Annotated in this window: 90 protein-coding genes, 1 pseudogene and 1 riboswitch (2 of these 92 only partly in view); of the genes and pseudogenes, 57 read left to right on the top strand and 34 right to left on the bottom strand. The window is 47.5% G+C overall.

Features of this window, described 5'->3' with window-relative positions; all coding sequences use genetic code 11:
* The 6 genes in view from B5Z18_RS28520 to B5Z18_RS28545 are tightly spaced (at most 45 nt apart) and all read right to left on the bottom strand, a layout consistent with a single transcriptional unit that may run on beyond the window.
* Positions 1 to 599, bottom strand: partial view of a hypothetical protein gene (locus B5Z18_RS28520; protein WP_079472954.1) — the 5' portion only. It extends 364 nt beyond the left edge of the window; only the first 599 of its 963 coding nucleotides appear in the window; the start codon lies at positions 597 to 599; the stop codon falls past the left edge of the window.
* 13 nt (positions 600 to 612) lie between these two features.
* Positions 613 to 1,713 carry a toxic anion resistance protein gene (locus tag B5Z18_RS28525; RefSeq protein WP_079472955.1) on the bottom strand — a complete coding sequence of 367 codons (1,101 nt, stop codon included), beginning with the start codon at positions 1,711 to 1,713 and terminating at the stop codon, positions 613 to 615.
* A gap of 45 nt (positions 1,714 to 1,758) precedes the next feature.
* On the bottom strand, positions 1,759 to 2,373 hold the full coding sequence (locus B5Z18_RS28530; RefSeq protein WP_079472956.1) for a TerD family protein: 615 nt from the start codon (positions 2,371 to 2,373) through the stop codon (positions 1,759 to 1,761).
* 36 nt (positions 2,374 to 2,409) lie between these two features.
* Entirely contained in the window at positions 2,410 to 2,964 is a 555-nt protein-coding gene (locus tag B5Z18_RS28535) for a TerD family protein (RefSeq protein WP_079472957.1), read from the bottom strand.
* On the bottom strand, positions 2,954 to 3,796 hold the full coding sequence (locus B5Z18_RS28540; RefSeq protein WP_079472958.1) for a phosphoribosyltransferase family protein: 843 nt from the start codon (positions 3,794 to 3,796) through the stop codon (positions 2,954 to 2,956). Before B5Z18_RS28540 ends, B5Z18_RS28535 begins: the two co-directional genes overlap by 11 nt.
* Positions 3,796 to 4,494, bottom strand: coding sequence for an HAD family hydrolase (locus tag B5Z18_RS28545; RefSeq protein ID WP_079472959.1), 699 nt, complete (start codon positions 4,492 to 4,494; stop codon positions 3,796 to 3,798). Before B5Z18_RS28545 ends, B5Z18_RS28540 begins: the two co-directional genes overlap by 1 nt.
* A gap of 630 nt (positions 4,495 to 5,124) precedes the next feature.
* On the opposite strand from B5Z18_RS28545, the gene B5Z18_RS28550 reads away from it, so the two are divergent.
* Positions 5,125 to 6,525 (top strand): hypothetical protein, encoded by a 1,401-nt coding sequence (locus B5Z18_RS28550; protein WP_200817379.1) that lies wholly within the window; start codon positions 5,125 to 5,127, stop codon positions 6,523 to 6,525.
* 60 nt (positions 6,526 to 6,585) lie between these two features.
* Here B5Z18_RS28550 and B5Z18_RS28555 read toward each other — a convergent pair whose 3' ends face one another.
* Positions 6,586 to 7,239, bottom strand: a complete 654-nt coding sequence (locus B5Z18_RS28555; protein WP_079472960.1) for a Crp/Fnr family transcriptional regulator — start codon at positions 7,237 to 7,239, stop codon at positions 6,586 to 6,588.
* An 80-nt stretch (positions 7,240 to 7,319) separates the two neighbouring features.
* Between B5Z18_RS28555 and B5Z18_RS28560 the strand changes: the two genes are divergently transcribed.
* The 3 genes from B5Z18_RS28560 (at position 7,320) to B5Z18_RS32400 (ending at position 9,179) form a co-directional block, all read left to right on the top strand.
* Entirely contained in the window at positions 7,320 to 8,015 is a 696-nt protein-coding gene (locus B5Z18_RS28560; RefSeq protein ID WP_079472961.1) for an HAD family hydrolase, read from the top strand.
* Complete coding sequence (locus B5Z18_RS28565) at positions 8,012 to 8,635, top strand: chloramphenicol acetyltransferase (protein WP_079472962.1); 624 nt, start codon at positions 8,012 to 8,014, stop codon at positions 8,633 to 8,635. Before B5Z18_RS28560 ends, B5Z18_RS28565 begins: the two co-directional genes overlap by 4 nt.
* Positions 8,636 to 8,978: 343 nt before the next feature.
* Positions 8,979 to 9,179 carry a hypothetical protein gene (locus B5Z18_RS32400; RefSeq protein ID WP_143313732.1) on the top strand — a complete coding sequence of 67 codons (201 nt, stop codon included), beginning with the start codon at positions 8,979 to 8,981 and terminating at the stop codon, positions 9,177 to 9,179.
* 42 nt (positions 9,180 to 9,221) lie between these two features.
* Here the strand turns inward: B5Z18_RS32400 and B5Z18_RS28570 are convergent, their stop codons facing one another.
* Together B5Z18_RS28570 and B5Z18_RS28575 are read right to left on the bottom strand one after the other, a co-directional pair.
* Positions 9,222 to 9,815: a dihydrofolate reductase family protein gene (locus B5Z18_RS28570; RefSeq protein ID WP_079472963.1), complete on the bottom strand. Its 594-nt coding sequence runs from the start codon at positions 9,813 to 9,815 to the stop codon at positions 9,222 to 9,224.
* 85 nt (positions 9,816 to 9,900) lie between these two features.
* Positions 9,901 to 10,773, bottom strand: coding sequence for an alpha/beta fold hydrolase (locus B5Z18_RS28575; protein ID WP_079472964.1), 873 nt, complete (start codon positions 10,771 to 10,773; stop codon positions 9,901 to 9,903).
* Positions 10,774 to 11,083: 310 nt separating this feature from the next.
* On the opposite strand from B5Z18_RS28575, the gene B5Z18_RS28580 reads away from it, so the two are divergent.
* A complete protein-coding gene (locus B5Z18_RS28580) occupies positions 11,084 to 11,641 on the top strand; it encodes a lipocalin family protein (protein ID WP_079472965.1) in 558 nt (185 codons plus the stop codon).
* Positions 11,642 to 11,816: 175 nt separating this feature from the next.
* Positions 11,817 to 12,308: a hypothetical protein gene (locus tag B5Z18_RS28585; RefSeq protein ID WP_079472966.1), complete on the top strand. Its 492-nt coding sequence runs from the start codon at positions 11,817 to 11,819 to the stop codon at positions 12,306 to 12,308.
* A 45-nt stretch (positions 12,309 to 12,353) separates the two neighbouring features.
* Here the strand turns inward: B5Z18_RS28585 and B5Z18_RS32630 are convergent, their stop codons facing one another.
* Both B5Z18_RS32630 and B5Z18_RS28590 read right to left on the bottom strand, forming a co-directional pair.
* Positions 12,354 to 12,494 carry a hypothetical protein gene (locus tag B5Z18_RS32630; RefSeq protein WP_159454460.1) on the bottom strand — a complete coding sequence of 47 codons (141 nt, stop codon included), beginning with the start codon at positions 12,492 to 12,494 and terminating at the stop codon, positions 12,354 to 12,356.
* A gap of 12 nt (positions 12,495 to 12,506) precedes the next feature.
* Positions 12,507 to 15,620, bottom strand: coding sequence for a lantibiotic dehydratase (locus tag B5Z18_RS28590; RefSeq protein ID WP_079472967.1), 3,114 nt, complete (start codon positions 15,618 to 15,620; stop codon positions 12,507 to 12,509).
* A gap of 257 nt (positions 15,621 to 15,877) precedes the next feature.
* Here B5Z18_RS28590 and B5Z18_RS32635 point away from each other — a divergent pair, with 257 nt between their 5' ends.
* The 5 genes from B5Z18_RS32635 to B5Z18_RS28610 all read left to right on the top strand — a co-directional run bounded on the left by B5Z18_RS32635 (position 15,878) and on the right by B5Z18_RS28610 (position 18,505).
* Positions 15,878 to 16,039: a hypothetical protein gene (locus B5Z18_RS32635; protein ID WP_159454461.1), complete on the top strand. Its 162-nt coding sequence runs from the start codon at positions 15,878 to 15,880 to the stop codon at positions 16,037 to 16,039.
* 15 nt (positions 16,040 to 16,054) lie between these two features.
* Positions 16,055 to 16,237: a hypothetical protein gene (locus tag B5Z18_RS28595; protein WP_079472968.1), complete on the top strand. Its 183-nt coding sequence runs from the start codon at positions 16,055 to 16,057 to the stop codon at positions 16,235 to 16,237.
* 32 nt (positions 16,238 to 16,269) lie between these two features.
* The gene (locus B5Z18_RS28600; RefSeq protein WP_079472969.1) at positions 16,270 to 16,455 is read left to right on the top strand and encodes a hypothetical protein; all 186 of its coding nucleotides are present in this window, start codon (positions 16,270 to 16,272) and stop codon (positions 16,453 to 16,455) included.
* Positions 16,456 to 16,564: 109 nt separating this feature from the next.
* Entirely contained in the window at positions 16,565 to 17,782 is a 1,218-nt protein-coding gene (locus tag B5Z18_RS28605; protein WP_159454462.1) for a lanthionine synthetase C family protein, read from the top strand.
* 111 nt (positions 17,783 to 17,893) lie between these two features.
* The gene (locus B5Z18_RS28610) at positions 17,894 to 18,505 is read left to right on the top strand and encodes a response regulator (RefSeq protein ID WP_079472971.1); all 612 of its coding nucleotides are present in this window, start codon (positions 17,894 to 17,896) and stop codon (positions 18,503 to 18,505) included.
* 139 nt (positions 18,506 to 18,644) lie between these two features.
* A riboswitch (TPP riboswitch) is annotated at positions 18,645 to 18,741 on the top strand.
* 25 nt (positions 18,742 to 18,766) lie between these two features.
* Here B5Z18_RS28610 and B5Z18_RS28615 read toward each other — a convergent pair.
* Positions 18,767 to 19,609, bottom strand: a complete 843-nt coding sequence (locus B5Z18_RS28615) for a universal stress protein (RefSeq protein WP_159454463.1) — start codon at positions 19,607 to 19,609, stop codon at positions 18,767 to 18,769.
* Between the two features lie 313 nt (positions 19,610 to 19,922).
* Between B5Z18_RS28615 and B5Z18_RS28620 the strand changes: the two genes are divergently transcribed.
* Entirely contained in the window at positions 19,923 to 22,283 is a 2,361-nt protein-coding gene (locus tag B5Z18_RS28620) for an ABC transporter permease (RefSeq protein WP_235016071.1), read from the top strand.
* Between the two features lie 217 nt (positions 22,284 to 22,500).
* Here B5Z18_RS28620 and B5Z18_RS28625 read toward each other — a convergent pair whose 3' ends face one another.
* Both B5Z18_RS28625 and B5Z18_RS28630 read right to left on the bottom strand, forming a co-directional pair.
* Positions 22,501 to 22,911: a hypothetical protein gene (locus B5Z18_RS28625; RefSeq protein ID WP_079472974.1), complete on the bottom strand. Its 411-nt coding sequence runs from the start codon at positions 22,909 to 22,911 to the stop codon at positions 22,501 to 22,503.
* A gap of 8 nt (positions 22,912 to 22,919) precedes the next feature.
* Positions 22,920 to 24,266 (bottom strand): hypothetical protein, encoded by a 1,347-nt coding sequence (locus tag B5Z18_RS28630; RefSeq protein WP_079472975.1) that lies wholly within the window; start codon positions 24,264 to 24,266, stop codon positions 22,920 to 22,922.
* A gap of 139 nt (positions 24,267 to 24,405) precedes the next feature.
* Here B5Z18_RS28630 and B5Z18_RS28635 point away from each other — a divergent pair, with 139 nt between their 5' ends.
* The 4 genes from B5Z18_RS28635 to B5Z18_RS28650 all read left to right on the top strand — a co-directional run bounded on the left by B5Z18_RS28635 (position 24,406) and on the right by B5Z18_RS28650 (position 28,571).
* Positions 24,406 to 24,969, top strand: coding sequence for a Crp/Fnr family transcriptional regulator (locus B5Z18_RS28635; protein WP_079472976.1), 564 nt, complete (start codon positions 24,406 to 24,408; stop codon positions 24,967 to 24,969).
* Positions 24,970 to 25,478: 509 nt separating this feature from the next.
* Positions 25,479 to 26,369, top strand: a complete 891-nt coding sequence (locus B5Z18_RS28640) for an oxidoreductase (RefSeq protein WP_079472977.1) — start codon at positions 25,479 to 25,481, stop codon at positions 26,367 to 26,369.
* Positions 26,366 to 27,781, top strand: coding sequence for an aldehyde dehydrogenase family protein (locus B5Z18_RS28645; protein ID WP_079472978.1), 1,416 nt, complete (start codon positions 26,366 to 26,368; stop codon positions 27,779 to 27,781). Before B5Z18_RS28640 ends, B5Z18_RS28645 begins: the two co-directional genes overlap by 4 nt.
* A 4-nt stretch (positions 27,782 to 27,785) precedes the next feature.
* Entirely contained in the window at positions 27,786 to 28,571 is a 786-nt protein-coding gene (locus tag B5Z18_RS28650; protein WP_079472979.1) for a helix-turn-helix domain-containing protein, read from the top strand.
* A 34-nt stretch (positions 28,572 to 28,605) separates the two neighbouring features.
* Here B5Z18_RS28650 and B5Z18_RS28655 read toward each other — a convergent pair whose 3' ends face one another.
* Both B5Z18_RS28655 and B5Z18_RS28660 read right to left on the bottom strand, forming a co-directional pair.
* The gene (locus B5Z18_RS28655; protein ID WP_079472980.1) at positions 28,606 to 29,391 is read right to left on the bottom strand and encodes an SDR family NAD(P)-dependent oxidoreductase; all 786 of its coding nucleotides are present in this window, start codon (positions 29,389 to 29,391) and stop codon (positions 28,606 to 28,608) included.
* 69 nt (positions 29,392 to 29,460) lie between these two features.
* Positions 29,461 to 30,363 carry an AraC family transcriptional regulator gene (locus B5Z18_RS28660; protein WP_079472981.1) on the bottom strand — a complete coding sequence of 301 codons (903 nt, stop codon included), beginning with the start codon at positions 30,361 to 30,363 and terminating at the stop codon, positions 29,461 to 29,463.
* Between the two features lie 154 nt (positions 30,364 to 30,517).
* On the opposite strand from B5Z18_RS28660, the gene B5Z18_RS28665 reads away from it, so the two are divergent.
* The 10 genes from B5Z18_RS28665 to B5Z18_RS28710 all read left to right on the top strand — a co-directional run bounded on the left by B5Z18_RS28665 (position 30,518) and on the right by B5Z18_RS28710 (position 53,505).
* Positions 30,518 to 31,123, top strand: coding sequence for a sterol desaturase family protein (locus tag B5Z18_RS28665; protein WP_079472982.1), 606 nt, complete (start codon positions 30,518 to 30,520; stop codon positions 31,121 to 31,123).
* Between the two features lie 106 nt (positions 31,124 to 31,229).
* Positions 31,230 to 35,312, top strand: coding sequence for a hybrid sensor histidine kinase/response regulator transcription factor (locus B5Z18_RS28670; RefSeq protein WP_079472983.1), 4,083 nt, complete (start codon positions 31,230 to 31,232; stop codon positions 35,310 to 35,312).
* A 202-nt stretch (positions 35,313 to 35,514) separates the two neighbouring features.
* A complete protein-coding gene (locus B5Z18_RS28675; protein WP_079472984.1) occupies positions 35,515 to 38,640 on the top strand; it encodes a SusC/RagA family TonB-linked outer membrane protein in 3,126 nt (1,041 codons plus the stop codon).
* A gap of 12 nt (positions 38,641 to 38,652) precedes the next feature.
* Positions 38,653 to 40,380 (top strand): RagB/SusD family nutrient uptake outer membrane protein, encoded by a 1,728-nt coding sequence (locus tag B5Z18_RS28680; protein ID WP_079472985.1) that lies wholly within the window; start codon positions 38,653 to 38,655, stop codon positions 40,378 to 40,380.
* Positions 40,381 to 40,409: 29 nt separating this feature from the next.
* On the top strand, positions 40,410 to 43,205 hold the full coding sequence (locus B5Z18_RS28685; RefSeq protein ID WP_079472986.1) for a SusC/RagA family TonB-linked outer membrane protein: 2,796 nt from the start codon (positions 40,410 to 40,412) through the stop codon (positions 43,203 to 43,205).
* 29 nt (positions 43,206 to 43,234) lie between these two features.
* Complete coding sequence (locus B5Z18_RS28690) at positions 43,235 to 44,905, top strand: RagB/SusD family nutrient uptake outer membrane protein (RefSeq protein ID WP_079472987.1); 1,671 nt, start codon at positions 43,235 to 43,237, stop codon at positions 44,903 to 44,905.
* 22 nt (positions 44,906 to 44,927) lie between these two features.
* A complete protein-coding gene (locus B5Z18_RS28695) occupies positions 44,928 to 46,478 on the top strand; it encodes a right-handed parallel beta-helix repeat-containing protein (RefSeq protein WP_079472988.1) in 1,551 nt (516 codons plus the stop codon).
* A gap of 37 nt (positions 46,479 to 46,515) precedes the next feature.
* The gene (locus tag B5Z18_RS28700) at positions 46,516 to 47,358 is read left to right on the top strand and encodes a LamG domain-containing protein (protein WP_079472989.1); all 843 of its coding nucleotides are present in this window, start codon (positions 46,516 to 46,518) and stop codon (positions 47,356 to 47,358) included.
* A 261-nt stretch (positions 47,359 to 47,619) separates the two neighbouring features.
* Positions 47,620 to 50,850 carry a S41 family peptidase gene (locus B5Z18_RS28705; RefSeq protein ID WP_079472990.1) on the top strand — a complete coding sequence of 1,077 codons (3,231 nt, stop codon included), beginning with the start codon at positions 47,620 to 47,622 and terminating at the stop codon, positions 50,848 to 50,850.
* 267 nt (positions 50,851 to 51,117) lie between these two features.
* Positions 51,118 to 53,505, top strand: a complete 2,388-nt coding sequence (locus B5Z18_RS28710) for an ABC transporter permease (protein ID WP_079472991.1) — start codon at positions 51,118 to 51,120, stop codon at positions 53,503 to 53,505.
* Between the two features lie 89 nt (positions 53,506 to 53,594).
* On the opposite strand, the gene B5Z18_RS28715 is transcribed toward B5Z18_RS28710, so the two are convergent.
* The 3 genes from B5Z18_RS28715 to B5Z18_RS28725 all read right to left on the bottom strand — a co-directional run bounded on the left by B5Z18_RS28715 (position 53,595) and on the right by B5Z18_RS28725 (position 56,793).
* Positions 53,595 to 54,230 carry an RloB family protein gene (locus B5Z18_RS28715; RefSeq protein ID WP_079472992.1) on the bottom strand — a complete coding sequence of 212 codons (636 nt, stop codon included), beginning with the start codon at positions 54,228 to 54,230 and terminating at the stop codon, positions 53,595 to 53,597.
* Complete coding sequence (locus tag B5Z18_RS28720) at positions 54,227 to 55,528, bottom strand: AAA family ATPase (protein WP_079472993.1); 1,302 nt, start codon at positions 55,526 to 55,528, stop codon at positions 54,227 to 54,229. Before B5Z18_RS28720 ends, B5Z18_RS28715 begins: the two co-directional genes overlap by 4 nt.
* 143 nt (positions 55,529 to 55,671) lie before the next feature.
* Positions 55,672 to 56,793, bottom strand: a complete 1,122-nt coding sequence (locus B5Z18_RS28725; RefSeq protein ID WP_200817380.1) for a serine hydrolase domain-containing protein — start codon at positions 56,791 to 56,793, stop codon at positions 55,672 to 55,674.
* A gap of 158 nt (positions 56,794 to 56,951) precedes the next feature.
* Here B5Z18_RS28725 and B5Z18_RS28730 point away from each other — a divergent pair, with 158 nt between their 5' ends.
* The 14 genes from B5Z18_RS28730 to B5Z18_RS28795 all read left to right on the top strand — a co-directional run bounded on the left by B5Z18_RS28730 (position 56,952) and on the right by B5Z18_RS28795 (position 80,435).
* Positions 56,952 to 57,506 (top strand): sigma-70 family RNA polymerase sigma factor, encoded by a 555-nt coding sequence (locus B5Z18_RS28730; RefSeq protein WP_079472994.1) that lies wholly within the window; start codon positions 56,952 to 56,954, stop codon positions 57,504 to 57,506.
* Between the two features lie 88 nt (positions 57,507 to 57,594).
* Positions 57,595 to 58,740: a FecR family protein gene (locus B5Z18_RS28735; protein ID WP_079472995.1), complete on the top strand. Its 1,146-nt coding sequence runs from the start codon at positions 57,595 to 57,597 to the stop codon at positions 58,738 to 58,740.
* A gap of 403 nt (positions 58,741 to 59,143) precedes the next feature.
* On the top strand, positions 59,144 to 62,563 hold the full coding sequence (locus B5Z18_RS28740; protein ID WP_079472996.1) for a TonB-dependent receptor: 3,420 nt from the start codon (positions 59,144 to 59,146) through the stop codon (positions 62,561 to 62,563).
* An 18-nt stretch (positions 62,564 to 62,581) separates the two neighbouring features.
* The gene (locus tag B5Z18_RS28745) at positions 62,582 to 64,003 is read left to right on the top strand and encodes a RagB/SusD family nutrient uptake outer membrane protein (RefSeq protein WP_079472997.1); all 1,422 of its coding nucleotides are present in this window, start codon (positions 62,582 to 62,584) and stop codon (positions 64,001 to 64,003) included.
* Positions 64,004 to 64,022: 19 nt separating this feature from the next.
* On the top strand, positions 64,023 to 65,108 hold the full coding sequence (locus tag B5Z18_RS28750; protein ID WP_079472998.1) for a TlpA disulfide reductase family protein: 1,086 nt from the start codon (positions 64,023 to 64,025) through the stop codon (positions 65,106 to 65,108).
* Between the two features lie 14 nt (positions 65,109 to 65,122).
* A complete protein-coding gene (locus B5Z18_RS28755) occupies positions 65,123 to 66,232 on the top strand; it encodes a TlpA disulfide reductase family protein (RefSeq protein WP_079472999.1) in 1,110 nt (369 codons plus the stop codon).
* Positions 66,233 to 66,253: 21 nt separating this feature from the next.
* Positions 66,254 to 67,462 carry a TlpA disulfide reductase family protein gene (locus B5Z18_RS28760; protein WP_079473000.1) on the top strand — a complete coding sequence of 403 codons (1,209 nt, stop codon included), beginning with the start codon at positions 66,254 to 66,256 and terminating at the stop codon, positions 67,460 to 67,462.
* Positions 67,463 to 67,894: 432 nt separating this feature from the next.
* Positions 67,895 to 68,578, top strand: coding sequence for a response regulator transcription factor (locus B5Z18_RS28765; protein WP_079473001.1), 684 nt, complete (start codon positions 67,895 to 67,897; stop codon positions 68,576 to 68,578).
* Positions 68,575 to 69,885 (top strand): sensor histidine kinase, encoded by a 1,311-nt coding sequence (locus B5Z18_RS28770; protein WP_079473002.1) that lies wholly within the window; start codon positions 68,575 to 68,577, stop codon positions 69,883 to 69,885. Before B5Z18_RS28765 ends, B5Z18_RS28770 begins: the two co-directional genes overlap by 4 nt.
* A 122-nt stretch (positions 69,886 to 70,007) precedes the next feature.
* Positions 70,008 to 71,390, top strand: a complete 1,383-nt coding sequence (locus B5Z18_RS28775; protein ID WP_079473003.1) for a TolC family protein — start codon at positions 70,008 to 70,010, stop codon at positions 71,388 to 71,390.
* Between the two features lie 53 nt (positions 71,391 to 71,443).
* Positions 71,444 to 74,716, top strand: a complete 3,273-nt coding sequence (locus tag B5Z18_RS28780) for an efflux RND transporter permease subunit (RefSeq protein ID WP_079473004.1) — start codon at positions 71,444 to 71,446, stop codon at positions 74,714 to 74,716.
* 30 nt (positions 74,717 to 74,746) lie between these two features.
* Positions 74,747 to 75,868 carry an efflux RND transporter periplasmic adaptor subunit gene (locus B5Z18_RS28785; RefSeq protein WP_079473005.1) on the top strand — a complete coding sequence of 374 codons (1,122 nt, stop codon included), beginning with the start codon at positions 74,747 to 74,749 and terminating at the stop codon, positions 75,866 to 75,868.
* A gap of 142 nt (positions 75,869 to 76,010) precedes the next feature.
* Entirely contained in the window at positions 76,011 to 77,900 is a 1,890-nt protein-coding gene (locus tag B5Z18_RS28790; RefSeq protein ID WP_079473006.1) for a sensor histidine kinase, read from the top strand.
* A gap of 102 nt (positions 77,901 to 78,002) precedes the next feature.
* Entirely contained in the window at positions 78,003 to 80,435 is a 2,433-nt protein-coding gene (locus B5Z18_RS28795; RefSeq protein ID WP_235016054.1) for a TonB-dependent receptor, read from the top strand.
* 70 nt (positions 80,436 to 80,505) lie between these two features.
* On the opposite strand, the gene B5Z18_RS28800 is transcribed toward B5Z18_RS28795, so the two are convergent.
* Positions 80,506 to 80,862 (bottom strand): hypothetical protein, encoded by a 357-nt coding sequence (locus B5Z18_RS28800; protein WP_079473007.1) that lies wholly within the window; start codon positions 80,860 to 80,862, stop codon positions 80,506 to 80,508.
* A gap of 122 nt (positions 80,863 to 80,984) precedes the next feature.
* Here B5Z18_RS28800 and B5Z18_RS28805 point away from each other — a divergent pair, with 122 nt between their 5' ends.
* Complete coding sequence (locus tag B5Z18_RS28805; RefSeq protein ID WP_079473008.1) at positions 80,985 to 83,327, top strand: TonB-dependent receptor; 2,343 nt, start codon at positions 80,985 to 80,987, stop codon at positions 83,325 to 83,327.
* A gap of 61 nt (positions 83,328 to 83,388) precedes the next feature.
* Here the strand turns inward: B5Z18_RS28805 and B5Z18_RS28810 are convergent, their stop codons facing one another.
* On the bottom strand, positions 83,389 to 84,228 hold the full coding sequence (locus B5Z18_RS28810; RefSeq protein ID WP_079473009.1) for a sugar phosphate isomerase/epimerase family protein: 840 nt from the start codon (positions 84,226 to 84,228) through the stop codon (positions 83,389 to 83,391).
* A gap of 176 nt (positions 84,229 to 84,404) precedes the next feature.
* Here B5Z18_RS28810 and B5Z18_RS28815 point away from each other — a divergent pair, with 176 nt between their 5' ends.
* The 3 genes from B5Z18_RS28815 (at position 84,405) to B5Z18_RS28825 (ending at position 87,564) form a co-directional block, all read left to right on the top strand.
* The gene (locus B5Z18_RS28815; protein WP_079473010.1) at positions 84,405 to 85,136 is read left to right on the top strand and encodes a DUF481 domain-containing protein; all 732 of its coding nucleotides are present in this window, start codon (positions 84,405 to 84,407) and stop codon (positions 85,134 to 85,136) included.
* Positions 85,137 to 85,194: 58 nt separating this feature from the next.
* On the top strand, positions 85,195 to 86,328 hold the full coding sequence (locus B5Z18_RS28820) for a helix-turn-helix domain-containing protein (protein ID WP_079473011.1): 1,134 nt from the start codon (positions 85,195 to 85,197) through the stop codon (positions 86,326 to 86,328).
* A 75-nt stretch (positions 86,329 to 86,403) separates the two neighbouring features.
* Positions 86,404 to 87,564 (top strand): serine hydrolase domain-containing protein, encoded by a 1,161-nt coding sequence (locus tag B5Z18_RS28825; RefSeq protein WP_159454464.1) that lies wholly within the window; start codon positions 86,404 to 86,406, stop codon positions 87,562 to 87,564.
* Between the two features lie 8 nt (positions 87,565 to 87,572).
* Here the strand turns inward: B5Z18_RS28825 and msrB are convergent, their stop codons facing one another.
* Positions 87,573 to 88,091 (bottom strand): peptide-methionine (R)-S-oxide reductase MsrB, encoded by a 519-nt coding sequence (gene msrB, locus B5Z18_RS28830; RefSeq protein WP_079473013.1) that lies wholly within the window; start codon positions 88,089 to 88,091, stop codon positions 87,573 to 87,575.
* Between the two features lie 199 nt (positions 88,092 to 88,290).
* On the opposite strand from msrB, the gene B5Z18_RS28835 reads away from it, so the two are divergent.
* Positions 88,291 to 89,427 carry a lactonase family protein gene (locus B5Z18_RS28835; protein WP_079473014.1) on the top strand — a complete coding sequence of 379 codons (1,137 nt, stop codon included), beginning with the start codon at positions 88,291 to 88,293 and terminating at the stop codon, positions 89,425 to 89,427.
* Here the strand turns inward: B5Z18_RS28835 and B5Z18_RS28840 are convergent.
* From B5Z18_RS28840 to B5Z18_RS28855, 4 genes are all read right to left on the bottom strand, one after another.
* Positions 89,408 to 90,529: a glycosyltransferase family 2 protein gene (locus B5Z18_RS28840; protein ID WP_079473015.1), complete on the bottom strand. Its 1,122-nt coding sequence runs from the start codon at positions 90,527 to 90,529 to the stop codon at positions 89,408 to 89,410. The genes B5Z18_RS28835 and B5Z18_RS28840 overlap by 20 nt on opposite strands.
* Positions 90,530 to 90,575: 46 nt before the next feature.
* Positions 90,576 to 91,331 carry a glycosyltransferase family 2 protein gene (locus B5Z18_RS28845; RefSeq protein ID WP_079473016.1) on the bottom strand — a complete coding sequence of 252 codons (756 nt, stop codon included), beginning with the start codon at positions 91,329 to 91,331 and terminating at the stop codon, positions 90,576 to 90,578.
* A 141-nt stretch (positions 91,332 to 91,472) separates the two neighbouring features.
* Entirely contained in the window at positions 91,473 to 93,134 is a 1,662-nt protein-coding gene (locus B5Z18_RS28850) for a lectin (RefSeq protein WP_079473017.1), read from the bottom strand.
* A 227-nt stretch (positions 93,135 to 93,361) separates the two neighbouring features.
* Positions 93,362 to 94,006, bottom strand: a complete 645-nt coding sequence (locus B5Z18_RS28855) for an HAD family hydrolase (RefSeq protein WP_079473018.1) — start codon at positions 94,004 to 94,006, stop codon at positions 93,362 to 93,364.
* Positions 94,007 to 94,087: 81 nt separating this feature from the next.
* Here B5Z18_RS28855 and B5Z18_RS28860 point away from each other — a divergent pair, with 81 nt between their 5' ends.
* The 3 genes from B5Z18_RS28860 (at position 94,088) to B5Z18_RS28870 (ending at position 98,825) form a co-directional block, all read left to right on the top strand.
* Complete coding sequence (locus B5Z18_RS28860) at positions 94,088 to 95,143, top strand: serine hydrolase domain-containing protein (RefSeq protein WP_079473019.1); 1,056 nt, start codon at positions 94,088 to 94,090, stop codon at positions 95,141 to 95,143.
* 194 nt (positions 95,144 to 95,337) lie between these two features.
* Positions 95,338 to 97,674, top strand: coding sequence for a glycoside hydrolase family 95 protein (locus B5Z18_RS28865; RefSeq protein ID WP_079473020.1), 2,337 nt, complete (start codon positions 95,338 to 95,340; stop codon positions 97,672 to 97,674).
* On the top strand, positions 97,671 to 98,825 hold the full coding sequence (locus tag B5Z18_RS28870) for an SGNH/GDSL hydrolase family protein (protein ID WP_079473021.1): 1,155 nt from the start codon (positions 97,671 to 97,673) through the stop codon (positions 98,823 to 98,825). Before B5Z18_RS28865 ends, B5Z18_RS28870 begins: the two co-directional genes overlap by 4 nt.
* On the opposite strand, the gene B5Z18_RS28875 is transcribed toward B5Z18_RS28870, so the two are convergent.
* Positions 98,822 to 99,700, bottom strand: coding sequence for an AraC family transcriptional regulator (locus B5Z18_RS28875; protein WP_079473022.1), 879 nt, complete (start codon positions 99,698 to 99,700; stop codon positions 98,822 to 98,824). The genes B5Z18_RS28870 and B5Z18_RS28875 overlap by 4 nt on opposite strands.
* 125 nt (positions 99,701 to 99,825) lie before the next feature.
* On the opposite strand from B5Z18_RS28875, the gene B5Z18_RS28880 reads away from it, so the two are divergent.
* Genes B5Z18_RS28880 through B5Z18_RS28895 form a run of 4 tightly spaced genes read left to right on the top strand, consistent with a single transcriptional unit; the run spans position 99,826 to position 104,802 of the window.
* Positions 99,826 to 100,593, top strand: a complete 768-nt coding sequence (locus B5Z18_RS28880) for an SDR family NAD(P)-dependent oxidoreductase (RefSeq protein ID WP_079473023.1) — start codon at positions 99,826 to 99,828, stop codon at positions 100,591 to 100,593.
* A gap of 13 nt (positions 100,594 to 100,606) precedes the next feature.
* On the top strand, positions 100,607 to 101,932 hold the full coding sequence (locus tag B5Z18_RS28885; RefSeq protein ID WP_079473024.1) for an alpha-L-fucosidase: 1,326 nt from the start codon (positions 100,607 to 100,609) through the stop codon (positions 101,930 to 101,932).
* Positions 101,933 to 101,941: 9 nt separating this feature from the next.
* The gene (locus tag B5Z18_RS28890; RefSeq protein WP_079473025.1) at positions 101,942 to 103,183 is read left to right on the top strand and encodes an enolase C-terminal domain-like protein; all 1,242 of its coding nucleotides are present in this window, start codon (positions 101,942 to 101,944) and stop codon (positions 103,181 to 103,183) included.
* Positions 103,180 to 104,802, top strand: a complete 1,623-nt coding sequence (locus tag B5Z18_RS28895; protein ID WP_079473026.1) for a sodium:solute symporter — start codon at positions 103,180 to 103,182, stop codon at positions 104,800 to 104,802. Before B5Z18_RS28890 ends, B5Z18_RS28895 begins: the two co-directional genes overlap by 4 nt.
* 63 nt (positions 104,803 to 104,865) lie before the next feature.
* On the opposite strand, the gene B5Z18_RS28900 is transcribed toward B5Z18_RS28895, so the two are convergent.
* The 6 genes from B5Z18_RS28900 to B5Z18_RS28925 form a co-directional block, all read right to left on the bottom strand.
* Positions 104,866 to 105,678, bottom strand: coding sequence for an enoyl-ACP reductase FabI (locus tag B5Z18_RS28900; RefSeq protein ID WP_079473027.1), 813 nt, complete (start codon positions 105,676 to 105,678; stop codon positions 104,866 to 104,868).
* A gap of 110 nt (positions 105,679 to 105,788) precedes the next feature.
* Entirely contained in the window at positions 105,789 to 106,466 is a 678-nt protein-coding gene (locus tag B5Z18_RS28905; RefSeq protein ID WP_079473028.1) for a DUF2625 domain-containing protein, read from the bottom strand.
* A 74-nt stretch (positions 106,467 to 106,540) separates the two neighbouring features.
* The gene (locus tag B5Z18_RS28910; protein ID WP_079473029.1) at positions 106,541 to 108,250 is read right to left on the bottom strand and encodes a GMC oxidoreductase; all 1,710 of its coding nucleotides are present in this window, start codon (positions 108,248 to 108,250) and stop codon (positions 106,541 to 106,543) included.
* A gap of 11 nt (positions 108,251 to 108,261) precedes the next feature.
* Positions 108,262 to 108,813, bottom strand: a complete 552-nt coding sequence (locus tag B5Z18_RS28915) for a gluconate 2-dehydrogenase subunit 3 family protein (RefSeq protein ID WP_079473030.1) — start codon at positions 108,811 to 108,813, stop codon at positions 108,262 to 108,264.
* A gap of 156 nt (positions 108,814 to 108,969) precedes the next feature.
* Positions 108,970 to 109,437, bottom strand: coding sequence for a hypothetical protein (locus tag B5Z18_RS28920; RefSeq protein ID WP_079473031.1), 468 nt, complete (start codon positions 109,435 to 109,437; stop codon positions 108,970 to 108,972).
* A 19-nt stretch (positions 109,438 to 109,456) separates the two neighbouring features.
* On the bottom strand, positions 109,457 to 109,984 hold the full coding sequence (locus B5Z18_RS28925; RefSeq protein WP_079473032.1) for a DinB family protein: 528 nt from the start codon (positions 109,982 to 109,984) through the stop codon (positions 109,457 to 109,459).
* A 140-nt stretch (positions 109,985 to 110,124) separates the two neighbouring features.
* Between B5Z18_RS28925 and B5Z18_RS32405 the strand changes: the two are divergent.
* The 4 genes and pseudogenes from B5Z18_RS32405 to B5Z18_RS28940 all read left to right on the top strand — a co-directional run.
* A pseudogene (locus tag B5Z18_RS32405) lies at positions 110,125 to 110,292 on the top strand (putative oxidoreductase C-terminal domain-containing protein); the annotation flags it as partial.
* A 28-nt stretch (positions 110,293 to 110,320) separates the two neighbouring features.
* The gene (locus B5Z18_RS28930) at positions 110,321 to 111,646 is read left to right on the top strand and encodes a sugar MFS transporter (RefSeq protein ID WP_079473033.1); all 1,326 of its coding nucleotides are present in this window, start codon (positions 110,321 to 110,323) and stop codon (positions 111,644 to 111,646) included.
* 151 nt (positions 111,647 to 111,797) lie between these two features.
* The gene (locus tag B5Z18_RS28935; protein ID WP_079473034.1) at positions 111,798 to 112,985 is read left to right on the top strand and encodes a M20 metallopeptidase family protein; all 1,188 of its coding nucleotides are present in this window, start codon (positions 111,798 to 111,800) and stop codon (positions 112,983 to 112,985) included.
* A 345-nt stretch (positions 112,986 to 113,330) separates the two neighbouring features.
* Positions 113,331 to 114,434, top strand: a complete 1,104-nt coding sequence (locus B5Z18_RS28940; protein ID WP_079473035.1) for a glycosyltransferase family 2 protein — start codon at positions 113,331 to 113,333, stop codon at positions 114,432 to 114,434.
* 7 nt (positions 114,435 to 114,441) lie between these two features.
* On the opposite strand, the gene B5Z18_RS28945 is transcribed toward B5Z18_RS28940, so the two are convergent.
* On the bottom strand, positions 114,442 to 114,801 hold the full coding sequence (locus tag B5Z18_RS28945) for a DUF1801 domain-containing protein (RefSeq protein WP_235016057.1): 360 nt from the start codon (positions 114,799 to 114,801) through the stop codon (positions 114,442 to 114,444).
* 91 nt (positions 114,802 to 114,892) lie between these two features.
* Here B5Z18_RS28945 and B5Z18_RS28950 point away from each other — a divergent pair, with 91 nt between their 5' ends.
* Positions 114,893 to 115,343, top strand: partial view of a type 1 glutamine amidotransferase domain-containing protein gene (locus B5Z18_RS28950; protein ID WP_079473036.1) — the 5' portion only. 305 nt of this gene lie beyond the right edge of the window; only the first 451 of its 756 coding nucleotides appear in the window; it begins with the start codon at positions 114,893 to 114,895; the stop codon falls past the right edge of the window.

Consider the following 115,343-nt stretch of genomic DNA (forward strand, 5'->3'; position numbering starts at 1 on the left):
AACTCGGTTTTAAAATCCATTTTGCACAACAATCCCATCAGCTTGCGTTGTATGATGGCGGAGTTATTCCGGTACACGTCTGCCGGGTTGAATTTAATCAGCTCGTTGAGCGCTTCGGTAGAAATATCGAAATAAAAATCCTGGGAGAAGCGGGCGCTGAAAGCATTGATATTTTTGGAAAAGGGGTAGTCTTCGGAGTTGTCAGACAGCACCTGGTACAGCTTCCGCAAAGATAAATTGATCTTCAGGGATTGCTTCTGTTTATCCAGCTGGTAATTTTTCTCTGAAAAAACGGAGTCGTTTATATTTTCGATCAGGTCTTTGTTGATCTGGATTTCATCATACAAAATACTCACGTTCCTTTCGTTGCTGGCTTTTATTTTCCGCAGGAGCTCGATCACTGTGGTGGTGTATTGCAGATGGAAGAGTTCCAGCTTATTGATATCGAGTTCTGGATTGGTTTCAAATAATTTATGGACAACCTGGCTTCGGAGATAGATCTTGTATATTATCTCTTCTTCAAAAAAAGTGGACAGCAATTGTAATTTGCTGATAGTTTTATTTGAGTCATTTAATATGATTGCCAGGTTATCCTCCATTACTTATCCTCCGTTAGCTAACGTTTGTTACATTTTTCTTCAGCTCTGTTTCCAGCGTCTGCAATTCACCATTCAGCACTTTCCGGCTTTCGGTGCCCTGTTCGTGGATCTTCTTCACTTCATGTAAAGTTTCAATCAGCGACTGGGTAGTTCTTTTCAATGTTTCAATGGATACTACCGTTTTCTCGTTCTCTTTCGCTACCTCAATACTGTTTTGTTTCAGCAGGTCGGCATTCTTCTGGAGAATGGTATTGGTGGTATCGGAAATTTTCTTCTGCATTTCCACGTTGGCTTTCTGTCTTTGCAACGCCACCGCAATGGTGAGCTGGTTTTTCCAGACAGGGATCGTGGTGGAAATGATTGATTGCGCCTTTTCCGCAATAGAAGTATTGTTATTTTGTACCAGCCTGATCTGGGCTAAAGACTGCAGCATAATAAAGCGTACAATCTTCATGTCGGCCAGTCTTTTATCCAGGCGGGTAACGAAATCCCTCAAATCAGCGATCTCATAGTCGTTGTAATTGGCGGCATTCACTTCCATTTCAGCCAGCTTCTGGCTAAGCTCATTGTATTTCAGCTGACCTGAAATAATGAGATCTTCCATTTGCTTGATGTAAGATACGTTACTATCAAACATGGTTTGCAAAGAACTGTTGTCTTTCAGTGAATTGATACGGCCCGCTTTGATCTTGTTGGTGATCTTATCGATGTTGCTGATAACGGTATCGTATTTCTGGAAAAGCTTTTTGGCATCAAATACCAGCTTTTTCAGGAAGGGTATTTTGGAGATAAAACTCTGCAAAGCACCCTGGTTCAGCTCATCTACGTCGATATAATTCAGTTCAGTCAGCAGATCGTTGATCAATCCGCCTACTTCGCCGGAGTTATAGGTACGTACAGAAGTCAGGAACTCATTACTGTATTTTTCCATTGAATTCTGTACTTCTGTACCGTAATTCAGGATGGAATTTACATCGGTGATCACCAGTGTTTTACTTATTTCCCCGTATTTCTTGGCGTCGTCCGGCGTAATAACCGCCAGATCCACATTTCCTTCTTTGTCGAGCCTCACCGCGGGAAGGGTTTGGTCGGTGATATTTGGGTTTGCTTCCATAAGGTATCTGATTATAAATTGATATTATCTTATCAAAAGTAAATCCTACAGGTAGTTCTGCGCAACGGTGTTCACGGTTTCCTGCAGCTTTTTATCTTTTGTAGGTTCACCGATCGCATTAAATTTCCATTCGCCGTTCTTCTTGTAAAAAACACCCATCACCATAGATACGTGTCCTGCAAAGCCGGGGCCGCTGGCAATATCATAGGTGGCAAATACTTCATTCACGCGGGCAGGGGTACCTTCATAGATGCGGATAGACGCAAAAGGAATGGTACCGAAATCGTGTCCGCGGAAGCTGTTCAGCACAAACGCCACGTAGTTGGTATTGGCATCCAGCCGGGAAAAATCGAGGGTGATCACCTCGTTGTCCAGGCCGTCGTTGCCGTTCAGGTCACCGGTAAGATCATCGCCGCTGTGTTTTACCGCGTTGTCTTTGGATCTCAGGTTACCGAAGTAAACCACTTCCTGCAGCTGTTTCTGTTCTGTGAACATGGCGCAGCTGCCGTCCAGGTCTACCGCTTCTTTGGTTTTAGACAGGCCAAACAGGCCCTTCTTTTCAATGGCGCCCCAGTTGATCCCTACACAGATATTCTGGAGTTTGGCACCATTGCTTTTTTCAAGATTTATACGCTGACCTTTTTGAAGATTGATTGCCATAGTAAGCTAATATTTTTAGATATAGTGGTGTATAAATTAGTTGTATTTATTCAGGTAGTCCTGCAGGCCGCCTTTCATGCCAACGCCTACTGCTTCAAACTTCCATTCGTCGTTGCGTTTGTAAATTCTTCCGAATTCAACGGCTGTTTCAATAGAGAAATCTTCTTCCAGCTCGTATTTCAGCAATACCTCGTTGGTAACCGGGTCGAATATACGTACAAAGGAATTCCTTACCTGGCCGAAGTTCTGCCGGCGTGCTTCCGCATCATGGATGGTAACCACCACGCATATTTCGGTGATTTTTGAATCTGCTTTGGACAGGTCAATCTTGATCTGTTCATCATCGCCGCCGCCATCGCCGGTGAGATTATCGCCGGTATGCTCTACGCTGCCATCGGGCGATACCAGGTTATTGTAAAAAATAAAGTGCTGATCGGATAAAATCTTTTTATTCTCTCCCATTACAAACAGGGAAGCATCCAGATCGAAGCTGGTGCCGGTAGATGAAGCATTCGCGTCCCAGCCCAGGCCAATTACGAATTTGGGCGCATTAATTGTTTGCCGCTGACCTTTTTGCAAATTAATTGCCATGTTGTATGCTTTTATGTTTTCTGTTAAATAAGTAATTTTTAATAAAATTCAGATTTTTCTGGTACACTTCTATCGTATGATAACCGTTTCCCAGGGCCATATTATACAAAAGATTTACGAATTTATCTGTTTGATTTTGCAGGAAAATACAAAATGAATCAAAATCGTAGTTCAAAATATACTTTACAATCCGTGTATTAATGAAAAAGTGTTCCCCCTGGATAATCTTTTCCAGGTGGAATATTGACTTTACAAAATGATAGTTCAGGTGGTTTTCAATGTTGGGATGAATGCTTTTATTCTGCAGTTCCGCATAATAAAGCAGGTACACATCATTGGAAAGGTCGTAGGCATCCACCATTTTCAGGATCATCCTTTCATGGCCGCCCGTAATTTTGATGTCGTCCAGGAAAATCACCTTCTTCCCGGTCAGGAATTGACGGTCGATGTGGAAGCTGTCGTTGCCGATCAGCTTTAGCCGTTGCTCCGCATCCAGTTCGCCGTAATCCTCCTTGTAAGTAATGGTACGATGCACTTTGGTTTCCTGTAAAACGGGGTGCCCGTGCGCCGCCAGCCACCTGTTCAGATGGAAAACGAAATAGTTTTTCATGGCAAAGGTAGCCGTTGGAATGAAGGAATACGGACTGGAAACCACTACAAACTGCGGTACTTCCTGTCCTTTCAGGTGATGCTCAATAAACCCTTCCGCCAGGCTGGTCCCGAATTTTTCGGCAACGGCATCGTCCCCGAATTTAAAACGGCTGTAGTCATCGGGGCAAAACCCGAAATGGCCAGGATGGGTGATCTTATGAAGTGAATAGGTTGTTGTCATCAGTTAAGTAAACTTGAAATACATTGATTATTGGAGTTGACCAGTAAAGTACGAATGCCTGTCACCTGCGCCCCGTTGATATCTGCTTTTACATTATCGCCAATATGTATGATGTTACTTAGCGGGATTGCTGTATCATTTCTTACTGTTGCCACGTTTTCCAGCATGAGGCGAAACATTTTTTCATTGGGTTTCGACATGCCGGTTTCATCTGAATACAACTGGAAATCGAAAAAGCGCTCCAGTTCCAACTCCTGTAATACGCGTCTTAACGTGCTGCCTTTTATAAAGGCCGTATTACTGAGTAAACTGATGGTACTATCGGACGATTCTTTTATCCTGCGCAATGTTTTCACTGTTTCCGAGCAATAAATAACCGGGAGGTATTTAAGCACCAAGGCGTCCATCTCCTGGTAAAGCCCGGCCAGATCAATGTTTCCGAAGTCGTTACCGTAATCATTTATTTCACTGATCACCATGAGATACATTTCTTCCGCATCAATATTGCCGCCTGTTTTTTCATTGATGGCATTGCACAGCAGATCTGTTTTGCGGAAAATACGGCCTACCTCTTCCAGCGTTTTTTGGTGTTGATTGAAATGGTTGTAAAAAAAGCGCGTCCTTTCCTGTTTAAATAAAGGATTCGATTTTATTAAAGTTAACCATAGATCAAAAGAATAATGTTGGTATATGTTCATGTACTTTTTATAGCATTTACGTCACGCCGGTAATTGTTAGTTGGTCCGGTTCCCTGTAGCAGCATACCTGTAAGGGTTAATCCAATGTGGTAGCGTAACATTAATATAAGTAATATTTAGTTGCTCCCGTTTAATCTTTTTGTTACCAAATCAGTTTGTTATGGGTTAATACTAAAAAAAGCCAGCATATTGCTTTTTTTCAAGCTCCTAATATAGGATTTTATCTTTCACAAAAACCCAAAACGATCTGTTAATGTATTGGTAATAAAGTAAGTTGGTTTTTAAGTTATCTAGTATTCTTTATGCAATTTCATGCGGCTAAGCTACCAAAAAGCAGCTATTCTTCACCTGTGGAAATTCTCAGGCGGCAGGTGCTGTATTTGGCATACTCTGTGAGCCGGCCCACTGTGAATGCCAGGCTGTTGTCTTTATCCGCCTGCCACGTACCGCCATTTTAACATCCGTTTACAATTGTTTAAAATCCGTTGACAGGTTACCGTAGAAAGATGTATTAACTTATCTACCTGAACAACCAAAACTACATTGAGCAGCAATTGCCTCACCAGGGGCAGTTGCTTATAATTGAAAACCCGAAACCCCCTTTCATTAATTCATCTTAAAAAAAAATGTATGAAAACTTCATTGTTTGCTGCAGCATTCATTGTGCTGGGCATACTGTACGGATGCGAAAAGAAAAGCGTTCCCGGCAGTGACCTTCAACCCGTTCCCGGAAAAACAAACCTGCAGGTGTTAGCCACGCCACCCGCCACCTGGCAGGAGCATTGGTTTGAACACGTGCAATTGCTGAACCGCGTTTTTTATGATACCAGCGTAGCCGTGTATTTCGATAACGACGTAAACAGCAGCATCACCTGGCCCAATACCTATCTCGCGCAGGTGTGGAACTATACCAAAAGTACCTACGGCGCTTTTGGCGACGATTCCCGCCTTTTTGTAATCCTGCATTCCGGTAAATATTCCGGTGGCCACCCTTCTACGTATATGGATGCCGGTCATGATTACCGCAACGTAATAGATGTAGGTTCCTCCGATCCCAATGCCTGGATCTCCGGCGCCGGCAACGACATCGACCTCACCACCCATGAAGTAGGGCATATCGTGGAAGGCGCTTCCAAAGGCGTACACGGCTCCCCGGCCTTTGGCATCTGGCACGACAGCAAATGGATGGAGATTTACCAGTATGATGTATACCTGGCCCTGGGCCGCAGCGCCGATGTGACCCGCTGGTACAACATGAAGATCACCCAAACAGATGCTTACCCCCGCGCAGGCACCTACTGGTTCAGGGATTGGTTTTATCCGATTTACAATAACTACGGCGGTGTAACTGCACTGAACAAATTCTTCGCACTGCTGGCGCAGCACTTCCCCAAACAAACTTTCAACAACGGCATCACCACTTACCCCGAATACACCCGCGGGCTTAACTTCGGGGAGTTTGTACATTACTGGAGCGGCGCAGCCAATAAAGACCTGAAGCAACTTGCACTCACCGCCTTTGGCAATAAAGACGAACAGGGCAACGACTGGACCGCACAACTAAAGCAGGCAAAAACAGATTTCCCGGGCATCACCTATCCGTCGGACGACATCACCGGTTCAGGCACTATTACCGTGAGCAAGGAAAACACCGGCGGCGCCTCCGCAGCAGAAGGCTCCCTGAAGCTCACCGATAATGTATACAGCACCAAGTTGTTTGTAAACACCGTGCCTACGGATTTCAAAATGCAGCTGCAGTTCGCCACCGCGCAAACCGTAAAATCATATACCCTCACTTCCGGTAACGACGCGATAGACCGCGATCCTAAAAACTGGCAGCTGAAAGGCTCTGATAATGGTATTACCTGGACTGTACTGGATACGCAAACCAACCAGGTATTCAGTGCCAGGAATCAAACCAGGCAGTTTGTTATTCCCAATACCACGGCGTATAAGTATTATGCGGTGTATGTAACCGCCACCAATGGCAGCGTGGATTTTCAGCTAAGCGAATGGAGATTGTTTAAATAAACAGGAGAGGGCTGTTGCTGTAAAAAGGAACAGCCCTTTATTTTCGTAGGCAGGTAACCGTTATTTCATATCCTCAAACCGGCGCAGTATTTCTTCCAGTTGCTTCCTGGTGAGGTCAATATTCATCCCCTGCGGATCCAGGATATTTTTGGCCCTCAGTTCTTTCAATGTCCTGTTAAAACTCCGGGTAGTAATACCCAGGTAAGCCGCCATATCCTTTTTTGGAATAACAATGTCCTGTTCCGCTTCCAGTGCCAGCAGGCGAAGCAACGCATACTCCACCGGGTATAGCTGCTGGTAAGACGCACGGATACAGGTTTGACGGATACGGATAACCAATTCTTCCAGCATCAACCCGTTGAACTCCGTATTGTTGAGCAGCAGCCAGCTAAACAAGGTATGCGGAATGGCATACACCGTTACGGGTGTAATGGCTTCAATATTACAAAGACATTTTTCTTTCCTGATCCCTTCCAGGTCCCCCGTAATTTCGCCCTTGCCCAGGAATTCGAAAATATAGTCTTTCCCGTTATCTTCTTCGATATAACATTTTGTAATACCTTCCCGTATAATATAAACATGGCTGATGGTATCGCCCTGGCGGATGAGCCGCGTACCGGCAGTGAAGGTCTTTATCGCCACTGCTTCGCTTTCCCTGCCGCTGGCAGTGAACCGTTCCATGAAATGAAGAAAAGCAGGATTAGTCCGTAACATATTTTTAAGAGTGAGACAAATGTCCCGATTTATAAACCGCCGGTTTCTATTTTTGCACCCGGAAAAACGTAAAAATAACAATGATCTCTGATATTAGCGTGATCGCATTTGATGCCGATGACACCCTTTGGGTAAACGAGCCATACTTCCAGGAAACAGAAGCCCTTTTTTGCGGCCTGCTGGAAGATTATCTGCCGCATCATACCGTGTCGCAGGAACTGTTTAAAACAGAAATGGCCAACCTGGAACTCTATGGCTATGGCATAAAATCTTTTATGCTCTGCATGATAGAAACTGTGTTGCGCGTATCTGAAAATACCGCCAGCCCGGAAGTATTCCATAAAGTGCTCCAGTACGGAAAAGAAATGCTGGATAAACCCATTGTACTGCTCGATGGGGTGGAAGACGTGCTGCAGGCGCTCTCCGGCAAATATCGCCTGGTAGTGGCCACAAAAGGCGATCTGCTGGACCAGGAACGCAAACTGAGGAAATCGGGCCTGGAGCATTATTTCCATCATATTGAAATTATGAGCGACAAAAAGGAGCGCGACTACAGCAAATTAATAAAGCACCTCGACTGCCGCCCCGAAGAATTCCTGATGATGGGCAACTCCCTGAAATCGGACGTATTGCCGGTGCTGGCATTGGGCGGTCATGCTATCCATATTCCGTATCATACCACCTGGCAGCATGAACATATTGATCATACCATTGAAGATCCCCGTTTTTACCAGTTTAATACAATGGCAGACATCCTGCCGCATTTAATATCATGAAACAATTATTAGACCTGGATACCTGGGCGAGAAAAGAACACTTTAATTTTTTCCGCCAGTTTGAGGAACCCTTTTTTGGGGTCACCACAGATATCGACTGCACCACTGCCTTTAACAAGGCCAAAGCCAGCGGGGATTCCTTCTTCCTAAGCTACCTGCACAAATCACTGGCAGCCGCCAATGAAATTACCCCTTTCCGTTACCGCATTGCCGGCGACGAAGTATGGGTGTACGACCAGGTACACGCATCGCCCACCATTAACCGGCCCGACGGTACTTTTGGTTTCGCGTATATGAATTTTTATGAAGATGCTGCTGCGTTCGAAGCCAGCAGCAAAGCGGAAATAGAAAGAGTACGTCAAAGTACAGGGCTGATCCCCGCTGTGTCAGGAGAAAATGTGATCCATTATTCCTCCCTGCCCTGGATTAATTTTACCGCAGTATCCCATGCACGGAGTTTTTCGTTTAAAGATAGCTGCCCTAAAATTACTTTCGGTAAAGTGAAAGAAGTGGGAGCGCGGAAAATGATGCCGGTGTCGGTACATGTGCATCATGCGCTGATGGATGGGTTTCATGTGGCGCAGTTCCTGGATGGGTTTCAGCAGAGGATGGAAGAATGAATATTTGGAGCATAGCCGGAATTGTATAGTTTGGTAGCATAATCAGATTGAGTCAGGTAAATACTGAAATAAAATCACGTAGTTAAAAATTAATATGTATTCCCGGTAGTGCGGGGTTACTTCCCGGATACTTCTGGGTTACTTCTTGGATACTTAGGAGTCGTCTATGCGTCGTATTCCCCATACAGTTCCTATACAGTCCCCATACAGTCACTATACTGTTACCATACACTCCCCATACACTCACCATACACTCACCATACACTCACCATACACTCACCATACACTTCCCATACACTCCCAATACACTTAGGGTCATTTTTACCGGCTCATATATCGGTTTTTGAGAATATCAGATAGCGGCAAATGTGGTCAGGCCTCCACCAGCTTCCCCAGGGCGATCAGGTTGGGGCGGCTTCCCCAGGCTTTAACGGATGTCTTTAGCGGCGTAACGGCGTTTATCCGCATAACAGCCGCCAAAGAAAATGATCCACAGAACCCGGGAGTGGCATCTGACCAGTTACGCAGGGGTATTGGATTTTAATAAAGACACTTGTCAGGCCTGGAGAAAGCCCCAGCTTTTCGCTCAAGGTCCAACATCGCCTGTAACGACTTCTCCGGCGCGCTTGTAGCTGGCTATAATAACCCCTTTTGGTGTCACATGGCTTTCTGTTAAGGTAAATGCTGCCGGGATCGTGCCGTTTTCGAACAGCTTTTTTCCTTCACCAAGAATCACCGGGTAAATTTTGAGCCGGAATTCGTCCACCAGGTCGTGCTTAAGTAACAGCTGAATGAGCTTACCGCTTCCCCAAACCTGGATGTCAGCACCCTCCGAATTCTTAAGCTTTTCGATGTCTGCCAGGCCTTTGAGGAAAAAGGTATTTTCCCAATCTGATTTTTCCAGGGTTTCCGACAGTACGTATTTGTTGCCATCATTGATGCCTGGCCAGAAGTCGGCATGTTGAGGCCAGTAGGATGCGAAAATATCAAATGTTTTTCTACCTAAAAGATATGCTGCCGGTTTCATCTCTTCTTTCATGATCTCACCAAAAACCTCATCACCATAAGATACTGTCCAGCCGCCATGTTTGAAGCCGCCTGATGTGTCTTCCTGGGGGCCGCCCGGGGCCTGCATTACACCATCTAAGGTAATCATTGATAAAACAGTTATTCTTCTCATACTATTATCGTTTATTGTTTAAAAAAAGGTTTTGTTATGATTTAAGGTTTGCTTTCAAAATGCCTGGCAACATCTCTTATTATAGTTACTTCAAAAAACTATCCAGGTAACCCAATATTGTTTTGGTCTGCATCATCAGGCTGACATGGCTCTGCGAAGGAACAACGGCCAGTTGCGATTTAGGCATTACTCCAAAATCAGCACAGATGGCGCCTCCCAGTAGCTGATATGTTTTTATCAACTCAATTTTGTCCAGGCCATCATTGTCGCCCGAGATCAGTAATACAGGCGAACTGATTTTCGCAATATTGGCGTCACCCATATTGAATGGTACATTACTAAGAGCAATCATCTGTTCCAGGAACTTGGTCCATTTTGTTTTGTCGGGCGCCACTGCATCGTATGCGGCTTTCATAGGCGTGTTTGCAAAAAGTTCAGGCTTCATTACTTTAAACGCATTGTTTACTTCGGGTAGCCAGCCATCACTTTTATAGGTAGAAGAAATGATTACTAATTTTCTTACCCGTTTAGGGCTTTGTATAGCAAGCTGGTAAGCCACGGTGCCGCCAAAACTATATCCAGCTACATCAGCGCTGTCAATTTTCAGGTAATCCATTACTCCTGCTACATCACTTGCTAAAGTAGCACGCGATAATTTTCTATCTGAATACTGTGTACGTCCATGTCCCTGCAATTCAATGGCTATTACTTTCCTGGTTTTTGACAGCTCAGGGATTAATTCGCCCCAGTTGGTACCAATGGTCATAAAGGCGCCATGTAATAAAACTATAGGCTGGCCTTCGCCATGTACTTCATAATATACTTTGATGCCATTAACAGGCACGTAACCACTGTCGGAAGATTGGGATTGTCCGTTTGAGGGGGATGCTGCAAACATAGTAATCGCAATGAGTATGATTGATTTAAGAAGATGAGGTGTGCGGAGTAAATTTTTCATAAGGTCGTTTAATTGATAGTTTGAATTTTATTGACTATACAAAACTAGCATCCGCTTTAGGATTTGACCCGGGGGGAAAACGACAACTTGAGGGATGAATTCCGACAAAATGTACGCATAACAGTTTGGAATGATGTTATTACATCTTCGGAGAAAGGTTTTTTTCTTCCCACCTCTATTTGTAGCAATTTTGCAACACTTCCGGTCTCCTTTTTATTTCATAGACCCACTACCAGCAGGTACTTCCTGTCAGGCAGCCTTTTTGCGGTACCACCCGCAAATTCAGGCACATTATTTAAAATCATGCTTTATGAATAAAAAATTGCTGGTTCTGGGAGCAGCTGCGTCTGCTGCCGCGGCATATTTGCTATACAACAATACTAAAGTATCCATCCCCAAAGGGGCCAAAGCCGTTTCTCCTTTTGACCTGGAGAAGTACCTGGGCACCTGGTATGAAATTGCCCGGCTGGATTACCGGCTTGAATATCATCTCAGTAATGTTTCAGCTACCTATTCACTAAAGGAAAACGGAGAAATAAAGGTGGATAACAAGGGATATGATACGAAGAAATACCGCTGGAAGGAAAGCGAAGGGAAAGCCGCGTTCGTAAACGGTCCCGGTGAAGCCCGGTTGAAAGTATCTTCCTCCGGTCCGTTTTACGCAGGCTATAATGTAATTGATATCGATGAAAAGTATCAGTACGCGTTGGTAGCGGGAAATAACCTGAACTATATCTGGATTTTATCACGCACCAAAACGATTCCTGAAGACATTAAAATCCGTTTCCTGGCGACGGCCGCAGCATTGGGATATGATACCGGCGCGCTTATATGGACTAAACACGATAGTTACGTGGGGCGGAGTTAAAGCCGGCGGAAAAATAAATTAGGATTTACTAAAAATATTAGTATTTTTGTTTCAGAAAGCAAATGAATAATGTAAAAAAGCCTTGAGAACCATGCTGTAGTGGCCATCAGGGCTTTTTTATTTTATGTGGGTACTAACTATCTTAGTATCTTCCCTGGAACGTTAAATTCAGTTCATGCATAATCCCCTGGCGCTGCTCTCTCCCGAATTAGTGATGTCCTTAGCAAAGCATGGCTTCATTGCTTTTATAAGACAAAGCTATCCGCGTGGGAAAGATCATTTTGATCCGGATACCATAGAAACCTTTCTTATCACGCCCTATAAAACTCTCGCGCAGGCAAATGAGCACCTGCTGCACATTTCAGCGGATCATAGAAAAGGCATTTACCATGCCGCCAACCCGGAAGAAATGGAGAAGCTGATGACTGCCGCCACGCAACCCAAAGGATATAAAGTGTATGTGGCTTTGCTGAAAGTCCGGAAATGGAAAGGTACCGCGCAGTTGCAGGAGAAACTTAAACACTACCTGCAAACAAACACCAAATGGAAAGTAAAAGATGGGGCTATAGTGGCCGATCTTTACCTGCATTACGGAGAACTGATGCTGAAGCTGGTGAACCCGGTGGGGGAAATCAGGTTGCCTTTAAGCGAAGTGGAAAGATACTAAACAGGGTACCGGTGATAAAAACTGCCCGGTACCCGGAAGGAACAGTTAGCAGTCAAAAGTCCTGATTACCGTAGTGGTAGGATGGGTAGCCTTTTTCTGCTGTTGATCAACGGGTGTAACACCGGCATTTAACCTGGCCACTTTAATTGCGCCCAGCTTCATTTTTTGCTCATTCTTCTTTTTCATACGAATATGTATTTAGTGAGTAATTGCTTTGAGTTGTTTTTTAGAGATGGCCAGCATTGATTCATAATACCTGCTGAGGAAATGATAAATCACCAGTTCATGTTTACGCTGATTGGATAACAGGAGCCTGTTAAGGAACATATGAATATAGCTGCAAAGGAGGTCGTCGCGGTTGGTAAGCTGTACACCCGCAAGCTGTTGCTGTATTTGGGCAGAGCGGGTCTGAAAACAAGCCACCGCTGCTTCAATACCATGTTCGCCATCCTGCAGGGGATCAAGTACACTGCTCACTTTCCGCATCTCTTCCCGGTATTTGTCGTTGAGCTGCACCAGCAGGGGCTTTTCACCACTAAATTCTTCAAAGAAACTTTTCTGGAGCATTTTTAACAGGGCCGATTTGGCGGCGAGCGTATACCCGAAATCATCCAGCAGCATGTCCACACCTCTTAACGCCAGCATCCAGCGGTAGTTTTCGCCTTCTTCTTCTTCCAAAAGATCCAGGATACCGATTACGCAGGTACTGTCGTAGTGAAACACCGCTTCACTAAATAGCATAGTACTGGCACCATAGCGTTCAATTTCTCTTTCGTAAGTATCTGTTTGAATCCGGTATATACTATCAGTGGCCAGTACCGCGTGCAATCTTTCCAGCACCGTACTCCAGAAATGCGGGTTAGTGCTATGATGAAACCTGATCCGCAGGTGATGTTCGGGATCGGTGTACCGGATAAAAAACCATTGGTCAATGATGTTTTCCTGCATCAGCTCCTGCGTTAACGGCAGGATCTTTTCTTTCAGGATATTTTCCGCGCTCCGTGTGCCGGCGTACAGTTTAACATACAGCCATTCGCTGCCGGTACTGAATTTTCGTTGAGGCGTAGCCGTATGTGCGGTAATTATTTCAGTTGTTTGTTTTTTTTCTTTTTCGGAAGATATATTCCTGAGCGGAATAATAAATTCGTTCGTATGCGCGCCATCGGGCCCGTTGATCCAGCAGTTTTCAGGTGTATGAAGAAATTCCTGCAGGGTTACCTGTTCTTTTTTAAGTAGGGTGGTTACCAGCAGCTGCACTGCCACTTCGTTTTCCAGGTCGGCGGGCAGTTCATTGTCGCCTTCCTTCACTACTACATAGCGGGGGAGTTCGAGCTGGGCGCGGATCTCCCGGAAAATTTCCATATACTTTTCCGGGGTTGCTTTAGCCAGCGCCGGGTATGTTTTTTTGTGCAGCATCCAGGTGCTTTTGCTGAGGATGATATTGCCGTATTGCACGCGCGGGTAAAAGGAAACCTCACCGGGGATCTGCCAGTGCCAGCCGATGCCGGTATGATAGTCCTGGAATTGCAGATCGCAAAGGAATTTATATACTGGTAGTCCCTGCCGGTAGTTGTGCGCGGTGCTGAGCCGTGGTACGATGATTTTATTCAGCCGCCGGGAACGCAGTACTACTTTATTACGCTGTACGCTCACCATCAGGTCGGAGAGGTGCAGCTGGTATTCTTCCGGCGCGAGGCTGTTGGCGAGATATACAATTTCGTACTCCCGTAGCCGTGGCCGCATCAGGATATTGCCTGTCCGTGATTCCGGCAGGTGAATAATTTCTGCATAGATTTTTTCCGGGTCGCTGGCTTCTTCGGCTTTTAAGCAGGCTTTTACATGGGCGGCGAGTTCTTCATCACCATGACAAAACCTTCCCAGCAGGTTAGCCGCTGAAGGGCCGCTACAGCCATTCATATCAAAGAGGTAGTCGCCGTTATCAATAGCGGCGGCGCTGTTGCTTAAAATGCTTCCCATCAGGTACATGCTGTGTGGGAGGGAAGGCGTTTCCTTTTCCCGGAAGCTTTCCAGGTGGTCGCGGGTGAGGGTGATCACCTTTTTATTTTCCTTCAGGCACTGGTGCAATTGCTGCAGCTGGAAGTCCTGCAGTTTACTGCGGGTGCTTGTCGCTGCAGTATTACGCGGCGGAACGTGTATATGATCTACCAGCGGCGTATGATCTGTATTGCTTTGGCTGTGGGCGCCGTAGCCGATACCGGCTTCACTGTCCAGCGCCAGGCTGAGCGGAATTTCCTGTTCTTCATACCGCTGCCGGAAGGCGTCGCAAAATTGCCGCAGGTCACTGTTGTTGTCGTTGCTGGCCAGCTTCCAGAGCTGTGCCACCTGGGCCGACAATTCATTGATCACAGTATGGCTCAGGGTGTTTTTTTCGGTGGAAAGAAACAGATCAGTTTGTACCAGGTCTTTATTGCTGGTTTCCGTTAACAGCGACTGCACCAGTTCATGCGTGGTGGTATACTTAGCGGTGCCTGTTTGTTGCCCGTTAAGCATACTTTGTATGGCCGTCAGCAGGGCCGTTGTTTCCTCTGTATGCTCCAGGTTTTTCAACCGGTTTACCAGGTGTATAAAAAACTCTTCCCCGGTAACGGTGGGTTCCAGTTCACTTACCAGCAACTGGTTCTGTAATAGTTCCTCCGTAAAGGCCGCGGCTTCTTCAGCGCTGATGTCTTCTTCTTCGCTTACAATGCTATTGCGTATATCCGTTAGCGTAGCGCCGGTACTGGCTGTTTCCAGCATTTTTTCCAGGTAGCTGCTATAGTTTACGGCCGTGAGGTAATAATTGCGGATCTTATTTTTAACGCTGTAGGCGGCGTAGCGGTATTGGGTGCCGGCAGCGTATAAAGAGTTGTTGGGATAATACAACAGTTGTTCCCTGATAGCGGGTACGGCGGTAATGACGGCGGTCAGCTCTGCCACGTAGTTCATGTCGAGGCGGCAATGCTTTTTATGCAACTGTTTATCGTTCAGTTGAATAGCCGTATGATCAGATAATCCGCCGGTGGCGCAGCCCGCAAAGAGGCCGTAAGGCGTGCACCGGCTGCTCATCCGCAGCAGGTAGCGGTACAGTGCGGATGCCAGCTTCTGGTTTTCGCTGTCGGTGGCCAGCCACTTCTGCAATTCCTGGTATAACTCCGGAGAGGCAATATAGATAGCTTCCTGCAGGAATTCGTCCCGGAAAATAGCTTTGATAACAGGAGCAAGGGAGGCGTGAGAGATATGGTGTAACTGAGTGACAATATTCACCGGTAATAACGGTGTTCTTACCACATAGAAGTTTTCAGCTCTGATCATGGCGCAAGGTCAACATTAAAAAAATGAAGGTAATTTTTTCTGCCACAGCAAAGTATCACGTAAAACCGGTAAAAAAGATGTTTAAACATGGTTATCTGAAAAATCACGTTTTTACGTGATCCCGATATTCTTACTTTCTCCCTACATTTATCATCAATCCTGTAATCTTATAAAAACCTGTATTTCGGATGACCCTATAATATTACACCTGCCAAATCTTATTGTCTATTTATTTTTCAACCATAAACATTTGCGAAATGAGAAAAACACCTGTAAAAAAGTTGGCCCTCGGTAAATTAAAAGTGGCTAAACTCAGTATCAGCAGCCAGGAACAGGCCGATGGTAAAGCACCTACATATACCGGCTGCAGCCTGTTTATGAAATGTACTCCACCTATTTCCAAAGATCCTTGCTTCTAATTAAACTGAACAACCATGAAAAAATCCGGTAAGAAACTGAGCCTCGGTAAAATCAAAGTGGCCGACCTCAGCAAAGTAAATACTGAAAACAGGGAAGCTGCTCAGTTTATCCAGTCACTGGCTTGTGTGCCCAGCATTAAGATCACCTGTCTTAGCCAGGGTGCACCCGTTTGCAGTGAAGATTCCTGCATTTTCTAATTTCATCATTGTACTGTTTAAAAAATTGTGTCATGAAAAAAGCATCAGACAAAAAACTCAGTCTGGGTAAAATAAAAGTGGCCAGTCTTTCCAATGCAACAGGGCAACAGATGGCGGCTACTGTCGGCACCTGTTCCGTTCTGTGCTCGCTCAGGATTTGTACTGACAACATCAGCCAGGGCGCACCTATCTGCAGCCTCGACTCCTGTCGCTACTGATCAATAACGGATCGATAATATTCACAGCAACCTGACTGTATGGCAAAACATGTATTGCAGTATGCATACGTGTTTTGCCATTATATATTTTATAACGGCAATTTATTTTATGGATCAACAGCAAGAAGCTAGCTCCGCACTGCAAAGGATCTGCGCAGCGCTGGACCCATTTATCCTGGAAGATACCAATACCAGCCTGCTGGGAGGATATACCGGCGTAGCTTTGTTTTATGCCTACTACTACCAGCTCACCGGCAATGAAGAACACCTGGACAAAGTGCATCACATCATTGAAAAATGTTTGCAGGCGCTATCCGAAGAACCCATGAACGGTTCTCACTGCAGCGGCATTGCAGGCGTATCCTGGTGTATCCAGCACCTGGGCACGATGGGGTTTATTGAAGCAGATGATACGGACGATACCTTTGCAGACATCGATCTGCTGGTAGCTGATTTTATGGCCTCAGAGTTGGCGGAAGGGAGGAATGATTTCCTGCATCACGGTCTTGGTACCGCGCTTTATTTCCTGGAACGGTTGCCGGCCGCCACAGCAGTTACCCAGTTGGAAAACCTGGTGGCGCATCTCGAAAAAAGCGCTATCTCTTTACCGGGCGGCATCGCCTGGAAGGATCATTTCTCCAGCAGAAGCCAGCAGCATCCCGACGAAGACCTCTTCAATCTCGGGCTGGCGCATGGCGTGCCTGCCATCATTTCGGTGCTGGCGCGGTGTTATGAAAAAGGGATTGCAAAGGAACGTTCCCGCCGGTTAATAGACCAAAGTGTTCAATGGTTGCTGCGTACAAAAAATAACGCAGCTGAAGCTACACATTCACGCTATCCTACTATTGTAAATACTGCCAATAAAGTAATGGGCGATGCGCACAGCAGGCTTGGCTGGTGCTACGGTGATCTTGGTATTGCCCTCACCTTGCAGGGCGCCGGCAAGCGGTTAAACAGAACAGATTACCAGGAGGAAGCGCAACAACTTTTTAAACATATTGCCGTGCACAGGAATGTAAAAAACAGCGCCGTACATGATGGCTGTTTATGTCATGGCAGCGCAGGTATTGCCCATATCCTGCAACAGGCGGGACTCGCCGCCGGTGGTGATGCCGCACTGCTCAATGCTTCCCGCTACTGGCTGCAAAATACCCTGCAAATGAATACCTGGGATGATGGGCCCGCAGGATATAAATTTTATCATCATCCCGATTATATCAACAGTCATAATGTATTGGAAGGTATTGCGGGCATCGGGCTGTCGTTGATCAGCTTTGCAGATACCTCCATCAAACCTGCATGGGGAGAGTGTATGCTGATAGATTAAACTTGTCTTGATTTTTTTACTATATTACATACATAGTAAATGAGCATTTCAGTTGTTCGCCCGATATTATTTATGCCATCGCATACAGACGTTACAGCAAACAGAAAAACCATGATCCGTTTATATTTCGTTGATGATCATCCATTGATACTCGAAGGATTGCGATCTTTACTCAGCAGGGAAAAAGATATTCAATTGGCGGGTGAAACCAGGAACGGATTATCCTGTCTTCATTTCCTCGATCAGCACACCGCCGACGTAGTACTACTGGATACCCTGTTGCCCGATATCAGTGGCGCAGAACTTTGTGCCTGCATTAAAAAACGGTACCCCGATGTGGCAGTACTGGGATTAAGTTACCATAAAAACGACAGCGGTATTGCCGGGATGCTGGACAGCGGTGCAAGTGGCTGCCTGATGAAAAATGCCGATAAAGAAGAGCTGCTGAGGGCCATACACGACGTATATTCCGGGCGCACCTATCTATCTGCAGAATTAAAACAGGTGCTTAAAAAAGACCTGCTGCCGTTACATATAACCAAAAGAGAAAAGGAAGTGTTATGGCTCATTGCCAACGGCCATACCAATCATGAAATTGCAGAAAAGCTGTTTATCAGTTCAGATACGGTAGATAGTCATCGCCGGAACCTGCTGGGCAAATTTAACGCACGGAATACCGCGATGCTCATAAAATGTGCCGTAGATAATAAAGTGCTGATCTGAGCCAGGCTCGTGCATATAAACAGGGATTTTTTTCACAGTGGTGCAGCACATTTTTTACATCCTGTAGAGATTTTTACCAGTAAAATACCGGAAAACCGCCCTTTTTCACTGGCACGATTTTTCGACATTTATTATCAGATGTTTCAGAATGGGGTGGTCTGGTAAAACAGATCTGAGATCAAACCCAAGCACCTGATCTGGGTAATGCCAGCGTAGGGAAAACGAAACAACTAACAGCTCCGGCCACAACCGGAGCTTTTTTTATGCTTTTACCGCCGGTAAGGATAACAATGGTATATTGGAATCATACGCCAGTTTTTTGGAGATGCTGTTATGGAAGAAAGAAGCGACCACTCCCAGTTTTTTAGGCACCACAATAATGATGGAAGCATGGTGACTATTGGCATATGATAAGATGCCTTCTACCGTGTTATCTTTATTGATATAGTCAAACGTAGCATTGTATTTATCAAAAATGTTGTGCAGTGTGGCAATAGATTCTTTTGTTTCTACTGTATAACTTTCACCTGCGGCTTTATCAACGTTTATCACCTGTAGGGCAGCTCCGGGAAAAGCATCCAGGAACTCATACAGCTGATGCGCCGGTATGGAGGCATGGTCTTTCAGATCGGTAGTAAATACCACCGAATTTATGGGTTTGCCAATCAGTGTGCTGTTGGGAACGATGAGTACAGGTACGGTACTTTCCTGTATCATCATGGAAGTAGTGCTGCCGAGTAATAGTTTTTCCAGGCCCGACCGGCCGGAAACCCCCATCACCACAATATCTATTTCTTCACTTTTGCATAAAGTACTGATATGAACAGGCAGGGAAACATCTTCCGCCATAAGGTCGATCCTTACATTTTTTGTGAGCGCGGATAAGCGGTCCTGCTGCAGGCCCAGGTTTTCCATACTTTCGAGATATATCTGCTGGTCATTGGCAGTATTGGCTACAGGTAAATCGGTACCTATAATGGTGCTTTGGTAAGCATGATACAAAACGATCCGGCTGATTTGAAGAGGATCCACCAGCTGGGCTGCATATTCCGTTGCCCGGAAGGCATTTTCTGAGAAATCCGTCAGGATGAGCATTGTTTTCATATGCATGTGTTTTGGTGCAAACAGATTAGTACGAAATTACTGCCAATAACAGTATGAACAATCGGAGGAACCTTATGTTCAGTGAAAATTAACAATCGGACGCCAGGCCGGTAATGTCCATTTTTGTACAGAAAAGTGTTCATATTTGAACAAAAAGGAACGGGCGGATTATTAAAATCCGCCAGGGTACTGGTTTCAGCTATGTGGCATTTGTTTTGGCCGGGCAGAGGGTATATTTATATCGTCGTAATTACCTGAAACTATGATCAGCAACTATTTTAAAATTGCCTGGCGGAGCCTTTCAAGGAGTAAAATGTACTCTTTGATCAATATTATTGGGTTAACCGTAGGTATTGCCTGTTGTATCCTGATAGTGTTATATGTGAAAGATGAATTGTCGTACGACCAATATCATAAAAACTACCATCAGATTTACCGGGTGTTGCATTCCTATCGTGAGATATCCGGTGAGAACTTGCGCCCGCCGTCACCAGATGAATACCAGGTATGGGGCAATGCGCCTGTAGCACCGGCTTTACAGGCAGACTTCCCCGAAATAAAAAAGACAGCCAGGTTCACCAGCCCTATAACCCTGTTACTGCAGAATGGAGATAAACGTTTCCAGGAAGGTAACCTGATGTTTGCTGATTCTACCACGTTTGACATCTTCAGCTGGAAACTGTTATACGGGAACCGGGAAACGGCATTAAATGCACCCAATAGTATTGTACTCACCGAGCGTATTGCAAAGAAATATTTTGGAGACAGTAACCCGGTAGGGCAGGTATTTCAAACCGATCAGGATAGCACTTCTTTAACAGTTACCGGTGTAATGGAAGATGTGCCTTCCAATTCTCACTTTACGTTTTCAGGATTGTTGTCGATGAGTACTTTTTATCGCTTCAGGCCGGATATCTTTAATGAGTGGGGGTATATCGACTTCTACACTTATTTCTTACTGAATGAAAATGCCGATATCAAAATGATGTCGGCAAAGGTGCCTGAATTTTTAAAACGGCGTATTTCCGGCCAGATCGGTTATATGATCGCTTTCGAACCCCTGAAAAATGCTTATCTCCGTTCACAAGCCATGCGGCAGCCAGGAACTACCGGCAGCTTGTCGAATGTGTATATTTTTTCGCTGGTAGCCGCTTTCATCCTGTTTATTGCAGCTATTAACTTCATCAATCTTACCACTGCCCGGTCTATGGAAAGGGCAAAGGAAATAGGTGTGCGAAAAGCAGTGGGCGCTCATCAGCAGAGTTTAATCCTCCAGTATCTTGTAGAAGCAGTAGTGATTTCCATGCTGGCCACGGTATTAGCATTTGCGTTGGTATTTCTTTTACTGCCGATGGTGCGTAATATCTCAGGAAAGCCTTTGCCATATGGTGATCTCATGTCCTGGAAGATGATGATTGTTCTGATATTCACACCTTTTTTGGTAGGAATCCCCGCAGGTATTTACCCGGCGCTGGTGCTGTCGCGTTTCAAGCCGGCCCTCGTGTTAAAAGGAAAATTTCATTCATCCGGGAAAGGTATTCAGCTGAGAAAGGGCCTGGTGGTATTCCAGTTTAGTTTATCCATTGCATTGATTGCATGCACAGCGATTGTATTTTCCCAGCTGGATCACCTGCGGTCGCATAACCTGGGCTTCCGGCAGGACCAGATGCTGGTAATTGATTACGGTGGCGATAACAAAGTAAATAAGAACATAGAGGCTGTAAAAGCTACGTTGGCCAACAACCCGGCCGTAATAACTGTAACCGCTTCCCGTGCTGTACCGGGAGAATTTTTTCCGAATGCAACTACTTTCATCGCTTCCCGAAGTGGTGAAATGCAATCTTTTGCCCCGGGGCTATATGAAATAGACGCAGATTTTTTACCCGCATATGAAATGAAGATGGCCGCCGGCAGGGCATACTCCCGCGATTTCCCGGCAGACCTGGAGCAGTCGCTGATCATTAACGAAGCTGCTGCAAAGCAATGGGGCTATGCCAATCCGCAGGAAATTATCGGGAAAAAATTCGAGCAATGGGGCCGTAAAGGCACCGTTATCGGCGTTGTAAAGGATTTCAATTACCAGTCGCTGCACAAAAAAGTAGAGCCGCTGGCGTTGAGAATGGCGCCATCTTATGTACTGAACAGGCTTTCCCTGCGTATTAAAACGGCACAGATAAACAAAACCATCTCGGAACTGGAACATACCTGGAATGAGCTGGAACCACAAAGACCCTTCAAATACAGCTTCCTGGACCAGGCGTTCAACGAACAATACCTGAAAGACCTCCGCTTCGGAGAAATTTTTGCCGCCTTTGGAACGCTTACTATATTGATTGCTTGTCTTGGTTTATTTGGCCTGGCTACTTTCTCCACCGAGAAACGCCTGAAAGAAATAGGCATCCGCAAAGTGCTGGGTGCATCTATCACCAGCATCGTCGGTTTATTATCCGGCGACTTCATTAAGCTGGTACTCATTGCCATCGTGATCGCAACGCCGCTGGGCTGGTGGGGCATGCACCGTTGGCTGAATGGTTTCGCCTACCGGGTAGATATCCACTGGTGGACATTTGGCCTCGCAGGATTGGCAGCGGTGATTATTGCTTTGCTCACGGTAGGTGTGCTGGCGCTGAAAGCTGCAAGGATGAACCCTGTGAGGTCGTTGAAGGCGGAGTAGCTAAATAATAAATAATAGCAGGACAGGCAGGTATTAGTTTTCCTATCGTATTCATGCAAGTTGGTGCGCGTTTATGATTTCGAGAGTGCTTGCGATGCTTATTGCTGTGGTGACTGTGAGTTCCCAGGCGGTTAAGACAGCCCTGGCGAATCCGGTGGCGAGTTTGAAGGTGGAGTGATTTTTATTCTGAATTTAGTATTAGGAATAAATAGAACTTTTAGTTTCTGTTAGTTTGGGCTCTTAATGTTTGTATAACAGACTGCCACTCGTCTTTGTCCTTTTCCTGAACAAAGTAGAATTTACGTCCCGGATCATAAAGAAAACCACCATAGCCGCTTACTTTGAATTTTCTCTTTTTCCCATCATTGAATTCGACAACCAACAAATATTCATCCTTCCAGATAGCAATTTTTTGTTTTTTACATTCCGAGCTGCCCAGAATACGAGCGGCATTGTTGATTTTTATTGGTTTTAATTTATCGATATCAGCCCATTGAATTCTCTCTGTGGTGACATTTATCGGCAAATTATAGAAATAAAAATTCCTGGCTTCATTCCAGTTGACGCATTGTTCCTCATTTGTATTGAAGTAAAGTAATGTTAAAAGATACAAGATTATGTTATTCATAGTGATAATTATTTACATTGAAAAGTATTGGCGGGAGATGTCCCACCTGTAAGATTTTTTTGCGTTATGGAAGTGGAATTAAATAGCCTGAGATCTTCCCCTAGATCTGCAGGATTTGCTCCTTGCCCCAACGGCCATGTACCAATTGTTTTAGGCACATTTAATCCAATGATATTTAAGGCCGAAATACAAATGTCCGTACAATTATTCCAGTTTAAATTATAATTGCCTTTTGTTGCAGCCGCAAATTGATCCATTGCTGTTTTGAATTGGGCGCCTGACACTTTGAAGGTAATGGAAACGTCATATGCAGTATTAGAATTATCGGCAATCGCACCGGAAGTTTCAGGCAAGAAAGGGGATACCATTGTCGACGGGTAGAAACCTACATACCGGCTAACCGGTGTGGATGCCCCACCAGACTGGGAAAATCCTAAGAAGGTATGCCCCACAGTTAAAGAATTTAAATCTAATGAACTGGGCAACTTATTACCGTAACCATCGGAAACAATGATACGGGAATTGGGGATCGGTTGTTTTACGTACAGTGTAATATTGTAAATTGAGGTACTATTTATATTGAAGCAACCGAAGTACTTTTTAAGGTCAGCGATTAATCGATCTACTGCCGGTGCTACTATCCATCTCGTAAACCTGATAGCCGGAACTGAATTATAATCAAAATTACCGCCACCAACGGGATCGATTGAAGGATTGTTTATGGCACTTCCACTACCATTGTCCGGTATATCCACACATTGACGGGTACTGTAATTGTACGTACATCCGTAGCTGATTCCCCTGAATGACAAGCAGGTATACCAATCTGTTTCGATGCATAAAGAACCTCCTGGCATTCTTGTTAAATGATTTTGATAGCGAAGGGTATCTATATTTGTGGTAAATAGGTTGACACCATCGGAAACAAAACTACGTGATAATCTTCCTGAATTATCAAAAACAAGAATTGACAGGCTATTTTTTGCATCATTGTTGGCAAAAAATGTTACCAGTTCAAAATTTATAATTCCACTCTTATTCTTACGAAATAGAAGGTATCTTTCGATGTTAGGAGGATACTTACTGTTCTGGCTTTTGATTTGCCTCGTCGGTGTTGGATGAATGTCTAATATCAAACAAGACTCTCCACTAATTTGTCTTTCATAACAAGTCTCCCACTTTAGGTTTTTGGGCAGGCTATCAATCATACCAATAGAATTCTTAAAATCAAACGTCACATTGTTATAGCTTTGCTTTGCCTCTGAAATAGTAATTTTGTCTGATAATATGGGGTCTTTTCTTTTACAGCTAGATATGAGTATAAGAAAAGCTAAACAGTAGTGAAAAGGTTTCATTAGGATCATGATTTTGGTCTAATCAAGTTAAATGATTTCCCCTATTCAAAAAATTGATATATGTCAAATATATGTATTGACTTAATTTTCATTATATTTAGAGCCTGAAATTACTCCCCACTCAAAATAACTAACCATAATGGATACCTTATTCGCTTTATTATCACAGTTAGGGCCTGTTTCTGAGGAGCTGAAATCACAAATATCTGCAAAATTGCAGTTTGCAAAGTTTAAAAGAAAACAAACGATATTATGGCAGGGAAATGTTTGCGATAATCTCTTTTTTGTATCTAAAGGATTGCTGAGAGCATATTATGAGAAGGATAATGAAGAGATTACCAGTTGGTTTATGATGGAGAATGATTTTATCATATCCGTTTTATCTTTCTTTAGAAGAATTAAAAGTTATGAATCAATTGAGGCATTAGAAAGCTGTGAACTGATATACATTACTTACGATGACCTTATGGAGTTGTATGCAAATTCTCTCGAGTTTAATATCATTGGAAGGAAACTTACAGAACACTACTATTGTAAAAGCGAAGAGCGGCTGTTGGCAATCAGGAAACAAACAGCTTTAGAGAAATACGAATTCCTCATGCAAAATTATCCCGATCTTACTCAGAGAGTTCCTTCAAAGTATATAGCATCCTATCTGGGGATTACACAGGAAACCTTCTCGAGAATAAAAGCTATTTATTGATATTTATCAATGTTGATTCTTGACATTTATCAATTTTATTTCTTGATAAATATCAATTAAAAATTCAATTCAAATCCCCTAATTTTGATCCCGAAGCGCTAAACACTTATCAAGCATTATCAAAGCAACAAATCCATTATCTTTTTAAAAGACGAAATCCCGTAGTAGCTACAATCAATCTTTACTTCCAATTAACAGGACATTGACTCAATACCAGATATTGAAGAGGCCATCGCATGGAACAAGAATTTCATTCATCCATTAAATAACCCAACCAACCAAAACAAACCCACTTCACCGCTCTTGATTGTACTGGGCGTGCAATTAAAGTGGTAAGCTCTCCCTTTCCTCCATCCGTTTCGGGGTGGGGGAATACGGGAGGCTGTTCTCCCCGCATAAAAACCTGAAATATGGCATACCTGAGCTTCTCCACAAACTACATTTGAGCCCTGCAACAAAATCCCGCAACCATTTCCACCCGACCTTTGCCTAAACAAAAAACAATACTCATGACAAAAGTTTGGTTTATCACAGGAAGCTCACGGGGCCTCGGCCGCAGTCTTACGCAGGCAGTTCTCGCCAATGGTGCTCTGGTGGCTGGTACCGCCCGTAACCCCGAACAATTAAACGATCTTGCCGCACAATACCCTGGTCAGCTACTGCCTATACAACTCGATGTAACAGATAGTAAACAGATCCAACAGGCGGTAGATACAGCGATCGCACACTTCGGCAAAATTGATGTGCTGGTAAACAATGCAGGCTTCGGTATCACCGGCGCAGCGGAAGCCTTTACAGAAGAACAGGTGCGCAGCCAGCTGGGAACAAATCTTTATGCGCCCATCGCTATTACCAGGGCGGTATTGCCGCACATGCGCCAACAACGCGCCGGCCGTATTCTCCAGATCAGCTCCATAGGCGGTCGCGTAGGAAACCCCGGCCTCACCATTTACCAGGCGGCGAAGTTTGGCCTCGGTGGATTCACGGAAGCCCTGGGCAAAGAAGTGGCCCCGCTGGGCATCTTCGTTACAGCTGTGGAACCCGGCGGCTTCCGCACAGATTGGGGCGGCGCCTCCATGACCTTCGCCACACCTATCGAAGACTATGAACCTACCGTTGGCTGGATGATAAAATATCTCCGTGAAGGCAATTATGTGCCGGTAGGCGATCCTGAAAAAGCAGCGAAAGTAATGGTGGAATTGGCCGATCATCCCGCGCCACCGGTACATCTCGTTTTAGGCAGCGAAGCAGCAGGAATTTTAAAACAGGCAGATGCTGCACGACAAACGGAATTTGAAAAATGGCTGCCCGTTAGCAGGTCTACTGATCACAACGATGCAGTTGATTTTTTCGGAACAACTGCAGCAGATAAGTTCGCTACAAAAACAGCACAATCATGAAAATAATAGATCAGATTTATATCAACGGCGACTTTGTAACACCACATGGCGCCACTACCTTCGATCTCATTAATCCCACTACCAACCAACAGATAGGACGGGTAACACTGGGCGATGAAACAGATGTCAACAGGGCCATCGCCGCGGCAAAGGCAGCCTTCACCACTTTCTCAAAAACTACGGTGCAGCAACGGAGCAACTACCTCCAACGCCTGCACGACGCAATGATAAAAAGACTACCGGATTTAGTGGAAGCCTCTGTCATTGAATACGGCGCACCAAGGCAAAGGGCGCTAGCCAGCAATCAACTGGCAGCCGACAGCTTCCTGCATTATAAAAAAGTACTGGAAGATTTCTCATTCACCCGCAAAGCAGGTACCTCCGAAGTGGTCATGGAACCATTAGGCGTAGTTGGAATTATTACGCCCTGGAATGCGAATGCCAGCTATATTTGCAATAAACTGGCTACGGCTATCGCGGCTGGTTGTTCGGCTGTTATCAAGCCCAGTGAAATGAGCGCTATTCAAACGCAGATTGTGACAGAAGCGCTTCATGAAGCACAGCTGCCGCCGGGAGTATTCAATATCGTGAATGGCCCCGGCAACGTGGTAGGATCAGCAATTACGCTGCATCCCGATATTGCAAAGATCTCTTTCACCGGCTCTACTGCCGTAGGCAAAATGATCGCACGCGGCGCAGCAGATACCATGAAACGGGTCACCCTGGAACTCGGCGGCAAGTCGGCCAATATCATCCTCGATGATGCCGACTTTCATACCGCCATTCCAATGGCAGTAGCGGCCTGCTTTATGAACAACGGACAGGCATGCATCGCAGGTACACGGCTGCTGGTACCGGAAGCACGACTGGAAGAAGTAAAGGCCCTGTTGAAAACGGCCGTGGCAAACGTGAAAACAGGCGATCCTATGAACGAAACAACGACCATAGGCCCACTCGTAAGCAGGAAACAATACGACCGCGTACAGCAGTATATTCAACTGGGCATCGATCAGGGCGCGGAATTACTGACGGGCGGGGTAGAACAGCCCGCAGGACTGGAAGCCGGGAACTTCGTACAGCCAACGGTGTTTACAGGGGTTACACGGGATATGCGGATCGCCAGCGAAGAAATATTCGGACCGGTTATGTCCGTGATGACTTACAAAACAACCGAAGAAGCCATCGATATCGCTAATGATACCGTATATGGCCTGATGGCATACATCAGCTCATCCAACGAAAAGAAAGCAAGGGAAATAGCCGGGAAAATTATAGCAGGAAGAGTGTTGATCAATACACTGAACCATGATCCCCTGGCGCCTTTCGGAGGATTTAAACAATCGGGTATCGGAAGGGAGTTTGGCGCATACGGACTGGAAGAATACCTTGAACCGAAAACCATCATTCTATAATATTATGTCGAAGGAAATTGTTTATTCCTGTTACGTGAACAGGAGCAGGGAAGGAGAGCAGTTTGTTCCGGTACATGTTTTTAGTTACCAGATTGCGGGTGCTATCACCTTCAACGACGGGCAACGCACACAAACTTTTGATGAAGGAACATTCCGTTTCTGCAGACGGAATAAGCTGCTCAAATTCTTTAAACAACCTCCGGAAAATGGTGAGTTTAAAACAATCTCCGTTTACCTCGATGAAACCACCCTGCGGAATTTCAGTATGGAATACGGCTACACTGCCGATAAACAGGTGGACAGTGAAACCGTGATGGAACTGAAACCCCACCCGCTGCTGCAAAGTTATGTGACCTCATTGCAGCCCTACGAAAAGCTGAACGAACCGGATAACGATAACCTGTCAGCCCTGAAACTGAAAGAAGCTATTCTCATCCTGCTGAAAGTAAATCCCGCACTCAAAAATATATTGTTCGATTTTACAGAGCCAGGCAAAATAGACCTGGAAGCTTTTATGCAGCAAAACTATCACTTCAATGTAGAAATAAAACGTTTTGCATATCTGACCGGCAGAAGCCTCGCCACCTTTAAACGCGACTTTGAAAAAATCTTTCATACCTCGCCCAGCCGCTGGCTGCAACAGAAGCGGCTCCAGGAAGCTTACTATCTCATTAAGGAAAAAGGAAGGAAAATATCAGATGTATATCTTGAAGTAGGATTTGAAGATCTGTCGCACTTTTCTTTTGCTTTTAAGAAGACGTTTGGCGTGGCGCCGTCGACGCTGGTATAAAAAAGGGCTGTCGTTTAAGACAGCCCTTTTATGCTTAGAACCTTTGACCACCAATGGCCAAACCACCATCTACCAAAATACTCTCCCCGGTAACAAAGGATGCAGCCGGACTACTCAGCCACAACACCAGTTCGGCCACCTCTTCAGGTTTCGCAAAACGGCCAAGAGGCGCATGTTTCTTGAAAGGCTCCTGTAATGCTTCCGCACCTTCCGTTGGAAAGAAACGGTCAAACATCGGGGTATGAATATAGCCAGGCTGAACATTGTTCACCCGGATTCCCGCCGGCGCTGCTTCAATAGCCAGTGCCCGGATCAAACCATCAGTACCTGCTTTACTGGCGGAATATACGCCAGAACCGGCGCCGGCCCCGCGGGCCAGCCACGATGAGGTATTTACAATCGCCCCACCGGTACCTTGCTTCTTGAATTGTTCAATTTCATATTTGCAGGATAACCACACCCCCTTTAAGTTGATGCCAATTACTTTATCAAATTCTTCTTCCGGCGTATTTTCAATCAACCCGAATTGGCCTTCAATACCGGCGTTATTAAACGCAATATCCAGTCGCCCGAAACGCGCTACCGTATCCGCTACCAGCTTTTGCACCATCGCACCCTGCGATACATCGGCCGCAATAAAATGTACATCGGAACTGATTTGCTGTAATGCGTGTAATGCTTTTTGTCCTTCTGTTTCCCGGCGTCCTGCAATCACCACTTTGGCGCCATTGCGCAGAAATAATTCAGCCGTTGCGAAACCTATACCGGTAGTGCCTCCTGTAATCAGGGCTACTTTGTCTTTTAATACTTCCTGTGCCATATATTTTTTATTTATGACACAAAGATAGCCGGCGCATTACTCCCGGAATTATGCGAATCAAACAGGTAGTTATGAAATGGAAACAGTCGCCTTCCGGAACTGGTTGGGTGTTTGTCCAGCTTGTTTTTTAAAGAAGATATTAAAGTTAGAAGCATGCTCAAAGCCCAGGCAGTAACCAATTTCCGCGATATCGCAGTTGCTGTGCAGCAGCAGCGCCTTTGCTTCGGCGGTTATTTTCTCCGAAATCCATTCGGTAGTGGTTTTTCCGGTGGTTTCCTTTAATGCCCGGTTCAAATGATTGGTATGAACAGATAAATGCTCGGCATACTCATTGGCGTTTTTCAACCGGATCACCTGGTGCGGCGGATCAATAGGGAATTGCCTTTCCAGCAACTCTATAAATAATTCACTGATTCGCTGAGACGCGTTGCCCGCCTGGTAATAGGTTTCAGGTGGCTGCATTTTGAGCGCTTCATGCATAATGATCTGCACATAGCTCTTCTGCAATTCCTGTTTATTGGCGTAGCCGGAATTCATCTCCCGCAGCATATTCTCAAATATCTGCCGGAGAAAATCCACTTTCTCTTTATCAGGAAAAAAGATGTGATTGCCACCAGTTTTAAACAGCGGTGATTGCGCAAGACTGCCATTCTTTAAATGAGCGTCTATAAAGCTTTCCTGGAACAGGCAAAAGTAGCCGGTTTGCAGGTTGGTAGTGGGTTCCCAGGAATAAGGGATCATAGGGTTCATGAAAGAAAGACAGGCGCCTTCGATTCTGATGCTTTTATCAGAATAAGATAAAATACCACCGCCTTCTACAATGAGCGAGATCTTATAAAAATCCCTCCTGTTGGATGGTAAATTGGTAGTACTGCAGCCAAATTCCTCCAGCCGGTTTACACTGAACTGCCCGCTTGGATACTCCTTTCCATGTAACTCAAAAAAGGATGTCACACTTTCTTTTGCTTTCATCCGGTAAAGTTATGCAATTCAAACGTAATATCCGGGTAAACCCCGTTTTTCAACAATTCAACCCGTTAAATCCGCAGTTCATGAAAAATTGGATGGCTGTAACCCGTGCCTGTTGCATTTTTACACCGGATGCTACGTATAAAAACAGCCGCATATGAAATTTGAAAAAGTGCATAACAAAGGTCAGGCGCAGATTTTCAGTAACAGGTACCTGGAGTTCCTCACAAAAACCCATCCCATCATTATCTTCGGGATATATCTGCCTGTGATCAGCTATATGTTATACCACAGCCGCACTTCATTACATTACTCCTGGTGGAAGATCAGCTTTATCTACCTGGTAGCCGTACTCGGGTGGACACTCTTCGAATACCTCGCTCACCGGTTCATCTTTCACTGGGTCAGAGAGCATCCGCTGGCAAAGAAAGTTACCTATACCATGCATGGCAATCATCACGAATATCCGCGCGACCGCCAGCGGCTGTTTATGCCGCCGGTGCCAAGCGTTATCATCTCTTCTTTTCTTTTTGCTGTCTTTTATCTGTTGATGAACAATGCAGCCTGGGTATTTTTCCCGGGCTTCATTTCCGGCTACCTCGCCTACGGAAGTATGCACTACGCGATCCACGCCTGGGCGCCACCCTTCAAATGGCTGAAACCCTTATGGCGTAACCACCACCTGCATCACTATAAAAATGAGGAACTGGGTTTCGGCGTAAGCTCTACTTTGTGGGACCGCGTGTTTGGTACTATGTTCTGATAGAGGATCACCGGAAATAAAAGTAATCTGATTATTGTCGGGTTTACATTTAATTATTACCTTAGTTAAAGACGCCTGTTAAATAGCATCTTCAAAGAAGGAAGTAGTGATCTATACCAATCCACGCATCAATATCCCGGCTAGTGTAATATACCTGTTCCTGGCAATGCTGCTCACACGGAGTGATGTGCACGCACAGCAACAACCTATCAGTCATCTCGGCATCGAACGGGGACTGTCCAATAACTCCGTTACCTGCATCCATAAAGATCGTTATGGTTTCATGTGGTTTGGCACTTACGACGGATTAAACCGCTACGACGGATACAGCTTCAAAGTAAGCCGGCAACAACTCAAAGCGCCCAACTCCCTCACCAATAACCGCATCGTTACCATCGCAGAAGATTCTTCCGGCTACATGTGGGTAGGTACCAAACATGGTGCAAACCGGTTGAATGGCCCCACAGGCGTGTTTCAACCTGTTTATTACCGCAGCTTAACGAAGGGCGACACGCTGCCCGTTTCTTCAGAAGTATATACCATCGTCACAAACCGGAAAGGATTGGTGCTCATGGGTACTGCCAGTCACGGTTTGCTCGTTTATCCGGCAGCCGGCAGCGTCGCCCGGCAAATTCCGCTGACAGGTGCAAACACCACCATCGCCAACAATGTTCCCGCTATTGTGAATGATCAGCAGGGCCGGTGCTGGCTCATTGTACAAAACGTTGGCCTCTGCCGGTATGATGAAGAAAAACAGCAGATCGTACGGGTAAATGAACAACAGAAAAGAGGAAATTGCCTCATCGCCGATGCCTCCGGGCAACTCTGGATGGGTACAGACGAAGGCGTATATTGCTACAATCCCGCCACCAACATGCTCTCCCGGTCGCTCGCAGCCACCCGCCACCAGGATAGTAAAGTGATCAGCTTAACCATCGACGCCACCCGGCAACTATGGGTAGCTACCGATGGCGATGGCATTTTTGTAATGCCGGAACACGGAGATACTGCCTGGCAACTCCAAACCGGTAAAGATAAATCGTCCCTTACCAGCAACGCCGTGTATGCCGTGTATGAAGATCGTGATCAGCGTAAATGGATCGGCACCCTGCGCGGTGGCGTTAATATCATCGATAAACAAAAGTCACGCTTTACCACCATCACCCCTAATCCTTTACCAGGTAACAGCCCGGCCGCCAATTTTGCTTTTTCATTTTGTGAAGATGGGAATAAAGATATCTGGATAGGAACCGATGGCGGCGGCATCTCTATATGGAACCGGAAACAAAACTGCTACACCGCATTCGCCCACAAAGCAAACAGTCCCGGTTCACTCAGTAATAATAATGTTACCAGCATCGTAAAGGACCAGGATAATAATATCTGGGTGGCTACTTTCGGCGGCGGCATCAACCGCTACAACAGGGCAAACCATACTTTTGAAAAATACACGTGCAGCCTGAATGGTTATGAAGATAAGTTCGTATGGAAGCTATACCTCGATAGCCAGAATACCCTGTGGGCCGGCGCCTGCATGGGAGGTACCATTTACCGCCTGAATAAAGCCACCAACCGCTTCGAATGTTTTGATCCGGGCCTTCGTGATATCATCACCATCTCGGAAGATAAAGCCGGCGGCCTTTGGTTCGGCACTTTCAACAGGCTGATAAAAGCAGATACAAAAAAACGGCAGCACCAGTATTATAACATGGACTTCAACGTCCGTGCTATCTATGAAGATAAAGCCCATCATTTCTGGATAGGCACAGAAGGAGGAGGACTCGTACAGTTTGATCGCGCTACCGGTAAAAACACCACCATCGCAGAACAGGAAGGGCTGCCCAATAACGCGGTACTGAATATTGAAGAAGATAATAAAGGAAACCTCTGGATGAGCACCTACAACGGTATCGCCCGTTACAGCCCATCCACCGGGCAATGCAAAAATTTTTATGAGTCGGACGGATTGCAAAGTAACCAGTTCAATTACAACGCGTCATTACGACTCTCATCCGGGGAACTGCTTTTTGGCGGCATCAAAGGATTCAACATTTTTGACCCGGCGGCCATCGCGGAAAAAAACGATTTCCCGCCGCTGCTCATCGCGGGCCTCCGCATTTCCAATACGCCATACGACCAGGAACACGCCAAAAGCAGCCACCAGCCGCTTTGCTACCTTGAGGAACTGGTACTGCCCTACGATAAGGCCGTATTTTCGCTCGATTATGTAGCGCTGGAATACTCCTCCCCGGATAAAATCGCCTATGCATATTATATGGAGGGTTGGGATAACGACTGGAACTATGTGAACACCCAACGAACCGCCAACTATACCCGCCTGCATGAAGGTAACTACCGCTTCCGTATAAAAAGCACCAATGCAGATGGCATATGGAACCCGCAGGAACGCATTATAAAAATTAAAGTGCTGCCTCCCTGGTACCGCACCTGGCTGGCGTATATCGTTTACGCATTGCTCACCGGCGGCCTCTTATACGCCTATCGCTTTTACCAGCGCCGGCAGGCCCGCCTCCGGTATGAAATAGAACTGTCGCATATCCGTTCGGAAAAAGAGAAAGAAGTGCATGAAAAAAGACTCTCCTTCTTTACCAACGTATCCCATGAGTTCCGTACACCACTCACCCTGATCATCAACCCGGTAAAAGAACTCCTTTACAGCGATGGCCGCCAGATCGAAAGTAAAGACCTCACCATCGTATACCGCAATGCACGCCGCCTACTGAGCCTGGTAGATCAGCTCCTGTTGTTCAGGAAAGCCGACCAGGAAGAAGATCAGCTGAAAATTGTGCCACTTGACATGGCCGCTATCTGCCGGGAAGTATATCTCTGCTTTACACACCAGGCAGGCATGAAGAAACTGCAGTTCGACTTCAGCTGCAACGCGGAACAGGTAATGGCATACGCCGACCGTGAAAAAATTGAAGTAGCGCTGTTTAACCTGCTGTCCAACGCCTTTAAGTATACGCCCGACGGAGGCAGCATCCATTTCTCCCTGTCAGATCTCCCGGAAGGCATCGTCATCAGTGTTGCCGACAGCGGTTGTGGCATCCCCGGCCAGGTGGGCAACAAGCTCTTTGAGCGCTTTTACCAGGTATCAGAAAAAGATACCACCCTGAAAAATGGCTTTGGTATCGGTTTGTACCTCGTGAAAAAATTTGTACAGGCGCACAAAGGCACCGTGGCATACGAAAGTGAACCCGGCAACGGTACTACCTTTACTATTACCCTCCAAAAAGGAAAAGATCACCTGCATGGCTACTCGGTTTTTGAGGAAACAGCCAAGATGGAATCCCTGTTGGAAGAACTGGTGGAAGAAGACGACCTGGCACTGATGGAAGCAGAGGAAGCTGCCGCGGAAGATACCCTGGATGTGCTGTTGTCGCCCCGCCCCAGCATGCTCATTGTAGACGATAACGGCCAGATACGTGATTATATCAAAAGCATTTTTAAAGCTACCTTCAATATCTACGAAGCGTCTGAAGGAGGGGAGGGCTACCAGCTGGCCAGCCGCCACCTGCCGGATATCATTATCAGCGATGTATTAATGGAAGGACAAAGCGGTATTGAATTGTGCCGGCAGATAAAGTCAGACCCCGCGCTGGGGCATATCCCCGTAGTATTACTCACTGCCAGTTCTTCTCCGGAAATAAAACTAAAAGGTATTGAAGGCGGAGCCGACGACTACCTTAGTAAACCATTTGATAAAGAACTCTTCGTTGCCCGTATCACCAATATTATCCGCAGCCGCAACACCCTGCAGCAATATTTCTACAAGGAAATTACCCTCAATACCGGTAACCAGAAAATATCGGCGGAGTATAAAGAGTTCCTGCACCGCTGTATTGCGGTTACGGAGAAACATCTCGATAACCCCGACTTTAACATCAAACAGTTCGCCCTCGAAATCGGGATCAGCCACTCTACCCTCTATAAAAAGGTAAAATCCATTTCCGGCCACTCGGTAAATGAATTTATCCGCTTCATCCGGTTGAGGAAAGCCGCAGAACTGCTCATTAATACCGGCTGCAATGTAAGTGAAGCCGCCTTCCAGGTAGGATTTAATGACGTGAAATATTTCCGGGAACAATTTTGTAAGGTGTTCGAGATGAACCCATCTGCCTACATCCGGAAATACCGTAAAAAATTTGATAACCAGAAGCAGGTATAAGTTTTCGGGAGATAGAAATGCATATTCCTGTCTCCCGGAATCAAAATCCCTTGAATATTAGCGCCTTATTCCCAATTCCTCCCCCTAAATAGGCGAATCTCTCCCCCATGATTCAGGATGATTCATCCGAATTTTACCCCTGTCAACCAACGCAATGAGGGGCATACAGCCACCTTCATTTTCAAAAGTAATACCCAACGTTATGAAAAAAAGCTACTGTAGTGTGCGGTCTTTTTTACGGATAACTTATGTTGTCCTCTTGTCCCTGACCTCATTACCTCTGTTTACTTTTGCCGCCGTAAAACCGGCCGGCGTCATCATTACCGGTAAGGTAACGGATGAAAAAGGAAGCGCCCTGATAGGTACCACCATCGTAGTAGAGGGTACCCAGAAGTCCACCTCTGCTGATTCAGATGGTAATTACCGTATAGACGTGCCCGATGGCAAACGGGTACTGGTGTTCTCCTGTATCGGGTATATTACCCGCAAAGTACCGCTGGGCAGCGGGTCGGTTTTGAATGTAAAGATGCAGCCGGACGAAAAGAATCTCGGGGAAGTGGTAGTAGTGGGATACGGTGTGCAGAAAAAGGTAACCGTTACCGGCGCCGTGGCGTCTATCGGCACCAAAGAACTGTTGCAATCCCCCGTGGCCAACGTATCCAATATGCTGGTAGGCCGCCTGCCGGGCCTCATTGCGGTACAACGCAGCGGTGAACCGGGCCAGGATGGCTCCAGCCTGAAGATCCGCGGTATCGGCACACTGGATGCCGGCTCGGGGTCAGACCCGCTTATCATGGTCGATGGCATCGAACGATCCAATATCAACCAGATAGATCCCAACGAAATAGAAACCATCAATATCCTGAAAGATGCCTCCTCTACGGCGGTATATGGGGTGCGGGGCGCCAACGGCGTTATCCTCATCACTACCCGCCGCGGCAAAATGGGACCACCCAAACTGAGCTTAACTTCCAACCTGGGCCGGCAAAGCCCTACACAGCTGCCCAAAATGGTGAGTAGCTACGAGTATGCCACCCTGAAAAATGAAGCGCTCAAAAATGACGGAAAAGAGCCTTATTTCACAGCGGAAGACCTGGAACTGTTTAAATCAGGAAAGGACCCCGTGTTTCATCCCAGCGTTGACTGGTTTGATATGATGCTGAAACCTTACTCCCTTCAGTCGCAACACAACCTGAATATCAGCGGCGGTACCTCGCTGGCGAGATACTTTATTTCAGGTGGCTACTTTGAACAGAACGGGGCTTACCGTTATGCGGACTATAACCCGGAGTTCAGCGCCAACCCAAAATACAAACGGTACAACTTCCGCTCTAATTTCGATTTTGATGTAACGCCCCTGTTTACCGTAAAAGTAAACCTCGGCGGGCAGGTAGAGAACCAGAACTACCCGGCCAAATCCGCCGGCGACATCTTCTTCGATGTACTCTCTGCCAATCCTTTTAGCAGCCCTGGTATTGTAGACGGCAAACTGGTAACGATTTCCGGCGCCGTAAATGGCAGGAACCCGCTGCTCACCATGCTCAATGCAGGCTACCAGCAATTGTTCAAGAGCAACGTGAATTCTTCCGTTATCCTCAACCACAAACTGGATTTCATAACAGCCGGTTTGTCGGCCCGTGGTACCATCGCATACGATAGCTGGTACAGCCACTCTATCAGGCGTTCTAAAAACAACGTTACCTACCTCGCCGTAAAAGACCCGGCCAACGCAGATAATATTCTCTATATACCACAAGGGGAAGAAACCACCCTGGGCTTTAGCGAAAGCTACGACAAGCGCCGCAAAATATATGGTGAACTGGCACTGGATTATAACCGCACCTTCGGTGCGCACAACGTAACCGGTTTACTGCTGTATAATCAAAGTAAAGCCTATGCACCCTCGCTTACTTATAAAGTACCCAATGCCTACCTCGGAATGGCAGCGCGTGTTGCTTATAACTTCAAAAGCCGCTACCTGGTGGAGTTTAATATGGGTTATAACGGTTCGGAAAACTTCCCCGAAGGCAAAAGATTTGGCTGGTTCCCCGCTTACTCCCTGGGTTGGGTAGCTTCAGATGAACCCTTCTTCCCAAAAAATAAATACCTCACTTTCCTGAAAGTAAGAGGATCTTATGGAGAAGTAGGAAACGATAAACTCTCCGATATCTTCAATGGCGGCTCCCGGTTTCTCTATCTTCCCTCTGCTTTCGCATACGGTGGCGGATATAATTTCGGCGAAGTAGGTTCTTCTTACCAATGGTATGGCGGCTCTTACGAAGGTAAACTCGGTAACCCCGATATTACCTGGGAAAGAGCAAAGAAATCCAACATCGGTCTTGAAATGAAATTGTTTAATAACCGGTTCTCTTTCACCGGCGACTATTTCCAGGAAAAGCGTAATAATATCCTGGCCATGCGTGGCGCAGTACCGGGCATTGTAGGTGTGAACGACCTGCCGGCCTATAACCTGGGAAGGGTTAGCAACAAAGGGTTTGAGCTCGATGCCGGTTATAACGACTATGTTGGCAAATTGAACTACTGGGTAAAGGCTAACTATTCCTTTGCCCGTAATAAAATAGAATTTAAAGATGAAGCCCCGCGCTCTTATCCTTATCAAAATGAAACCGGTAACCCGGTAGGTCAGTACTTTGGCCTGGTGGCAGAAGGACTGTTCAATACCTGGGACGAGATCAATGATACAAAAAGACCACAGTCTTCCTACGCGCCCGGCGCCAACGGCAGGGATGCCCTCCAGCCCGGCGATATCCGCTATAAAGATGTAAACGGCGATGGTGTCATCAACAACGACGACCAGATGCCCATCGGCTACTCCCAGTTCCCGCAAATCATTTATGGCTTCTCCTTCGGCGCTGCCTATAAAGGATTCGATTGCTCAGTACTGTTTCAGGGAGCTGATAAAGCATCTGTATACCTGGAGCAAATGGCAGCATGGCCATTTGATACCGACTGGCGTAATGCTATGTCAGTACACATGGAACGCTGGAATGAAGAACGGTATAAGGCCGGTGAAAAAATCACTTTCCCCCGCTTGTCGCAAAGCCCCGCCGGTAACAACTATCAGCGCTCCAGCTACTGGCTGAAAGATGCCAGCTACCTGCGCCTGAAAAATGTGGAAGTAGGCTACACCTTTACGGATGGTATCCTGAAACGTGCAAAGATCGGCAGCATACGGGTATATGCCAATGGTATGAACCTCATTACCTGGTCGTCCCTGAAAACATACGACCCTGAAGCGCCGGATGGCCGCGGCCAGTTCTATCCGCAACAAAAGGTATATAACGTGGGGTTGAATCTGCAGTTCTAAAAAATACAAACTATGCAACAAGTAAAATACTATATCATATTAAGTCTGCTGCTGGGCGCATTCTTTTCCTGCACAAGGGATTTTCTCGAAAAGCCGCCATCCGTAGATATTACAGAAGATACTATTTTTTCAAAGATCAGGAATGCAGAAACATTTCTGTATGATGTATACGGCAACAGCGTGCCTTCGGGATTACCTACCGGCTGGAGCGTTTCCAGCAGCGGCGGCATTGTAGCCGGCGTATTGGCAGCCGCTTGCGATGAAGGTGATATCGCCGACAGCTGGCCCGGCACCAACCGGTTTAACGAAGGACAGTGGAATGCCAATGATAACCCGGAAGACGATTTTAATACGCATTATAAAGCCATCCGCAAGGCCAATATTTTTATGGAACGCATCGACGGGGTACCAGATGCCACCGCGGAATATAAAACACAGCTGAAAGCGGAAGCCCGCTTCCTGCGCGCCCTCCAGTACTTTGAACTGGTGAAACGTTACGGAGGTGTACCTATCGTCGACAAGCGTTTGCTTAACAGCGACAACCTCAAACTGCCGCGTAACAAACTGGAAGAATGTATCAACTTTATCATCGCTGATTGCGATGCAGCCGTAACCGGGTTGCCGGCTGCACAGGAAGGTTTCCTCCGGGGCCGCATCAGCAAAGGCGCGGTACTTTCACTGAAATCGCGCGTGTTGTTATATGCGGCAAGTCCTTTGTTCAACAGCGCCACTTCTTATGTACCTACTACCGACGCTACCGCTACACTGGTGGGCTATCATAACTATGATGCCACCCGATGGCAGAAAGCAGCGGATGCCGCTAAAGCGGTGCTCGACTGGGCGCCCACCGGCAGCTGCCGCCTCATCACAGAGTTTGGCGCAGATAAAAACTACGAGTATGTATGGTCGCAACCCGATAACGCGGAAATTATCCTCGCCAATAAATCAAACGGCTGGTGGGGTATTTACAGCGACTACTTCAACTTCACCATGCCGGTGAATATGTATGGAGGATGGTATGGTATTTCCGTGCCGATGAACTTCGTAAAACTTTATGAGAAGAAAACCGGCGGTGCCCAAACCTGGCCTGAATCCGGCGACAACGCCAACGCCATGTACGCTTCGCTGGACCCACGCTTTGCACAATCAATAGGATACAACGGCGCCAGCTGGAACAGTGAAATAGGTGCGGTGCAGATGTACATCAAAACAGATGGCAAACCCGCCCTGCATGGCGGCGACCGTGGCGGCGGACAATGGCTGCATAAGTTCCTGCCCCGCAGCGTTACCTGGTCTTCCTACGGCGCTACCATCAACTGGCCGGTATTCCGCCTGGCAGAATTTTATCTCAACTACGCAGAGGCGTTGAACGAAGCACAAGGCCCCGTAACGGAAGTGTATACCGCTATTAATACGGTTCGCGCCCGCTCAGGTATGCCGGCACTTTCGGGTAAAACAAAAGAAGAAATGAGAACGGCTATACGAAATGAACGCGCCGTGGAACTGGCCTTTGAAGAACATCGCTACTGGGATGTGCGCCGCTGGAAAATTGCGGGCGACGAAGGCGTGATGAACGGAAAGATGTATGGGCTGAGATTAAAGCCTATTGCCGCCAGCAGCGAATTTCATTTCGACCAGGTAGTGTTTGAACAACGGGTGTGGAACGATAAAATGTACCTGTATCCTTTCCCCAATGTGGAAATCTACAAACAATACATGATCCAGAACCCAGGCTGGTAACCCGATTGTAAAACTTCAATACTGAAACAATGAACCGCATATATAAAATAAGTAAAACAGCTTTGCTAACGGCAACGGGTACACTAATCGCCGTTGCAGCATTGGCACAATCCGTTGCCGACTCAGCCTCGGTAACAGCAGATACCACCCTGCAGGTGCCCGTGGCATATGGAGAACAGGCATGGTGGAAAGTAACCGGCGCCTATGGAAGAGTGAACGGCAACGTATTACGGAAATCGGCCGCCGCTACCCTCAGCAATGGCTTGTATGGCCGTATACCAGGGCTCACCGTTATGCAGGGCGGTGGTGAACCAGGCTATGATGCACCGTCCATGACTATACGCGGCGTTAGCTCCTATCGTGGGTCAGGACTCCTTACTTTTGTAGATGGATTTGAAAGCCCTTTTGATCAGCTGGCAGCAGATGAAATTGAAAGCATCACTGTGCTGAAAGACGCTACGGCTACAGCCATGTATGGTATCCGCGGCGCCAATGGCGTATTGCTTGTTACCACCAAAAGAGGATTCAACGGCAAACCTAAAATCTCCTTCCGCGCGCAAACTGGCTTCCAGCGCCCGCAGCGACTACCGGATTTCCTCGGCTCGTACGACTATGCCACGCTCTACAACGAGGCGCTAAGGAATGAAAGTAAAACAGACAGGTATTCACAGGCCGACCTGGACGCGTATAAAAGCGGCAACGACAAATACTTTCATCCTGACGTAAACTGGTATGATGAAGTACTGAAGAAGTCGGCGCCCATGTCGGAATACAACCTGAACCTCACCGGCGGTAACAACAACGCTACCTATTTTGTATCGCTGAACGTACTTAAAAATACAGGACTGTATAAGAACACAGATAAGAAAAGAGAAGAAAGCTCCAACGCCAATTTCCTGCGTTATAACTTCCGCTCCAATGTGGATATTAAAGTAACAAGGCGTTTAAGCACTTCACTGGACCTCGCCGGCAGGGTGGAAGACCGCAGCTATCCCGGCGTTGGCGCCCCGGAGATCTGGAGCAATATGATGCTTATACCACCTAATGCCTTCCCGGTGCGCAACCCCGATAACTCCTACGGAGGCACCTCTGTGTATCGCGGTAACCCCGTAGGACTGGTACTGGGCCGTGGCGTAGCTACCACGCACGCCCGCAGCCTGCAGGCTACCATGCGCCTCAGCTATGCCCTGGATCAGATTACACCGGGATTAAAAGCCGGTGCAGCAGTATCTTTCAATAACTGGTTCCAGGGTAATGATGATAAAACCAAACAGTTCGCGGTATTCCAGCTGCTCAAAAATCCGGCAGGAGATACCATCTACAATAAGTTTGGCGACAACACTACCATAGTAGAAAATGATGGGGTGAACGATCAGTGGAGACGCACCAACACCCAGTTCAATCTTACCTACAACCGTACCTTCGGTGAACATAGCATCGATGCCTTGATGCTGTACCAGCAGGATGTTTATACCATATCAGGTAACAACGTTCCCTATGCGCATCAGGGTACCGCCGGCAGGATAACGTACGCGTATAAACGAAAATATATCGGCGACTTTTCCTTCGGCTACAACGGCTCCGAAAATTTCCCCAAGGGCAAACGCTTTGGCTTTTTCCCCGCCATATCCGCCGGATGGATCCTGTCTGAAGAACACTTCCTGCAACAGGCGGAGTGGATCAGCTTCCTGAAACTACGGGCCTCCTATGGCCAGGTGGGCAACGACCAGGTAGGTGGCCGCCGTTTCCCTTACAACCAGTACTACAGCAGCGGTGGAGGATATTACTTTGGTAAGGATAACCGCTACGCCGGTGGCATGGATGAAGGCAGCCTTGCTAACCCCGATATCACCTGGGAGAAAAACCGCAGGGCCAATATCGGGATAGACGCTTCCCTGTTGCACAACAGGATCAGCGTTATGCTCGACCTCTTCGACGAAAAAAGAACAGATATCCTGGCGGAAAGATATGGCGCTGTTCCCGGCTATATAGGCGTGGGACTGCCGGCTGAAAACGTAGGCAGCGTAAGGAACAGGGGCTTTGAATTACAACTGGGATACCAGAGCGAAGTAAAACATAGCTTCAGTTATTTTGCCACCGCCTCCGCAGCCTTCGCCCGGAATAAAATATTATACATGGCAGAAGCGCAACAGCCCTATGCCTATCTCAACCGCACCGGTCAAAGCATCGGGCAGCCTTTTGGCTTACAGGCCATCGGGTTTTTCAAAGATGAGGCAGATGTGAGTAACAGCCCGCAACAGATTTTTGCACCCGTGAAACCCGGTGATATTAAATACAAAGACCAGAACGGCGACCACATCATCGATATTTATGATGAAGTAGCCATCGGTAAACCCGTACTGCCGGAATGGACCTTTGGTTTGCACCTGGGCGTACAATACAAAGGGTTCGATCTGGATGCATTTTTCCAGGGTGTCACTAACCGCAGCGTTATGTTATCCGGTCCGCTGGTATGGGCGTTTGTAAATGATGCGAAAGCAGCGCCCATCGCTATGGGCAGATGGACGCCGGAAACAGCGGCTACTGCCACTTATCCGCGTCTTACTACTGCGGCGAATGATAATAACTATCGCTCTACCGATTTCTGGCAGCGCGACGGCAGCTTTGTAAAACTGCGCAACATCGAACTGGGATACACCTTCCCGGCCTCGCTGTTGTCGCGTATCAGGATGCAGCAGCTCCGCCTGTATGTGAACGCAACCAACGTGTTTTCACTGGACCACATTCATTTTGCCGATCCTGAAACACTCAGCGGGTATCCCGCTATGCGCTCCATGAACGCAGGTGTACGCGTGCAATTATGATCATCATCTCAACAAAAAATTTCAAGGTTATGAAATATAAGTTTTGGTTATTTTTTACAGGAGCAGTTACACTCATCACAACCTCCTGTAAAAAAGATTTCCTGGACAGACAGATTAGTACAGAACTGACGAAAGACGAAGTATTTACTTCCTACGCCAGAACCCGCGACTTCCTCATAGGTACCTACGGCTTCCTGCCCGATGGCTTTAACCGGCTGGATAATGCCATGCTGGACGCCGCCACAGACGACGCTGAGTTTACCTGGGAAGGCAGCGCCATTCAACGCTACAATAACGGCAGCTGGAACCCTTACATAAATCCGGACGATAACTGGAATACCACTTACACGGCTATACGTCGTACCAATCTTTACCTGGAGCAATCCGGTAATGTGGATCTCAACATGTATAAGCTCAACCCCGACGCTACCGCACAGCAAACGTACCGCAACATGACGGCCGACCTGGAGCGCTGGCGCTATGAGAACCGCTTCCTGCGCGCTTACTTTTATTTTGAACTGGTAACCCGCTATGGCGGCGTACCGCTCATTACCAAAACACTGGCGTTGTCCGATAGTCTCAACCTGCCGCGTAATACCTACGATGAATGCGTACAGTTTATTACATCGGAATGCGATTCCGCGGCTGCGCATCTGGAAGTAACTGTGTCTGATAACGATCTTGGCAGGGCCACCAAAGGCGCTGCACTGGCGCTGAAAAGCCGTATGCTTCTCTATTATGCAAGTACCCTCAATAATAAAGGACACTTACAGGAGCGCTGGATAGCTGCCGCAAAAGCAGCAAAGGAAGTGATCGACCTGGATGCCTATCAGCTGGAAAATGATTACCGCGCACTGTTCCGCAGCACCACCAGTGAAGAAATCATTTTTGCGCATCGCTATGCTCCCGGCAATGGCTTTGAACGGGCCAACTATCCCATCGGTTATGATGGCGGCGGCAGCGGCACCACACCAACGCAAAACCTGGTGGATGCCTATGAAATGACTGATGGCAGCACTTTTAACTGGAGTAACCCCGATCAGGCCGCGCATCCATACGATAACCGCGATCCGCGTTTAGCCATGACCGTGATCCTTAATAATTCCCAGTGGAAAGGCCGCGCCGTGGAAGCATATACCGGCGGCCGCGAAGGCAGGGGAGTAGACCGCGCTACTAAAACAGGCTACTACCTGAAAAAGTACGTGGATGAAAACCTCGACCTGGTACAGAATAAAACCAGCGTACACACCTGGATCCTGTTCCGGCTCGGTGAAATTTACCTTAATTACGCGGAAGCCATGAACGAGGCATACGGTCCCGATCAGGACCCGCAGGGCTTTGGCTTAACCGCCATTGAGGCCATTAACAAAGTACGTGACCGCGCATCGGTAAAGATGCCGCTGCTGCTGGCCGGTCAATGGAACACAGCCACTCTCCGTGATAAACTGCGCAATGAAAGAAGAGTGGAATTGGCCTTTGAAGAACACCGCTATTGGGATGTGCGCCGCTGGGAACTGGGTGTGGCATTGTTTAATACACCGGTATATGGCGTAAACATTACCCGCACCAACGCTGCTACATTTACGTATGAAAAAGTAGAGGTGGAAGGAAGGGTGTTTCAGCCCAAAATGTACTGGTATCCGATACCACAGGCGGAGAAAATGAAATCATCTGCCCTTACACAAACACCCGGCTGGTAAATGTATTTTAAAGATAACTGAAATGAATATTAGAAAGGTTTTTCAGAGCGTGGTGCTATTCGTCATGATAGTAAGTTTACCTGCTGTTGCGGCCATACCACGCACGTATTACATAGATGCGCTGACCGGTAAAGACACGAACAACGGACTGTCGGAACAACAACCCTGGCGCAGTTTACAGCAGGTGAACAGCCACGTTTTTGAACCGGGCGATCAGATCCGCTTCCGCGCAGGCCGCATCTACGAAGGGCAGCTAAAGCCACAGGGAAGCGGCCACGCGCAGCAGCTGATCACCATTGATCAGTATGGCGACGGATACAAACCACGCATCCAGGGCAATGGTGTAATGCCAGCAACGTTATACCTGCTGAATACTGAAGGTTGGGAGATCCGCAACCTGGATATTTCCAACTATGGCCCGGACGTTAAAGCGCACCGCGCGGGAGTACAGGTACAGTTATCTGACTATGGTATCGCCTCTAACATCTATCTCAGGAATATCGACGTGCATGATGTAAACGGCAGCCTGGTGAAGAATGATGGCGGCGGCGCAGGGATCATTTTCAGTAACGGCGGCCGGCATACCCGCTCAAAATTCGACAGCATCCTGATTGCAGATTGCACTATCAAACGTTGTCAGCGCAACGGCATTCTCGTTAACGGCAACTGGTCCAGAACAGACTGGTTCCCCAACGAGCATGTAGTGATCCGCGGCAACCTGATAGAAGGTGTACCCGGCGATGGCATTGTGCCCACCGGCTGCGATGGCGTACTGGTGGAGTACAATATCATGCGGGATTGCCCCCGCTTATTGCCCGATACAGAATCGGCTGCAGGCATATGGCCCTGGAGCTGCGATAATGCACTGATTCAATACAATGAAGTAAGCGATCACAAAGCGCCGTGGGACGGACAAGGTTTTGACTCCGACTGGAACTGCAATAACACCGTGATACAATATAATTACAGTCATGATAACGACGGCGGCTTTGTACTGGTATGTAACGACGGAAGCGCTGGTGCTTCACAGAGCTGCGGCAATAAAGGAACCATCATCCGTTATAATGTTAGCATGAACGATGGCCTGCGCACTACCGGTAAACATGCCGGCTTCGCGCCGGTTTTTCATATAACCGGCCCCGTAGTAAATACGCGTATATACAACAACGTTATCTATCTGCCGGAAAGAGACATTAAAATGGACAGCACCCTGGTGGAAATGGGTAACTGGTTTGGTTATGCCGATAGCACCTGGTTCGCCAACAACATTTTTTATACCCGCAGCACGGCAGATTACATAATGAATAAAAGCAAACGTAATATCTACAGTAACAATCTCTATTTCGGCACACACCTTAACCGGCCGGCCGACAAAACGGCTGTTACAAAAGATCCGCAATTCCAGGCAGCCCCGTTAACCGGCATGCCTGGTATGGAAGCGCTGAAAGTTTTTCGTTTGCAGCCAGGTTCTCCCGCTTTGAAAATAGGCGCTGCACTACCGGATAAAATAGCAACAGACCTGTATGGGACCCCGTTATCGTTACCCCCCAATATAGGCGTAGATGGGAAATAAGGAAGTATTCTATTATTCACCATAAAAACTCCACTTTATGAAACCAAGTATGAAAATCCTATTGGCGCTCACCAGTTCCATGATCCTGTCCTGCGGAAAACAGGCGGCCGACAAACTCCAGCCGGTTGAATCAGCCCGTACAAAAACGGAAGCAGCTGCCGCACTCACCTGGGAAACCGTGCTGGACAACAGTTCATTTGCCAGTTACAGCGCATTTGAAGCAGCCTGGAACTACCTGTATCCCTGGGGTTCGGATCATAACGGTACCGCACGTATGTACGGCAGCACTTCTGATCATAATCACATTTACCTGAACGCAGGAGTCCTTACTATTAAGGCCACACGCATCAACTGGAACGAAGGCAATAGCAGCAGCGATCCGTATCTTCCTATTCATTATCACAGCGGTGCTGTACATGCCAAAGCACAGGTACTGATCAACGACCAGTTTCCGGAATGGGAAGTAAAAGGTGATTTTCAGGCGCCGTCTGTAGCCGGTTCCTGGCCTGCCTTCTGGCTTACCGGCGTTAACAGCTGGCCTCCGGAAAGCGATATCCTGGAGTTCAAAGGAAACGCTACCAACTGGCAGAATACTTTCAGAACCTGGCAGGATGTGTCCAGTATCTTAACAAATGTTTCATCCCCCGGCAACTGGCACAACTACCGCGTTTGGATCACTAAAGTAAGCGCTACTGATGTGAACATTCATTATTACATCGACAACGTATGGAAAGGAATGCATGTGGCCAACTTTGTAGACAAGCCTATGTATATTATCATCAACATGCAGATGGAAGGCTCCAGCGGCAGCAGTGGTCCCGCCGGAGATACTTATTACAATGCTAAAAATATCTACGTTGGCCGCAACCGCGCCTGGTAGCAATAAGTAATATTACTGAAGACCTTGCAGTATCTTATTACTGCAAGGTTTTTTTATTAAACTATCTCCCAGAATATATACTAATTTACGGGAGATGATAACGCTACTGGTATTACAGCCCCATTTGTACCGCCCGCGGTTTATCCTCTTTACCTTCAAATAACCACTGGTCACTTTCTCTCTTGATAAAAAGCAGTTATTTTTATACATTGGCGCACCAGCTTCTTTAGCTGGCTAACAACAGATTTCTAATCACCGCTTATGAAGAGATTATTATTCGGATGTGCAGCCATCCTCATGGCCGCAACTGCCTATGCCCAGGAAAATGCCCTATGGCTCAGGAACCCCGCTATCTCTCCCGATGGTAACACCATTGCCTTCGGTTATAAAGGAGATATTTACCGGGTAGATACCAAAGGTGGAGTGGCCGTTCCACTTACCATTCATGAAGCCCACGACATGCTCCCGGTATGGAGTCACGATGGCAAATACATTGCCTTTGCCAGCGATCGTTATGGCAACTTCGATGTATTTGTGATGCCCGCCGCAGGCGGCGCACCGGTACGCCTCACCAGCAACAGCGCCGGCGATTTCCCCTACGACTTCACCACCGACAATAAACAGGTGCTGTTCGGAAGTGCACGAAACGCGCCCGCAGCCAGCGTAAGGTTTCCTTACCGCCTCTTCAGGAACATGTATACCGTTCCGGTAACTGGTGGCCGCGCAACACTGCTCAGCGCTGCAGGAGCCGACGTAGCGCATTATAACAAAGCAGGCAATAAAGTAATTTTCCAGGACCGGAAAGGATACGAAGATCCGATGCGTAAACACCACGTGTCCTCTGTTACCCGTGATATCTGGGTAATGGATCTTACAAAAGGCAGCTACGAAAAAGTATCAGAATATATTGGGGAAGACAGGGAACCCGTATTCGGTAATGGCAACGATATTTATTATCTCAGCGAAAAAGGCGGTATCTCACAGAACCTCTTCAAAGGCGCGCTCACAGATAAAGCCAGTATGCAGCAGCTCACCACCTTTACCAAACACCCGGTGCGCAACCTCTCCAGGGCAGATAACAACACCCTTTGCTTTACCTATAACGGTGAAATATATACGCTGAAAGAAGGGGAACAACCACGTAAACTGGAAATAAGCATCTTCAACGACGGCAGGGCCAGTACCGTAAAAAATGTACCCGTGAGTGGCAACACCACCGAATTTGCCATGAGCCCGGATGGGAAGGAAATGGCGTTTGTAGCCAGGGGGGAAGTGTTCGTTACCAGTGTGGAAGGCAATCTTACCAAACGTATCACCAATACGCCCCAACAGGAAAGAATGGTGCAGTGGTCGCCCGATGGCAAACGCCTCATCTATGCAGCAGAACGCAACGGTAACTGGGACATCTACCAGACTACCAAAGTACGCAAAGAAGAGCCCTACTTTTTTGCCGCCACCCTGCTGAAGGAAGAACCGGTGATCGCCACATCAGCAGAAGAATTCCAGCCACTGTTTTCCCCGGATGGAAAAGAAATTGCCTATGTGGAGAACCGTAATATCCTCAAAGTATTTAACATCGCCTCCGGTAAAAGCCGCACGCTGTTGCCCTCAGGCCGCAACCATTCCTACTCGGATGGCGACTGGAGCTTTGAATGGAGCCCGGACGGCAAATGGATAGCTGCAGATGACCAGCAGGGTTATTTCATCACAAAGAATGCTTCACTCATCCCCACCGATGGTAAAGGAACATCCATTTACCCTGTGAACAGCGGCTTTGGCGAAGGCAACACCAAATGGGCCGCCAGCGGAAAAATGCTCACCTGGACCAGCAGCCGCGAAGGTCGTAAATCCCTCGCCCAGCAAGGCAGCCGGGAAGTAGATATCTACGCCATCTTCTTCGACCAGGAAGCTTACGACAATTATAAGCTGTCGAAAGATGAATTCAATCTCCTGAAAGAAAAAGAAGCAGCCGGTGGCAAAGCAGCGAAAGACTCTGCGCTGAAAGCCAAAGATTCTGCTGACACAAAAAAAGCATTCCATCCCGATTTCAATAACCTCGAAAACAGGAAAGTAAAACTTACTATCAACAGCGCTTCCATCAGCGATTATGTGCTGAGTAAAGATGCCGGTAAGCTATACTACATGGCCGCTTTCGAAAAAGGATACGACCTCTGGGTAACAGAACCAAGAACCGGCGAAACAAAGATCCTCGCTAAGTTAGGCGGCACACCCGGCGGCATTGAACTAAGCAAAGATGGTAACACTATCTTCGTCAGCAACCGTGGCAGCGTAGTAAAAGTAGACGCCAACAGCGGCAAGATTACGCCGGTGTCTATCAGCACGGAACTATCGCTCAACCAGGATGAAGAACGTAAATATATTTTCTGGCACGCATGGAAACAGGTAAAGGAGAAGTTTTATGATCCAACCATCCGTAACATCGACTGGAAAATGTACGGCGATAACTATGCCCGCTTCCTCCCGCACATCAGCAACAACTATGATTTTGAAGAGCTGCTGAGTGAACTGCTCGGAGAACTGAATGGCTCCCATACCGGCGGCCGCTACTCTCCCCAGCTGCTGAATGGCGACGCTACCGCATCCTTAGGTTTACTGTATGATGAAACCTCTACTGCTGATGGCCTCAAAGTAGACGACATCATCGCCGGTGGCCCCTTTGATAAAGCCGCCAGCAAACTGAAGAAAGGTAACATCATCGAAAAAATCGATGGCGAAAGCATCACCGCTGCATCCGACTGGGCGTCGTTACTGAACCGCAAGGCCGGAAACAACATCCTGGTAAGCATCTACAACCCGGATACCAAAGCGCGCTGGGAAGAAACCGTGAAGCCCATATCCGCCGGCGAAGAAACTACGCTCATGTATAAACGCTGGGTAGAACATACCCGCGAAATGGTAGATAAACTCAGCAACGGTAAAGTAGGCTACGTACATGTACAAGGCATGAACGACGCCAGCTACCGTTCGGTATACGATGAGGTAATGGGCCGCAACCGCGATAAGAAAGCCCTCATCGTAGATACCCGCTTCAACGGCGGCGGATGGCTGCATGACGACCTGTACAACTTCCTCAGTGGTAAAAAGTACCTCGAGTTTGCACCACAGGGCGAAAAGCTCAAAGGCGGTGAACCCACCGGCCAATGGCAGGCGCCGAGCTGCGTACTCATGAGCGAAGGCAACTACAGCGATGCCTTCATCTTCCCATACATTTACAAACAGGGTAACATCGGTAAATTGATCGGTATGCCCGTACCCGGCACCGGTACCGCCGTTTGGTGGGAAACACAGATCGATCCAACAATGGTATTCGGTATTCCAATGGTAGGCACTATCGGTAAAGAAGGCCGCCCCACCGAAAACCTCCAGATAGAACCGGACATCAGGGTGCCGCTTCGTTATGAAGAGTTCCTGGCGGGTAAGGATGCCCAGCTGGAAGCTGCGGTGAAGGAGATGTTGCAGGAAATTAAATAAAATGGGTTAATGATAGGAGAGCCCCTGTAGTGAATGCTGCAGGGGCTTTTTTTGTAATAGCTATGGATCATTAAAACCGAACACCCGCGTCCGTATCCGTACATAATACTTATAAAGTATCCGCCACAGAAATGCAAACATGGCCACCACAGCGGGGCTAACAGACAGGTAACAAGTGGTATGGTAGTTGTCGCCCAGGTAAATGCCGGCGCTGACTTTAAAATATCCCGTTTGGCGTAATAGAACTAAACTGTATAAATTAACCTTATGTTCTCGAACTACTTGAAGATCGCTCTACGTGTTCTTTGGCGCAACAAGATTTATGTGGTCCTCAACGTGGTAGGTTTAGGCTTTGCCATTGCCTGTTGTATCCTGGCGTATCTCAACTATAACTACAGGGCTAACTTTGATCAGCATCACGTTCACACTGAACAAATTTACCGGCTGAACAGTGTGCGCCTGGTTGATGGAAGCAGGCAGCCCTGGGCCGTTATACCCTTACCTTTAGCCCAGGCCATGCAGAAAGAAGCTGCCGGGGTGGAACAGGTTGCCCGGCTTAGTAGCGCGGCAGTTGTTGTGAAAATTAAGGAGAATACTTTCGATGAGCAGATTGACTATGCTGACAAATCACTATTTGATTTCTTTACTTTTCCCCTGAAATCCGGTAACCTGTCAGGCTTTGGTCAACCAGACCAGGTAATAATCAGCGAAGATTTTGCAGACAAATACTTTCCAAAGCAAATGCCGCTGGGCCAGTCGCTGACGATCATTGGGCCGGAAGGCCGTTCTAAGGTATATACGGTTGCTGCTGTAACACAGAAGATCCCGGCAAATTCAAGTATTCAGTTCGATATTATCACCTCATTTGACAATGGATTTGTGAATGGGCACATAGCCCCTGACGACTGGGCCAACCCGGATCTCATTACAACATTTGTGAAATTAAAAAATGAGCAGGCGGCCCGTTTTGTAGTGGCTAATCTTAATAGCTATGTAGCGCTTCATAACCGTAATCGTTCCAATTGGCCTATAGAAGGCTTTTCCCTTCAACCTTTCTCTGAGTTGGCAACCACCTCGGATATTGACATGCCGGGATACGTATATGGCAACCAGTTAACGGTCAATCCACGTGGTGTTCTCGTTATAGTTCCGGCCATCATGTCGTTGTTTATTTTAATGATCACCTGTTTCAATTTCACCAATATTTCTATTGCATTTGCCAGTGGCCGGTTAAAAGAGATCGGTATCCGTAAAGTAATGGGAGGTTTCAGGAGCCAGTTAATCCGTCAATTCTTAACGGAGAATATTGTTCTATGCCTGTTAGCGTCTGTATTGGCGTTGTTGTTTGTTCATTTACTCTTGCCGGCTGTTAGTCAACTTACCAACGTTGAACTTTCACCTGACTATAGCAGGGACTACGGATTTTGGCTATTCCTGGTATCAATTCCCGCCGTCAGTGCTATTTTCTCTGGTCTGTACCCGGCTATGTACGTTAGCTCCTTTCAGCCGGTTCAGATTCTCAAAGGCAAAACTTCACTTGCGGCTTCCAACCGTTTTACACGTTTCCTGTTGATCTCACAATTCAGCCTGTCGTGCTTCGCACTGGTGGTGGGCATTGTGATGTCACAGAACGCCATATTTCAAAAGAAAGTCGATTTTGGCTATGCTGTCAATGAGGTGGCCGTTGTAGAAATCAGCAATCCCCGGGAGTACGGGGTTTTTACCCAGGCAATTCAGCAGTACCCGGAAATTAAAAGCGTGGCCGGATGTGTACAACAAATTGGTGATGGCACATACACCCAAACGGCAAAAGCCGGAAATGGGCAAGCCCAGGTACAGGTGGCGCAGGTCGGAGGGGAGGCTTATCTTAACACGATGGGAATCCGTTTGCTTCAGGGGCGTCATTTTTACGATAACGGCGCTGATGCCGATGAATCCATCCTGGTCAATCAAACCTTTCTACAACGATTACAGATAAAGGAGCCGCTTGGTCATCGCGTAACCCTGGACAGTATCAATTACACAATTGTCGGAGTTGTGAACGATTACAAGGAATACGGCTTACATGGTCTTGTGCCGCCTTGCGCGTTACGTATGGCCAAACCAGCGGACTATAAGTTTGTGGTTGTTCGATCAGATAAAGATAGATTGTCGCAGGTAACTCAGCACTTGCAGGCAGCCTGGCACAAATTGATCCCCAATGTACCATACCGTGGATATTTGCAATCAGATTTAATTGAAAAGGAGATCCGGATGACGCAGGCATTCAGGTTGATTGCATTTTTTCTGGCCGTAGTTACATTGCTTTTATCAGCATCAGGCCTATTTGCACAAATTTCATTGAACATCGACAAGCGAAGTAAAGAAATCGGCATCCGCAAAGTACTGGGTGCATCGGTGCTGCAAATTATAGGGTTAGTCAACCGGGAGTTTATACGTATTCTCCTGGTTGCATTTATAGTTGGTTCAGCTTTGGGCTACTTGTTTACGGGCAAGTTTATTTATGGGATTATCTATCAATATCATGCTGATATTGGACCGGCGCCCTACATCGGTACATTCCTGGTTGTGCTGCTCTGCTGCGGTGTTATTGTTGGAACAAAGGTATACAGGGCTGCTAATGCAAATCCGATAAAAAGATTGCGTACTGAATAGTATGTGTTTTTGAGAGATGAGATTGGAATGGAGCGCCAGGATAGCGTAGGGGCTCCATTTCTATTCGATAGCGGGTGCTTTTGATCTTATTAAAAAAGCTGTCCAAGCTCATCTGCTTCAAAAAATAACTGCATTTCCGACATTGCCTTATTTGTGCTGTCAGAATTAAAGCATCCCAGTTGTTTCGCATTGTTTATTGCCGTAGCTAATCGGGACTTTAGCTGCAAGTAAATATCATTATTCTGTTTGGTATAATACTTTTGTGTCTTTTCATAGTCTTTGAGATGTTTTTTTAATTGCTTTTCAGCGCCTTCGCATGAGCTAAAATATTTTGATGTACGCTCAAAATGAAGTAATAGCCAAAATTCAAGACAGGGATTATTAACTATCACCGTTATATTCCTGTATTTTGATTTAATTTCCTTTCGATACGCTAAAAATGCCTGAATGGAATTTTTTGCTCCTTTTTTTGCATCTTTAGCTTCACTTACAAGCGTGTCAAAATCAATTATCCAAAACACTTCAGTGTAATCTCCTGACAGATTCACCACCATCTCAAATTGTTCTGAAAGCCTTTTCTTTTGAGGGATCTTAGGCTCAATATTAACATTAATGGACCTTTCGTTTCTCTTTAGCATTTGCAAATACCACACTTCAGTATCTCCATCCACAACAACCGCAAATGTTTTTCTGACTTTTACAGCAGTAGCTCTTTTTTGTCTCATTTTTCGATGTCAATGTAGTAATCTCCTAAATTCGGAACACCACCGAGTTTACCACTTTTATAGACATTTAATCTATTGGTAGTGTCCCTGATTACGGAACTATCGAAGTCGGCCAGCGAATACAGTGTAGTCGAGCAGGATTCATCTTTATCAGTAATCCAAATGGCGTCATCCCTGAGCATATCTCTATTGTCTAATATTTCTCTGTTATGCGTTGTTGCAATTATTTGAGATTTATCTGCATTCAAAAGAAATGAAAGTAAGAAATGACGATACAATTCAGGATGTAATGATGATTCAAGTTCGTCTATGGGAAACGCAACAGAGTTTTTAATAAGCAGCGCCAGTATGCCTGCAAACCCATAATATCTTTTAGTACCCTGCGACTCCAGGTCAAAAAGCAACGTATACTTTTTGTTATCTTCTGTGGTGTGTTCGAATGTTAACTTTCTGGCGGTGATCCTGCCTTTAGTTTTTAGTTCATTTATTTTATCACTGGGAGTATTCAGCTGGTTTTCAATAAATGTGATAAAACCTTCAGGAATATCTCTTTCTTCTTCCTGAATGAGTATATCTGAGATATTAAAATCAGCTTTTTTAAGAATGTTGACAACGTTCTCTTTTGAGATGGTAGACTTGTCAATGTGCGATGTCACATAGCCTTCTAAATCAGTTGTTGTAAGAATCAGGGGTTTCAAATATTGTTTAAACCAATCTGTGGCCTCCTTTAATTCTTTCAACTCAATGTTTGTTTTTAAAAAGCCACCCAATACAGTATTGTTCCAGAGAGTGTTTGATTCTAATATCTTTTCGGAAGTTTTATCTATCTTAATCTTACTGCCAAAAGTGATCTCTGTGAATTGGTTTTCCAGGTTTGTTTTTCTTTTGAAAACACCCGCTTTATTAGGATGGAAGAAATCCAGCTTTTCGGCAACAATTGCTTTTTGTGAAAACTCAACTTCGTAATAGTACCTTATTTCATTTTGAACAAACGTTATCGTAATAACAGCATTTTGTTTAGGCGTTTGGCTATCAAAAAGAAAAGGATGAAAGTCCAGCTCATTCGTTTTCTTTCCTTCGGGCTCTAAAACCATATTTCTTAAAAAATTCAAAGCCTTTAATATCGTGGTTTTGCCTGATGCATTTGCTCCATAAATTAAAGCCAGCTTTAATAATTTAACTCCCCCCGTATTAACGATATACTGACTTTCAAGATGTGACGATTTGGTCGCCTCAAAAGAAAGTGTTTGCTTATCCTTAATGGAGCCAAAGTTTTCAATGCTAAAATTGACTATCATTTTATGTTGTTATTATGTAATTCATTTACAAAAATAGCAACAAAAATTCAATATTAGTATGTTTGTATATCTATTTATGTAGTTTTATTGCACTTTTTTATATAAATCTGATAAAAAATGACGGGAAGCCTCACTATTCCCCCTTAATTAAAATAATACTTCGCCATTCCCTCCACTAATGATTCCGGGCTACATCCCGTTAAATTGGTCAGGATTATAATCGAAACATCATCCTGCGGATAAATAAACAACGAGGCCCGCCCTCCTCCAATCGGGGCTAGAGCCGGATGCCTGGGCCGGTCTACAACAGGCCATCCAAGTGCATAACCATTAAGAATGCCACCAAAGCCGTCAAGAGTTCCGTTGTTGAGGCGCACAGGCGTCCACATGGTGTGAATACTTTTTTTGTCTTTCAGCAGCATACCCTGTTGCAAAGCCATGATCCAGCGGGCCAATTCTCTTGCTGTACTGAACATCCCTGCATCGGTCAGTAGAAACGCCGGGAATTCCTCATAGGTCTGCATCAAATGATGCTGCTTCACAAATTCCCCTTTATCATTTCTGTGATAATAAGTATAAGTAGGCGCTTTCTTTGGTGTTACATCGAAGGAATTTCCAAAGGTAGTTTGCCGCATATTCGCTACCTCTAATTGTTTATGTTGAATAAAGCGCACGAATGGCTGACCGCTTAATTTGTCAATGATTTTTCCCAGCAGGAGGTAATTGGTGGTGTTGTAATTAAAGCGTTCGCCTGGCAGAAAGAACAGGGGCAGGCTTTTTACTTTTACCCAGGCGGAATCCTCACCCTTTTTACTTACTAATTCATCAGTTAAAGTATCTGTAACATCCGGAAGACCTGAAACATGCCCCATCAGTTGCCGTATAGTAACTTTTTGCCAGGCCAGGGGCAAACTATCGAGGTACTGCGAAACAGGGGCTTCAATATTCACTTTCCCTTCCTCCACCAACTGCATAATTGCAACCCCGGTAAAAGCTTTGGTGATAGAGTTGATGGAGAATACAGTACTATCCGTTACCGGAACAGAGAACTCCACATTGGCCAAACCGTAGTTGCCCGTCTTTACGATCTGTCCATGTTGAATAACAGCCATCTGTAATCCCGGAATGGAACGTGTTCTCATCTCGGTCTTTATGAAAGCATCTACCTTGTCAGCTGTTGATTGGGCATAAATACCCGGCCCCATACCGGATAAGATAAAAAGAATCACTACGGTAATAGCTCTTACTGTCGTTTTAGTATCCATAAAATTGAAACTTGCAGATTAAGATAATTCGTTTCCTTCCAATCAACAAATCCCTCTTCCCCCCTTGTTTCTCATCCCCTTATACCTTAGCTTTGGGTTCATAACAATCTCCGGAAATATCAACCGATCATTAATTATTGCAGGCATTTTTATAAGAGATGATGAGCGATTACTCCTACTATGCTGATGATGAGCTGGTTCAGCTGATGGGTAAAGATGATCACAACGCCTTTACAGAAATTTACAACCGTTACTGGAAACGTTTGTACGTATTGGCCTACGACCGCCTGCGTTCCCGTGAACTGGCGGAAGATGTGGTCCAGGACGTACTTACCGGCCTTTGGCAACGCAGATCGCAAACCATCATCCGGTCGCTGCCGGCCTACCTGGCTACTGCCAACAGGTACGCCGTATTTACACAATTGTCAAAAATGATCCCCCTAGCAGCCGTGGAAACCCTCCCGGAAGCCGTACAGGCTGTTACAGACGACACCGCCCAGCTGCATTTCCTCCAGCAATCCATGCAGGAACAATTAAAGCAACTGCCCGAAAAATGCCGCATTGTATTCGACTATAGCCGCAATATGGGCATGAGCAACCGGGAAATCGCCACCGAGCTGAAGATCTCCGAAAAAGCCGTGGAAAAGCATATCACCAAAGCCCTGCATCGACTCCGGCTCCAGTTCCGGAACTACTTTCACGCCCTTTTTTAAAATACCCATAAATTTTTTTTACCGGAGGTAGGGTTGCACCCTTCTTTCCGGACATTACTATATAGGACCCTGTAAATTATTATCACGGATGGAAATGAATGAACTGGCCATACTATCAAAAAAGTACCTTGCCGGAGCGGCCAGTGACGAGGAGAAGGACCGTTTGCTGCAATGGTACAATGCGTATGATGAGCAAAGCCTGACGGCCCGCTTAACCGTAGCTGAAACAGAAACCGAAGCAGCAATGGAGCAACGGATGCGCCACCGGCTGATAGCGGCTACAGCGCCGGCGTCGCGGGTAGTGCCTATGCAACGCCGCAAGGGATGGAGAGTGGCAGCAGCCGTATTATTGCTGGTAACGGCAGGCGCCAGCTTCTATGTATGGCAGCCGGGTAAAAAACAGGTGCTCGCAGAAAAAGCGGCGACTATCATGCCCGGAAGCGATAAAGCCACGCTCACGCTGGCAGATGGAACGGTGGTAAACCTCGATAGTGCGGGTACAGGGGTACTCACGGTGCAGGGGAATAGTAAAGTAGAGAAAACCACGCACGGACAAATCGTATATAAAAACGAGGAGGCAACAGCATCTGCAGTAGCTTATAACGTATTACGCACGCCCCGCGGCGGGCAGTATAAAATCACCCTGCCGGATGGCACAGATGTATGGCTGAACGCCAGCTCATCTATCAGCTATCCCACGGCGTTTACGGGAAAGGAGAGGACGGTGAGTATCACGGGCGAAGCATATTTTGAAGTGGCCGGCGATGTGGAAAGCCCTTTTACCGTAAAGGTAAACAACATGGAAGTATTGGTGCTGGGCACACATTTCAATATCAATGCCTATGCAGATGAAAGCACCATCAATACCACCCTGCTGGAAGGAGCGGTGCTGGTAAAAACAAGCAGCGCGATGCGCCATCTCAACCCCGGTCAGCAGGCAAAGGCTACACCGGCAGGCGACGGGATTATAAAAGTGGGCAGGGTAGATGTAAACAGTGCCATTGCCTGGAAGAACGGGTATTTTTCTTTTGAAGAGGCGGATATCCCTACCGTAATGCGGCAATTATCCAGGTGGTATAATATAGAAGTAAAATACAGCGATAAAATACCCGGAGAAACATTTACCGGGGAAATAGGAAGAAGTCTTACACAGGAACAATTGTTAAAAGTATTGTCACAGGCAAAAATAAACTTTAAAGTAGAGGAGGGGAGACGGATCATTATTTATCCATAAGCTAAATCAATAACCAACCATAGCTGATACCACCAACGTCAGCGAAACAACCAATGTTGCAAGGCTTACCAACGCCTGCACAGATAGCTATCCAGTAATATCATGTTATGAATTGATGAGGTCCACCGGACGCGGAGATCTTATGTTTCATCCATAAAAAAAACCTGGTGTCAAGATTGGCGTCCGCACCAGGTTTTGATTAATGGTTAACCCTGTTCAGGAAAGCTTTTCACTGCCTGCAAAGGCGGATGAGAAACATTTTGTCAACCAAAAACCAATCTAAGGTATGAAAATTAATGTTGTTCGCAACCCGCATGGGTTTTCCATGTCATTGGTTCGTTCACTTGTTATTGGAAGGTACCCACAACCAGGGACCAATTATGTCACCAAAATCTGGCGAGTAATGAGAATGACCGCAGTTTTATTAACGGTACTGGCTTTACACGTTTGTGCCAGTGGAGTTTCACAAACGGTTACAGTGTCCTGCAAGGATATGCCGCTGCAGCAACTGTTCAGTGTAATCAAACAACAAACCGGGTACGTGTTTTTTTACCGGAGTAAAGATCTGTCAGATGTGAGTCCTGTGTCGGCAGAGATCCGGGAAGTTCCGCTAAAGGCGGCACTGGGAAAATTGCTAAAGGATAAACCGCTAACCTTCGACATAGAAGGCAACACCATCGTTATTTCCAGGAAAGCAACCACCCAAAGCAACGAGGAAGCACTCCCCCCGGAAGATGTGCGCGGTAAAATAGTGGACAGTAAAGGTAATCCTGTACCGGGCGTATCGGTCCGTGTAAAAGGCAGTAATACGGCTGCTATCACCGATCAAACAGGGTTCTTTATTCTTCGTAACACCGACGCGCGCGCAGTGCTGCTCATTTCATGCGTAGGCTTTGAATCCAAAACCGTTAGCTTGGGCGGCAAATTCACCATCGAAGTGGAACTGAAAGCTAAAGTAGATGACCTGAACCAATACGTGGTAGTAGGCTACGGCAGCACTAAAAGAAAAGACCTCACCGGCTCGGTGGCCTCGGTAAACGTAGACGAAGTAAAGAACATCTCTTTCGTGAGCATCGACCAGGCGCTCGCCGGTAAGGCTGCAGGCGTACAGGTTACCCAATCCGACGGCTCCCCCGGCGGCGTGGCAAAAATCCGCATCCGTGGTGGTACCTCCCTGCTCGGCGGCAACGATCCCCTCTACATCATCGATGGCGTACAGGTAACCATTCAAAACAGGTACATCCAGAACCAGGCGGAAGTGGTAAACCCCATCGAAAGAGCCGGCAGCGATGATCCCAATAACACGGTAAGCGGTTCATTCTCCCGCGGCCTCAACAGCCTCGCCGGGTTAAATATCAACGATATCGAAAGCATCGATATCCTGAAAGATGCTTCTGCTACCGCTATCTACGGTTCCAAAGCAGCCAACGGCGTTATTATTATCAACACCAAAAAAGGTAAACTGAACCAGAAACCAGTGCTGGAAGCCAATTACTACGCAGGCGTCAGCACGCCCATCAAAGAAAAACTGCTCAACGCTACGGATTATATCTCGCTGCTCACAGAAGCCGCCGTAAACCTGAATACCGCCCGCGCAGCAGCAGGCGAAGCTTCCAGCACAAAGGCGGATAATATCATTAAGAACCCTGCCGGTCTTGGTACAGCTAACACCGACTGGCTCGGCCTCGTACTCCGTAACGCTACCTCACAGAACGCCGATATCTCCGTGCGTGGCGGTGGCTCCGGCTCCCGGTACTATACCTCACTGGGATATAACAAACAGCAGGGCGTAGTGCTCGGAACTGATTTCTCCCGTATCTCCGGTAAAATCAGTCTCGATAATGAAATCACCAGCCGCTTCAGGATCATCACTAATCTCGACTACGGCTTCACGAAAAATAATATCACCAACGGTATTTATCCGGCGGCATTCTTTGCACCGCCTACCTTGCCTGAGCGCAACCCCGACGGCTCTTATTACCGCTTCCTGGGTTCGCAGATAGGTGGGTACGACTACCAGGGCAATCAAAATCCGATGATCCTCCTGGATGGGATCAACGAAGGAAAAACATCTTCCCTCCTGGGATCTCTCTCCGGCGACTACGACGTACTGAAAGACCTGAAGTTCAGATCTACCGTATCTGTCAATTATAACAACTACCACCAGCTGAACTATGTACCCAGTTCGGCAGTGATCGCGTCCCCCAGCGGAGTAGACGACTCCAATGGCGGCACCGGCTCACAGTCGCAAACAGAAGATGTAAACCTCTTCTTTGAAAATACCCTTACCTGGGATAAACAGTTCAATAAAAATAACCGGTTAAATCTCCTCGGCGGTACCTCCTGGCAGAAATACCGCTACAACTCCTTTTCCGCCAGCGGACAGGGTTTTCCGGACGATAAATACCTGAACAACCTTTCCTCGGCAGCAGTTACTTTACCCGGAACCGGTATCTCCGGCCAGAACTCCCTGCTGAGTTTCTACATGCGCGCCAACTACGCACTGAAAGAAAAATACCTGTTCACCTTCACCGGCCGTTCAGACGCATCTTCCAAATTCCCGAAAGATAACCGTGTGGGTTACTTCCCCTCCGGCGGTATAGCATGGCGCATTTCTGAAGAACCCTTCATGAAAAAAGCAACGTGGGTAAATGAACTGAAACTCAGAGCCAGTGGTGGTTATACCGGTACACAGAATTTTGGCGATAACCTCTATTATACCTTGTATACACCCGGTTCCTACGGCGGCGTCAACGCACTCGTTCCAACACAGCTGGGTAATGAAAAAATTAAATGGGAATCTACCCTGCAGAAAGATCTGGGCCTCGACTTTGAACTGTTTGGCTCCCGCCTGCGCGGTGTGCTCGGCTACTACGAAAAAAATACCACCGGCCTGTTAATGGCTACACAACTGGCGCCCAGCTCATCTTACAGCAGCGTGATCTCCAATTTCGCCACCATCAATAACAAAGGACTGGAGCTGGACCTCCGCATGGATTTCATCAAAGGCAAACAATTCCAGTGGGCAGGCGCCATCAATATTTCCAGGAACCGGAGCAAAGTAACCGACATCAACGACGACTTTACCAATGCCGGGGAAATCAGCTCCTATATCCAGGGCAACAGCATCGTAAGAAAAGGGGAACCCCTGGGCCTCTTCTACGGCTATAAAATGAAAGGCATTATACAGGATGCAAAGCAACTGGAAGACTATAAAAAAGAATTCACCCTGGCCCGGTACTTTGCCCCATACCTCGGCATCGGCGATCCGATGTATGAAATCGGCGACAACGGATTCTTTAAAAGCGATGTAATAGGAAAGTCGCAGCCCGACTTCTTCGGCGGCTTTACCAACACTTTTACCTTTAAGAATTTCAGTCTGATCACCTTACTGACCTTCTCCTATGGCGGAGACCTGCTTTATCTCACAGATATCCAGAATAAATATTTCGATAGCTATGCCAACAGGGGGGTGAGCATAAAAGACCGATGGACACCGGAAAACCACAGTAATACCCGGCCGCGCCTCATGCTCGGTGAAAATGCCACCGGCCCTTCCAGCAACGATATCTACGATGGTTCCTATCTCAAATTAAAATCCATTACACTTACCTACCAGCTGCCTGCAAGAATAGCTTCCTCAATGCACATCAGGGATGCTTCCATGTACGCATCTGCTACCAACCTGTTTACCATAACAAAGTACCCGGGGCCCGATCCGGAAGTAAGCAACAATCCCTACAGCCTTATCAACGGCAGCACGGATGTAAGCACCTTCCCCACAACAAAGCAGTTTAACATCGGTCTTCGTTTTGGATTTTAAAACAACAAAAAAGATTTTATGAAAAGGATCATATATACCCTGCTCGGCACAATATTAATAGCAGGAACTTCCTGCAAAAAGGAGCTGGGAAAATTACCGGAAAATGCCAAGGTAGATGGTAATACCATCATCGATCAACGGACCTCGGAAATCGCCCTTAATGGCGTTTATTACCGCTTTGCCAATGTGGACGCCGCCAATAACGTAACAGATTGGTTTGAACACGAAGTACCACCTGCCGTATTTGCGGGGTACATGGGATATGGTTACGGGGAAGATGATGCGGAAAACAACAATTATACTAACTCCTTCTTCAGCAGCATTTACTGGACTTCCTCCTATCAATTAATAAACGCAGCAAACGGTCTTATAAAAGGCGTTTCCCTGCTGGAAGACAAAGCATTTACCAACAACCGTAAAAGAGAAGTATTGGCAGAAGCACGGTTCCTGCGCGCTTACGGCCATTTTAAAATACTCAGCTACTTCGGCCAGTGGTTCGATCTGAGCAGCCCGTATGGCGCACTGCTGCGCGATGAATTTGTAACAGTAGGAGCCACCGCAAAAGCACGTAGTTCTGTGAAAGACAGCTACACCGCTATCCTCGCAGACCTCGACGATGCCATCGCCAATGCCCCGGCACAAAACAAAGCATTTTACGCTACCCGCTGGGCAGCAATGGCCCTGAAAATGAAAGTGCTCATGAGCCACGGCCAACCTGCTGATTACCCCGTGATAACCGCGCTGGCAGACAGTATCATCCTCAACAGCCCATACACCCTGGAGCCGCAGATGAAAGATATCTTTTACGTAAAAGGACTCACCAGCCCGGAAGTAATACTCGGCATTAAATCACAGCAGAACCAGGAAAGCTACTACTACCTGCTCAGTCGCCAGTACTGGCCAGGCGCATCTTTTCTCTATGTAGCCAAAACAGCGCTGAAAACCCTGCTGGCGAACGATCCCCGCGGCGCCTGGATGATAGGCTCGGCCAACAGGTATGCGGCCGGTACCTTCTACTTCCTGAAATATATCAAGGAAGGATCCACGCCGACACCATTATCAGAAACAGCCTATGCGCTCCGCTTAACAGAAGTATACCTCCTGAAAGCAGAAGCCATTGTGCGTTCCGGCGGCAGCCTCGCCGCCGCCCGCGATATCCTGAAAAATATCATGGGCCATGCCGGCGTAACAGATTTCTCGGCAGCCGATAACGCGACAAGCGTAAATGAAATGCTCAAACAGCTGTACCTCGAAACGGCCCGCAACCTTGTGGGGGAAGACGGACAGGAGTGGCTGTCGCTGTTGCGCCTCCCTTCTTCACTGATACAGGAACTGAGGCCCACGGCAAACGATAAGGTAAAATATATCATGCCTATCCCGCACACTGAATTTCTTAACAACCCGGCCATCGGTGAGCAAAACCCAGGCTATCAGCAATAATAACCTTTAAATATTCAGTATGAAGATCCACACACCTACCATGTTTACAACGCTGCTGCTGGCCGCCGCCTGCAGTCAGCCCAAAGCCCCGTCTGCCAGTATTACAGCGGAACTGCGCGGATTGAAAGACTCCGTTGTTTTCATCTCCATACCGGTAGCCGATTCGGCTAAAACAGATACGGTGCCGGTAAAAGATGGGCGCTTCACCTGGACCGGTAGCATCACGGAGCCACAAAAAATATATATCGGCACCTCCACCCGCTACCTGGAACTGTTCATGGAAAATGCCGCCATACAGGTAAACGGAAATATGGATTCAACAGACCAGATAAAGATCACCGGCTCCGCTACACAGGATGCTTACGAAGCCTTTAAAAAATCGATCACGGATATCACCAGCCAGGAAGATACCCTCTATTCAAAGTATGATGAGGTAAAAGATAATGATACCGCGAAAGCAGCGCTGGAAGCAACACTCGAATCCCTGCGCAATCAACGCCGTGGCCGTACCAAAGCATACATCAAAGCGCATCCGGAAAGCGCGCTGAGTGTAAGCATGGTGGCCGATATGGCGGTGATGGGAGAATACGCACCGGTAGATAGTATGTTCCGTACACTCACACCGGCAGCACAACAAACCGCTACCGGCGTACGACTGGCAAAGCGTCTCGCCGTGCTGAAAAAGAGTGCTATCGGTCAGCCGATGATCGATTTTACCCAGGGTGATGTAGATGGTAAACCCATTCACCTGTCCGACTTCAAAGGCAAATACGTACTGCTCGATTTCTGGGCCAGCTGGTGCGGTCCCTGTCGCGCGGAAAACCCCAACGTGCTGAAGGCTTACAACAAATTCAAAGACAAAAACTTCACCGTTCTCGGCGTATCGCTCGATGATAAGGCCGATAAATGGAAAGAAGCTATTAAGCAGGATGGCATGCCCTGGATGCAGGTATCCGACCTGAAAGGCTTCCGCAACGAGGTAGCGCAGGAATACGGTATCCAGGCCATCCCGTCGTCGTTCCTGATAGACCCGCAGGGCATCATCATCGCCAAAGAATTAAGAGGAGCCGCACTGCATACCAAACTGGCTGAAATATTAAAGTAAAAAACAACGCAGGTATGAAAAAAATAACCACCTTACTGGCAGCTGCATTAATTACCGCAGCGGCCCATGCACAGCAAAACACGACCATCACCGCTACCATCAAAGACCTGCCCGCAGGACAATGGGTATACTGGCGCTCACAGGGCAACGACGACCGCCGCGATTCGGTACAAACCACCGCCGGCGGATTCACCATCAAAACAAACATCGCCCCCGGCGAAGCCGACTTCTACATAATCCAGATCGGGAAAAAGTATGAAGCCAATAACATGATCTTTTATTATCTGGATAAAGGCAACATCACCGTAAAAGGCGATGGACCTATGTTTAAGGATGCCGTTTTCTCAGGCCCGCAATACATAAAAGATAACAACGAATACATGGCCATGCTGAAACAGGCGCCCGGATTGAAAGGCCAGGAAGACCTTTACAAACAGGCTAATAAATTATATGAAGCAAGGGATTCTGCCGGACTGGCTGCCCTGCAACCCGAATTGAAAAGGATGCAGGAAGAGAGCGCAAACCTCACTAAACAATGGATCCTGCAACATCCCAAATCCGGGATCAGCGCATCGTTGCTGTCGCACCTCAACGATGTGCCACTCGATGAACAAGAAAGTATCTTTAATAAATTGTCTGCCGCCGCAAAGGAAAACGGCCCTGCAAAACGGATTGCCCACAGCATCCGCGTGAATAAACTCACCGGCATTGGCAGCATGGCGCCCGACTTCACCCAAAACGATACATTAGGCAACCCCGTTTCCTTAAAAGATTTCCGCGGTAAATATGTACTCGTGGATTTCTGGGCCAGCTGGTGCCACCCCTGCCGGGAAGAAAATCCAAACGTAGTGGCAGCCTTTAAGAAATACAACAGTAAAAATTTCACCGTACTCGGCATATCGCTGGACCAGCCCAATGGCAAAGAAAAGTGGCTCAACGCCATCCACCAGGATAACCTTACCTGGACACACGTGTCTGATCTGAAATTCTGGAACAACGCCGTAGCCAAACAGTATGATATCCATGGTATTCCGGCTAACTTCCTCGTAGATCCAACCGGTAAAATTATCGCCAAAAATCTGCGCGGTGAGGAACTGGAGAAGAAACTCGCGGAAGTGTTATAATCATCTCAAAAAAACAGCAGCATGAAATATAGTCTCATTGCCCTTCCTTTTATAGCCCTGCAATTCGGGGCACAGGCGCAGGAAAAGTTACCATTTACCCTTACGGGAGATATTAAGGGCCTGCCCAATCGCTACGTGTACCTCAGTTATGCGGAAGGCGACAAGGAATACCGGACCGACAGCGCATTGTCGAAAAACGGGCAGTTCACTTTCAGTGGTAAACTGGTGCAGCCGGTAGAAGGACGTCTTTATTTAGATAAAAACGCCGCCATGTACGGCGAAGGAGACATGGCCTCCTTCTTCATGGAAGCAGCCTCTATGAAGCTGACATCCGCCACCGGGCGGCTGAAGGAAGCAAAACTCATCGGCTCCAAATCCCAGCTGGACCAGGATCTGCTCACCGCTGCCCGCGCACCTGTCCAGAAAAAGCTCCAGCCGTTATCGGACGCTTTTAATAAGCTGAATAAAGAATACATTGCCGCCATCAGAGCAAAGAAGCCTGAGGCAACGCTGGAATCCTATAAAACAAAGCTGGATAAGCTGAAAGACCAGATGGAGCCTTACTATGAGGCCATGGAAAAAACAGATAAAGCCTTTGTCACCCGGCATCCCAACGCTTACGTATCTGCACAGCTGCTTCGCTTCCGCGTAAGCAACATGCCTTTGCAGGAAGGCGAAGCCTTTTATGCAAAAATGTCGCCTGCCATGCAGCAAAGCGTCGATGGCCTTGAAATCAGGAAGGAACTGGATGGCCTGCGTGCAGGCTCCCCCGGCAGCCCTGCCCACGAGTTCACCAAAACCGATATCAATGGTAAAAGTATCAGTCTGGCGGAGTTCAAAGGCAAATATGTGATGCTCGACTTCTGGGCCAGCTGGTGTGGTCCCTGCCGCAAAGGCAATCCCCACCTGAAGGAGCTATATAGTAAATACAGCGCCAAAGGCTTTGAAATCATCGGCATTTCCGACGACGATTCCAATCATGAAGCCTGGAAAAAAGCCGTTAACCAGGACGGTATCGGCATCTGGCGGCATGTACTCCGCGGGCTCGACTGGAGCAAGCGCGAAAAGAACCTGCCCAACCCTGAAGATGTGAGCGACTACTACGGCATCCATTCTCTCCCCACCAAAATCCTGATCGATCCCAATGGCGTGATCATCGGCCGCTACGGCGGTGGCGGGGAAGACGATGAAGCCATGAATAAGAAACTGAAAGAGATTTTTGGCGCATAAACAAAAAACGTCCCCGCAGCAAAACTGCGGGGATTTTTTTTGGTATTTCCGCCGGTCAGGGTTATCTTTGATGGTATGCGTAAAACATTGATATACAATATCTTTCTCCGCAACATCTTCACAAAGAACGCAAGCGGACTCTGTATAGCACATTGATACCCAATACGTTACCGATCAAGTCCACATCCCCTCCACATCACCTCCACGTTCTCTCCATGTCAAAGGCATGTTCAATGTATCTCCTAAGCATGTGCAAAGTATAGCCTATATCATCTCCAGGCGTATCTTTCAACACCCCATCTCCAAAAGAAAAAGTAAAATCAGCAAAATCAGCGTAATCCGGGGAAAGACAAAATCCGCTAAAGACAAAATCCGCTAAAACTTCAAATTTGCTATAAATTTACTCCGCACTTTGCACCCAGGTGTGTTTTTATGAAAGTATTGATTGTAGAAGATAACAAGGAACTGGCCAGCGGTATTTCCGATTACCTCAACGGGGAAAAGTATATCAGCGAACTGGCTTATGATGTGGAAACAGCCCGGGAAAAGCTTTCTCTTTTCACTTACGACTGTATCCTGCTGGATATCATGCTGCCGGATGGCAATGGCATGGAACTCCTCAATTTTATCCGCCAGGAGAATATCAGCAGCGGGGTACTGATCATTTCCGCGAAAGATGCCCTCGACGATAAAGTAAATGGCCTCGAACGCGGTGCGGACGACTATGTTACCAAGCCTTTCCACCTGCCGGAGCTGCATGCCCGCCTGAGGGCTATCTACCGCCGCAAGAAGCTGGACGGCAATAACCTCGTTGTTTTTAACGAAATAGAACTCAATACCGACACAATGGAGGCACTTATTAATAACTCCCTCCTGGATGTAACACGCAAGGAATTCGACCTGTTGTTGTATTTTGTGGTAAATAAGAACCGTGTACTGTCACGACAGGCCATCGCCGCTCACCTCTGGGGAGACTATACCGATAACCTGGCTAACTTCGACTTCGTTTACCAGCACGTAAAAAATCTGAGAAAAAAGATCAGCGCCGCAGAAGGAGTAGACTATATAGAAACGGTTTATGGATTAGGGTACAAATTTAATACCTCCAAAACATGAAGCTGCTTAATAAAATAACACTCTGGTTTATAGGGATCGTATTCCTGATAACACCGGTTACAATGGTGATATCGCGTAATAATATCAAGAAACATCTCGATGAAGCAGAAGTGGCCCGCATGACCGCCGTGAACGACCGCGTGGCACAACAAATGATGGCCGGCGAAAAGCCCGACCGCTACACCCACGGCCGCCCCATTGCTATTACTACTGTAGCAGGCCCGCTGCCGGAAAAGAAAGTGCTTGTAACAAAAGACAATTTTATAGCAGAAGATCTTGGGAAGAAGGAATGCCGCATCACGGTAGACTCCTGGTACAAAATCGGCGACCAGCAATATAAAATATCCTCCTATAATTATGTGATCAAGTCGGAAGAAATATTCCGTGGTATGCTCAGCACCGTAGTATGGAAAATGCTGCTCATGATCTTCGCGGTATCCGTTACCGCAAGGTTGCTTTCCGGGAAAATATTTTCCCCGCTGCGCCGCACCATGAAAGCCATTCACAGCTTCGACCTGAAACAAAAGAATAAACTGCAGCTGCCGGAAACCAGCACCACCGAATTTAAAGAACTGAATGTATTCCTCGGCAAAATGACCGATAAAGCAATGGAAGATTACGCCGCCGTAAAAGAATTCAGCGAAAACGCATCGCACGAATTACAAACACCGCTGGCCGTGATCCGCAGCAAAATAGAACTGTTATCTGAAACCAATATAGATGGCGTGCAGGCCGCGCTGATAGGGGATATGCAGAATGCCATTGAAAAGCTGTCGCATATCAACCGCTCTCTCATCCTGCTCACCAAGCTGGAAAACCAGGAGTTTAAAGTAACGGAAAGCCTCAAGTTTTGCCGCGTGGTAAAAGATGTGATTGCCACTTATGATGACTGGATCAGCATGCGCGAAATTGCCCTCACTACTAATCTCGATAAAAATATTCCGCTCAATATTCACCCGGCCCTTGCCGAAATGCTCATCAGCAACTTGTTGAGCAATGCCATCCGGCATAACCGTGACGGCGGACAAATAAAGATGTTGCTCACCCACCGGGAGCTGAGCATCAGCAACACCGGCATACCGCCGCAAATCCCTACGTGTGAACTGTTCCAGCGGTTTAAGAAAAGTAACCAGAGCAACGACAGCATCGGGCTCGGACTGGCCATCGTAAAACAGATCTGCGAGGTGAACGGCTATGATGTGGATTACAACTATGCCGATGGATGGCATAAAATACAGGTGTGTTTTTACAAAAAACAGACAGTAAACAGCGATGCCTTGCCCGCAGCGGCCGCAGTAGCCGTTTAATTGTCCATCTCACAAAAAAAAAATCCATATTTCCACTTTCCTTCAAGTTTACTTCAAAATGATACAGAAATTTTGCAGTTGAATATCCTTCAGGACATTTCAACCGTAAAATCTATTTATTCATGTGGAGTAAGAAATATTTGCTGTTGGCGGTTGTATCCCTGTTTTCAGGCTACAATTTATATGCACAACAGGTATTTACCTTAAAGCAGGCTATTGACACGGCCATTGCCAACTATGGAACTATCCGTGCCAAAGCCAGCTACACCGCAGCTTCCAGGGAACAGGTGTCCCAGGCGCGCCGCGATTACCTGCCTAATTTCAATGTGGCAGCACAGCAGGACTATGGTACCGTAAACGGCCAGAACGGCCCCCTGTATGGCTTCGGAGGCTTAAGCGTGGCTTCCTCCGGCTTACCACTCGATCATCAGAACTGGAATGCCGCTTTCGGCGCATTATACCTTACTAATATCAACTGGGACTTCTTTGCTTTCGGCAGGGCAAAGGAAAAAGTTAAAACAGCATTAGCGGCCGCCGCTCAGAACGATAAAGACTGGCAACAGGAGATTTTTAAGCACAAAATAAAAGTGGCGGCCACTTATTTAAATCTCGTAGCAGCGCAGCAACTCACGCGCTCCTACCAGGAAAACCTGGAACGTGCAGATACCATCAGAAGGGTAGTGGTTACCCGCGTGAAAAACGGACTGATAGCGGGAGTTGACTCCTCACAGGCCAACGCGGAATACTCCAACGCAAAAATTGCCCTCACCAAAGCAAGGGATTTTGAACAAACACAAAGCAATGAACTGGCACAATTGCTGGGCATCAGCCCCCGGGAATTTACACTGGATACCTCTTATGTAGCCCGCATCCCGGCACTGCCGCAGCAAACATTTTCCCCGGAAAATCACCCGCTGCTGCAATGGTACAAAAGCAGGATCGCCCTCAGCGATGAACAGGCAAAGTATGCTAAAACCTTTTATTACCCGGCGTTTACGCTGGTCGGCGTATTACAGACAAGAGGCTCCGGGTTTAACAGCGGCTACGCTACCGATCAAACAGACTTTACGCATAACTACTGGGACGGTATAAAACCTACCCGCACCAACTACCTGCTCGGTGTAGGCGTTACCTGGAATATTACACAGCCCTTCCGCATTTCGCGGCAGGTAAGGTCGCAACAGCTCATCAGCCAGGGCTTACAGGACGAATACAACCTGGCAGACCAGCAGATCCGCGCACAGCTGAACCTCTCTGATATAAAAATCAAAAACGCACTGGATAACTACCTGGAATCGCCCGTACAGGTGAAAGCCGCTTCAGATGCCTATCTCCAGAAATCAGTATTGTATAAAAACGGACTGACCAACCTGGTAGATGTAACACAGGCGCTGTACGCATTGATCAGGGCAGAAACAGACAAGGATATTGCATATAGTAATGTATGGCAGGCGCTATTGCTGAAAGCCGCCGCAGTAGGGGACTTCAGCATCTTTGAAAATTAGCTTTTCGTTAAACGGACGCCATTGATGGCTTTATTTATCAACACTTCATTACCATGAACTTAATCAGTTTTGCATTAAAAAAACCTATTACCATCCTGGTACTTGTTGCCGGCCTGTTCTTCTTCGGGATCAAAGCAGTCAATACGATTAAGATTGACATCTTCCCGAAGCTGGACATGCCGGTGATCTATGTGTCGCACCCTTTTGGGGGATATACTCCCAAACAAATGGAATCTTTCTTTGCCAAACAATATATCAACATATTCCTGTTTGTAAACGGTGTTAAAAGTATAGAAACAAAAAATATCCAGGGGCTTACGCTGATGAAGATCAACTTTTACCCTGGCACCAATATGGCGCAGGCAGCCGCTGAAGTGAGCGCCTTTTCCAACAGGATCCAGGCCATTTTTCCGCCTGGTTCCAACCCGCCGTTTATTATCCGCTTTGATGCTTCTACCTTACCGGTAGGCCAACTGGTATTGAGCAGTGATAAACGCTCCAACAACGAATTGCTGGATATGGCGAACGTGTACGTACGTTCTTCCTTTACCTCCATTCCGGGGCTGATAGGCTCCACGCCATTTGGTGGTAACATGCGTACCGTGGTGATCAAAGCCGATCCTGAACTGCTCCGTCAGCATAATATGACACCGGATCAACTGGTGGAAGCCATGCGTCTCAATAACCAAACCGCTCCTTCCGGTAACGTGCGTATCGGCAATAATAACTATATCACACCCGCCAACACTACGATCCGTAACGTAAAAGATTTTGAAAATATTCCCTTGTTTAAGGGAGATGTACAAAATCTTTACCTGAGAGATGTAGCTACTGTAGAAGACGGCGCCGATGTTACAGCTGGTTATGCGCTGGTAAACGGCCGTCGCTCAGTATACCTGAGCATCGCCAAAGGCGCGGATGCCTCTACCTGGGAAGTAGTGCAGAACCTGAAGAAATCATTGCCGAAAATGCAGGCGCAGTTGCCGGAAGATGTGAAACTGAGCTATGAGTTTGACCAGTCGACCTACGTAATCAACTCCGTAAAAAGTTTGCTTACAGAAGGTACCATCGGCGCTATCCTCACGGGTTTGATGGTGCTGTTGTTCCTGGGCGATCCACGCGGTGCAATGATTGTGATTCTCACCATTCCCACCTCCATTATTTCAGCAGTACTTTTCCTGAGCCTGTTCGGGCAAACCATCAATATCATGACGCTGAGCGGATTGGCGCTGGCCATCGGTATCCTGGTGGATGAAAGTACGGTGACCATAGAAAATATACACCAGCACCTGGATATGGGGAAACCCAAAGCGCTGGCTATCTGGGATGCCTGCCAGGAAATTGCATTCCCTAAATTACTGATCCTGTTCTGTATCCTCGCGGTATTTGCGCCGGCCTTTACAATGGGCGGTATCCCCGGCTCCCTGTTCCTGCCGCTGGCTTTGGCTATAGGATTCAGCATGATTATCTCTTACTTCCTGGCACAAACATTTGTGCCTATCATGGCCAACTGGGTGATGAAAGTAAAACATCACAAGAAAGCAGACGGAGGGGAGATGACCGACGCGGAGGAATTTGCAGCTGCTGGCCTTTCCGGGGAGAAAGACACCTGGGAACAGAAAAAAGTATTGGTAGAGCGCGGAGACTTTAATGGCAACGGAAAAATCAGCCGCTTCGAACAACTGAGAAACCGCTACCTGCGCTTTATCAAAAGGATGATGCCTTACCGTAAACCTATTGTGATTGGTTACCTGATGGTGGTTTGCGGGATCGTGGTATTGCTGCTCGCCAACATTGGCCGTGATGTACTGCCAAAGGTGAACGGCAGCCAGTTCCAGGTAAGAATGCGCGTGCCGGATGGTACCCGTATTGAACGTACGGAACAACAAACCATCAAATTGCTGGATGGTATTAACCAGATCGTGGGAAAAGAAAATGTATCCATTACTTCGGCCTACATCGGCATGCACCCGCAGCTGTTTTCCACGGCGCCTATCTTCCTCTGGATGGCAGGCCCGCACGAATCAGTATTACAGGTATCACTCAGCGAACATTATCACACCAACCTGGATGAGTTAAAAGATAAGATCCGGGAGAAGGCAAAGATGATTGATCCAACGATGAAACTTTCTTTTGAACCTATAGAACTAACGGATAAGATCCTTAGCCAGGGCTCACCAACACCCATTGAAGTAAGGTTCGCAGGTCGTGACCGTAAACTGGGTGAGCAATATGCACAGAAACTGATTGCGGAATTAAATAAGCTGCCTTACCTCCGCGACGTACAAATAGGACAATCTATTAAGTACCCTTCTATCAATGTAAATATAGACCGTATCCGGGCGGCGCAGCTGGGCGTGGATATGAACGACATTTCCCGTTCACTCGTGGCGTCTACTTCTTCTTCCAGGTTAACGGAAAAGAATATATGGGTAGATGAAAAAGCCGGTTTGAGTTATAACGTACAGGTACAGGTACCGGAAAGTAAGATGAACAGCAAAGAACAGATTGGTGAAATTCCGCTGCTGAGAAATAACTCCCGCCCGTTGCTGAGTGATGTGGCTACCATGTCGGTAGATACCACTTATGGTGAAGTAGATAATCTCGGCGCGATGCCCACACTAACGGTAACGGCTAACCTGAATAATACCGATCTTGGTTCGGCGGCAAAGGATGTAAAGAAAGCCATTGCCGGGTTGGGAACGCTGCCGCGTGGCCTGAACGTGGACCTGATCGGGTTAAGCAATACGCTCACCGATACGCTGGATAGTTTGCAGAGTGGATTGCTGGTAGCTATCGTGGTGATTTTCCTGATGCTGGCCGCCAACTTCCAGTCGTTCAAAGTATCTGCTGTAGTACTGGCCACCGTGCCGGCGGTATTGCTGGGATCACTGGTGTTGCTGATGTTGTGCCGTTCTACTTTGAACCTGCAATCTTACATGGGTATGATTATGTCGGTAGGGGTATCTATTTCCAACGCGGTATTGCTGATTACAAATGCAGAGCAGCTGCGCAAGCATAACGGCGATGCGCTCTTGTCTGCCACAGAAGCAGCGGCATTGCGTTTGCGGCCTATCCTGATGACAGCCCTCGCCATGGTGGTAGGTATGATTCCTATGGCCAGCGGACTGGGTGAGGCCGGTGATCAGTCGTCGCCATTGGGAAGGGCAGTAGTAGGCGGACTGATAGCTTCCACCTTTGCCGCACTGTTTATTTTGCCGCTTGCGTTTGCATGGGGACAAGGTAAAGCAGGTACACAAAGCGTATCATTGCATCCAAGAGACGAAGAAAGTATTCACTATATCCCATCAGACGAAAAAGCCTGACCATTATCTAATTCTATTAAAATATATTTTATGAACAGCGGTTTCCGTATTACATTTCCTTTATTGTCAGCAATGGTGATCATCGCAGGACTGTACAGTTGCAGTACCTCCGGCGCCAAAGAGGGGAAAGAAACATCCGCCATTGCAGCAGCGCCTGCTGTTGAAGTTTTCTCCCTGACCCAGGGCAGCTTGTCTTCCTCTATACAAATCCCCGGGGAGCTGATCGCTTTCCAGCAGGTAGATCTTTATGCCAAAGTGAGCAGTTTTATTAAGAAGATGAGTGTAGACGTGGGCAGTGAAGTATCTGCCGGTCAGCTGCTGGCCACTATGGAAGCGCCTGAAATCAATTCACAGCTTTCCGGTGCAGAGTCCAGGTTAAAGTCGCAGGAGGCCATCTATTTATCAAGCAAGGCTACATACGACCGCCTGCTCGAAACCAGCAAAACCCCCGGTACCGTTTCACAGAATGACCTGGACCTGGCCTTTGCCCGCCAGAAATCCGACCAGGCCCAGCTCGACGCCGCCAAAGCCGCACACCGCGAAGTAGGCGATAACCGCAACTACCTTGAGATCCGCGCGCCTTTCAGCGGGGTGATCACCGCGCGTAATGTAAGCGCCGGCGCTTATGTGGGCCCTTCCGGAAAGGGTTCTGAAATGCCCATCTTCACTTTACAGGAGCAAAAGAAACTCAGGCTGGTGGTAAGCGTACCGGAAGCCTATACGAGCTACCTCACTAACCAGAGTGAAGTGGCTTTTAAAGTAAGATCCCTGAACAACAAAGAGTTTAAAGGAAAGGTGATCCGCCTCGCAGGCGCGCTGGACCGCAAGCTCCGTTCCCAGCATATTGAAATTGATGTAGCCAATAATGATAAATCGTTGTTGCCCGGTATGGTGGCAGAAGTAGCCATTCCGCTCACCGGCAACGCCAGCAACTTCGTGGTACCTTCTTCTGCAGTACTCAATTCTACCACCGGCGTATTCGTGGTGAAAATACAGGACAAGAAAACAAAATGGGTACCGGTAACTACAGGTCGCAGTGAAAACGGCAAAACCGAAGTGTTTGGGGAACTGAACGTTGGTGATACATTGGTGGCTACCGCCACTGAAGAAGTACGGAATGATGCGCCCGCTCCAAATGTAAAAGTTAAGTAGATAGATAGTGGATGAAGAGAAAAGTCATTCCCGCAAGGGGGTGGCTTTTTTTTATGGCTGCCCGCATATAGGCCGAAAGCCCTTCTCAATAAATTACTTAAAAAAAAGTGTAAATTGTATATATGAATTTTTTCCCCATAACATGAATACACCTGCAAAATTAACCATACTCCTGCTGGTTGTTGCGCTATTTTTCCTCCAATATCCTAAAGCCTCTGGCCAGTCTGCTTTGATATGGGAAGAACAGGCGCGGCTTTCCTCTATCCGTGACAGCATCAAACTGGTGGATGGCATGAATCGCGTTGGGCTGCTTTACCAGGCTAAAAGTATCGACAGTTGTTTTTATTACGGGATGAAAGCAAAGGCGCTCGCCGGCAGGCTGCATTATGCTAAAGGCGAAATAGATGCGGATAACGTTATCGGTACAGCCTTCAGCTGTAGAGGACTATACAGGGAAGCACTGGCAGTGTATAGCGGGGCACTTACCGGTTACCGGCAACTGAACGATACCTCCAATATTGTCCAGGTACTCATGAATATGGCGCTGGTATATGCAGTAATACCTGATAGCATAAAATCTGAATCATTCTTCCGGCAAGCCATGAAGGCGGGTGAACATCTAAAGCAGGACAGTATCCTGAGTTTACTCTATGTTAACTATTGTATGTTTACCCCGTTGCACAACAATGATAGCGCCAGCTATTACCTGGGCAAATCATCAGCAATTGCCCGCCGGTATAAAATGGAATGGATCCCCATTCTTGTTATGCAGATACAGGCAACCCGTCTGCTTCAACAGGGCCACAGGGAGGAGGCACTGCCATTAATTGAGGAAACCCTGCACAAGTCCAGGGCTATAAGTATGGAACTCCTTGAAATGAATAGCCTGGTCTCACTGGGCGATTACCATAAGAATAATGCAGACAGTGCGCTGAAATACTATCAGCAGGCTTACCAGCTGGTAAAAGAATCGGGCTATATGAATATGATGATACCAGCGTCCCGTGCAATTTTGGAGACTACCCGCTTAACCGGCAATGCCGCAAAGATCGACCAGGCGCACGGGGTACTGGAAGAAGCGCTTACAAAAGAAAACGAAAACCTGAAAAATTTCATCGGCGACTATGTTAAATATAATATGGTAGAGGAGGATAATAAACTACTGGAAATCAGCAACCGTAACAACCAAGCGAAAATCTGGCTGTTAATCGCCTTATGTGGTGTCAGCGCATTGCTGGTAGCTTTTATTTACCGGCAATACCGTGTATTACACCGTTTGAATCAGAAAATATCCGAGCAGAATAACAACCTGCAAACAACGCTCTCCGTGCTGGAGCAAAGCCAGGAGGAAAACACAAGGATAATGAGAATAGTAGCCCACGATCTCCGCAGCCCCATTGGCGCTATGACCTCCATCGCTACACTGCTGCTGCAGGAAGCGCCGCGCTCTGAGGATGATGAGATGATGCTGAACCTTATCAAAACTGCGGGAGAGAACTCGCTGGAGCTGACCTCAGATCTTTTACTGATAAACAGCCGCGCAGAAGAATTAAAAAAAGAAGCAGTAGATATGTATCAGTTGATTCATTATTGTGTGGACCTGCTGCAGTTCAAAGCAGGAATAAAAAATCAAAAAATTAATTTGCATGCGTCCCATACAACCTCGTATGTGAACAGGGAAAAGATATGGCGGGTAATAAGCAATCTGATTACCAATGCCATTAAATTCAGCCCCGATGGAGCTAATATTGGCGTACAGCTGGAGGAAAAACAGGACGAAGTGGAGATTGTTGTAAAAGACAATGGGATTGGTATTCCTGCTGAAATGCAAGGTAAAATATTTCAAATGTTTACAGAAACGAAGAGGAGAGGCACTGCCGGCGAAGAATCTTTCGGCCTGGGACTGGCCATATCCAGGCAAATTGTAGAAGCACATAAAGGCCGCATCTGGTTTGAAAGCGTGCCTGGCAGCGGCACAACGTTTTTTGTTACTTTGCCTAAACGTAATCCTGTATTAGAAAAAGCCAGTTAGTGATAATTTTTTCCCGATTGCGTAAATCAAATTCCGTATCCGTCTGCCTCCGCATACCTCCTTCCCCGAACTTTGCGCCAGCAAATTTTAAGGAACCAGACAATGGAGAAAGCTATGATAAGGGAATTTTTAAAAAGAACAGCATGGTGTTTACTGTTCCTGTCAACAATCGTATCCGGCACATCATTCGCCGAAGAAATAGACAACGGCGGCAGTATCAAAGGACTCATCACCACATCGGACAATAAGCCGGCGCCAGGCGTGGTAGTAGTGTTAAAAGGCACTAAAAAAACAACCCTCACAGACGATAACGGTACTTATTTACTCCGTAACATCACACCGGGAAATTATACCATCCAGGTATCTCTCACAGGATATGAAACTACCAGTCAGCAGGTAACGGTGGAAAAAGATAAAACCGTTACCATCAATCTTCAGCTGAATATCTCTGAAAAGAACCTGAATGAAGTAGAGGTAACCGCCTCCCGGAACAAGTATACCAAAAGAAGCAGTGAATACGTGGCAAAACTGCCATTAAAGAATATCGAGAATCCGCAGGTATACAGCGTTATCTCCAGCGAACTGATAAAAGACCAGGTGGTAACCCGCTACGAAGATGCGCTCAACAATGCGCCCGGTATCAGCAAATTATGGTCATCTACCGGTCGTGCCGGTGATGGCGCAGGTTACTTCTCGCTCCGTGGCTTCGCGGTACAACCTACGCTGGTAAACGGCCTGCCCGGCTTAACCAATGGCGGCCTGGATGTAGCCAACGTGGAAAGGATTGAAGTAGTGAAAGGCCCGTCCGGTACACTGTACGGCAGCTCCGTAATTTCCTACGGCGGTTTGATCAACACGGTTACCAAAAAACCTTACGATCACTTCGGCGGCGAAATCAGCTATACCGGCGGCGGCTATGGCCTCAATCGCATCACCGCTGATATCAATACCCCGCTGGATAAAGATAACAAAGTGCTGCTGCGCGTAACCGGCGCTTATCATGATGAAAACAGCTTCCAGGATGCCGGCTTCGTAAAGAAACGCTACATCGCACCATCGCTTACTTACCATGCAAGCGATCGCCTCACCCTGATGCTGAACACCGAATTCCTTTCTACAGAAAGTACTAATCCAACTATGCTGTTCCTCGACCGCGGCACCGCGCTGTTTGCAAAGAACCTGCAGGAATTGGGATACGACAACAAACGCTCTTATACCAGCAATAACCTCAGCATCAAAACGCCTACCAGCAGCATCCAGGCGCAGGCAATCTATAAACTATCCGATACCTGGACCTCACAAACCATCGTATCAAGAGGAACCGCCAAATCAGAAGGATATTATTCTTACCTGTATGAGGCTTCTTCAGCCATACCAGGTTTCCCTAACATTTCGCCGACCTTTGCCCGGTATATCAGCTACCAGAACGGTAGTACCAATACCACCGATATCCAGCAGAACTTTACGGGCGACTTTAAGATAGGCCAGTTCCGTAACAGGGTAGTAGCCGGACTGGATTATTTCAGCCGTCAGACACAAGGCAACAGCACCGGGTATGTAATGAACGGCCTGGTAAACATGGCTGGTAACGACAACGGCATTCTTTCCAGGCAACATACGGATTCATTGCTGAATGCTTCCTCAATAGATAACTCCAACCTCAAACAGGAAACATACAGCGCTTACGTGTCGGATGTATTTAACATCCTGCCCAGCTTATCTGTAATGGCCAGTTTGCGTGTAGATCATTTCAAGAATGGTGGTCTTACTGCCGGTACCAACGAGAAATACGAACAAACCGCCCTGTCGCCTAAATTCGGTATCGTGTACCAACCCATCCTGAATACACTGTCTGTTTTTGCTAACTATATGAACGGTTTCACCAACAGCGCACCAAGACAACGCGCCAGCGATAATGTTTGGCAAACTTTCCGTCCTGAACAGGCCAATCAAATGGAAGGCGGTGTGAAAGTAAACCTGTTAGGTGGCATGATCACGGGTTCTGTGAGCTACTACGATATTAAAGTGAAAGATATCATCATGCAGGTAGGCGGAGGCCCTACAGCCGGCTATACACAAGGTGGCGAAAGAACCAGCCGTGGCGTGGAAGCGGAAATCGTGGCTAACCCGGTAGCAGGATTGAACATCACCGGAGGTTATAGCTACAACGACAGCAAATTCGTGAAAACAGATGATAAAGATTATGAAGGCAGACGCCCCGAAGAAGCCGGCCCTAAAAACCTGGCGAACCTCTGGGTAACCTACAAATTCCAGAACGGCCCTGTGAAAGGCTTTGGTATTGGCTTCGGCGGTAACTATGCCAGCGAAAACATGATCCTGAACAGGCTCACCACCGGCGTATTCACTTTACCATCCTACACCGTGTTAAATGGTTCCCTGTTTTATAACACCAACAAATTCAATGTAGCCTTCAAACTGGATAACATTGGTAATAAAGAATACTACAAAGGCTGGAGCACCATTGAGCCACAGATGCCCAGACGTTTTTCCGGAAACGTAACCTATAAGTTCTAAAGACAATACTACATAAGAAAAAAGAGGATGTTCATTTTTGAACATCCTCTTTTTTGTGCCGCCTTCTTTGTTACGCGGCAGTAGTATTATTATTGGCCGGTGGCGCTTTCTCTTCCGCATCCACCATCCATTGCGTGAATTTATATTTCGGCAATATTTCATTCAGCTTTTTCTTCAGCCACTTGGAAACAATTTCAAACACAATAAAACCGATCACGATTGAGATGGTCCATTCCATTGTATTGTAGGTATGTTTATCTACCACGGTTTTATGGGCGGTAAGTCCCCATAAATTCCGGATGCTGCGGGTGGTAAAGTAGTGGGATACCAGGCGGGTAGACGCCATGCCGATAACGAATCCTAAAAAATTGCCCACATAATTATTGTAAACGTATTCCAGGAATTTTCTGATAAGCTTAATTTTCATGTAAGGGATCTTTGCCCGCTAAGCTAATATCAAAATTTTCTTTTCCAGCAGATTTTTTTCCGGAATGTTAAAACGATGCAGTTTTCCTTGTTCTATTTTTGCAAAAATTTTCGCATCCAACCATGAAGAAATTGCTGTACTGCCTGATTTTATTACTGCCGCTGTATGCTTTGTCCAATACAGAAACTGATTTCGGTACCATTAAAGGAAAAATAACCACCAGCGATAATCAAACCGCCGCCTCGGTAACCGTGGTGATAAAAGGAACGTCGAGAAATGCCATCACCGGGAATGATGGTACATTCATCATTCACCGGGTACCTGCCGGCGACTGGCAACTGGAAATTTCACTGATCGGTTACCAGACGCTTACCCAAAACGTAACCGTGGAAAAGGGGCAAACCACAAATGTATCCCTCCGGCTGGAACTGTCTGATACGCAGCTGCGGGAAATTGTAGTTAATACCAACCGTAACAAATTTGTTGATAAGAATACGGACCAGGTAGCACGGCTTCCGCTGAAAAACCTGGAGAACCCACAGGTATACCAAACAGTAGGCAAGGCGCTGATGCAGGAACAACTGATCACCGAGCGTACGGATATTTACAGGAATATTCCCGGTGCAGTGCCCAACTTCGCCGTAGGCGGCTCCCAGGGTATGACCATCCGCGGTTTTTCCAATGCCACGGGTATGCGGAACGGTATGGTTACAAGCGCCATCGTGCCTTTGAACCCGGTTATCCTCGAACGTGTTGAAGTAATAAAAGGCCCTTCCGGTACTTTGTTTGGTAGCAACCGCAACATCACTTTCGGTGGCCTCTATAACTATGTAACCAAAAAACCATACGAACAGTTTGGCGGAAACGTAAGCTTCACAGGAGGCAGCTTCGAGTTTGCACGCTTTACTGCAGATATCAATACCCCGCTGAATGAAGACCACTCCATGCTATTCAGGCTCAATGCCGGTGCGCAAACGGAAGGCTCTTTCCAGGATCAGGGATATGCAAAAAATTATACCATTGCTCCCAGTTTTTCCTACCAGGTGAACGACCGGTTGAAATTCCTGGTAGACGTGGAAATCACCAGGGGCAACTTCGCCACCGGCACCTACGCCGTAAATGATTTTAAAAACGTGACCGCCAGAAGCTTTAAAGATCTGAAGATCGGGTATAAGCGTTCATACATCAATAATGGAGCGGATATCAGCAATGGCATCAACAACATCCAGGGCCAGATCGAATACAAAATATCGGACAGCTGGACTTCCCAAACCAACTACCTGTTTTCTGAAGGCTTCTATAAACATTTCTACTGGACCAACATGACCCTGCTCACCGATTCTACGATGGCGCGCAGCGTGAGGAACCAGAAACCCGAAACGTTTGGTAATATCCAGCTGCAACAAAATTTCATCGGCGATTTCAGGATTGCTTCATTGAGAAACCGCCTGGTGATTGGCATCGACTACAACTATAATTATAATAGCCTGAACCGGGTTACGGTGAACTACGATGTGGTGAATATAAATCAGCCGGTGAAAGAACTGAATCCTGATTTGATTGATGACCTGTCTTATCAGAAAGGATTTTCTGCTACCCGTACAAAGTCCAACAGCTACAGCGTTTACGCGTCTGATGTACTAAACATCACCCCGGCGCTGATGACCATGCTGAGCCTGCGTGTGGATCGCTTCACTACCGGCGGAACTTACACGGTGGCTACCGGTAAATATGCCGGTGATTATAATCAGACCTCTTTATCGCCCAAGCTGGGGATAGTATACCAGGTGTGGAAAGACAAGGTATCTTTATTTGCCAACTATATGAATGGTTTTGTAAACCTGGCGCCGCTTGTACAACCGGATAATACCATCCTGAACCTGAAGCCGCAAAAGGGCAACCAGTGGGAAGGTGGTGTCAAGGTAGAACTGCTCGACAATAAATTAAGCGGTTCCGCCAGTTATTATAACATTGATGTTACCAATGTAACCCGCACGGAAATTGTAGATGGAAAAACGTTTATGTTCCAGGATGGCACACAACGCAGCAAGGGTTACGAGGTGGAATTGGCGGCTAACCCGGTAGCAGGGCTGAATATCGTTGCTGGTTATGCTCATAACGAGAACAGGTATACGAAAGCATCTGCTGCTATACAGGGAAAGCTGATTGTAGGCAGCCCTAAAGATGTAGCTAATATCTGGGTAAGCTATCATATGCCTTACGGAAAGATGAAGGGACTGGGCTTTGGCGCCGGCGGAAACTATGTAAGCGACTCCTGGTTTGAATCCAGCAATACTTTTCTGTTGCCGGGATATACCCTGTTGAGCGCTTCTGTATTTTATGATCAACCGAAATACCGGCTGGCATTGAAAGGCAATAATCTCCTGGATGAAAAATACTGGGATACCAATGGTATCGCGCAAAAGCCGGTGAACTTCCTGGCAAGCGTCACTTTAAAATTCTAAAAAAAAGCAGGTTGCCGGATGTATATCTTCCGGCAACCTGCGTTTGTTGCAGTGATCATGATCAGCTGTTAACCGTACTGATCACACCCCTGAAAAAGCCGGCTGATTCGGCAATGCCCGGCAGCGGATCACTCATGTCTTTTTCAAACTCCAGGCTGCATACGCCTGCGTAGTTGATTTTCTCCAGCGCCGTAACCAGCTTTTTGAAATTAATGACGCCGCGGCCCAGTTCAATGGCTTTGCCATCTTTAACGGCGGCTGAAATATCTTTGATATGTAGATCGAAGATCCGGTTTTTATAAGCCAGGATGGCTTTGGAAGGCTCTTCCCCGGCGCGCGCAGCATGACCAATATCCAGGCAGAGGCCCAGGCGTTCGTCCCTGTTTTTAATAAGATCGTATGCGTTTTTGGGACCGGGATACAGCTTGTCTTCCGGACCGTGGTTATGCACCGCCAGGCGGATATTATACTCCTTTATCTTTTTCTCGGTATAGTCCAGCAGCTCCGGATTAGGCACGCCTACAATCAACGGTACGCCTACACGTTTGGCATAATCGAAAGCTTCATCTACTGCTTTTTCTGTTTTCATGTAAATAACGCCTACGGCATACACGTTAATACCCGCTGCGGAAAATTTACCCAGCACTTCCTTTATTTTTTCCGGAGAACTGTTTAAGGGGAGATGGATATCTTTTACAGAGATGTTTTTGATATTCACCCGGTTCATCATGGCGATGGCCTGGTCGAGATCAAATTTGGCAAAGGTATAGCCCGCCATCCCGATGGGCAGCAGCGCTTTTTTTGCCGGAACAGCGGCAGCTGCGGCAACGGTGAAAGGCGCCATAGTAGTAGCTGCCATGCCCAATGCCGTGTGAAGCAGGAAATTTCTTCTTGATGACATATTGTAAACTGTTTACGTGGTTTTAGCAAAATACACTGCCCGGAAAATATGCGCCGGGAGTACAATGGGCTAAGATCTCTAAAAAATGTTGTTTTTTATAATAATAGCCGTTGAATGTTCAGGCACGTTAATTGCGGCGCCCGAAACGCATTATTATAACACCTAAGCAAGTGATCATGAAGAGATTAGTTTTACTATGGATGGTATTATTTTACGGCTTAAGTTCCAGCGCCCAGTTCAGCGACTCGGTGCATTACTACATTAAATACGCTTCTACTGGTTCGGTGAACAGGACCAACGACGGCAACTCTTTCCTGCTCAATAATAACATGGGCTTTAAAATCAGTAAAAAGAAGATGACCCTGAACATGGGCGCCAGTTATGTATATGGAAAGCAGGACCACAGCGTTACCAATAACGATGTTTCTACCGCGATGGATTTTAATATTTACCGGGGAGAAAAGAAAGTGTATTTCTGGGGATTGGCCAACTATGATAAAAGTTATTCCTTAAAGATCAACGATCGCTTCCAGGGCGGTGGCGGTGCGGCATATGACGTCATTAAACGGAAGAATGCTACCCTCAACCTGAGCGATGGACTCCTGTTTGAAAACAGCGATCTTTTCCTGCACGACACCATCCCCGATGTGTATCATACTTTCCGGAATTCCTTCCGGGTATACTATAAATGGGTGATCAAAGATATCATTGTGCTGGAAGGCTCCAATTATCTGCAAAACTCGCTGTCTCACGGAAACGACTATATCATTAAATGCAATAATGCCCTTTCCGTGAAACTCCGTTCCTGGCTGGCTATCACCGCTGCCATGACCTACAATAAATTAAACCGTACTGAGCGCGAAAACCTGCTGATGAATTACGGCCTCACCATAGAGAAATTTTTCTAGCGGGGCCACTGCTCCAAAGGGAAAATATTTTGTCTTATTTTGCCGGGGAATTGATACTATGGGGCGTTTATTCCAAACGATTATTTTACTGGGCGTAATCCAGGGTTTCATTGTAAGCGGACTACTGTTTTTCTCCACCAGGAAACGGGCGGTAAACCGTTTTTTAGCGGCGCTGATTTTCCTGCTCAGCATGGCCGGTTTTTGTTTGTGTGGTTCCTATTATCATTGGTTTAACTCGCCATTGCTCAATTTGCTGTCGCAGTTATTACCGCTCATTGTGGTAATGCCGGTAGGGCCGCTGATGTATTTCTACATACAATCTTTTTGCGATCCTGAATTTAAACTCACCCCGCAACGGCGAAGGCACTTCTGGCCGGTGGTCATTGACCTGGGAGCACCGGTTGCGGCCGATGTGTTTGTGGTGGGCGTGCTGACGGGCGTATTGAAGAATAATCCGCAGCCGTGGATCATCTTTATAGATACCTATAATGTATATTCAGACATTCCACGATGGGTGTCACTGGCCATTTATACGTGGTTGTCTTTTAAATTCCTGGCGGCATATAAACGCAGTCACCCACCTGGCGCCGGGTTGCGCTGGCTGCAACAACTCACCTGGATGTTTGCGGGCTTTCTTGCTATCTGGCTGGTATACCTGGTGCCGTATATTATTCCCCGTTATACCGATGTGATACTCGATAAATTCGACTGGTATCCTATTTATGTACCCATGACTTTCCTGATTTACTGGCTGGGGATTAAAGGGTATATTATTTCCTACCAGGAATTGGTTACGGCTAAAAAGGCCGAAACTATATTGCCGGAATCTACTACAACACCGGCTGTAACGTTGCTGAAAAAAGCAATGGAAGAAGACCAGCTGTTTCTGAATGCAGCGCTTACCCTGCAAATGGTGGCGCAGCATACCGGTTTACCGCCCAAAACTATTTCTGCGGTGTTGAACCAGCATCTGCATAAAAATTTTAATGAGTATGTAAACGGCTACCGTGTTAACCTGTTCAAGGAAAAATTGTTACAGGAGGATGCTGATCAGCTTACCTTCACGGGCATTGCATATGATTGCGGCTTTTCTTCACCGGCTACTTTCCAGCGGGTGTTTAAACAACTCACCGGCATGTCGCCCTCCGAATTCCGGAAAAGCGCCCCGGATGCGCAGAAATCAGCGCTTTAATATGTCTCAAATCCGGATATGAGTAGGTGACAACGCGGTAAACAGGGAGCTTTGCCACCAAAATAAATGACCCGGATGGTACATCGCGCTAACTTCTCCTTTTTGATCATCGCCTTATTTTTATTTGCCTGCCGCGCCAGCCGGCCGGTCCCAAACAATGCACCGGTCACCTCCCGCGATGCAGTTTGGAATGCTGCAGCAATGACCCGTCTTGAAAAGAAACTGGAATATCTCCGGGAAAAATATCATATCCCCGGTATTTCGGCAGGCGTGGTAAATGAACAAAAACTGGTATGGAAAAAAGGCTTCGGCTATGCCGACCTGGAAAAACAAACAGCGCCCGATGAAAACACAGTTTACCAGGTGGCTTCCGTTACCAAAACGTTTGGCTCCATTATTCTTATGCAGCAGGTACAGGCCGGGAAGGTAAGCCTGGATGATCCTATCGGTAAATACGGCATTAACCTGGGCGCCCGCTGGGGCAGCGATCCACGGATCAAAGTCAGGCATCTGCTTACACATACCGCCATGGGCAGCATGTTTAACAGCTATAAACCCGGCTACGTATTCCGCTACAATGGCAGCTGGTATAATGAACTGGGGAAGGTAATTGCGCAGTCGTCCGGGCATACCTTCGGGGAATTGCTGATGGAACAGATCATTAGGCCGCTGTCGCTGAAAAGTACGGCGCCCAGTACCGATGATAGTGTCTGCTTTGCATTAACCGGTTATGACAAAGGAACGTTTATGCAGCGGGTAGCCAAACCGTACGACTGGAAAAACAAGCAGTTGCAGCCCATTACCTTTTCATACGGTTTTGGCCCGGCGGCGGGCATCATGAGCAATGTGGCCGATCTGGCGGTTTACTCCACCGCCATTGATCAGAAAATGTTCCTGGCAGATAGTACCTGGGAGAAAGTGTTTACGCCTTATGTCACCCCCAAAGGCAAAACCATCCAGTACGCGCTGGGATGGTATGTAAAGTACTACAAAGGCGTAAAGGTAATGTGGCATACCGGCTGGTGGACCGGCTATTCTGCCCTGTTTGTAAAGATCCCGGAGCGGGACCTGACATTTATTATCCTGGCTAACTCACAGGATCTGAGCCGGCCTTTTTATCACCTGGTGAAACCCTTGCCGGGCATTGGGATGTTTAATCCTTTCCGGCGTAATTTAAACAAAACGCTGAGGGCTTCCGCGTTTGGCGAAGCCTTCCTGGATCATTTCCTGGAGTGAATCCCGGTTTAATGCGCGCCGGGATCCGGTTCAAAGTCCAGCGACACGGAGTTCATGCAAAACCGCTTGTGCGTAGGAGGGGGGCCATCATCGAAGATATGACCGAGGTGCGAACCGCAACGTTCACAGATCACTTCCGTCCTTTGCATACCGAAGGAATTATCTTCCTTGTAGATCACGCTGTTGGCTTTGAGTGGTTCAAAAAAGCTGGGCCACCCGCAGCTGCTGGCAAATTTAGCGTCTGATCTGAACAGGGGATTGCCACAAACCGCGCAATAATAACTGCCTTTTACCTCGGAATCCCAGTATTTGCCTGTAAATGCCCGTTCGGTGGCATTTTCGCGGGCTACGGCATAGAGGTCGGGCGGCAGTATTCTCTTCCATTCGGCGTTGGTAATATGCAGTTTCCGTGTATCCGTTCTGGAATAGTAAGGATTTTTCACTGGCGCTTGTTTATTGTTGCTATTCTGGCTATGGCAGGCAATCTGTGTGGCCAGGATCAGTGTTAAAAGAAATATTATTCTCATCTCGCAAAAAAAATACTGGTGAATAATACAATAACCCAAAATTACCGCTTTAAATCCGTAATAAGGATGGCTATCCTGCCAGGTGGATGAACCGTCCTTTTTTTACAAAATCTTTAAAATAACCCCGTGATCATTTTTCCGTTTTTTTTCGGGAGATAATTATCTTAGCCGATATCTTCATGCTTAAATCATCATCACATTGTTACGTAAATTATTCTTTGCCTTCGTTATTACGCTTTTCAGCGGTTTCATTGCACATGCACAGCAATACTATCTCTTCGTGGGAAGTTATAACCGCGATAAAGACAAAGACGGCGTATACCTGTTCCGGTTCAACTACCAGACCGGTGCGTTGCAGCAGGTGTCTGCCACCAAAGGTATTCTCAATCCCTCTTTTCTTACGTTATCGCCCGATGGAAAATATATTTACGCCTGCTCCGAAGCCCAAACGCCTAACGTGGGCGGTGTCAGCAGTTTTGCTTTCGACAGTGTGAAAGAAACGGTAACGCTGCTCGACCGGCAGGACAGCGGTGGCGATAACCCCGCATATGTAGGCGTAGACCCTACCGGCAAATGGCTCATCTGCGCCAATTACAGCGGCGGCAGCCTGTCCATTTTCCCGCTCACCGGCGGCGGACATATAGCTCCCGCTAAACAAACCATTGCTTTTAAAGACAGCAGCGTTGTACGAAGCCGGCAACTCAGCTCACACATCCACGCGGCAGTTTTTTCCCCGGATGGCCATTATGCTTTTTTCCCGGATCTCGGTGCTGATAAAATCCATGCCTATCAACTGGTGCCGGATGCTGCAGCACCTTTACAGCCGGCCAATCCGCCATTCACGCGTACCACTCCCGGCAGCGGTCCCCGGCATATCACGTTTCATTCCAGGCTGCCAATGGCTTACTGTATTGAAGAAATCAGCGGCACCGTTACGGCGTACCAGTATCATGCCGGTAAACTGGATAGCCTTCAGCGGGTAGATGCCCGCCTGGCTACCTCCCAGGCCGATTATGGCAGCGCCGATATCCATATCTCCCCCGATGGCCGCTTCCTGTATGCCTCCACCAGGGAAGATGCCAACAGTATATTTATCTATTCCATTAACCAACAAAACGGACGATTGAAACAAATAAGCGTTGAATCCACACAGGGTAAACATCCGCGGAATTTTGTGATTGATCCTACAGGTAAGTTTCTATTGGTGGCCAATCAGAAAACAGGGAATATTGTTGTTTTTAAAAGAGATCAGAAAAGCGGACTGCTGAAGAAAACAGGCGTGGAGGTAACCCTGCCAAATCCTTCGTCCCTGCAGATCAGGGCTTACGCCAGATAATAATGAGCAGTGTGAGCAACAGCAGATATAACACCCACTTTACTATTTTGTAGGTATTGGTTTTGAAGAAGGTGTTCTTTTTAATGGTGCCGGTATCATCAAAACGTTCGGTGATCCTGGAGAACTCTCCGTGGGTGAGCTTTCCCCACAGCTCCCCGGCATCGTTTACCAGCTTCAGGATGGTAACATGAAACATCACTCCAAAGGAGCTGCCGGGAAAACGTTTTTTGATCATTACCGCCGTTGCCGCCAGTTCTACAGGTAAGCTACCTACAGCAAATAACAACACGGGGATAACCCAACCAGGAGCCGTAAACAACAGCACGAGTGCTGTGATGCCACAAAACAATACAGTTTCGGGCGTATTGGGCAAATTGCGGTAAGTATAGTTTGGATTGTACTTTCCCAAACGGCTGTTGCCAATTCCATACCGGTAAGGCCGTTTGTAGTTAGCACGGCCATCATCCCACCACGGATGGGTTACAGCTGCTTCCGGCAACGATCTGAAATTTTGTTCGTTATTCCTGTCGCGCACATGCAGGAAGAAATCAACATCTTCACCGCCACCGGCTTTCGGGTAATCGGTAGAGAAGCGCACATCGCCCACCGCACTTCTTTTTACCATGATATTCGCAGTGGCGCCCCAGGTAAACGAAGGCTTATTCGCCGCCACAGAAAAGATATTTACATTGCCGTTGACCATCAACGCCCTGGCAAAATCACTTGGTGGCGGTGGAAAATGAATAAGGCCAATGAATCCAATTTCATCGGGATGTTCTGCCGCAGCAGCTGCATACCTGAACAACAAATCATCTGTTACCGTAACATCATCATCCAGGAACAGGATCCAGTCGCCTTTTGAAACAGATATGCCCCGGTTCCGGGTGCCGGAAGCACCGAGGTTTTTTTCATTGATATAAAGAAATACATCGTTGTTATCCGCCAGCGCCCGGATACTTTCAGCAGGCACTATATCCGGATTATCTGCCATCAGGTAAAACTTAATGACAGCATTATCCGGCCTCGGCAGGCGAAGCACAGGAAGTACATATTTTTCCTCCAGCCGGAAGGACGGCATTACAACATCTATAGTGAGTTTCATACTTAGCAGATAACGGTAGATAAATCAGGTAGCACTACATCAACGCTTACGGCGCCCAGAGGTCTTCTTCGCGGAGCAGTTTTTTCTTGTAACGTTTCATCAACATCCGCACATACATCCACCAGCCCATTCCCCTGCGGATCAGCTGTAATTTATCTTTCAAAAATTGCCGGTCTTTATTATCCGAGGAAAACCCGCTCATGTTATACAATACAATGGTAATGGGATAATGCTGCTTCTTAAAACTGCGGTCGCCCCAAACGAGGAGGTTAAGCGCGTAATCAGCCAGCACTTTATATTGCAGATCATAGGAATATTTCCGGAAAACGCTTTTCGGGTAAATAATGGATTGATGGTTCATACAATATTTGGCGAGCCGGTACTCACTGAAGCTGCCTTGTAAAAGCGGATATTCAACGGGACCGTTTGTATTGAACCCGGTGCTGTTGCCATAGTAAATAGTGTGGTCATCGCGGAGATATGAGGAGAGTTCACTGAAGCCCGGCAGGAGACGATCGTCGCTGCCCAGGAAATATAACCAGTTTCCGCTTGCCATCCCGATGCCTTTATTGAGTGCGTCATAGATGCCCTTATCCGGTTCACTCACCCATTTCACCAGCTCCAGGCCGGATTCCTGCACAATGCTCAGGGTGTTGTCGGTACTGCCTCCATCTACAATCACCACCTCCATTCCTTTCACAGTCTGTTCCTTAACAGATTGCAGGCATTCTCTGAGGTGCTGACCGGCATTATACGTTGCGATAATTATGCTGATCAATACATCACCGGGTCGTTCATTCATTCGATATACTAGTTGATTACCGGGGCTAAAATTAGGGCTATTTGTTTGTTTTTTTATTTGGTTATTTGGATATTTTGTTGCGATAGCCCGGCATGATGTAACGCCATATCCAAATAACCAAATACTAAAACAGGGGAATCATTACTGGTTTACCCTGAACTTTTCAGTAGCCCCGATAGTAGTATGATTGCAGGTCATAGGCTGTGTACCGCCTTCGCTGGAAACATAGCTGCCATTGCTGCCCCTGAGTGAAATGGTACCGTCGCTGTTGCTGATCCAGTCGAACTGTTCCCACGGACCAATAGCAGTACGGTTACAGTTCATGGCCTGGGTACCATTTTCTGAACATACATAAAAGCCGCCGTTTACCAGTGCTACTTTACCGCTACCGGCGCTTACCACGGAAAACTGTTCCCATCCCTGGGCCACGGTGCGGTTGGCATTCATGGCCTGCGTGCCGTTTTCGCTGCACACGTACAGGTTATTGGAGCTTTTAAGGGTAATGGTTTGCCCGATGGGAGCGCCGCCACCGCCGCCCACTACAGGCGCAGTAGGACGCGTAGCTGTTAAACCGATTTGTCCCTTCAGCATTTTACCGCCATCCCCGGTGAGGCGCAGGTAGTAGTCTGCGGAGCAAACCACCCCATCTTCATCCAGGGTCACAAAGTTGGAACCTGCGGGAATAAAGGAGGCGTTTTCTGCTGTTTTGGCAATCTGGTTACCTTCGTTGTACTCGTCAAACATAGAGATGTAAATGCCCTGGGCGCCTACCCGTACCATGTTGTAAAACTGGCGCCACATAAAGTCGCCATGCGCGCGCTGGTGTTCCTGTAAATCGCCCGGCAACACGCAGGGCTGGTAGTCGATTCCGTTGTTGTTACAATACGCCTGGTCCGGTGTGTTTACATTGGTGTAGAAATTATCTGCGTCAGCAACATTACCGATCCTGCCTACCATCCACGGTGAAATCATATTCAGCGCGCTGTAGGTAGCGAGGAAGCCGGGTCTGGAATCGCTGGTTTCGGTACGCCAGTGCGTAGGTACGCCGCCGATTACATAACAGCCCTGGTTTTTGAACCAGTTGATTACATCCAGGCATACCGCGGCAGACCACGGGTGATTGGAGTCGTTGAAGCCAAAGCCCCAGATACATACCACCGGTTTGCCATTCTGTTTGGCATAAGCGGAAGAAGAGGTGTAGGCCGACATCTTGGTGGTCCAGTCGGTTTTAATCTCAGATTGCATGTTGGTCCAGCCGCTGACATCATACATGATGTAAAACTTGCGGCCATAGTTTTCCGCAGCAGTTTTTACTTTGGCGGTAATGGCGTCGCGCACCGGTCCTTCGGTGCCATTTGGGTTAAAGCGCTGCAACGCCGCGGCGTCGATACCATTTTGCTGCATCCACAGGAAGTGGGTGTTCACGGTTTGGTCGTTGAAAGAAGAGAACAGTTTCGCAGGTTGACCATTGCCGAGGTTTGCCCAGGCGGTTTGATAGGTGCTGCTGTAGTCCCTTACATCGGGCCAGGACTTAATACCATTATTCGTGGAAGAGGGCGACGCGCCCCAGTTCTGCGTCCAGTGCCACCAGGCATTGATAGGGGAGCCATCGCCATTGGCGGCAAACCAGCCCTGGTAGCCTACCGTGATTTTACCGACTACGTCGCCAACAGGAGAGCCCAGTGCGCTGATGCCTGATTTTTTGCCATCGAGCGACTGGAGTGAATTGACGGCCTCTTTTTTGGAGCAGCCAACAGACAATGCAACAAGGGTTGCGAAGAGAAGATGCAACTTGTTTTTCATGTGTGGAACAATTGATGATGATTAGGAATTACTATCGGATTTGCTACCGTGGTTTTCTTAGAACAATGCCGGGCTATGGATAATGAAACGTGGAAGTTTTCTGGTGCAATTAAGGGGAGAGGCACTAATCAGTGCATTAATAAAGGGCTAATAAACAAATTAGGGCTGACTTTTTTTTCACCCGGAGCCGTATTACGATTTCCGGGTACCCGCATTACCGGTAGTGATCAGGGAAATCCTGCGTGTAATTCATTCACCGTATTAAAGATATAATCGGGTGAGGCATCCTGCAGTTCCTGCGTACTGCCGTAACCGTAGCCAACTGCAATGGAGGGCAGCTGGTTTTTCTGTGCGCCTATGATGTCGTGTTTGCGGTCGCCCACCATAACGGTGTTGCCGGCATCCAATTGTTGTTCGGACATCACGTAGCGGATCAGTTCCGCCTTGTCGGCCCGCGTGCCATCCAGCTCGCTGCCATATACCGCCGTAAAGTAAGGCTCCAGGTTAAAGTGCCGGATCACGATGTCGGCAAATACTTTTGGTTTGGAGGTGGCAACAAACAACCGTCGCCCCTGTGACCGCAGCGCAGTGAGTAATTCCGGAATGCCGGCATACTGCTCGTTTTCATAAATGCCGGTTACTTTGAAGTACTCCCGGTAAGCGCTAACCGCCTCCCATGCCTGCGATTCGGTAAAGCCATAATATTCGATGAACGATTGCTGGAGGGGCGGACCAATAAACGGAAGCAGCTTCTGAAGGTCCGGCTCGGCAATACCTGCCTTTGCCAATGCATACTGAACGGATTTGGTAATACCGGTTTTAGGATCTGTAAGCGTACCGTCGAGGTCAAATAAAATATTGGCGTATTTCATAACGGCTGCAATATAAATTAAAAAGAGGACGTTGAATAGGTTCAGGTTATTTCTTAGCTTACAACTGAATACAACTGTCACATGAATGATTTCTTCCGGAACTCCCTGTCCGCTATTATCGCCATTTTTCTACTCGCTGGATGCAGCAAAAGTGAATCCCAAACCATTGTTGCCACCGGCTACAGTGATGTGGACCAGGTGCTGAACGATTCCGTACCTGTTGCCTTTGATGGCAAATGTTACGCAGTGATTCATGAAAATGGGAAAACCGTATATGCGAAAGGATTCGGCGGCTATACCGGCAGCACACGCCAGCTCATTGCTTCCTGTTCCAAATGGTTATCGGCGGCAGTGGTTATGAGCCTGGTAGATGAAGGAAAAATAAAGCTCACCGATAGTGTGGGGAAATATCTGCCCGTTTTTACTACTTATCATAAGGGAGATATTACCATTGCGCAACTCTTCTCCCATACATCCGGTTTTCCCGGAAATTCTTCCCAGGGATATGAATCCAATGTGCTGATCACGCTCACACAGGCGGCAGATGGTATTGCCCGGAATGTGGCGCTGCTGAACCGGCCGGGCACCACCTTTTATTATGGCGGCGTAAGTATGCAGGTTGCCGGCCGCATTTGTGAAGTGGCCTCCGGTAAAAGCTGGAGCGCCCTGGCGGCGGATAAAATATTTACGCCCTGTGGCATGACCAGCACCGACTTCGGACTCACGGCCAATCCGCAGATTGGCGGCGGCGCCCGGAGCACGCCGGACGATTATATCCGCTTCCTCGACATGATCATGAACAAAGGCGTAGCCGCCAATGGTACCCGTGTGCTCAGCGAAGCCGCAGTAGCAGCGATGGAGGAAAGTCAAACCGGCCATGTTACTGTCACTTATACCCCTTATCCCGCAGTACTGCTCAATACAAAAGATTTCTACGGCACCGGCAACTGGAGGGACGTAACCGCTCCCGGTGGCGCACTGATTGAAAACAGCAGCCCCGGCGCCTTTGGCAGCCATCCGTGGATAAACCGCGATAAAAAGCGCACGGGTTTTATCTTTACTTTTATTGCCAGCAACGGTTATCTTTCCACTCTACCCACCTGTTTAAAGATCCGGGCGCTGGTGAGGAATAAATAATAAATGCCTTATTAAGTCAAGATAGTGTCTGTTTTAGTCAATTTTCAGGGAGAGTTGTTGCCCCATTGCCGTTAATTTTGATGGTATACAAATTCCACGGAAGAGGTCATATACCTATGGTCTGCCACAGTCGGAGATTATTAATACATAACAGGCGCACCTGCCTGTTACATCAAAAACGTTATCCGGAAAACATGGATCAGCAACTTTTTTCTTTCAGGCATATTGCAATAGCCGGCGCCCTGTTGATGGCCGGTACAGCTGCGGCGCAGCAGCAACCATTACGGCTCTGGTATAACAAACCGGCAAAGGTTTGGGAGGAAACGGTGCCACTTGGGAATGGCCGCCTGGGCATGATGCCGGATGGCGGGATCAGCCAGGAGAAGATTGTTTTAAATGATATCACCCTCTGGTCCGGCGCACCGCAGGACGCCAACAACTACGATGCCTACAAACAACTGCCCGCTATCCGGCAGCTGCTGGCCGAAGGAAAGAATAACGAGGCCCAGGCGCTGATGGACAAATCATTTGTATGTACCGGCAAAGGCTCCGGGGATGTTCCTTTCGGATGTTTCCAGATGCTGGGCGAATTATTGCTGCAGTTCAGCTATCCCAAAGCGGATAGCCCTGCCCGTTATAAAAGGGACTTGTCGTTGAATGAGGCGATAGCCACTACTAATTATACAATTAACGGGGTCGCCTATACGCGCGAATATTTTACGGACTTCAACGGCGATGTAGGCGTGATCCGTTTAACGGCCGGCAATGGCGGACAACTCAATATGCGGGTTGCCATCAGTCGCCCGGAAAGAGCCACCATCCGCACCGAAGGACAGGAGCTGCAAATGTCCGGCGAATTGAAAAGCGGTACTGCCAATCCCGGTATGAAATACCTGACCAGGGTACAGGCAAAACTGAAAGGTGGTCAGCTGCTAACGGACAAGGATACACTGGTTATTAAAGATGCCACGGAAGTGATCCTGTATGTATCCACCGCTACGGATTTCAGGAATCCCGGTTACCGGGAACAAACGAAACAACTGCTCGCTGCAGCCATGCGTAAAGGTTATGCGCAGCAGAAGCAACAGCATATAGCCGCTTATCAGCGTTTATTCAACCGCGTTAGTATGGAGCTGGGCGGCGCCGGTGCCACACAGGTGCCTACCGATCAGCGGCTCATTGATTTTCACAAGGCGCCCGCGGCAGACAACGGATTACCCGTACTATTTTATCAATACGGCCGTTATCTGAGCATCAGCAGCACCCGCGTGGGTTTGCTGCCACCTAATTTACAGGGGCTGTGGGCCAACCAGATCCAGACGCCCTGGAATGGGGATTACCACCTCGACGTAAATGTGCAGATGAACCACTGGCCGGTGGAAGTGAGCAACCTGCCGGAACTCAACCTGCCGCTGGCGGAGCTGGTACACGGACTGGTGAAACCCGGTGAAAGAACTGCCAAAGCTTATTATAATGCAGAAGGATGGGTTGCGCACGTGATCACCAATATATGGGGCTTTACAGAGCCAGGGGAAAGCGCATCGTGGGGCGTTACCAAGTCAGGGTCCGGATGGTTGTGTAATAACCTTTGGGAGCATTATGCTTTTACCAATGATAAAAAATACCTGGAAGATATATACCCGGTGTTAAAAGGCTCTGCTGAATTTTACAGCAGCATGCTGATAAAGGATGATAAAACCGGGTGGCTCGTTACTTCCCCTTCTTCTTCTCCGGAAAATTCTTTTTATCTGCCCAACGGCCAAACTGCCAGCATCTGCAACGGACCTACTATTGATAACCAGATCATCCGCGAGCTGTTTATGAATGTGATCACCGCTGCCAAAACACTCGGCAAGGATGCTGCATTCACCACCACGCTGACGGAGAAATTAAAACAGCTGCCGCCTGCAGGCAGGGTAGGTAAAGACGGCCGACTGATGGAGTGGCTGGAAGAATACAAAGAGACAGAACCCACGCACCGGCATATTTCACATTTATACGGATTATACCCCGCCTCGCTGATTACACCGGAAGCCACGCCGGAACTGGCCGAAGCCTGCAAACAAACGCTGGAAGTGAGAGGGGATGATGGCCCCAGCTGGTCCATTGCCTATAAGCTCTTATTCTGGGCACGACTACATGATGGCAACCGCGCGTTTAAATTGTTCGCCGGATTAATCAAACCCACTTATAATACGGACATTAACTACGGCGCCGGTGGCGGTATTTATTCAAACATGTTTTCTGCAGGGCCTCCGTTCCAGATAGATGGCAACTTCGGTGGCGCAGCCGGACTGGCAGAAATGCTGCTGCAAAGTCATGCGGGCTTTATCGATTTGTTGCCTGCACTGCCTGATGCGTGGAAGGCGTCTGGTACGGTAAAGGGGCTGAAAGCAAGAGGCAATTATACCGTAGATATGACCTGGAAAAACGGCCTCGTTACCAATTATAAAATACGCGGCGCCGCTACGCATAAAGTAAAAGTAAGAATCAACGGGGTAATAAAAGAGATACAACCAACGAAAATATGATCAGGAAATTAGCAGGGGTATTATTAGGTATAGCCGTTACCGTTAGTGCGCTGGCGCAGGAGCAATTTATTACCCGTTATGGCCGCCTCGATAATGTAAGGTATCATATCAAAGCAGATAAAAAGGCTACCATTACTTTCATGGGTGGCTCTATCACCAATATGGAAGGCTGGCGTGGTAAGGTGTGCGACTATCTCACTGCTGCATACCCTGCTACTGATTTCCGTTTTATCAATGCCGGGATTCCTTCGCTTGGCAGCTTACCACATGCGTTCCGGTTTGAACACGATGTATTAAGCAAAGGAAAAACCGACTTGCTATTCCTGGAAGCGGCGGTAAACGACCGGGTGAATGGTACCAATGAAGTAACGCAGCGCAGGGCTATGGAAGGGATTATCCGTCATGCGCTGAAAGCCAATCCGCAGGTGAATATTGTGCTGATGGCTTTTGTGGATGAAGACAAGATGGCCGACTATCACGCTGGTAAAGTGCCGGTAGAAGTACAGGTGCATGAAGATCTTGCCAAAAAATATCATCTGCCGTTTATCAATCTCGCTAAAGAAATTACTACCCGCATAGATGCCCGTGAGTTTACCTGGAAAGATGATTTTAAAGATCTGCATCCTTCTCCTTTTGGGCAGCAGTTATATTTTGATGCGATCAAACGGTTACTGGAAGAGGATTTCAGCGCAATGGCGCCAAAGCATTTATCATCAGTGAAACTGCCCCGCGCAGCGGACCCGCTCAATTATGAAAACGGCGCCTATGGCGATATACATGAAGCTGTTAATAAAAATGGATTCTCCATCATTGAATCATGGGAGCCCACTGATAAGGTGGGTACCCGCGAAGGATTTGTAAAGGTGCCTATGCTGGTATCAGACACGGCGCGTGCCAGTGTGGAGTATCCATTCACCGGGCGTACTGTTGGTATTGGCATTGTTTCCGGTCCGGATGCAGGTGTAATCAGCTATCGTATTGATGGCGGCGCTGTGCAGCAAAAAGATCTGCGCACGCAGTGGAGTAAAAGCCTGTACCTGCCGTGGTATCTCATATTGGGTGATGATCTGAAACCCGGCAAACATACGATCAGCCTGCAAAAGGAGGGTGATGGATCTGTTTGCCGGGTGGTGTATTTCCTGGTAAATTAATCCAGTGAAGTAACGTCTCTCTTGTAGTCTCTCGGGGTTTTCCCTTTGATCTTTTTGAAGAAGCGGTTAAAGTGCGTGGTATTCCTGTATCCGCACTTATTCGATAACTCTGCCATCGACATTTCCTTTTCCTGCAATAGCCTGCAGGCGTAACCGATCCTTAATTCATTTACAAAATGAGTAAATGATTTCTGTGTTCTGCTTTTGAAGAAGCGGCAGAAGGAGTGTACGTTGATGCCTGCCACCGCTGCTATTTCCGACAGCGGGATATCTCTTTTAAAATGACGGAAAATATATTTGAAGATATCATCCATCCTCGACTGATCTTTATCGTTATACAGGTTTACATAGTTAGTGCCGGCAAGGAGTTTATATTCTTTGGTGGCCATCATTTTCTGTAGCAGGGTCATAAAGGAGATGGTTTGCAGCAGGTCGTGCTGTGTAAGCATCTGCTGCATCAACGCCAGTATTTCCGTTTTGGCTTTGCCATGAAACTGGATGCCCCGCTGCGCCTTTTTGAGCCAGGTTTTAACGGCGCTCGCATTGGTAAAGGGACTAAGATGTTCTACCAGGAGATCCGGCGAAATATACAACGCCAGCGACCTTGCCTGGAGCTTGTCTTTCCCTTCAAAATACTTTTGCTCGTTGTGCCACACATGCGGGGTACCGGAGCCAACAAATATCAGCTCCCCGCTTTCAAAATAGCTGATGTTATCGCCAATGATGCGTCGCCCGGCGCTTTCCACTACGTATACCAGCTGGCATTCGTGATGGAAGTGGAACTCCGTGGAAAAGTACGGCTGTGTAATTTCCTTGATCAGGTATACACTTTGTTCGAGGGCTTTATCGCCCGGTATGGCAAAAAGAGGCTTCATATTATCCGACTAAAATAGGTAAATTCAGTAAATAAGTCAAAATAGTGTTGATTTAAGTCAATTTCACCGGGATGACCTACCTTATCCCTGCTTACTTTTGAATTATCCACGGAAAATGAAAAACGATGATACTGCAAGATAAAATAGTGCTGATTACCGGCGGCGCATCCGGCATTGGTGAAGCCTGCGCGCAGGTGTATGCAAAGCAAGGCGCCACCGTGGCGGTGATTGATAAAGACGCTGCAGCATTGCAACGTTTGCAGGAGCAGATGGGCACGCCGCATATTTTCCTCACAGCAGATCTTAACAGCGGCGCGTCTATACAACAGGCCATTGACAGGGTGCTGCAAACCTACGGCCGGCTCGATGCTATCCATAATAATGCAGGCGTTGCCAGTCCTTCGAAACCTTTACATGATACCACCGAAGAAGAGTGGCAACTGGTCATGAATGTAAATGTGCGTGGCATCTATTACACCACACGCTATGGCATTGCTGCACTGAGAGCTTCCCGTGGCTGTATCCTCAACACCAGCAGTATGGTAGGGGACATTGGCCAGGAAAACCATGCGGCCTATGCAGGTAGTAAAGGAGCGGTAAATGCACTCACCAAAGCAATGGCGCTCGACTATGCCGCCGACGGTATCCGGGTAAACGCAGTGGCCCCCGCAGGCGTATGGACGCCCATGTTGCGCCGGTGGAGCAGTGAACAGCCGGAACCCGCACGTATAGCGCAATACCTCGATGGTATCCACGCGTTGGGATATTGCCCGGAGGCAGATGAAATTGCCGACGTGTGCGCGTTCCTGTTATCTGAACAGGCGCGCTTTATCACCGGCTGTATTATGCCCGTAAGTGGCGGGGCAGAACTTGGATATAAGCATACCTTATAAAATAAAGTGAACAATGAAAAAATTAGCTGCTTTCTGTTTGTTGTTGCTGGCACTCCAGGGCAAAGCCCAGACCAATGCACAACTGGATCCGAAAATACTGACCAGTAAAAAAGTGATGGACCAGTTTATGGACCTGCGCTTTGGCCTGTTTATCCACTGGGGGCCTGTTTCCCTGAGAGGTACGGAAATAGGCTGGTCACGGCACAGCAAGGTGCCGGCCGCAGAATATGATACCCTGTACCGTCAGTTTAACCCTGTGAAATTTAATGCAGAGGAATGGGTGAAAACAGCCAGCGATGCCGGTATGAAATACCTGACCATCACTGCCAAGCATCATGACGGATTTTGTTTATGGCCATCTGCCTATACTGATTATAATATTACTGCCACTCCCTTTAAGAAAGATGTGGTGGGCCTGCTGGCAAAAGCATGTAAGAAGTATCACATTAAGTTCTGTATCTATTACTCGGTGCTCGACTGGCACCATCCGGACTACCCTATTGATAATCCGGATGATACAACGGCAAAGGGTATACGAAAAGATGCACGCATGGACCAGTACGTGGTGTATATGAAGAACCAGCTGAAAGAACTGGTAACCGGCTATGATCCTTATATGCTGTGGTTTGATGGTCCCTGGGAAAAGCCATGGACACCAGAAATGGCGGTGGACGTGTACACCTATCTCAAAACACTGAAGAAAGATCTTATTATTAATAACCGTCTTGGTAAAGCGTTTTCCGGCACCGGCGCTTCGGGTACGTCTACCTTCCTGGGCGATTTTGATACGCCGGAACAACGTATCGGCGACCTGGACATGAACACGCCCTGGGAAACCTGCATGACCATCTGCGAGCAGTGGGCCTGGAAGCCGGATGATAAAATGAAATCGCTGCAAACCTGTATTCAAACACTGGCGAAAGTGGCCGGTGGTAACGGCAACCTGCTATTTAATGTAGGGCCCCGCTCCGATGGAGCCATAGAACCTGCACAGGTAGCCCGTTTGAAAGAGATGGGCGACTGGCTTCGTAAGTACGGCGCCGCTATTTATAATACGCATGGCGGTCCTTACAACCCTAACAGCAAGTATGCTGCTACGCGGAGTGGCAACAAAGTATACGTGCACGTTTTTGATCAGTCGCAGCCAACTATTGAACTGCCTGCTATGCCGGGCGTAAAAGTTAATAAAGCATATCTCCTGAAAGGCGCTGCAGTGAAGCTGACTACAGCCGCCGATCGGTTCACGATAACATTGCCCGCTGTATTGCCCGATGCCAATGACACCGTAGTGGTATTGGAAACGGATAAGCCGGCGCTTAGTGTTGCTCCTATAAAATGATAACATAAAATGATCAGTAAGATAGTTGTAAAAGATGCCCGGTTCCCTTTAACAGGTGGCGCCGGTAGCGATGCCATACATCAGAACCCCGTATATTCGTACACGGTAGCCTGTTTGTACGACGACAAAGGTAATTGCGGTACCGGCCTGGCTTTCACCCTGGGAGCAGGCAATGAACTGGTATGCGCTGCTGCGCGGTTCTACGGCGAAAAGCTGGTAGGAAAAGAACTTACCGAAGTGATGGCTTCCTTCGGCGATTGGTTTAAACAACGTTCCGATGAGCAGCAGTTCCGATGGCTGGGCCCTCACAAAGGAGTGGTGCACCTGGCCCTAGCCGCGGTAACCAATGCCTGCTACGACCTGTGGGCCAAACAACAGCAGGTGCCTTTATGGAAATTGCTGCTGGATCTTACACCGGAACAGGTGGTGAATACATTAGACCTCTCGTACCTCGAAGAAGTACTGCCCCGTGAAGAAGCGGTCCGTATGTTAACGGAAATGCAGGCCTCCAGGGCTTCGCGTGAAGGCGTGCTGCGCACGGGTTACGCGGCCTACGACACTTCCGCCGGCTGGTTTAATTATTCCGATGATCAGCTGGAAGCTAATTGTAAGCGCGCATTGGATAACGGCTTTCGCGCACTGAAATTAAAGGTAGGTGCAAAAGACCCGGACACGGATATACGAAGAGCGCATATTGTAAGAAATACTGTTGGCGATGAGATCAAAGTAATGGTAGATGCCAATCAGCAATGGAATCTGCCGCAGGCAATTGCTATTGGTAAAAAACTTGCAGCTATTAATCCTTACTGGATAGAGGAGCCCACGCACCCGGATGATATCCTCGCGCACAAAACCCTGGCGGATGCGTTGAACCCCGTGAAGCTGGCTTTGGGAGAACATGTACCCAATAAAGTGATTTTCAAGAATTACCTGCAAACAGGCAGCGCCGGGTTTATACAGGTAGATGCGGTAAGGGTAGGAGGTGTCAGCGAATTTATTACGGTAAGCCTGTTATGTAAAAAGTTTGGCGTGCCGGTGGTACCGCATGTAGGCGATATGGGACAGCTGCATCAGCATTTGGTGTTGTTCAATCACATTGGTATGGGACATGAAGCCTTATTCCTGGAGCATATACCGCACCTGCGTAAGCACTTCGTTCATCCTGCACTCATTACAGACGGCTTTTACAAGACGCCTGAAACACCGGGCAGCAGTTGCGATCTGCTGTCTCTTAATACTTTCCCGGGATGATAGCTACTACCGATATTATCATCAGCATTTGCTATGTGGCCTTTATTGTGGGGCTGGGCTTCTGGGCGGGATTATCCGGCAAGAAGAATGATTCAGCGGCAGGAGAATATTTCCTGGCCGGTAAATCGTTGCGCTGGCCCATGATAGGCATGGCATTGTTTGCCACGAACATTTCTTGTTTGCACCTGGTTAGTCTTGCCCAGAGCGGCTTTGATACCGGCTTGCTGGCGGGTAACTTTGAGTGGATGGCCGCCTTTACATTGATATTGCTGGCACTCTTCTTTATTCCGTTTTACATCCGTTCGGGAGTGGCCACGCTGCCGGATTTCCTGGAGCGGCGTTACAACAGGGCGTGCCGCGACTGGCTGGCGATTGTTTCCGTAGTATCGGCAATCGTGATCCATATTGCGTTTTCTTTCCTGGCGGGCGGCATTGTGCTGGAAACGTTGTTTGGCATAAACATGTTTACCAGTATTATCCTCATTGCATTGGTAACGGGCGCATACACTATTGTAGGCGGGCTCCGGGCCGTGGTGGTAACAGAATCCGTGCAAACGGTAGTGTTGCTGGCCGGCGCGGTGATCATCACGGTACTGTCGTGGTGGAAGGTAGGCGGCTGGCAACCGGTGGTGCAGGTGCTGCAGGAGGGCCATCAAATGGATAAGCTGTCGATGTTGCATCCGGCGGGCGATCCGAATGGGTTGCCCTGGTATGCGGTGTTCCTGGGTTATCCTGTTATTGGTATCTGGTATTGGTGTGCGGATCAGACTATTGTGCAGCGGGTATTGGGTGCAAAGGACGAAAATCATGCACGTACCGGCGCGCTGTTCTGTGGTTTTATAAAAGTGTTGCCTGTTTTTATTTTCATTCTCCCGGGACTACTGGCGTATGTGTTGTTCAAGCAAGGACACCTGGACCTGGAAGTATTGCGGCAGGCCGATGGACAGCTGCATACGAAGGGCATTTATTCCGTAATGATTACGCGGCTGGTGCCTACCGGGCTGGTAGGTGTGCTGGTAGCGGCGTTGCTGTCGGGCCTGATGAGCCAGATCTCCGGCGCGCTGAACTCTATTGCCACGCTGGTGAGCTACGATCTGTACAAACGGAACCGCCCGCAGGCAACAGACCGGCAACTGGTGAAAACGGGCCGTATTGCGGCCGGTTTAGCGCTTATTTTATCCATTGGGCTACTACCATTGCTAAACAGGTATGAGAGTCTTTTTAACGGCATTAACGACGTAATATCACATATTGCACCGCCCATCACCTGCGTGTTTCTGCTTGGTGTGTTCTGGAAAAAGGCATCTTCCCTTTCGGCGCAATATACTTTGTGGATAGGATCGGCGCTGGGTGCGGGGGTATATCTTACCGGAAAACTATATCCGATTAACACACCACCGCTGATGGTGGCTTTCTATTTGTTTGTGGTTTGTGCGTTGTTGCAGGTGGTATTGTCATTTGTATTCCCGGTGCAGCATACCGCTGAAAGCAGCCGTCTTTACTGGGAGAGTCCTTTAGCGCCATTGCGGGTAAAAGGCTGGCCGGGGCTGGCGAACTATAAAGTATTGTCTGCTGTGTTGCTGCTGATGATGGCAGCGCTGTACTGGCTTTTCCGGTAGGAGCCGTTTATAAAAAGATAAGCCTCTCCGGTTACCGGAGAGGCTTATCTTTTTATAGTTATTTTATTTAGACATCTGCTGAATAATGGCTTCTGTAACACCGGTACTGGAGAAGCCCCCGTCGTGGAAGATGTTCTGCATGGTGACCATCCGCGTGTAATCAGAGAACAGGGAAACGGTAAACTCCGCGCACTGATCGGCGGTAGCATTTCCGAGCGGCGACATCTTTTCGGAGAAGGCTACAAAGCCATCAAAACCTGCAATGCCTTGTCCGGCGGTAGTGATGGTAGGCGACTGTGAAATAGTGTTGATGCGCACATGTTTTTTGATACCATACTGATAACCGAAACTGCGGGTAATACTTTCCAGCATCGCCTTGATATCGGCCATTTCGTTGTAGTTGGGGAAGGCGAGGTGTGCAGCAATAAATGTGAGGGCCACTACGGAGCCCCATTCATTGATGGCATCGTGTTTAATAGCGGTTTGCAATACCCGGTGAAAGCTCATGGCGGATATATCTACCGATTTATGCATGTAGTCGTAGTTGAGATTCGTATAGTCGTTGCCTTTACGCATATTCACGCTCATGCCAATGGAGTGGAGGATAAAGTCCACGCCGCCGCCAAAGTGTTCTTTTGTTTTGATGAAAAGGTTATCGAGGTCCTCCATGTTGGTAACATCGGCAGGGATAACCGGTGCGTTGCATTGCTGTGCCAGTCCGTTTATTTCACCCATCCGGATGGCAACAGGAGCATTGGTTAAAACGATTTCCGCACCTTCTGCCACGCAGCGTAGTGCTGTTTTCCATGCAATGGATCTTTCATCCAGCGCACCAAAAATAATTCCCTTCTTTCCCTTTAATAAATTGTGAGACATGACGAAGTTTTAGTGTAAGGATTAATTGCTACAGGGATTAAATGTAGCCTAATTATTCCTCCGTAGGGAGTGGGTACGGAAATTTTAACATTTTATCCGGCGGCGGTATTTTAATGCCCGAATTGTTTCTGCAGATCCATTTGCAAAAACCAGAGTTCTTCTACCGGCACGGCTTTTTTACTGATGTTATCCAGGTCTTTTCCTTCCTTTGTAAATAAGAATGGTACGAAGCTGAATGCCTGGTTGCCGTTTAATGCAGCTACTTCTTCGCGCCAGCCTTTCCAGCGGAAAGCTTCATAGAATCCTTCAATGTCGCCGGAGCAGCAAAAGGAAATAAAATCGCTGTAGCTGATCTCCATATTCTCCCATTCCAGTGTATCAGGTGCAAAGTAAAATATACTGCCAATTCCTTCCTGCGCCGCAATGCCGCCGGCATTGATGGCAAAGAAGCCACCTACCACATCGTCCGCTATTAATAAAAAGCCGGGTTGCTCACCGGAATGCATATACGATTTTCCATCATTCCAGGCAGGCAGTGTACGGTCCAGCTTTTCGTGGCCGGAGCCGAGCACCCGGATCCAGCCATGATCTACCAGCAGTCCGCCGGTTTCATAGATGATGGCGCCCATGGGGGAGCGGGTGGTTACCTGGGTTTCATATAAAGCCTGCTCTGCACGGGCACTATCTTTCGGAAGAATTTCTATATGGTTGCTACCATCTTTAATCCATTCCTTTACCAGGTCCCAGCCTGGTTCTTTTGTATTAATCAGTTCATTAACAGGTTTCATCTGTGCAAATTAAATAAAAAACGCGGGTGAACAAGAGGTGTTCATCCGCGTTTTAATATGATAAAGAAGCGCAATTATATCTCCCCCTTCTTCAGTTGCTGCACGGCATAGTCCACCGCCCTCGCGGTCAGCGCCATGTAGGTGAGCGACGGGTTCTGTGTGGAAGTAGAAGTCATGCAGGCGCCATCTGTTACAAATACGTTATTGCATGCGTGCATCTGGTTCCATTTATTCAGCATAGATGTTTTAGGATCGTTGCCCATACGTACGCCGCCCATTTCGTGGATATCCAGTCCGGGCGCCTGTTTGGAGTCGCTGGTATGTATATTGGTGAAACCGGCTTTGGTAAACATGTCGGTCATCTGCTCAAAGAAATCCTTCAGCATCTTTTCATCATTGTCGTCGTAGTCTACGTTGATATTGATTTGCGGAATGCCCCATTCGTCTTTCTTCTGGGTATCCAATGTAACGGTGCTGATTTCTTTCGGAATAGTTTCACCCATCATGTGTGAGCCTACATACCAGGGTCCTGTTTCGCTGTTGAAGAGCTGGTCTTTCAGCGTTTTGCCAAATCCGTCGGTGTTGGTATGCGAGCCTCTGTCGGAGGAGAATCCTGCTGCATATCCACGGAGGAAATCTGTTTCCTGTTTGTGTACATTACGGAAGCGGGGAAGGTACGCGCTGGTAGGGGTACGGCCATCGGTGGTAGAGTCTTTGAATCCTTCGTATTGTCCGCTGATACGTCCGCGGTAACTATGAAAGGCAAAGTATTTTCCCAGCACACCGCTATCGTTGCCGAGGCCATTGGGGAAGCGGTGGGAGGTGGAGTTGAGCAGTACGGCGTTGGTGTTTATGGCAGCGGCGTTTACGAAAATTACTTTTGCGTAATACTCCATCATTTCTTTGGTGTTGGTATCCACTACACGCACGCCGGTGGCTTTTCCTTTTTGTTCATCAAAGATGATGGAATGCACTACGGAAAACGGGCGGAGTGTAAGATTACCGGTTTTTTCTGCCCAGGGAATAGTGGAGGAGTTGCTGCTGAAGTAGCCGCCAAACGGACATCCGCGGTGGCAAAGATCTCTCTTCTGGCATTGTCCTCTGCCCTGGTCCAGGTGGATCTGCTTTGGCTGCGTTAAGTGGGCGCAACGGGCGTAGATCACCTGTCTGTCTTTATAATTATCTTTTACAAAATCCTTAAAATAATTTTCTACACAGGAGAGTTCCAGTGGTGGCAGAAATTCTCCATCGGGGAGGTTTGGCAGGCCATCTTTGTTTCCGGAGATGCCTACAAATTTTTCCACGTGGCTGTACCAGGGGGCAATGTCTTTGTAACGGATAGGCCAATCGGTGGCGAAGCCGTCGCGGGCGGGGCCTTCAAAGTCGAAGTCGCTCCAGCGTTGTGTTTGCCTGGCCCACATCAGTGATTTCCCGCCTACCTGGTATCCTCTGATCCAGTCGAACGGTTTGGGCTGACCATAAGGATGATCGGTATCTTTCACGAAGAAGTGCATGGCATCTTCTTTATAGGCGTAGCAGCGGCTGATCACCGGGTTGGCAGCCTTAATGGCTTCCGGTATCTGGCCACGGTGGGGAAATTCCCATGGGAACTGGCTGGTAGTGGGGTAGTCTTTTATGTGTTTAACATCACGGCCTCTTTCCAGCACCAGTGTTTTTAAACCTTTTTCTGTGAATTCTTTTGCTGCCCATCCGCCGCTGATGCCGGAACCAATAACAATGGCATCAAACGTACGGTTTTGCAGGCTGGTATTATCTTTACTCATACAATTAGTAGTTAGGCAAGCTTCCGGGTAATGGGTTTCAGCGGTACGCAACCGTGGTATCTGGCAGGTACCAGTTCGTAGATATTTACTTTGGTAAGAAAATATTTGGAATTGGTATATGCCTTGATGGTAAGGCGTTTGGTAGCGCGGTAGAAAAAAGAAACGTCGTCCTTGTCGTCTTTTACGGCTTCAAGGGTTTTGAGCAGGGCTTCCCGTTGTGCGGGAGTGCTGTCCAGGAAGGTATGTCCGTTTAGTTTTTTAGATGCCTGTTCAAATGATTTCATGCCGCTGAGCCAGCGTTGCTGGTCTTCTTTTTTATAGCAATCGTCCATCATAATGAGGGTAAATAAGTGGGCGGACAGCTCCTTAGCGCCTGGCGTGGTAGTAGCGGGGATGATCGTTTCCACGAGTTCGGCCAGCATTTTCTCCTGGTCGCCATCTACCTGGATGTTCTTTAATGTTAATGATGTTCTGCTGGTATGTTGCAAACAGGCAGGCAATATGGCCATGCCGGCTGACACATACAGCAGCTGCTTGAGCGCAGCTCTTCTTGTCACTTCCATTGATCGGAATTTATTGTAGTAAAACGGGAATTGGTCTGCATTATTTCAAATCTTATACGCTGCGAATCCTTATTTCCCGGCGCTCCGGCTGGAAATAAGGATTAAATATAAAGGAATCCGGGAGTATTTACAAGGTTTTTGTGGTGGCTGGTACAGCTAGCCCCTTTTTTTTACGGCGTCGATTACAGCGCCAACGATCACAAAGGCAAAGCTGCTGAACGGAACGGTCACCAAAGCGGCCATCAGGTATTGCGCGTCTTTCCGGTTCCAGTCTTTCGCATAGGAAAAGATATAGAAAACCAGGGGATGAACCACCATGTACAGAAGTACCATCAGGAGGATGATTTTTCCACTGACGATGGATTCGTTGGGAGGGGTGGATGAGCGGATGAGTATTAAAGCGGGTATTAATATTAAAAGAAAGATGACCGCCAATACCAGGATGGTGAGTAATTGAAGGTGATGATCAGATGCGCCACTTACCATGAGGGCCATCATCTTTTCAACCGGATAGCCGGGGAGTACGGCGAGGGCCGGTGCTATTACGGTGGCTACCAGCATCAGTGAGATGGCGGTAAACAGGGCCCCGATCACGAGACCCTTTCTATTCGGATTTATCTTCATAAATACAGGTTACTGATTTTTATTTCACTCCTTTTTCAGGATTCCAGTTGCCCCGCAATTTACGGATATACAGGATCTGGCCAATATGATAGGCGTTATGTGTGTTGATATTGGCAATGGTGCTGTATTGTGATGCGAGCTTTTTTTCATCGGCTTGTTCAATAGCAGTTTCCCAGGCAGTGAGCACGCTGTCGATCCGTTTAACGGAGGCCTCCCATTGCTCCTTTGTGGCGGGAGAAAAGGTATCGTCGTTATTGATATTAGCAGCCGGCTTTGCTTTCCCGTTGAATTTCTCCAACAGTCCGAGGTCCCAGAAAATGAGGTGGTTCACCAGTTGCGCAATGGAGTGGTTACCGGAGCTGTCTTTCCAGTTGGCCTCTTCAGAGGTAAGTCCTTCTATAGCGGTGTTTACTGTTACAAACCATTGTGCATGGGCCTTATCGTGGGTAGTACGTAACTGGTCCAGCAGTATGGATTTAATGGTAGCCGTTTGGCTGTAACTGAAAAAAGAAATTAACAGGAACGGGAGTACGAAAATAATTCTCATAGCGGGTATGTTTTGGAGTTTAGCTATTTGGTTGCGGATCAAATATAATGACTTTGTGATCTCAAACGACGAAAAATTTAACCGGTAACGTTCTCAATGAAAAAAAATAAACGGATGAGGCAAAACTTTATCTTTATCGGCATCCATCTAAAATGCAGAAGCCTATTGAGCGGTTGTTTGCAAAAGTGATGCAACAATTCCTGGTATACGTGCAATCCGGTCAGATGCCGGCCTGGGAAGTACCGGGTATGCTGGCAAAATATTATACCACCACACAGGCGCTGTTGATAGCAAAGCGTTTAGCGTAATGATATCAGGGCAATTAAAATCAACCGAATGAAACAACAGACAGCTACTGTAACAGCGGGATCACTCAGCAGGCGGGACACCGTAATATCCATACTCATTGTGGGTTTACTGTTCTTCGTATTTGGTTTTGTGACATGGGTGAACGCCATCCTGATACCATATTTCAAGATTGCCTGCGAACTGAGCAATTTCCAGTCGTACCTGGTGGCCTTTGCCTTTTACATCTCCTACTTCTTTATGTCGGTGCCGGCTTCATACCTGTTGAAGGCTGTGGGCTTTAAGAAGGGGATGATGATAGGTTTCTGGGTGATGTCGCTGGGAGCGCTGATATTTATACCAGCGGCGTATACACGCACTTATGAGATATTTCTTGCGGGGTTGTTTATTATTGGTCTTGGGCTGGCCGTGCTGCAAACAGCAGCCAACCCCTATATCACTATCCTGGGGCCTAAAGAGAGTGCGGCTGCGCGTATCAGCATTATGGGGATCTGCAACAAGGGGGCGGGTATAGTGGCGCCACTGATCTTTGCTGCTGTGATACTGAAGGCTACCGACGGCGACCTGTTTAAGGAGCTTGCCCATATGACGGGGGATGCCCGTAATGCCGTGCTGGATGCGCTGATCAGAAGGGTGATAGCGCCCTATGCGGTGGTATCGGTGGTTTTGTTTGCATTGGGTTGCATGGTGCGTTTTTCCCCTTTGCCCGAAATAGACACAGAGCATGAAGATGCAGCCGTCGCTAGTGCCAATGCGGGTAAAACGAGCATTTTCCAGTTTCCTCACCTGATCCTGGGGGCGCTTGCGATATTTTTACATGTGGGTACGCAGGTAGTGGCCATTGACACTATTATTGGTTATGCGGGATCCATGCACATCCCTTTGCTGGAGGCAAAAACATTTCCTTCCTATACGTTATTCGTTACCATTTGCGGCTACCTGCTGGGGATATCGCTGATACCGCGTGTGATCAGTCAGGCTAATGCCTTGAGGGTATGTACCATACTGGGCGCGGTGTTTACGCTGGCAATTGTATATATGCATGGCGAAGTGAGGCTGCTGGGGCATGTAACGGATATCTCGATCTGGTTTGTAGTGATGCTGGGTTTTGCCAATTCGCTGGTATGGGCGGGCATCTGGCCGCTGGCGCTGGACGGACTGGGGCGGTTCACCAAACTGGGGGCGTCTGTGATGATTATGGGGTTATGCGGTAATGCGATGTTGCCGGTGATATACGGACTGGTAGCGGATATGTACAATGTCCGGTTGGCTTACTGGGTATTGTTTCCGTGTTACCTGTACCTGGTGTTCTACGCATTTTACGGGTATAAACTGAGAAGCTGGCGCAGGCCGTAGGCATAGGGCGGTTGTTTATTAGGGTGGCAGGTGTTTGGCCGGATAAAAAATTGTATACTTGAGGATTATAAGGAGGCGTATCCGCACCTGACTGATGACGATTTAGTAAAAACGTTCCTGGAACAGGAGCGCAATAAAAAACTTCTGCTACATGCTTAAAGAAAGAATCCGGCAATTAGCCAGCGGACTGCTGGAGGAGGCAACGGCCAACCGTCGCCACCTGCATACGAATCCAGAACTTTCCTACCGGGAATACCAGACGGCGCTTTTTATAGAAGAGAAGTTGCGTGCACTGGACATTCCGTTTGAAAGGATGGCTGATACCGGGATTGTTGCTTTATTGCAGGGGGAGGCCGCCCCATCGGACAAGGTGGTGGCGCTGCGGGCGGATATAGACGCCCTGCCCATTATTGAGTTGAATGAAGTGCCCTACCGTTCGCAGAATGAGGGGGTGATGCACGCCTGCGGGCATGATGTGCATACATCGTCCCTGCTGGGCGTGGCGGGGATCCTCAGCCGGATGAAGGAGGAGTTTTCCGGTACGGTGAAGTTTATTTTCCAGCCGGCGGAAGAGGTGATCCCCGGCGGGGCCAGTTTGATGATTAAGGCAGGGGTACTGGAAAATCCACGGCCGCACCATATCCTGGGGCAGCATGTGATGCCGGAGCTGCCGGTGGGTAAGGTGGGGTTCCGTTCCGGGCGCTATATGGCCAGCAACGATGAGATTTCCATTACCGTGAAGGGGAAGGGCGGTCATGGTGCGATGCCGCACCTGGGCATTGACCCGGTGGTGATTGCCTGTCATATGGTTATAGCACTGCAACAGATTGTGAGCCGCCGTGCCAACCCGTTGCTGCCATCAGTATTGACTTTTGGTAAGATGCATGCCAACGGGGCCAGTAACGTGATCCCGGATGAAGTGAAGCTGGAGGGTACGTTCCGGTCGCTGGATGAAACCTGGCGTAATGCGGCACATGAGAAGATTAAAAAGATGGCCATCTCCATAGCAGAAAGTATGGAAGGGTCCTGCGATATTAAAATAGAAAGAGGATATCCTGTACTGATAAACGAAGATAAACTGACGGCTGCCAGCAAGGCATATGCCGTTGACTACCTGGGTGAAGAACAGGTAGCTGACCTGGACATCTGGATGGCGGCAGAAGATTTTGCTTCCTATTCACAGGTGGCGGATGCCTGTTTTTACAGGTTGGGTGTACGCAATGAAAACAGGGGCATTGTATCCGGTTTGCATACCGCCACTTTTGACGCCGACGAAAAAGCGCTGGAAACCGGCGCCGGGCTGATGTCTTATCTCGCACTGAAGACTTTAGGTAACTAATGAAAGCGTTGAGGCCACACTTATTATTTTGTTAACCGCCGGTTAACAACGGCAGATTCATTGCATTCACGGGCAATAATTATGCGTTCACAAAATAAGGTGGGCAACTAACGGCCATGAGTATATCTTTGTATCAGGTTTTTCATAGGATATGGTTAAAATATTAAAGGGGAGGTAGTCTTGCCACCCCTTTTTTTTATGTCTGGTATGCTGCGTGCTGTTTCTTTCAGTTAATTTCGTTTATCCCTCACCGTTATAAGCAGCTGTTAACAATATGTTTAGCTTCAAATATATATTTCATTTGCATTATGAAAGCAAATAAAATGTTATTTATCTTCGCGCCCTATGTTAGCGGTTCCTGATTCTATCGATATTATCATTCCTACTTTCCGGTTGGATGAGCAATATTTGCTTCCCCTGATTCATTTGCCGAAACCAGGTGGATGGCAATTTAACTATTACGTTATTGCGGATAATCCGGGGGTAAAGCCCGGAGCGGAATTGCAGCGGCTGGCGAAGGAAGGCGTAATTCATCTTTTTATAAATTCCGAAAACAAAGGTCCGGGTGAAACCCGTAACAGGGGCATTGAGGCGGGAAACGGAAGCTGGATTCTATTCCTGGATGATGATATTGTGGCGGACAGCGACTTATTGTTACAATATGTAAAAGCGACTAAAGAGAAAGCAACTGCGATTGGTTTTATTGGATTAACAGATTTTCCTGTACCGGTAAATGCGTTTACGCGGGCGCTGGATGCAGCGGGCCTCACCAGTATTTTTACTATCGCGAAAAAAAAGGAGCAATTCATGTGGGGGGTAACGGCTAACATTATGTTTAAGCGGAGCGCATTGCAGGATTTGCGGTTTTCCCCGCTGTTGTCGGCTATTGGCGGGGGAGAAGACATTGATCTTGGGGCCAGGGTAAGTATGTTGCATGGTACGCAATTTATGTGTGTTAAGGAAGCACGTGTTACACATCCGTGGTGGAACCATGCGCAACCGCATTTCGATCGCTTTACCCGTTATGGTGCAGGGATGGCGTTGTTGCTGCCGCGGTTTAAAAAATTTACCTGGTATGCGTTTCCTAATCCCATAGAAGGATGGGTGCTGGCATTGCTTTGTGCGCCTTTGTTCTTTATATTTCTCAGCTGGCAGAAATGGCTGATCTTTTTAGCGGCTATTCCTTTAATTGACATGGGTATTAACTACGTAAGGGCTGCCGGCATGGGATATCGTGAATTGAAAGTAGCGTATTACATGACGTTGCTGCGGTGCAGTACAGAGTGGGGTATGTTTAAAACCATGATAGGACAGGGTAAGCCGTCGTATTTTATGAAGCGGATCAATGTTGATTTTACGCGGCCCCGTCACTTCCGCACCAACCGGTGGCGGATCACCAAGCTGGTCATCTATCTTATATTACTATCGTTATTGATCTTTATAAAATAATAAATTCCTACTTACCTGATTGTTCGTACCAGCGAACCATTTTGCTGAGAATATCATTGATCACTTCCATTGGCAAATCTTCTGAAGGATCGAGGGGAAGGATCTTCATGCGGGCGCGTTTATCCTGTTGCAGCAGGGGATGGCGGATATTTTTGCCTTCCACAATGCCAAGATAGGGATGTTTGTTTTCTTTTTGAACCCATAGGTAGCAGCACATTTTACCATTGTAGCAATAGAAGGGCATGCGGTATTTCCAGGCTTCTGTAATATGGGGATTGTATTGCAGCAGATAGGTGCGCAGTGCCAGCAGGCAGCCTTTGGCCGGCTCCGGCTGGGATTCAAACCAAATGTCGATATCGCGGATCATAATATGCCTGAAAATAGGCAATTGCTAACAGCAGAATGCTTTTTTTGTTATCTTTCTTTTTAAGTTACTGCCTGCACATAAACGTTCATGAATGAAGAAGGTACTGGTGCCACTACCTGATTATGGTTTTGATCCCACTGAAGCGGCTATACCCTGGTTGTTGCTGACGGCAAAGGGATACGACGTGCAGTTTGCCACGCCGGGTGGTTACAGTGGGATGGCGGATCTCCGGATACTGAGGGGAGAACAGCTGGGTGTGTGGAAATGGTTGTTGCAGGCGCGTGAAGATGCGGTGATGGCTTATCACCGCATGTCGAACAGTGAATCTTTTTGTACCCCTTTAAAATATACCCAAATCCGTCCGGAGGAATATGACGCGCTTTTGCTGCCTGGCGGCCATGATAAGGGTGTGAAGGTTTACCTTGAATCATCCCTGTTACAGGAGGTGGTCGCTCATTTTTTTATGGCGCAGAAGCCGGTGGGGGCTATTTGTCATGGTGTGGTGCTGGCTGCACGAAGCAAAGACCCGCGGACGGGGTTAT

The sequence above is a fragment of the Chitinophaga ginsengisegetis genome (genome assembly GCF_900168065.1).
Classification (GTDB): domain Bacteria; phylum Bacteroidota; class Bacteroidia; order Chitinophagales; family Chitinophagaceae; genus Chitinophaga; species Chitinophaga ginsengisegetis.

Excerpts from the sequence above, each read along its gene's own strand:
- B5Z18_RS28525 (WP_079472955.1), bottom strand. The coding sequence starts at position 1,713 with ATGGAAGCAAACCCAAATATCACCGACCAAACCCTTCCCGCGGTGAGG.
- B5Z18_RS28530 (WP_079472956.1), bottom strand. The coding sequence starts at position 2,373 with ATGGCAATCAATCTTCAAAAAGGTCAGCGTATAAATCTTGAAAAAAGC.
- B5Z18_RS28535 (WP_079472957.1), bottom strand. The coding sequence starts at position 2,964 with ATGGCAATTAATTTGCAAAAAGGTCAGCGGCAAACAATTAATGCGCCC.
- B5Z18_RS28540 (WP_079472958.1), bottom strand. The coding sequence starts at position 3,796 with ATGACAACAACCTATTCACTTCATAAGATCACCCATCCTGGCCATTTC.
- B5Z18_RS28545 (WP_079472959.1), bottom strand. The coding sequence starts at position 4,494 with ATGAACATATACCAACATTATTCTTTTGATCTATGGTTAACTTTAATA.
- B5Z18_RS28550 (WP_200817379.1), top strand. The coding sequence starts at position 5,125 with ATGAAAACTTCATTGTTTGCTGCAGCATTCATTGTGCTGGGCATACTG.
- B5Z18_RS28555 (WP_079472960.1), bottom strand. The coding sequence starts at position 7,239 with ATGTTACGGACTAATCCTGCTTTTCTTCATTTCATGGAACGGTTCACT.
- B5Z18_RS28560 (WP_079472961.1), top strand. The coding sequence starts at position 7,320 with ATGATCTCTGATATTAGCGTGATCGCATTTGATGCCGATGACACCCTT.
- B5Z18_RS28565 (WP_079472962.1), top strand. The coding sequence starts at position 8,012 with ATGAAACAATTATTAGACCTGGATACCTGGGCGAGAAAAGAACACTTT.
- B5Z18_RS28570 (WP_079472963.1), bottom strand. The coding sequence starts at position 9,815 with ATGAGAAGAATAACTGTTTTATCAATGATTACCTTAGATGGTGTAATG.
- B5Z18_RS28575 (WP_079472964.1), bottom strand. The coding sequence starts at position 10,773 with ATGAAAAATTTACTCCGCACACCTCATCTTCTTAAATCAATCATACTC.
- B5Z18_RS28580 (WP_079472965.1), top strand. The coding sequence starts at position 11,084 with ATGAATAAAAAATTGCTGGTTCTGGGAGCAGCTGCGTCTGCTGCCGCG.
- B5Z18_RS28585 (WP_079472966.1), top strand. The coding sequence starts at position 11,817 with ATGCATAATCCCCTGGCGCTGCTCTCTCCCGAATTAGTGATGTCCTTA.
- B5Z18_RS32630 (WP_159454460.1), bottom strand. The coding sequence starts at position 12,494 with ATGAAAAAGAAGAATGAGCAAAAAATGAAGCTGGGCGCAATTAAAGTG.
- B5Z18_RS28590 (WP_079472967.1), bottom strand. The coding sequence starts at position 15,620 with ATGATCAGAGCTGAAAACTTCTATGTGGTAAGAACACCGTTATTACCG.
- B5Z18_RS32635 (WP_159454461.1), top strand. The coding sequence starts at position 15,878 with ATGAGAAAAACACCTGTAAAAAAGTTGGCCCTCGGTAAATTAAAAGTG.
- B5Z18_RS28595 (WP_079472968.1), top strand. The coding sequence starts at position 16,055 with ATGAAAAAATCCGGTAAGAAACTGAGCCTCGGTAAAATCAAAGTGGCC.
- B5Z18_RS28600 (WP_079472969.1), top strand. The coding sequence starts at position 16,270 with ATGAAAAAAGCATCAGACAAAAAACTCAGTCTGGGTAAAATAAAAGTG.
- B5Z18_RS28605 (WP_159454462.1), top strand. The coding sequence starts at position 16,565 with ATGGATCAACAGCAAGAAGCTAGCTCCGCACTGCAAAGGATCTGCGCA.
- B5Z18_RS28610 (WP_079472971.1), top strand. The coding sequence starts at position 17,894 with ATGATCCGTTTATATTTCGTTGATGATCATCCATTGATACTCGAAGGA.
- B5Z18_RS28615 (WP_159454463.1), bottom strand. The coding sequence starts at position 19,609 with ATGAAAACAATGCTCATCCTGACGGATTTCTCAGAAAATGCCTTCCGG.
- B5Z18_RS28620 (WP_235016071.1), top strand. The coding sequence starts at position 19,923 with ATGTACTCTTTGATCAATATTATTGGGTTAACCGTAGGTATTGCCTGT.
- B5Z18_RS28625 (WP_079472974.1), bottom strand. The coding sequence starts at position 22,911 with ATGAATAACATAATCTTGTATCTTTTAACATTACTTTACTTCAATACA.
- B5Z18_RS28630 (WP_079472975.1), bottom strand. The coding sequence starts at position 24,266 with ATGAAACCTTTTCACTACTGTTTAGCTTTTCTTATACTCATATCTAGC.
- B5Z18_RS28635 (WP_079472976.1), top strand. The coding sequence starts at position 24,406 with ATGGATACCTTATTCGCTTTATTATCACAGTTAGGGCCTGTTTCTGAG.
- B5Z18_RS28640 (WP_079472977.1), top strand. The coding sequence starts at position 25,479 with ATGACAAAAGTTTGGTTTATCACAGGAAGCTCACGGGGCCTCGGCCGC.
- B5Z18_RS28645 (WP_079472978.1), top strand. The coding sequence starts at position 26,366 with ATGAAAATAATAGATCAGATTTATATCAACGGCGACTTTGTAACACCA.
- B5Z18_RS28650 (WP_079472979.1), top strand. The coding sequence starts at position 27,786 with ATGTCGAAGGAAATTGTTTATTCCTGTTACGTGAACAGGAGCAGGGAA.
- B5Z18_RS28655 (WP_079472980.1), bottom strand. The coding sequence starts at position 29,391 with ATGGCACAGGAAGTATTAAAAGACAAAGTAGCCCTGATTACAGGAGGC.
- B5Z18_RS28660 (WP_079472981.1), bottom strand. The coding sequence starts at position 30,363 with ATGAAAGCAAAAGAAAGTGTGACATCCTTTTTTGAGTTACATGGAAAG.
- B5Z18_RS28665 (WP_079472982.1), top strand. The coding sequence starts at position 30,518 with ATGAAATTTGAAAAAGTGCATAACAAAGGTCAGGCGCAGATTTTCAGT.
- B5Z18_RS28675 (WP_079472984.1), top strand. The coding sequence starts at position 35,515 with ATGAAAAAAAGCTACTGTAGTGTGCGGTCTTTTTTACGGATAACTTAT.
- B5Z18_RS28680 (WP_079472985.1), top strand. The coding sequence starts at position 38,653 with ATGCAACAAGTAAAATACTATATCATATTAAGTCTGCTGCTGGGCGCA.
- B5Z18_RS28685 (WP_079472986.1), top strand. The coding sequence starts at position 40,410 with ATGAACCGCATATATAAAATAAGTAAAACAGCTTTGCTAACGGCAACG.
- B5Z18_RS28690 (WP_079472987.1), top strand. The coding sequence starts at position 43,235 with ATGAAATATAAGTTTTGGTTATTTTTTACAGGAGCAGTTACACTCATC.
- B5Z18_RS28695 (WP_079472988.1), top strand. The coding sequence starts at position 44,928 with ATGAATATTAGAAAGGTTTTTCAGAGCGTGGTGCTATTCGTCATGATA.
- B5Z18_RS28700 (WP_079472989.1), top strand. The coding sequence starts at position 46,516 with ATGAAACCAAGTATGAAAATCCTATTGGCGCTCACCAGTTCCATGATC.
- B5Z18_RS28705 (WP_079472990.1), top strand. The coding sequence starts at position 47,620 with ATGAAGAGATTATTATTCGGATGTGCAGCCATCCTCATGGCCGCAACT.
- B5Z18_RS28710 (WP_079472991.1), top strand. The coding sequence starts at position 51,118 with ATGTTCTCGAACTACTTGAAGATCGCTCTACGTGTTCTTTGGCGCAAC.
- B5Z18_RS28715 (WP_079472992.1), bottom strand. The coding sequence starts at position 54,230 with ATGAGACAAAAAAGAGCTACTGCTGTAAAAGTCAGAAAAACATTTGCG.
- B5Z18_RS28720 (WP_079472993.1), bottom strand. The coding sequence starts at position 55,528 with ATGATAGTCAATTTTAGCATTGAAAACTTTGGCTCCATTAAGGATAAG.
- B5Z18_RS28725 (WP_200817380.1), bottom strand. The coding sequence starts at position 56,793 with ATGGATACTAAAACGACAGTAAGAGCTATTACCGTAGTGATTCTTTTT.
- B5Z18_RS28730 (WP_079472994.1), top strand. The coding sequence starts at position 56,952 with ATGATGAGCGATTACTCCTACTATGCTGATGATGAGCTGGTTCAGCTG.
- B5Z18_RS28735 (WP_079472995.1), top strand. The coding sequence starts at position 57,595 with ATGGAAATGAATGAACTGGCCATACTATCAAAAAAGTACCTTGCCGGA.
- B5Z18_RS28740 (WP_079472996.1), top strand. The coding sequence starts at position 59,144 with ATGAGAATGACCGCAGTTTTATTAACGGTACTGGCTTTACACGTTTGT.
- B5Z18_RS28745 (WP_079472997.1), top strand. The coding sequence starts at position 62,582 with ATGAAAAGGATCATATATACCCTGCTCGGCACAATATTAATAGCAGGA.
- B5Z18_RS28750 (WP_079472998.1), top strand. The coding sequence starts at position 64,023 with ATGAAGATCCACACACCTACCATGTTTACAACGCTGCTGCTGGCCGCC.
- B5Z18_RS28755 (WP_079472999.1), top strand. The coding sequence starts at position 65,123 with ATGAAAAAAATAACCACCTTACTGGCAGCTGCATTAATTACCGCAGCG.
- B5Z18_RS28760 (WP_079473000.1), top strand. The coding sequence starts at position 66,254 with ATGAAATATAGTCTCATTGCCCTTCCTTTTATAGCCCTGCAATTCGGG.
- B5Z18_RS28765 (WP_079473001.1), top strand. The coding sequence starts at position 67,895 with ATGAAAGTATTGATTGTAGAAGATAACAAGGAACTGGCCAGCGGTATT.
- B5Z18_RS28770 (WP_079473002.1), top strand. The coding sequence starts at position 68,575 with ATGAAGCTGCTTAATAAAATAACACTCTGGTTTATAGGGATCGTATTC.
- B5Z18_RS28775 (WP_079473003.1), top strand. The coding sequence starts at position 70,008 with ATGTGGAGTAAGAAATATTTGCTGTTGGCGGTTGTATCCCTGTTTTCA.
- B5Z18_RS28780 (WP_079473004.1), top strand. The coding sequence starts at position 71,444 with ATGAACTTAATCAGTTTTGCATTAAAAAAACCTATTACCATCCTGGTA.
- B5Z18_RS28785 (WP_079473005.1), top strand. The coding sequence starts at position 74,747 with ATGAACAGCGGTTTCCGTATTACATTTCCTTTATTGTCAGCAATGGTG.
- B5Z18_RS28790 (WP_079473006.1), top strand. The coding sequence starts at position 76,011 with ATGAATACACCTGCAAAATTAACCATACTCCTGCTGGTTGTTGCGCTA.
- B5Z18_RS28795 (WP_235016054.1), top strand. The coding sequence starts at position 78,003 with ATGGAGAAAGCTATGATAAGGGAATTTTTAAAAAGAACAGCATGGTGT.
- B5Z18_RS28800 (WP_079473007.1), bottom strand. The coding sequence starts at position 80,862 with ATGAAAATTAAGCTTATCAGAAAATTCCTGGAATACGTTTACAATAAT.
- B5Z18_RS28805 (WP_079473008.1), top strand. The coding sequence starts at position 80,985 with ATGAAGAAATTGCTGTACTGCCTGATTTTATTACTGCCGCTGTATGCT.
- B5Z18_RS28810 (WP_079473009.1), bottom strand. The coding sequence starts at position 84,228 with ATGTCATCAAGAAGAAATTTCCTGCTTCACACGGCATTGGGCATGGCA.
- B5Z18_RS28815 (WP_079473010.1), top strand. The coding sequence starts at position 84,405 with ATGAAGAGATTAGTTTTACTATGGATGGTATTATTTTACGGCTTAAGT.
- B5Z18_RS28820 (WP_079473011.1), top strand. The coding sequence starts at position 85,195 with ATGGGGCGTTTATTCCAAACGATTATTTTACTGGGCGTAATCCAGGGT.
- B5Z18_RS28825 (WP_159454464.1), top strand. The coding sequence starts at position 86,404 with ATGGTACATCGCGCTAACTTCTCCTTTTTGATCATCGCCTTATTTTTA.
- msrB (WP_079473013.1), bottom strand. The coding sequence starts at position 88,091 with ATGAGAATAATATTTCTTTTAACACTGATCCTGGCCACACAGATTGCC.
- B5Z18_RS28840 (WP_079473015.1), bottom strand. The coding sequence starts at position 90,529 with ATGAAACTCACTATAGATGTTGTAATGCCGTCCTTCCGGCTGGAGGAA.
- B5Z18_RS28845 (WP_079473016.1), bottom strand. The coding sequence starts at position 91,331 with ATGAATGAACGACCCGGTGATGTATTGATCAGCATAATTATCGCAACG.
- B5Z18_RS28850 (WP_079473017.1), bottom strand. The coding sequence starts at position 93,134 with ATGAAAAACAAGTTGCATCTTCTCTTCGCAACCCTTGTTGCATTGTCT.
- B5Z18_RS28855 (WP_079473018.1), bottom strand. The coding sequence starts at position 94,006 with ATGAAATACGCCAATATTTTATTTGACCTCGACGGTACGCTTACAGAT.
- B5Z18_RS28860 (WP_079473019.1), top strand. The coding sequence starts at position 94,088 with ATGAATGATTTCTTCCGGAACTCCCTGTCCGCTATTATCGCCATTTTT.
- B5Z18_RS28865 (WP_079473020.1), top strand. The coding sequence starts at position 95,338 with ATGGATCAGCAACTTTTTTCTTTCAGGCATATTGCAATAGCCGGCGCC.
- B5Z18_RS28870 (WP_079473021.1), top strand. The coding sequence starts at position 97,671 with ATGATCAGGAAATTAGCAGGGGTATTATTAGGTATAGCCGTTACCGTT.
- B5Z18_RS28875 (WP_079473022.1), bottom strand. The coding sequence starts at position 99,700 with ATGAAGCCTCTTTTTGCCATACCGGGCGATAAAGCCCTCGAACAAAGT.
- B5Z18_RS28880 (WP_079473023.1), top strand. The coding sequence starts at position 99,826 with ATGATACTGCAAGATAAAATAGTGCTGATTACCGGCGGCGCATCCGGC.
- B5Z18_RS28885 (WP_079473024.1), top strand. The coding sequence starts at position 100,607 with ATGAAAAAATTAGCTGCTTTCTGTTTGTTGTTGCTGGCACTCCAGGGC.
- B5Z18_RS28890 (WP_079473025.1), top strand. The coding sequence starts at position 101,942 with ATGATCAGTAAGATAGTTGTAAAAGATGCCCGGTTCCCTTTAACAGGT.
- B5Z18_RS28895 (WP_079473026.1), top strand. The coding sequence starts at position 103,180 with ATGATAGCTACTACCGATATTATCATCAGCATTTGCTATGTGGCCTTT.
- B5Z18_RS28900 (WP_079473027.1), bottom strand. The coding sequence starts at position 105,678 with ATGTCTCACAATTTATTAAAGGGAAAGAAGGGAATTATTTTTGGTGCG.
- B5Z18_RS28905 (WP_079473028.1), bottom strand. The coding sequence starts at position 106,466 with ATGAAACCTGTTAATGAACTGATTAATACAAAAGAACCAGGCTGGGAC.
- B5Z18_RS28910 (WP_079473029.1), bottom strand. The coding sequence starts at position 108,250 with ATGAGTAAAGATAATACCAGCCTGCAAAACCGTACGTTTGATGCCATT.
- B5Z18_RS28915 (WP_079473030.1), bottom strand. The coding sequence starts at position 108,813 with ATGGAAGTGACAAGAAGAGCTGCGCTCAAGCAGCTGCTGTATGTGTCA.
- B5Z18_RS28920 (WP_079473031.1), bottom strand. The coding sequence starts at position 109,437 with ATGAAGATAAATCCGAATAGAAAGGGTCTCGTGATCGGGGCCCTGTTT.
- B5Z18_RS28925 (WP_079473032.1), bottom strand. The coding sequence starts at position 109,984 with ATGAGAATTATTTTCGTACTCCCGTTCCTGTTAATTTCTTTTTTCAGT.
- B5Z18_RS28930 (WP_079473033.1), top strand. The coding sequence starts at position 110,321 with ATGAAACAACAGACAGCTACTGTAACAGCGGGATCACTCAGCAGGCGG.
- B5Z18_RS28935 (WP_079473034.1), top strand. The coding sequence starts at position 111,798 with ATGCTTAAAGAAAGAATCCGGCAATTAGCCAGCGGACTGCTGGAGGAG.
- B5Z18_RS28940 (WP_079473035.1), top strand. The coding sequence starts at position 113,331 with ATGTTAGCGGTTCCTGATTCTATCGATATTATCATTCCTACTTTCCGG.
- B5Z18_RS28945 (WP_235016057.1), bottom strand. The coding sequence starts at position 114,801 with ATGATCCGCGATATCGACATTTGGTTTGAATCCCAGCCGGAGCCGGCC.